Below are 90,150 nucleotides of genomic sequence, written 5' to 3'. Positions count from 1 at the left end.
CAGGCCTCACCCGACAGACAACATCGGGTGAGGCCGGAGTGCAGTGCAGGGTGAGGGCCGAGGAACGAGGCACTCGCCCGGAACGGAAAGCAGGCGTCGACCGACAGACAACATCGGATGAGGACGTGTCAGGCCCCAGGTCACTATCGTGACCCGTACGTCTGACAAGTGGCCAGAGAGGAATACCGTGCCGGAGAAGAAGCCCGAGCGGGACGCGGGGGTGCTCGTGATCGGACTAGGGCGGTTCGGGTCGTCGATCGGCGCGACCCTGGACCGGCTGGGCCAGGACGTGCTGGCCGTGGAACAGGACCCGACCCTGGTAGCGCAGTGGTCAGGTCGGCTGCCCCTGGTAGAGGCGGACGCGACCAACCCGGAGGCGCTGCTGCAGCTCGGCGCCAAGGACTTCGGCGTGGCCGTCGTCGGTGTCGGCTCGTCGCTCGAGGCATCGGTGCTCATCACCGGCAACCTGGTCGACATAGGCACGCCGCAGATCTGGGCCAAGGCGATCTCCGCTGAGCACGGCCGCATCCTGACGCGCATCGGCGCCCACCACGTCGTCTTCCCGGAGGCCGACGCCGGTTCGCGCGTGGCCCACCTCGTGAGCGGCAAGCTGCTCGACTACATCGAGGTCGAGGACGGGTTCACCATCGTGAAGATGCGCCCGCCCAAGGAGGCGCAGGGCTTCACGCTCGCGCAGTCCAACATCCGCAAGCGTTACGGCGTCACGGTGATCGGCGTGAAGTCACCCGGCGTGGACTTCGTCTACGCGACGCCGGAGACCCGCGTCTCCGCCAACGACCTGCTCGTCTGCTCGGGCCACGCGGAGCTGCTCGACCGGTTCGCCGCGCGGCCCTGACGGCCGCCAGACCCCGCTCGGCACAACTCACACCCCCGCCGATTACAGGGCGAGCGCTGGACCAGGTAGCCTAGGGAACGGACTCCCTTTCGTGTTGGTCGGCCATCGTCACTCTGGCGTCACTGTCCCGGACCAACCGTGGACCATTTCGCTGAGCGGCCCGTCGTCGGGCTGCCGCCGACCGATCGAACATTGCGAGGACCTATGGGCTCCGTCATCAAGAAGCGCCGCAAGCGTATGGCGAAGAAGAAGCACCGCAAGCTGCTTCGTAAGACGCGCCACCAGCGCCGCAACAAGAAGTGACGCTCGCGCCCTCTGGCGCGTGACGAGCAGGCCCGGCCCACTGTGGGCCGGGCCTTCTTCGTGCCTGCGTGCAGGTCTTCGTGCGCCCGGGCGGGCCCGGGCGGGCTAGCGGCCCTGCAGCCGGCGCCGCGCCGCGCGCAGCACCAGGCCGAGCACCCACGCGGCGCCAGCCCACGAGGCGGTCCGCACCCCGCGTCCCGCCCCGCGCTGCGACCGGCCCCTGAACTCCCGGATGGGCCAGCCCACCTCCTGCGCGTGCCTGCGCAGCCGCAGGTCGGGATTGATCGGGCAGGGGTGGCCCACCGCGCGCATCATCGGCAGGTCGTTCAGCGAGTCCCCGTAGGCGTAGCTCTCGTCGAGGTCGATGTCGTTGATGTTCGCCAGCTCGACGATGGCGGCCGCCTTGGCCTGGCCGTGCATCAGGTCACCGTTGAGCCGGCCCGTGTAGAACCCGTCCTTGTGCTCCGCGATGGTGCCGAGCGCCCCCGTGGCGCCCAGCCGGCGGGCGATGAGCTGTGCGATCTCCACCGGAGTGGCGGTGATGAGCCAGACCTGGTGGCCGGCCGCGATGTGCTCGTCGAGCAGGCGGCGCGTGCCGGGATAGATCCGCAGCGACAGGACGGCGTCCCACACCTCTTCGCCGAGGGTGGCGATCTCCGCGACGCTGCGGCCCGCGATGAGGGACAGTGCGCGGTTGCGCACCTCGTCGATCTGCTCCTTGTTCTCGCCCCACACCAGGTAGCGCGCCTGGATGAGGGCGAACCTGAGGATGTCCCGGGTGCCGAAGAACTTGCGCTGGTACGCGGACTTTGCCAGGTGAAAGGCGCTCGCACCGCGGATGATCGTGTTGTCGACGTCGAAGAACGCCGCGGTGGCGGACGATGGGTGCGTCGACGGCATGGAGGTCACTCTATCCGCGTGTCACGCCGTGCAGGTCCCCACCGGGCACGAGGTGCGAGGGCGACGAAACCGGGGAGCGACGACGCGAGCGACCAGGACGCCGGAGCGGGCTGTTCGTCGTCATCGTCCGGCTGTGCCGGACACCGACCGCTCGCTGTCGTCCACGTGACGTAACCTCGGGTCGTGACAAGTCCTGCCGGAGCCCGGGTAGTCCTGTACACACGTGAGGCGTGCCATCTGTGCGATGACGCACGCGCCGTCGTCGTGCAGGTGTGCGAGGGGGCCGGAGCCCGATGGCGCGAGGTCGACATCGACAGCGCGCCCGCACTGCGGGAGAAGTACGGGGAATATGTCCCCGTGGTCGAGGTGGACGGGGTCCAGCAAGGTTTCTGGCGCGTGGACGGTGCGCGCCTGGCCCGCCTCCTGGCATGATCATCCCGGCAGTGTGTGCGTACGCCCGCGACACAGTGGTCGCGGGGAGGGGAGCAGCACGTGGTCGAACTCAGTGACGGCACGGTTCCGGCAGCAACCGTAGGGAGGCTGCCGTACTACCTGCGCGCCCTGCGCGACCTCGCGGCCGAGGGGGTGGGCCTCACCTCGTCGACGGAGCTCGCCGAGCGTTCGGGCGTCAGCTCGGCACAGCTGCGCAAGGACCTGTCCTACCTGGGTTCGTTCGGCACGCGCGGCGTCGGGTACGACGTCGAGTCGCTCGCCTCGTACATCACCGTCGCCCTGGGCCTCGAGACCGAGCACCGGCTCGCGATCGTCGGTATCGGTAACCTCGGGCACGCGCTCGCGAACTACTCCGGGTACGCGACGCGTGGCTTCCAGGTGGTGGCTCTCCTCGACGCGTCGCCCGACGTCGTGGGCACCCGCGTGGCCGGCGTGACCGTTGAGCACGTGCGCGGCGTGGCCGACGTCATCCAGCGCGAACGGGTCAGCATGGTCGTGCTCGCGCTGCCGGGCCTCGGGGCCCAGGACGTGGCCGACGCCGTCGTCGGCTCGGGCGTCCGCGAGATCCTCAACTTCGCGCCGATAGCGCTCCAGGTGCCGGACGACGTGGTGGTGCGGTCCGTCGACGTCGGTGGCGAGCTGCAGATCCTGGCGTTCCACGCGGCGACCCGGGCCGCTGCGCTCTGAGGGTGACCTGACCGGAACGGTTCCTGACAGCGGTTCAGCAGGCTCCAGACGACCGTGACCACGAGGATCACGGTCGTCTGCAGCCTGCTGAACGCAAGTCAGTCGGCGCGTTCGGCGCGCCGGGGAAGGTCAGGCCTTGGCGATCGCGCTGACGTCCAGCGTGATCTTGACCTTCTCGCCCACCAGGAAGCCGCCGGTCTCCAGCGAGGCGTTCCAGGTCAGGCCGAACTCCTTGCGGCTGATCTCGAGGTTGGCCTCGAAGCCGGCGCGGTCGTTGCCGAACGGGTCCTTGGCGGTGCCGGCGAACTCGGTCTCCAGCTCGACGCCCTTGGTGACGCCGTTGATGGTCAGGTCGCCGGAGATGATGTACGCGTCGCCGTCGGGCCGGATGCCGGTGGACGTGAAGATCCAGGCGGGGTTCTCCTCCGCGTGCCAGAAGTCGGCGCTCTTCAGGTGGCCGTCGCGGCCGGCGTCGCCCGTGTTGACCGACTCCGCGTCGAGCTCGGCGGTGACGCTGGACGACTCCAGGTCCTCGCCGACCGTGATGGTGCCCGAGGCGACGCCGATGGTGCCGCGCACCTTCGCGATGCCCGCGTGGCGGACGGAGAACGCTGCGGTGGTGTGGGACGGGTCGAGGTCGTACGTGCCTGTGGTCAGACCGGCGGGAAGCGAGGTGGCCATGAGAGAGGACTCCTTGTTGGTGCGGCGTTGTGGGTGGATAGTTGAGAGATCAACTAGTCACGTTCACATCTAACATAGCCGGTCCCGTAACGTATTCCCAGGGGGTGTCCCGGCCGGCGCGGAGCGGCAGCGGGGCGGGCCCTGGGCCTCGCGCCCGGCCCCTCGGACAGCGAGCGACGGGCACCCTCTGGCGGCTCGGCAAGCACGAAAGCGGTGGGCTACATGGCAGCAGAGACGACCGAGCAGCGCGACAGCTGGCTGACCGAGGAGCAGCAGGGCTCCTGGCGGCGCTACCTCGAGGGCACCGCGCGCTTCGTCGAAGCGCTCGGCGCCGTCCATGACCGGACCCTCGACCTCTCCCTCGGGGAGTACAGCCTGCTGGTGCAGCTCTCGGAGGCGCCGGAGCGCACCATGCGGATGTCGGCGCTCGCCGACGGCCTGGTGCTGTCGCGCAGCCGGCTCACGCACACGGTCGCGCGCATGGAATCGCGTGGGCTGGTCGAGCGGCGTGCGGCGGAAGGCGACCGGCGAGGCGTGAACTGCACCATGACCGACGCCGGCTACGCGGCTCTCGAGACCGCCGCCCCCGGCCATGTGGCCGCGGTGCGCCGCATCATGGTGGACGCGCTGGAGCCGGAGGAGCTCGCCGTGCTGGGTCGCATCATGGCCAAGGTCGCCGAGTCCTCGAAGCTCTCGGGCGGGACCGAGGAGGGCCTGACGGCCCTCTGCGACTAACCGGTGCGGCCCACGACGCCTACCCAGCGATCCGGCCCGCATCTCCGAGGAGATACGGGCCGGATCGCTGGGCAGGCGTCGTGGCTAGGCCCCCGGCGTGCTGGTCCAGACGTCGGCTATCGACGGGTCGTAGTCACCTGGGACGTCCGCGAAACGGAGCCGCACCACGCCGTCCGACGTCGCTGCCGACGGCTCGACCTCCAGCCGGTACGTGACCGCGCCCGCGCCGCCGGACGTCTTGCGGTGGTCCCGGCTCAGCACCCGGGTGCCGTCGGCGAGGATGCCGTAGGTCTTGCGCTGCGGGCCGTCGTACGTCTCGACGACGGTCAGCACGAACGCCTCACCGGCGGGGACGTCGAGGTCGAGCTCGAAGTACCCGCTGCCCCCGGTGACGCCCGTGTACCGGCGGGTGAGGCCGGCCTCGACGTTGGTCCCCGAGCCGGGGGAAGCGGTCAGCCCGTGCTCGGCCTCCGACCCGGCGTCGCCGATGTCGGCATGGTCGACGACGCCCGCAGGCGGCGTCGGCACCCGCACGTCCAGCGTCGCCCGCGCCGACTCGTCGTCATGAGCGCCGACGGCGACCCCGATGGGTGTGGGGCCACCGGTGACCGACCCGGGCACCCGGACCTCCACCTCGTGGTCGACGGCGTCTCCCGGCGCCAGCGTCAGCTCCGCCGGCTCGGGTGCCGGCCAGCCCTCCGGGACCGTCACTGTCACCGTGCGCGACTGCTTCACGGCTGACCGGTTCTCGATCGCGGCAGTCAGGGTGAGCGTGTCTCCCGGTCCGGCCGCGTCGGGCGTCGTCGCGGCCGAGGCGACGACGACGGCCGGCACCACGTCGAGCTCACCGGTGACCCGGAGCTCGGCCGTCGAGTCGCCGTAGGTGTAGGCCACGGTGCCGGCGAGCTCTGCTCTGCCCGCCGCGAGCCCGGCAGGCAGCGACACGTCGAGGCGCTGCACCGCCGTCGCCCCCGGTTCCACCCGGTCGGGAAGCTGCCCCACCGGCGTCGCCGTCCAGCCGTCCGGCAGGGTGAGCCCGGCCTCGGGCCGCAGGAGCGCCTGCCGTCCGGTGTTCGCCAGGCTCAGCTCGACCGGCACGGTCGACCCGGGCAGTGCGGTCCCGTCGGGAACCACCAGCGCAGCGTGCGCCCCGAGGAGCACGCCCGCGGCGTCCGCGAGAGTCGTGGCCACAGCGTCGGTGGTGGCGAGCAGCGACTCGGCGACGTCCTCTGGCAGCCCGTCGCCGAGGGTGCCCTCGATCGCGGTCCGGAGCCTGCCGACGTCGGCCAGCGCGGCGTGGACGTGCGCGGGGGCGCCGTCGTCGTCGCGGAGGTAGGCCGACCAGGCCCTGGAGGTGTCCCGGGCGGCGCCGTCGGCCAGTCGGCCGAGGCGAGCGGCCTGCGGCCGGGTCAGGTGACCGGCGGCGCGTGCGTCGTCGACGGCGTCCCCGAGCTCGGCGAGGCCCTGGCGGGCGTCGCCGAGCCGGCCGAGGGCCTCGTCGACCACGAACCGGTACGTTCCGGAACCCACGCTGAAGGCGGCGGCGCCGTCGACCATGCGCTCGAACTCGATGCCCCGGACGCGGGCGACCGGCTTGCCGGACTCGAGCACGGCGTGCCGCGACGCGGCAGGTACCCGGATCTCGGCCGTGGTGTTGGCCGGGACCGTCACGGTCACCTCCAGGCGGTCGCCCTCGGTGTTCCACCCGCTCTCGACCGCGCCGTACGGCGTGTCCAGGCGGTAGTCGACGTGCCCGACGCGTTCGTCGATCCGGGGCGCGACGAGCGTCCTGCGGTAGCCAGGCTCCAGCGAGCGGACGCCGGCCATGGTCCCGTACATCCACCGGCCGACGGCCCCGTAGGCGTAGTGGTTGAACGAGTTCATCCCCGGGTCGTGGAACGAGCCATCCGGCAGGATGGAGTTCCACCGCTCCCACACGGTCGTCGCACCGTTTGCGATCTCGTAGCCCCACGAGGGGTAGTCCTCGTGCTGGAGCATCTCGAAGGCGACGTCGTCCCGCCCGATCTGGGACAGGGCGGGCAGCAGCCCCTCGACGCCGAGGAAGCCGACGGACAGGTGCAGGTCGCGCCGTTCGAGGCTCGCGAGGAACTTCGCCGCCACCTCCTCCTCGAGCTCGTCGGGGACCAGGCCGTGCGTGATCGTCAGGACGTACGACGTCTGGCTGTCGGACGTCACGGTGCCGTCGTCGGCGACGAACTCCCGCTGGTAGGCGGCCCGGATCTCCGCGAAGGCGGCGTCGTAGGTGTCGGCGTCCGCCGTCCGGCCGATGGCGCGGGCCATCTCGGCGAGCTCGCGGGTGCTCTTGGCCATGAAGGCGGTGGAGACGACGCCGGCCTCGGTCGGGTCGTCCAGGTTCACCCAGTCCAGGTACCCGCCCTCGTCGCGGATCCAGTCCTCGGAGTCCGCGTGCAGGTAGTCGACGTAGCGCCGCATCGCCTCGTAGTTCTCCTCGACGACGTCGGTGTCGCCGTAGGCGCGCCAGAGGGTCCACGGCACGTGGACGCCCGCGTCGCCCCAGCCGGCGGTGCCCATGCCGCCGTCGGAGTGGCCGGGGATGACCGGCGCGAAGCCGGGGAAGGCGCCGTCGGCGCGCTGGCTGTCCCGCAGGTCGCGCAGCCACTTGCGGAGGAACTCGCGTGAGTCGGCCGTGTAGGCGGCGGTCTCGCCGAACACGTTGATGTCACCGGTCCAGCCGAGCCGCTCGTCCCGGGCCGGGGTGTCGGTCGGGATGGACAGGAAGTTTCCGCGGCGGCCCCACCGGATGTTGCTGTCGAGCTGGTCGACCATGGCCGACCCTGTCGACAGCTCGCTGGACTCCTCGGTGTCGGTGCTGACCACCACACCGACGACGTCGGCGGGCGCCGGCGCCTCGGAGACCCCGGTGATCTCGACGAACCGGAACCCGTGGGACGTGAAGGTGGGCTCGAAGACGCCGGTCCCCGACTCGTCGAAGGTGTAGGTGTCGGTGACCTTGGCGGTGCGCAGGTTGTCCGTGTACAGGGTTCCGTCGGGGTTGAGGACCTCGCCGAACCGGAGGGTCGCCGTCGTGCCGGGGGCTCCGGTGAGCCGGGCACGGACGTGGCCCACCATGTTCTGCCCCAGGTCGTAGAGGTGGACGCCGTCGGAAGGGGACGGGAGCGCCGTGGCGCCGAGCTCCTCGAGCACCCGGACCGGCTGGTCCTGCTGCGGGACGAGCTCTGCTGCCGGCGCCTCGATGACGTCGGCAGGCTCCCAGCCCGTCGCGTCGAAGCCGGGGGACGACCACCCGTCGGTGTCGTGCGCGGCGCGTGCGTCGAAGCCCTCGCCGTCCAGGAGGTCGGACGTGCGGATGGGGCTGTCCCCGACCGACCAGTCCTCCCCTGTCGTGACGGTCCTGGTGGTCCCGTCGGCCAGCTCGACCCGGAGCTGGGCGAGCAGGCTCGGTGTGGTCCCGTACCGCTCCGACCCCGCCTGGGCGATGCGGCCGGCGAACCAGCCCTTCGCGAGCTGCGCCCCGAGCACGTTGGTGCCAGGGCGGAGCAGGTCGGTGACGTCGTAGGTCTGGTACTGGATCCGGTCCTCGTAGTCCGTCCACCCTGGTGCGAGCTGGTGGTCACCGACCGCGTTCCCGCCCAGCTCGAGCTCGTACAGCCCGCGCGCGGTCGCGTAGACGCGCGCGCTGGTCACCGGGACGTCCGGCAGGTCGAACTCGGTGCGCAGGAGCTGGACGTCGGTCGACTGCTCCACCCACGCCTCGTCGCCCTCGCTCACGGCCAGCCCGTCGGGGGTGGCCCGCCCGTCGGACAGCTCGTGCTCGTCGCCGGGGAACGTGGCGTCCAGCAGGCTGTCGCCGTCGGGCGTCGTGACGGTGACGCCGTGCACGAGCGCGGACTCGCCCCCGCTCGTGCGGAGGCCGACGAGGCCCGCCGCTGCGTGCGTCGTGTCGGTCCGGGTGTCCACGACCTCGCCGTCGACGCGCGTGGTCAGGGTGTCGCCGACCACCTCGAGCGTGTACTCGTGCCGGTCGGCGAGGTCGAGGTCCGCGGAGAAGGGCGCGGCGTCGAGCACCGCGTACCCGTCGTTCACCTTCACGTGCGGACGCAGCGCGTGCTGGGTCTCGCTGAGCTGCCACATGTACGCATTGGCTCGGTCCGAGCCACGGACGTAGATCCCCAGCGCGCCCTCGATGTTCGACGCCGTCACCGTGACGGTGTAGTCCGTCCACTCCGCGCCGACCTCGGACGTGTCCTTGCCGATCCACTGGCCGGTCCAGGCGTCGGCGTCGGCGAGCGCGGTCTCGAACTGGGCGGGGCTGCTCCAGCGGGAGGCGTTGCCGTCGTCGTCCCAGACCCGGACGGACCAGGTGTATTCGCGCTGGGCAGTGAGGTCCGGGCCGTCGTACGGCACGTCCACCGACTGGTCCGACGCGACCCGGCCCGAGTCCCACAGGGCGCTGCCCGAGGCGGTCCCGCCGGTCCAGACGCGCACCTGGTAGGCCCGCTGCACGACGCCGCGCCGGTCCCGGTCGGCATCGAGCTGCCACGAGAACTGGAGCGGATCGGTGGGCAGGATCCCGGTGGGGTCCGTGCGCCGGTCCACGGTCGGCGCGGTCACGGTGAGGGCGGGGCCGGCAGGCTGCTGTGCGGTGGAGGTGCCGGCGGCGGGCGGCGCCGCGGTGAGCGGGACGAGGAGGGCGAGGGCAACGAGCGGACTGAACAGCCGGACGCTCCGGGGTCGTGGAGCGCGAAGGGCGAGCGACATCGAGATCTCCCTTGAATCGTTTCAGCGGCAATGGTGAAACTGGCGGAGACGTTAAAGGACTTAAACGTTAAAGGTCAAGGAGTGTGAGATACGGCAAACCACACCTGCTCGAGGTCACAGGCACCCAGGGTCGGGTGCGAGACTGGGCGCCATGGTTTCCACGACGGTTCACCTGCTGCGTCACGGCGAGGTGTACAACCCCGACGGTGTCCTGTACGGACGGCTGCCCGGCTACCGCCTCTCCGACCGTGGCCAGGCGATGGCGAAGATCGTCGCCGACCACCTCACGAACACCGGCCGGGACGTGGTCCGAGTGGTCGCCTCCCCGCTGCAGCGCGCGCAGGAGACCGCAGCACCCCTGGTGCAGAGCTTCGGCCTGGAGCTCGCCACGGACGACCGCATCATCGAGGCGGGCAACCGGTTCGAGGGCCTCCCCGTCGGAGACGGCGGCGGTGCGCTCAGGAGCCCGCGGAACTGGCCGTACATGTGGAACCCGTTCCGCCCGTCCTGGGGCGAGCCGTACACGCGCCAGGTCGAGCGCATGCGCGACGCGATCGAGGACGCGCGCCGGGCCGTGGCGGGCCACGAGATCGTGCTCGTCAGCCACCAGCTCCCGGTGTGGCTCACCCGCAGGTCGCTCGAGGGCGGCCAGCTCTGGCACGACCCGCGCAGCCGCCAGTGCAACCTGGCCTCCCTGACGTCCCTGAGCTTCGAGGACGACAGGTTCGTGGGCCTCCACTACACGGAACCCGCCGCGGAGCTGTACCCCGGCGCGAGCAAGGTCGCCGGCGCGTGATGCGGGGCAAGACCTTCAAGGTCGTTCAGATAGTGGTAGCGGTCGGCATCGTCATCGGCCTGGTCGCGGCGCTCGCGGCGTGCACACCGGAGGAGTCCGGCGCGAGCGACGTCGTCGGGCAGGGGTACGTCTCAGGTGACGGGTCGGTGCAGACCTACGATCCGGGCGAGCGCAAGGGTCCCGTCGCCATCACGGGCACCGCCTTCGAGGGCGACGACGTCGACACCACCGAGTGGGCGGGCGACGTGGTGGTCGTGAACACCTGGTACGCCGCGTGCGCACCCTGCCGCGCAGAGGCTCCCGACCTCGTGGAGCTCGCGAACTCGAAGGACGACGTGCAGTTCCTCGGCATCAACACGGAGGACGACGCCGGTGCCGCCCTCGCGTTCCAGCGCACCTTCGAGGTGCCGTACCCGAGCATCGAGGACCGCACGGGCGTCGTGATCGCCGGCCTGAACGGCGTCGTGCCGCTGCAGGCCGTGCCCACCACCGTGGTGCTGGACCAGGAGGGCAACGTCGCCGCGCGCGTCATCGGGCAGGCGGAGCACTCCACGCTCGAGGCACTGATCGACGAGGTCCTGGCGGAGGCTGCCTGATGCTTCCCGGCAGCCCCCTCGGTGCCGTCGCGACCGCCGTCGGCGACGGGCTCGCGAGCACCGCGTTCAGCGGCTCCCTGCTCCTGGCGGTGCCGGTCGCCGTGCTCGCCGGCCTGGTCTCGTTCGCCTCGCCGTGCGTGCTGCCGCTGGTCCCCGGCTACCTCGGCTACGTGAGCGGCATGGCCGCCGCCTCGATGAACACGACCGCCGGAGCCGTGGGCACGCGCACCAAGCCCGCGCGCGCCCGCGTCGTCGGCGGCGTGGCCCTGTTCGTGCTCGGCTTCACCGTCGTGTTCGTGTCGTTCGGCGCCGCGTTCGGCAGCCTCGGCACGTACCTGGTGCGCTGGGAGGAGGTCATCACCCGCGTGCTCGGCGCGGTGGTGATCCTGCTCGGTCTCGGCTTCCTTGGCGCCGTCCCGTTCCTGCAGCGCGAGGCGCGGTTCCACGTGACCCCGCGCGCCGGCCTGTGGGGCGCTCCGCTCCTCGGCGTCGTGTTCGGCCTGGGCTGGACACCCTGCATCGGCCCGACGCTCGGCGCCGTGCAGGCGCTCGCGATCGACGAGGCGTCGGCGGGGCGCGGCGCGCTGCTGGGCGTCGCCTACTGCGTGGGTCTCGGCGTGCCGTTCCTGCTTGTCGCCCTCGGGCTGCAGAGCTCGGAGCGGATGCTGGACTTCCTGCGCCGGCACCGCCTCGCGGCGCTGCGGATCGGTGGCGGGCTGCTCGTGCTGGTCGGGCTGCTGCTGGTCACCGGGCTGTGGACGCGGCTGACCGGGACCATGCAGCTCTGGATCAGTGGATTCGAGCCGGTGATCTGATGGCCAGGGAAGGTAGGTACGTCCCTGAGGGGATAGCCGACGAGTTCACGCAGGGCGCTCCGTCGTCCGGCGAGGGACAGCCCACGCCGAACCGCCCCGCCATGCCCGCGCTGGGGCTGGTGGGGACCCTGCGCTGGATGTGGCGCCAGCTCACGTCGATGCGCGTGGCGCTCATGCTGCTGATGCTCCTCGCCGTCGCGTCGGTGCCCGGGTCGGTGCTGCCGCAGCGCAACCAGGACGCGGCGGGCGTGATCGAGTACCTCGCCGACCACCCGACGGCCGGCGAGTGGCTCGACAAGGCCGGGTTCTTCGACGTCTACACGTCGGTCTGGTTCTCCGCGATCTACATCCTGCTGTTCGTGTCGCTGGTGGGCTGCATCCTGCCGCGGTCGATGGCCCACTACCGAGCCCTGCGTGGCCGGCCGCCGCGCGTGCCGTTCCGCTTCGACCGGTTCCCGGCCAAGGCGTCCGCGACCACCGACGTCTCGCCCGAGGAGGCCGCCGACGCCGTCGCCGCGCGCCTGCGGGGCAAGATCTCCTGGCTGCCCATGTTCCGTGTGGACCGAGGTGAGGAACCCGGCCGGGGTGCGCGTGGAGCGTCGAGCCCGAGCGAGCTGGCGAGCGCAGGGCCGGAGCGACCATCGGGACGGCCGGCTTCGGCCACCGTGAGCGCCGAGCGGGGCTACCTGCGCGAGTCCGGGAACCTGGTGTTCCACCTGGCCCTGGTCGGCCTGCTCGTGTCGGTGGCGACCGGCCAGCTGCTGCACTACCGCGGCCAGGCGATCGTCACCGAGGGCCGCGGGTTCGCGAACGCTGTGGTGGACTACGACACCTTCGAGAAGGGTGCCTGGTTCCGGCCGGAGTCGCTGGTGCCGTTCTCCATGACGCTCGACCGGTTCGTGTCGGAGTTCGCGAGCGACACCGTCGCCTTCGCGCAGGCGCGCGACTTCACGGCGTACGTGACCGTCACCGAGCCTTCGGGCGAGCAGCGGCCGGAGACCGTGAAGGTGAACCATCCGCTCGTGGTGGACGGCGCCAAGATCTACCTGCAGGGCAACGGTTTCGCGCCCGACATCACGGTGCGTGACGCCGAGGGCGAGGTCGCCTTCTCCGGCCGCGTGACCTTCGTCCCGCAGGACACGATGTACACCTCCCGCGGCGTGGTGAAGGTGCCAGACGTGTCCCCGGGGCTCGATCAGATCGGGCTCGTCGGCTACTTCCTGCCGACGGCTGAGGTCGAGCCCGACGGGTCCGCCCGCTCGGTGTTCCCGCAGCCCGTCGACCCGCTGCTCGTGCTCGAGGTGTACACGGGAGACCTGGGGCTCGACGAGGGCACCCCGCAGAACGTGTACGAGCTCGACACGGCGTCGCTCGACCCCGCCGTCGAGGACTCCGGCGAGCGCGTCAAGGTGCTGGCCCGGCCCGGCGAGACCGTCGAGCTCCCGGACGGGCTCGGCACCCTGACCCTCGGCGAGGAGCTGCCGCGGTACGTGGCGCTCGACCTGCGGCACGACCCGTCGCTCGGGTTCGTGCTCGTGTTCTCGCTGCTCGCCCTCGGCGGGCTCACCGTCTCGCTGTTCACGCCCCGGCGTCGCGTCTGGGCTCGGGCGTACGTGGGGCAGGACGGGGCTACCGTGGTCGAGGTCGCGGGGCTCGCCCGCGGGGACGACGCCGGCCTGCAGGCCGAGGTCGACCGCGCGCTCGCGGCAGTGCCCGACCCTGAGGTAGAGCGTGACCCGGTGGTCGAGCCGGACCCGGTGATCGAGCCGGACCCGGTGGTCGAGCCCGTCGAGACCCGGACCAGATCGGAAAAGGACTGAACATGGACCTGGCAAACCTGAGTGTGCTGCTCGTCTGGGGCGCCGCGACTGCTCTCGCCGTCGCGCTCATCGCGTTCGCGGTGGACCTGTCGCGCCTGTCGGGGGCGAAAGTCGACGCACGGGACGCGGCCAGGGGCCGAGAGCAGGTGACGGTCGGTGCCGGCGGCGCCGAGCCGGGCTTGCCGTACGGCCCCGACGGCGGCACCGACACGGGGACGGCCGCTCCCGGAGCGGTGAACCGCAAGCTCGCCGGGATCGGGATGTCCGTGACCTGGCTGGCCGCCGCGCTGCTGCTCGTCGCCATCGTGCTGCGCGGCGTCGCGGCGGGGCGCGCGCCGTGGGCCAACATGTACGAGTTCGCGCTGGTCGGCACGTTCGTGGCGGTCGCGGTGTTCGTCGGCGTCAACACGCGCCGTGACGTGCGGTTCCTCGGCGCCTTCGTGACCGGGCTCGGCGTGCTGTTCCTCGTGCTGGCCCAGCAGCAGTTCTTCGTCGCGGCCATGGGCGTGCAGCCTGCGCTGCAGAAGTACTGGCTCGTGATCCACGTGGGCGTCGCCATCTGCGCGACCGGCATCTTCACCGTCGCGTTCGTGACGTCGGTGCTGCAGCTCCTGCGGGACGGGCGCGACAACGGCTCGCCCCTGCTCGGCAGCAGGCACTGGGGCTGGCTCGACCACACGCCGGCGCCGTCGGCCCTGGAGTCGCTCTCGTTCCGCCTGAACTCCGTGGCGTTCGTGCTGTGGACCTTCACGCTCATCGGCGGTGCCATCTGGGCCGAGGACGCCTGGGGCCGGTACTGGGGCTGGGACCCCAAGGAGGTCTGGAGCTTCATCGTGTGGGTGGTCTACGCGGCCTACCTGCATGCGCGCACCACGCGCGGCTGGTCAGGGACGCGTGCTGCGTGGTTCGTCGTGGCCGGTTACGCGTGCGTGCTGTTCAACTTCACCGGCGTCAACCTGATCTTCAACGGGAAGCACTCCTACTCGGGCCTGTGACAGATGACCATGCACCTGCTGCCAAGATGCTCAAGATCTTGGCAGCAGGTGCATGGTCATCAGTTGTTGTTCTCGGCGTCGTCGTCCTTGGCGTCCTGGTGGCCCCTGGCCTCGCGCTCGCGCTTGCGCTTCTCCTGCTCCAGCAGCCACAGGAACTCGGGGTCGTCATCGGGGGCGACAGGGCCGGCCGGGCGGCGTGGGCCGGGCCGAGGTGAGCGCGGGGACGGAGGCGTCGGGCGGCTGCTACCGCGGCCGGGACCCGAGGGGCCCGCGTTGTTGCGGCGGGCGGTGACACGCACCACGATCCACGAGATCGCGCCCAGCAGGGGCAGGAGCACGATCAGGAGCACCCAGAGCCAGCGGGGCAGCCCGCCGCGTTCGTCCTCGTCCGCGCTCCAGACATCGGCGAGGGCATACGCCATGAGTCCGACGACGACCAGGATCAGGAGGATGCGTGCCATACCCCCAGCCTACGGTGGGACGGTGGGGATACGGGAGTCGGTGCTGTGACCTTGCCCGCGTTGCGGTCCGTCGGTGCTCGACCCGGGCGCGGCATATCATCGGTAGGTGCCTCTCCTGCTCTACACCCTGCTCCGCCTCGCACTGTTCGGTGTGATTCTCGGCCTGCTCTACGTGGTGGGGATGCGGGGCGTGCTGCTCCCGATCGTGGCGCTGGTGCTCGCGTTCGCGCTGTCGTACCTGACGCTGCGCAAGCCGCGGGACGCCGCTATGCGGTGGATCGCCGGACGGGCCGACCGGCGTGCCGCCGAGCGCGTCGTCGCCCCGAAGATCGACGTCGACGCGGCCCACGAGGACGCGCGCCTGGACGACGAGCTCCGAGACCGGGGCTAATCCGCGGCCAGGCCGCGGCCAGCGACGCTGGGCCCGCTACAGCGACAGGCCGAACCAGAGCAGCAGGCCGTAGCCCAGCTCGTACAGGCCCGTGCCGGCCAGGACCGGGATCAGCAGCTTCCCGCGCGCCCCGGCGAGGACCGGGATGGTGAGCAGGCCCGCCGGCCCGAGCAGCAGCAGCACGACGAGCGACCACGGCGCCCAGAACGCGCACACCGCGGCGAGCAGCACCGGGATCCAAAGCATCGCGGCGTAGACGCGGCGGGCCCTGTGGTCGCCCAGGCGCACCGCCAGGGTGCGCTTGCCCGCCAGCACGTCGGTCGGGATGTCGCGCAGGTTGTTCACCATGAGCAGCGCGCACGCGATGAGGCCGACACCGACGGCGCCGAGCACCGCCGGCCAGGTGATGAGGTCGGCCTGCGTGTACGTGGTGCCGAGCACCGCGACCAGGCCGAAGAACACGAACACCGCTATCTCGCCGAGCCCCCGGTACCCGTACGGCGTCTTGCCGCCCGTGTAGTACCAGGCCGCCGCCATGCACACCGCACCGACCGCGATCAGCCACCAGTGGCCCGACACGGCGCTCAGGGCCAGGCCCAGCACCGCCGCGACACCGAACGCGGCGAACGCCGCACGCTTCACCGCGCCGGGGACGGCCGCGCCGGACGCGGTCAGCCGCATCGGGCCCACCCGGTCGAGGTCCGTACCGCGCACGCCGTCCGAGTAGTCGTTGGCGAAGTTGACCCCTACCTGCAACGCGAGGGCGACCCCCAGCGCGAGCAGCGCGGGCAGCCACGCGGCGGCGTCCACCTGGGCAGCCGCGCCGGTACCGACCATGACCGGTGCCGCCGCCGCCGGCAGCGTGCGGGGCCGTGCCCCGGAGATCCACTCGGCGGCAGTCGCCATCAGCGTGTCCTTCGTTCGTGGGGTGCTGTCTGGTTCTCCAGACACGGGCGCCGCGCCTGTGCGCGGCCCTGGCGGAGGAACGAAGTCATGGTCGCACGGGTTCCCGGCCTGCCATCCGCTCGGCCCGCACGACGGCGTCCCGCACGGCCCGGCGGTCCACCTTGCCCGGACCGCGGGTGGGCAGGGCTGCTGTGACATACACCCGCCGCGGTGCGGCCGGCGACCCGAGCCGCTGCCCGACGGCGGAGCGCAGCCCGGCGAGCAGCTCGCCGCCGCTGTCGGTCAGGCCCGGCCCGCCGGCGGGTACGCGACCGGACGGCGCCCGCCCCACGGCGACGACGGCGACGACGGCCTGGCCCCACTCAGGGTCGGGCACGCCGACGACGCACGCCTCGCCGGGGCTGCCGAGCCCTGCGAGGTGCTCTGCTATCGCGTCCTCGACGGCCGCCGGCGCGACGTTGACCCCGCCGGTGAGGATGACGTCGTCGGCGCGGCCGAGGATCGTGAGGCGGCCGTCGTCCAGGCGGCCGAGGTCGGAGGTGCGGAACCAGCGCACGCCGTCGGGGTCGGTGCGGAAGGCGGCTGCCGTGGCGGAGGGGGCGCCCACGTAGCCCTCGGCGAGCATCGGGCCGGACAGCTCGACGACGCCCCCGGAGCCGGGCGTCGGGCCGCGCCCGGCCTCGGGTTCGGCGCCGGCGGCCCGGACGCGCACCCCGGCGAGCGGGACGCCGTCGTACACGCAGCCGCCGCTCGTCTCGGACATGCCGTAGGTCGTGACGACGCGGACGCCGGCGGCCCGGGCGGCGGCCAGCAGGGGGGCGGGTGTCGCGGCGCCGCCGACGAGCACGGCGTCGAACCGGGTGAGGGCGTCGAGACCGGCGGCGTCACCGCCCTCGGCCGCGGTGACCAGGCGGTGCAGCTGGGTGGGGACCAGGGAGACGTACGCACGCGGTCCGTGCGCCAGGAGGTCGGCGAAGTCGGTGGCGACGGCGGCGAAGCCCGCCGGCGTGAAGCGGTCCAGCGTGTGCGGGTACACCCCTCTGCCCGTCACGAGGGACCGGGTGATGACCTGGACCCCCGCGACATGGGTCGGTGGCAGGACGAGCAGCCAGCTGCCGGAGCCGCCGAGCCGTTCGTGGGTGGCCCGGGCCGAGGCGCGCAGGGCGGCAGCGCTCAGCGCGACCTCGCGCGGGTCTCCCGTGGAACCGGACGTCCGCAGCACGAGCGCGGTGCCGGGCGGCGGGACGGCGTCGGACAGGCGGGGCTGCGGGGCATAGGCGGGACCGCCGTCGAGGGCGTCCCGGACGGCGCGGACGACGTCGGTCAAGGGGTCGGTCGAGGCCACCTCACGAGGGTAAGGCTGCCTCGGGGGCGCGGGGCTACTGTGTGGGTAGGGTGTGCGCCACGCGGAACGGCCTCCCGGGAGTGCCCGGGGGCGGGTGCCTGCGGAGGAGGTCGGATGACAGCACGCTGGACGACTGCCGTACGGACCACGGGTGCCGCGCTGGTGATCGCCCTGGGGCTGGCGGGCTGCGGTCTCGGTGAGCCGGACGAGCCCGCGCCCACGCCCACCACCACCGTCGACGCCCCCGTACGGGGCGACCGGGACGGGCCGCCGGAACCGGACGTGCCCCTGGTGTGGCCGCTGACCGGCGTGGGGACCGAGAGGGTCGCGCAGCGCCCGGCCGTGTCGGTGAAGATCGAGAACTCGGTGGCGGCCCGGCCCCAGCGTGGCCTCGTGGAGGCCGACATCGTGTGGGAAGAGGTGATCGAGGGCGGCATCACGCGGTTCGTGGCGACCTACCACTCGAAGATCCCGGACGCCGTGGAGCCGGTGCGCTCCGTGCGGCCGATGGATCCTGCGATCGTGGCGCCGCTCGACGGGATCCTGGCGTTCTCCGGCGGGCAGGGACCGTTCATCGCCGCGACGGAGCGCGAGGGCACGCAGACGGTCATCATGGACGACGGCGACGCCGGCTTCACGCGAGATCCCGGCCGGGTCGCGCCGCACAACGTGATCGGGAGCGTGCCGACGTTCCTTGAGCAGGCCGACCGTCGGCGGACGAGCCCGCCGCCTGCGCAGTTCGCGTACGCGCGCAAGGTGGGCGAGGGGTCGGCCCCCCAGGCAGGGAAGCCCGCGCGGGAGGTGGACGTGCGCCTGTCCCCCGCACAGCGCAGCGTCTGGACCTGGGACCCGGAGAGCAAGCGATACCTGCGCAGCGAGGGCTCCGCGGCGTCCGTCACCGCGGACGGTCGTCGGCACTCCGCCCGCAACGTTCTCGTGCTGTCCACCTACGTGTTCGACACCAAGTGGGTGGACCCGTCGGGCGCTCCGGTTCCCGAGCACCGGCTCGCCGGCAGCAGCGGTGACGGCACGCTGGCCTCCATGGGGCACAGCATCTCGGTGCGCTGGTCCAAGAAGAACCACCGGGCGCCCATCGTGCTCGAGCTGCCGGACGGCAAGGAAGCGCAGCTCGACCCGGGCAACACGTGGATCGAGCTGGTGCCGCAGCGGTCAGGGAGCTGGTCGCCGCGCTGAGCGCTTTATCACGCATGAGAGACCTTTCATCGGGGTCTCATGACGGGTTCATGGCAACCTAGTTGAGTGACGGGTGTTGCACCGTGCGTCCCTCGACCAGAAAGCGTGGCTGCCATGAGCATTCTCGACACGTCCCCGCACACCCGCGGCTACGCCCCGCGTCCCCTCGCCACCCCGCTTCGGGTCGGCGCCGTCGACGGCGCGGCGCGAACGCCCGACCCGCTCGTGCGCCGCCTGCTGCGGGCCAAGAAGGCCTACTCCACGCGGTTCGTCGCCGCGGCCGTCGAGGCGGACCCCGCGGCCTTCGACCTGATCACCGACCCGACGCAGGCACCACGCCCCGGGGACGTCGTCCTGGCGCGCGTCGTCACGATCGGCCAGCACCGGCGGCTGGAGTCCCCGGCCTCCCGCCGTCAGATCCTGTTCGAGGGTGACGAGATCGTCGTGTCCTACGGGTCCCGCTACGCCGCGGACCAGTTCCACGCGGTCATCCCGGAGGACCTCGGGCCGTGCCATCTCGCGGCCGCCGGCGGGCTCGCCTCGCGCGTCGTCGACCAGCACGCCGCGATCAAGGACGCCACGGTGATCGAGCCGGTCGGGCTGCTCTCGAACGCGAACGGGGTGGTGAACCTCTCGGCCTTCGCGCCATACCCGGTGCGCCCGGCGTCGTCGGCAAGCGGGGCGGCGTCGCGCGTGCCCGTCGTCGCCGTGGTCGGTACGTCGATGAACTCCGGCAAGTCGACCGCGCTGGCCTGCCTCGCCCGCGGGCTCGCCGCCGCTGGCCGCACCGTCCACGCAGGCAAGGCCACGGGGACGGGCGCAGGCAACGACGCCCACCACTACACCGACGCGGGTGCCGACCACGTGATCGACTTCACCGACTTCGGCCTCCCCAGCACGTTCGGCCTCGCCTTCGAGGACGTGCGCGACGTGTTCGCGACGATGGCCGACGTGCTGGCGTCCCCGGCGGGCCGCGGCGCTCCCGACGTCGTCCTGATCGAGATCGCCGACGGCCTCTACCAGGGCGACACGCGCAGGCTCCTCACGGACGAGGCGTTCCGCACGGTGGTCGACCGCGTGGTGTTCGCCGCCGGGGACGCGCTCGGTGCGAGCGGGGGAGTCGGGGCGCTCCGCGCGCTCGGCTGCGAGCCGTCGGTCGTGTCCGGCGTGCTCACGTCCTCGCCGCTCGCCATGGCCGAGGCCCGTGCGGAGCTCGACGTGCGTGTCGTGCCGACCTTCGACCTGTGCCTGCCGTCCGTCGCGCTGAGCGCCGCAGGCCTGGCCCCGGCTGCTGGCGTGGCTCCGGCCGGGGACCTGGTCCCGGTCGGAGAGGCTGGGGACAGCCATGCGATCGCCTGAGCCGGGCGAGCTGCCGAAGGTCTTCACCGGAACCCGCCGGACCTGGCTGCTCGGTCTGGTCGCGCTGGGGCTGGGCCAGGGTGCGCTCGGTGCGGTCAGCGCCTGGACGCTGACCCAGCTTCGGGCAGGCAGCCCCTGGCCGATGGCGGTCGCCGTCCTCAGCATCGTGGCGGCAGCCGTCGCGCTCGGCGGGCTGCGTGTCGAGGAGCGGATCGTCGCGGAGCGGCTCGGCCAGGACTATGTGCGGCGGGTACGCCGCGACCTGCTGGAGGCCGAGCTCACCCCGGGCAGCCGGACCCACCTCGGCATCACCGTCGCCCGGACCACCAACGACCTCTCCAGCGTCCGCAACTGGGTGTCGCAGGGCGTCGGCCCGCTCGCGGCGGGCATCCCGCTGATCGTCGGCTCCGCCGTGGGCCTCACGATCATCGACCCGTACCTCGGCATCGGGTTCCTGCTCCCGCTCGGCGTGCTCGCCGCGGTCATGGTGCCCTGGGCGCGAACCGCGTACCTGAAGTCGCGGCGCCTGCGGCGGGCCCGCGGACGCATGGCCACCCGGATCGCCGACACCGTCGGGGCCTCGCAGGAGATCATGGCGGCGCGGGGTGCCCGGCGCGAGCTCGGCCACATCGACTCCGCCTCGGACGTCGTCATCGACCGTGCGGTCGACCGCTCGGTGATCATCGGGACGATCCGGGCCGGCGGCACCGTGGCAGCTCTGCTGGCCACCCTCGCCGTCGCGGCGATCGGCGTCGTCCGGGGCCTCGATCCCGCGGTCACCATGGCCGCCATGGCCGTAGCGGGCATCGCGTCGACCCCGATCATCGACATCGGGCGGATCGTCGAGTACCGCCAGACCTACCTGGCCGCCCGCGCGGTCCTCGGCCCGGCGCTCGCGGACGCCGCCCGACGGCGTGCCGAGTACGAGCACGTGCGCAATACCGCGGCGTCGGCCCCCGCGCCCGACGGCGTGGACGGGCCGGGCCTTGTGCACCTGGGCGTCCCTGGGCTCACCCCGGACGGCTCGCCCCTGCGCGCGGCCGCCGGCGCCCGGATCCGGCTGACCAGCGACGACCCCGAGGCGCCGCTGCGCCTGATGCGCCGCGTCGTGGGGCTCTCCGCTGCCCCGCCGGGCGCCATCGACGAGGTATGGGTGGCCGGCGAGAACCTGCGGGGCGTCGCACCGGCGCTCGGCCGTTCCCTGGTGGGGCTCGCGACCAGGGGCACCGTGTTCGAGCGCGGGCCGCTGCGCCGAGCGCTGCGCTACCGGCGTCCCGACCTGGACGACGAGACGGCCACCGAGGTCTTCGAGGCCGTCGGCCTTTCCGCGGACCGGTGGCCGGGCGGGTTCCGTACCGAGCTGCGCGCCGGCGGGGAGCCGCTGACCACCGACGAGCGCGCGCGGCTCGCTCTCGCCCGCGCGATCTATGGTGAGCCGCCGCTGCTCCTGGTCGTCGACCTGGACCGGGACCTGAACCAGGAGGGGCGCGGCCGGTTGGAGCGGATCCTGGCCGGCTATCCGGGGGTAGTGGTGTTCACCGGGCCGGACGATCTGGCGGGAGCCCTGGGTGCCGAGGAGGTTCGGGTCGATGCGACGCCGGTTCCGGTCACCCCGGACGGTCGCACGCCGGACGACGACGACTGACGGCCGCTCGCGCTCTCCGCATCGGTTGGTGCGGCTTTGCGGCTGTGCAGCTGTGCGGCTGGTGCGCCGACTGCGCCCGCTGCGCCCGCTGCGTCGACTGCGTCGACTGCGCCGAACCGCAGGTTGCGCGTCGGCGGTGGCTCTCGGTCCCGCCGAACCGCAAGCTGTGCGTCCAACGGTGCTGCTCGATCCGCCGAACCGCAAGATAGGTGTCACCCCGGGCGCCGAGCCGAAAGGTACACGTCGATCCGGGGCCTGAGAGACGTGGACCTTGCGGTTCGGCGTCGCCGGTGACGTGGACCTTGCGGTTGGGCGCCGCCGGTGGCGTGCACCTTGCGGTTCGGCGCCGCCGCCTCTATCTGGCAACGCGTACGTTGCGGTTGGGCCGGCCGGTGCCGTCAGTCGTCGTGGCGGGCGCCGTCAGTAGTAGTAGGGGAACCCGGACCAGTCCGGTTCGCGGCGCTCCAGGAACGCCTCCTTGCCCTCGACCGCCTCGTCCGTCATGTACGCCAGCCGGGTCGCCTCGCCGGCGAACACCTGCTGGCCGGCGATGCCGTCGTCGGCGGCGTTGAACGCGAACTTCAGCATCCGGATGGCCTGCGGCGACTTGGTGGCGATGATCTTCGCGTACTCGAGCGCCAGCCCTTCCAGGTCCTCGTGGGCGGCCACCTCGTTGACGGAGCCCCAGCGTTCGGCGTCGTCGGCGGAGTACTCGCGGGCGAGGAAGAAGACCTCACGGGCACGCTTCTGCCCGATCTGGCGGGCGAAGTACGCGGAGCCGTACCCGGCGTCGAACGAGCCGACGTCGGCGTCGGTCTGCTTGAACTTGCCGTGCTCCCGGCACGCGACCGTGAGGTCGGCGACGACGTGCAGGGAGTGCCCGCCACCGGCGGCCCAGCCGTCCACCACCGCGACCACGACCTTGGGCATCGTCCGGATCAGGCGCTGCACCTCCAGGATGTGCAGGCGGCCGGCCTTGGCCGGGTCGATGTGATCAGCGGTCTCGCCCGCTGTGTCCGTCGTGTAGCGGTAGCCGTCACGCCCGCGGATGCGCTGGTCGCCGCCGCTGCAGAACGCCCAGCCGCCGTCCTTGGGGGAGGGGCCGTTGCCGGTCAGCAGCACCGTGCCGACGTCGGACGTCATGCGCGCGTGGTCCATGACCCGGTACAGCTCGTCCACGCTGTGCGGGCGGAACGCGTTGCGCACCTCCGGGCGGTCGAACGCGATGCGGACCACCGGGAGGTCGCGTGGCTCGGGGCCGCTGCGGTCGACGCCGCGGTGGTAGGTGAGGTCGGTCAGGTTCTCGAAGCCCGCTACCGCGCGCCAGCGCTGCGGGTCGAACGTCTCGGAGACCTGCGGGGGCAGTTCGGTGCTCGTGCTCACGCGGGCAAGCGTAGTTGGGGCGGTGAGCCTATGGGCGTGAGTTCGGTGTCCGCTGAGCAACCGACCGAACTCACGCCGTGCGGAGCCCGTGTGCTGCCACAGGTCGTTAGCCTGGCCCTGTGCTGCTGATCGGTGAACCCGTCGTCTGGTCCACGTCCCTCCGGACACGCTTTCGCGGCATCGACGTGCGCGACGGCGTCCTGCTGCACGGCCCCGCCGGCTGGGGCGAGCTCTCACCCTTCTGGGACTACGACGACGCGGAGTCCGCGACCTGGCTGCGCGCCGCGCTCGAAGCAGCGACGGTCGGCTGGCCCGAACCCGTCCGGCAGAGCGTCCCGGTGAACGTGACCGTCCCCGCCGTCGGGCCGGAACGGGCCCGGGAGATCGTCCTGGCGTCCGGCGGGTGCCGCACCGCCAAGGTCAAGGTGGCCCAGCGCGGCCCCGACGGGACGCTCGAACCCGTGTCCGCCGAGGTCGAACGGGTAGCGGCAGTCCGGGAGGCCCTCGGGCCCGACGGCGCCATCCGGGTCGACGCCAACGCCGCCTGGACCCCGGACGAAGCCCTGGCCCACCTGGTCCAGATCGACCGCGCCGCGGGCGGGCTGGAGTACGTGGAACAGCCCTGCGCAGAAGTCGAGGAGCTGGCCCTGGTGCGCCGCAAGCAGCACGTTCCTGTCGCGGCCGACGAGTCCATCCGCCGCGCCGCCGACCCCCTGAGCGTGGTGCGCCACGAGGCCGCCGACATCGTGGTGCTCAAGGTCCAGCCGCTCGGTGGCGTCCGTGCGTGCCTCGAGCTCGCCGAACAGGTCGGCCTGCCGGTCGTCGTCTCGTCCGCGCTGGAGAGCTCGGTCGGCCTCGCCGCAGGCGTGGCCCTCGCCGCGGCCCTCCCCGAGCTGCCCTACGCCTGCGGGCTCGCGACCTCGCAGCTCCTGGTGCACGACGTCGTCGCAGAGCCGCTGCTGCCCGTCGACGGCGCGCTCCCCGTCCGCCGGCCCGAACCCTCGCCGGAGGCGCTCGCGGCTGTCGCGGCCGACGGCCCGACGACCGAGCGCTGGCTCGCGCGGTATCACCGACTGACCCGGACCCTGGAGGACGCATGACGATCCCGCCCGCCGTCACCGCCGCCCGCGCGCTGATTGCCGACCTGGTCAGCAGGGGTGTGCAGGACGTGGTCCTCGCGCCCGGCTCGCGCAGCGCGCCCCTCGCCTACGCGGTCGCGGAGGCGGCCGACGCCGGCCGGATCACCCTGCACGTGCGTGTCGACGAGCGGGCGGCGGGGTTCCTGGCGATCGGCCTGTCGAAGGGGGCTGAGGGTGCGCCGGTCGCCGTCGTCACGACGTCGGGCACCGCCGTCGCGAACCTGCACCCCGCCGTGCTGGAGGCGAGCCACACCGGGTTGCCGCTGATCCTGCTCACCGCCGACCGACCGCACGAGCTGCGCGGAACCGGGGCATCACAGACCACCGACCAGGTGGGGATCTTCGGTGCGGCTGTGCGGTTCGCCGTGGACGTGCCGGCACCGTCAGGTACCCCGAGCCCCGGACCCGAGGCAGACGGGGAGCCGGGCACCGCGAGCGCGCAGGAGCTCCGGGACCTGCGGAGCGTCACCGGGCGCGCGGTCAGCGCGGCCCTCGGATTCCGGTCGGGCCACCCTGGCCCCGTGCACCTCAACCTGGCCTTCCGGGACCCGCTGGCGCCGTCCGCCCCGCTGCCCGGACCGGGAGCGGGCAGCGCGCCGGACGGCTCTCCGAAGCCGGACCCGCCGCTCGTCGTCCCGGCCGTCCTCCAGCACTTCGCCTCGCCGGCGCTGCCGGGCGACCCCGCACGCACCGTCGTCGTGGCCGGCGACGGTGCCGGACCCGAGGCCCGGCAGCTCGCCGAGGCGCAGGGCTGGCCGCTGTTCGCGGAGCCGTCGTCGGGTGCGACCGGCGGACCCAATGCGATTGCGGCGTACCGGCTGCTGCTCGGGTCACCGGAGCTTGCCGCGGGTATCGAGCAGGCGGTAGTCCTCGGCCGGCCGACGCTGTCCCGGCCCGTGCAGCGGCTCCTCGGTCGGCCCGACGTCGCGGTCACCGTCGTCGCACCAGGTGCGGGCCCGTGGCCCGACGCCGCCCGCAACGCCGCCGTCGTGGTGCCGGGGGTCGCGGCCATGTGGTTCGAGGCCGCCGCCCCGCAACCCTCCGAGTTCCTCGAACGCTGGCGGGCTTCCGGGGTGCGGGCCGCCCAGGTCCTCGATGAGGTCACCTGCGACGACGCGGTCATCGGTGGGCCGACGGCGCTCTCCGTGGCACGCGCCGTCGCAGGCGTGCTCGGGTCGGAGGACCTGCTGGTGGTCGGCTCGTCCAACCCGGTGCGGGACCTCGAGCTGGTGCTCGGCCTCGACGGGCCCGGCCCGGCGGTCCTCGCGAACCGCGGGCTCGCAGGCATCGACGGCACCGTCTCGACGGCGGTCGGCGTCGCGCTCGCCGCCGCACGGCGCGGTCTGCGCACCCGCGCCCTCCTGGGCGACCTGACGTTCCTGCACGACGTCGGAGGCCTGCTCCGAGGACCCGACGAACCCCCGGTGGACCTCGAGATCGTCGTGGTGAACGACGACGGCGGTTCCATCTTCGCGACGCTGGAGCACGGTGCCCTCGCCGCGACCGGCAGCGCGGCGAGCGCCACGTTCGAGCGGGTCTTCGGGACCCCGCACGGGTCCAACCTGGCGCAGCTGTGCGCCGGGTACGGCGTGGACCACCAGCTGGTGCAGGACGTGCCGACCCTGCGGCACGCGCTGCAGGCGCCGAGCCACGGTGTCCAGGTCATCGAGGTGCGGGTGCCGCGCGCCGACCGCCTGGCCGAGTCCCGGGACCTGGCCCGTCGTATCGTGGAGAGAGGCGCCCCCTCTCGTTGAGTGCTTGTTGAGTGCTCGTCGAGCACTTGGAGCCGTGAGGGCATGCAGCAAACTCACAGACTTGTCCAAGGCTGGGACAAGGAAGGGGGTGTCAACTGGTTCTGACTTCAAGGAGGGTCACGATGACCGACGAGAACAGCACCACTCCGCAGCCGGATCAGCAGCCGCCCGCAGCACAGCCCACCGAGCAGCTGCCGCCCGCGACGCAGCCCACCCAGCAGCTGCCGGTCTCTGGCCCGGCACCCACGCAGAGCCCGGCACCCACGCAGAGCCCGGCGCCCGCGCAGAACGCGGCACCGCCCCAGAGCCCGACACCGGCACCCACGCAGAGCCCGGCACCGGCCCAGAGCCCCGCGCCCGGGTACGTCAACCCGTACGCGGCGCCGGCCACCGCGTCGACGTCGGCCGAGCCGAAGGCGAAGAACCGTGCCTGGGTTCCCGTGGTCAGCGCGGCCGCGGCTGCCGCGCTGCTGGCCAGCCTGGGCACCGCAGGAGCCATCTCGCTCACGAACGACTCCGGCGGCGCCGCGTCCCTGGCCGAGGTCGGACAGTCGGCCGGCGAGAACGTGCCGGTGAAGAGCTCGACGGTCGAGAACCCGGACTGGACGTCGGTCACCTCGGCCGTGCAGGAGTCCGTGGTGGCGATCCAGGTGGCGAGCCAGGGCGGCGGCGCAGAGGGTTCCGGCGTCGTGCTGGACTCCGACGGTCGCATCCTGACCAACAACCACGTGGTCGCCGACGCGGAGACGGTCCAGGTCACCCTGAGCGACGGCCGGGTGTACGAGGCCGACATCGTCGGCACCGACCCGGCGACCGATCTCGCTGTCGTGCAGCTGACCGACCCGCCGTCGGACCTCAGGGCGGCGACGTTCGCGGACTCGGCCGAGGTCGTGGTGGGCGAGCCCGTGATGGCGCTCGGTAACCCGCTGGGCCTGGCCAACACCGCCACGACGGGCATCGTGTCCGCCCTGGACCGGCCGGTCACGGCCAGCGCAGAGGACGGGTCGGACCAGGTGGTCACCAACGCCATCCAGATCGACGCCGCGGTGAACCCTGGCAACTCCGGTGGGCCGCTGTTCAACGCGTCGGGCGAGGTCATCGGCATCACGTCCTCGATCGCCAGCTTGTCGGGCGGCATGTCGGGCGGCAGCTCCGGCTCGATCGGCCTGGGCTTCGCCATCCCGTCGAACCTGGCCACGCAGATCGGTGACCAGCTCAAGGAGGACGGCACGGCCGAGCACGCGTTCCTCGGCGTCTCGCTCCAGGACGCCACCGCGACGGCCGACGACGTCACCCGCCGCGGCGCGGGTGTCGTGGAGGTCGTGCCGGACTCGCCGGCCGGGGAGTCCGACATCCAGAAGGGCGACGTGGTCGTCGGCATCGACGGTGACCCGGTCAACGGCTCGGCCTCGCTCACGGCGTTCGTCCGCGAGAAGGAGGCCGGTGCCGAGTCGGTGCTGACCCTGGTCCGCGACGGCAGCACCCAGGAGGTCACCGTCACCCTCGCGGTCAAGGAGGAGTCGGCGACGCAGGAATCGGGCACGCCGGACCAGCAGCTGCCGGGCCAGGAGGAGGGCTCGGACTCAGGCTCCGGCTCGGACCAGAGCGCGCCGAACAACATCCCGGACTGGATGCAGGATCTCTTCGGCAACCAGGGCTGATCCCGTCGCCATGAGGTAGTCCTCCGGCGAGGTGGTCATCCGGCGCACGCTGGGTGACCACCTCGCCGGACGACTACCTCGGCGTATTCGCGTTCAGCGGGTGAACCTCGCCCCACAGGTCTAAGTTAGGCCGCGTGTCTGGGACGTTTACCGTGGTCAGGACCCTCGGCCGGTCGGATGCCGCACACGACATCCTCGAAGAGCTGCCCGAGTGGTTCGGTATCGACCGGTTCACCCACGAGTACGTCGAGGCGGCGGCCAAGTTCCCCAACTATGTCGCGGTCGCCGCGCCGGAGCCCACGCCGGCGTGGGCCGCACCCGGCGGCGCGGTGCCTGCCATCGGGGCCGACGGCGGCGAGATCCCCTTCGAGGACGTGCTCGGCGTGCTGCTCCTCGACCAGCGCTATCCGACGTCGGCGGAGGTGCACCTGCTCGCCGTCCGGCGCAAGCATCACCGCGTGGGGATCGGGCGGGCCCTCATGGAGCGCGTCGAGCAGGACCTCAGCGCCCAGGGGGTCCTGCTGCTCAGCGTCAAGACCCTCGGCCCGTCGGCCTCCGACCCAGGATTCGACCAGACCCGCGCCTTCTATGCGGCCTGCGGCTTCCACCCGGTGGAGGAGTTTCCGGACCTCTGGGCCGACGACCCCTGCATCTTGATGGTCAAGGCGCTCTGAGCCCGGAGCCAGCCCCGGCCGGCTTTGCCGGGTTCACAGACCGCACGTGCGGCAGCTGAGCCGGGTGGCCCGGAACCGCGCGACGGACGCGACCGTGAGGCCGACTCCCCACACCAGATATGCCAGCACGGACGTCCACAGGAACGCGGCGCTGCCGATCCCGTCGCCGTACTCGGCCGTGCCCGAGACCAGCTCACCGACCATCTGCGCCAGGCCGAACCCGAAGTACAGCGTCACCATGCCCCCGAAGACGAGGCCCGGGCCCAGTACCAGCCATCGCGGCACACGCCGACCGGCCAGCGGCAGCACCCAGCTGGGCCAGATGAGGCCGAAACGGTGCACCAGCGCCAACGGAAGCAGGGTGCCTGCCAGGATGAAGCCTGCTTCGAAGACGACCAGCGATGCCCCGGCCTCGTACATGATGTCGCCGAAGCCGACGGACAGCTGGGCCGCGATACGCACCAAGCACCCCGCGACGGCCAGGTAGGCCGCCCACCAGGCCCACACGGGGGTCCGCTCGTCCCGGTCGGCGGGCCGGGTCCGGCCGCACCGCTGGCATCCGCCACGCATCTCGCGCTGGTAGGACAGGCTCGCCGCTGCCAGCAGGAGGGCGCCGGACAGCATCCCGGCGCGGCTCGCGAAGGAGGCCAGATCGACCGGAATGCCCAGGCCGGCGAGCAGTCCACCCACGATGTCCAGAAGAACCAGCGGACAGGCGACCAGGATCGCGGCGGTGACCGCCCAGCCGGCCGCCAGCACCGCGCGACTGCCTGTGGTCAGCCGCAACGCGAGAGCTGTCAGGCCGGCGGCGGCACACAGCGCCGCCGCTCCCCAGTACGAGTAGAGCATCAGGTCCTGCGGCAGCGGTGAGAACGTCGGTGCGTTGCCCAGCGCGAAGTAGCTCCGTACCGATCCGTACAGGACCGCCCACCCGACAATCACCGGTGTCAGTCTGCGCAGCACGGCTGGACGGGATCGGGGAACTGACGTGACGTGTTCGGTGACCATGCCTGCAACTGTTGCGAACCCGGACCCCGAAAGCCTGGCACACCCGGGGGATACGGCTCCCCCAGTAGGGGGATCTTCGGGTCCGCCCGCCCGCCCGGCCGCCCGGCCGTGCCGGAGCCCGGCTCAGAGCGCGGACGGAACCCCGAACAGCGCCTCCGAGGCGCCCGGCACGACGGCGGCGACGACGCCACCGAGGCTGCGCTCGAGATAGCCGACCAGCTCGTCGTCGGTGAGGTCCGAGTTGATGCCGCCGTCGACCAGCGCCTGCTCGGCGAGCGCCACCCACGAGCGCACCGCGACCCGCAGCAGCTCGGTCTCGGGTACGCCCAGCTCCAGGAGCACGGCGAGGGCGCGCTCCGTCTGCTGGCGCCGCGCGTCCTCGATGACGGCGCGCACCTCCTCGTCACCGCTGGCCGCACCGCGCACGAGCGAGTAGAAGGTGGGGCCGTGCTCCTTGACGTACGCGACGAGCCTGGTCAGCGTCCCTGCCAGGCGCTCGGCCGGTGGGAGCTCCGGTTGGGGCTCGGAGGCGTGCAGCATCGAGTCGCGCGCGCGGCGCACGATCTCGTGGTGCAGGCCGTTCTTGGAGCCGAAGTAGTAGTAGACGAGACCCGTCGAGACACCGGCTTCTGCGGCGATCTCCTCGACGGTCACCTCGGCCAGCGGTCGGTCCGCAAGAGTGGCGACTCCCAGCGCCACGAGCTGGTTGCGGCGTTCCTCCGGGCGAAGTCGCGTGCGACGGGATGTTGCCATGGTTCGAGCATATCCGTCGGGCTTTGCGACGTTGTCAGGAACGCCAATTGACGGTGACTCAGTAATCGCGCTAACGTCGCGACGGGACGACGGCGTAGTCGTCCTGACATTGGCATCGAGGGGGACACCAATGAAGCTCAGCAAGCTCACGGGCTCACGCAAGGGTCGCGTGGCTCTCGCAGTCATTCCGGTCACGATCGCCGCCAGCGTTCTGCTTGGCGGGGTCGCGCAGGGCGCAGTGCCCGTCTCGTTCGCCATCTCCGGCAGCGAGTTCAAGATCGGCGCCGACAAGCTCGAGGGCGTCGGCTTCTCGCAGTACGCGGGCGTGGCCACCGCCTCCGACGGCACGGAGCACCCTGCCGCCATCGCGAACATCGAGGACGCGAAGCTCTACAACCTCTGCCAGTCGGTCGTCGAGGAGACTCCGCTCGGCAAGGTGGGCATCCTCATCTCCGCAGGCACCGGCAAGGAGCCCGCGAAGGCCACCGACCTGCAGATCGGCATGAGCGACCTCTCGGGTACCGCGATCTTCAAGAACATCCGCATCGGCGTCGACGCCTCCACCGTGAACACGGCCAAGCAGGGCGACTCGGGCGACTTCGCCATGGACTCCGACTCGATCGACATCGACGGTCTCCAGCAGGTGTCGTGGAGCACGCAGGCCGCCGTCTTCCAGCTGACGGACCTCAGCCTCAAGATCACGGACGGCACCGAGTGCTTCTAGGTCCGGGTGCCGGCCAGGCCTCCGCCGGCCGCCCCGGACTTCGCGCGAAGCTTGCTGACCGGCGCAGGGACTTCGGCCCCTGGCGCAAGCAGCGGCCGTTCGTCGGGGGTGTGCTGGTAGCGCTCGCTGGTCTGGAGATGCTCTTTCTGCGCGGCCCGATCGGGCTCGACCAGCTCGGCGTCAACGTGGTGCTCAAGTTCGGGGTCGAGGGTGCGCAGGCGACGATCCTGCCGACCATCCTGATCCTGCTCGGCATCCTGTCGATCGCCCAGCCCGTGCACCGTGTCTTCTACGGCGTGATTGCGCTCGCGATCTCCGTCTACTCCATCGCCGGGGTGAACCTCGGCGGCTGGGTCGCCGGGTTTCTGCTCGGCGTGATCGGCGGCGTCGTCGTCGTGTCCTGGGCGCCGCCGGCCGCGGTCGCGGAGAGCGAGGACGTGGGTCCGGCGGGCGAGGTAACGGACTCCGCCGACGTCGCGCAGCCGGCCGACGGCGCCGGAGCGCGTGCCGAGGACGTCGCCCCGGCGTCGGAGGACGATGACGTCGCTCCGGCGTCGGACGGCGCCGCGGCACCCCCGGAGGCGGACGGCGCCGCGCCGCGCGCAGGTCGCGGGCCGGCCGCGGACACCGAGGCGATCCCACAGGTGGAGACGCTCAGTACCGCGCTGCGCGCCCTGTCCCAGAAGTCCACGGCCGTGGTGGTCGCGAGCGCGATGGCGCTCGCCGGCATGAGCCTGCCCGCCTCCACGTCGGACGCGGGGGCCCAGCAGGACGACTCGTTCTGGTGCGTGGTCTTCGGCGCCTGCGACGACGACGGCGGCACGACGAACCCGTCCGCCTCACCGACGCCGAGCACGTCGGACCCGGGCGGCTCCGAGCCGGGTGCCGGCGCTGGCGAGGATCCGGTCGGGGGCGCGGTCGACGACATCACCGACGGCGTGACCGGCCCGGCCGGCGGTTCGGACGGCGATGCCGGGGACGGCAAGGCAGGCGACGCGGCCGACGGCGACGCGGGCGGGACCAAGGGCGACGACCGGTCCGAGTGCAAGGAGCCGACGCAGGATGGCGAGGTGCCGCCCGAGGCAGGGAGCAGCGCGCCGTCCGACCCCTGCGGCGAGATCGACCCGCAGGAGACGATCGAGGAGGCGCTGCACACGGAGCTCGGCACCTGCGTCAAGGTGAGCTTCGGCGGCAAGTACGACCTCAACATCGACCTGCCCGGCCAGTGCGGGGTCAGGGAGGACGGCTCGGTCTTCTCGGTCCCGGCCGACCTGGAGAGCCGGGACCTGACCATCCCGCTCACCGGGATCAACGGCATCGGCCTGGCGAACGTGCCGGTCAAGAACAACGGGGACCGCAGGGACGCCATCAAGATCTCGGCCGACAAGGTCGTCGTCGACGGCTTCTGGCTCAAGTCCTATGCCTACGACCACGACACGACGGCAGGCACGGACACCCGGGCGAACTTCGTGGCGCTCGAGGGCAACGCCCACATGTACGTGTCGTCGATCCACGCGAACCTGCCCGACGGGCAGGACCTCCTGGAGGTGGCCACGAAGGTCCTCGAGGGTGCCTCGCTCATCGAGCTCCTGCTGACCGCCACGGACGCCCGGATGGGCTTCATCGGCGCGACGTCCGACGTCCAGGTGTGGGACAGCTTCCGCGAGCAGGTCTGGGGCGACCCGACCAACCCGATCGGCAAGGGCCCGACAGCCGGCACCGCCTGACAGTCTTGTCGCCCACAACAAGCCGCTGGGCTACTTGGGCGGGGCGCCAAGGGCGTAGCGCATCGGTTCCAGCTTTGCCTCCGACTCCGCCAGCTCCGCCTGCGGGTCGGACGCCGCGACGATGCCGCAGCCCGCGAACAGGCGGATATGGCGGCTGTCCGTCGGCGAGATCTCGGCAGAGCGCAGGGCGATGCCCCACTCGCCGTCGCCGTCGGCGCCGACCCAGCCCACCGGCCCGGCGTACCGGGCGCGGTCCAGACCCTCGATCTCGCGGATGAGGCTACGGGCGGCCGTGGTCGGCGTACCGCAGACGGCGGCGCTCGGGTGCAGCGCCGCCGCCAGCGAGAGCGACGACGGCGGTCGCGGGCCCGACGCCGGGTTCTGGTCCGTCAGCACGCCCGTCACGTCGGTCGCCAGGTGCATCACGTTCGGCAGGTGCAGCACGAACGGTGCCTCGGGCACGTTCATCGACGAGCAGAACGGCTCCAGCGCGGCGGCGACGGAGCGCACCGCGAACTCGTGCTCCTCGAGGTCCTTCGAGGAGCGCGCGAGCTGGGCGGCGTGCAGCAGGTCGGCGTCGTCCCCGTCCCGCACCGCGCCCGCACTGCGCTGCGGCTCCATGGCGGTGGGCGGGGGAGCTGGGTCGGCCTCGACGCCCCGACCGTGCTCCCGGCGGATCGTGCCCGCCAGCACGCGCGAGGCGACCAGCCCCTTCTCGCTGCGGACCAGGAGCTCAGGCGTCGCGCCGACCATGCCGTCCACGCTGAACGCCCAGGTGGCGTCGTACGCCGACGCGAGGCGGCCGAGCAGGTGGCGGGTGTCGATCGGGTGCTCGGCGGTGGCGACGACATCGCGCGCGAGCACCACCTTCTCCAGCTCGCCGCTCTGGATCCGGGCTACCCCTTCCGCGACGACGGCCGGCCAGTCCGCCACGCCCACGGCGCCGTCGGCCAGCACCACCCTGCCCGGCTCGACGACGGGCTGGTGCGGGTAGGCGGACAGCAGGTCCTCGCCCACCGGGGCGGACCGGTCGCCCACCAGCGAGATCGTCGTCATCCAGGCGCGGTCGCCCCGCCGTCCGACGACGACGCGCGGCACGATCAGCGCGCCGCTCGCCCGCGCGGGATCCTCGGACTCGTCGCCCGGCGAGACGTCGTCGAAGGCGAAGCTGCCGAACGCGATCAGGCCGCTGCCCGGCAGCGTCACGTCGTCGTGCACGACGGCGCGGTCGAGCACCTGGCGCCACGCGTCGTCGGCGTCGGCGAAGCGGCCGGGGCCGAACGTCTCGAACCGCAGCGCCTCGCCCCAGCCGACGAGCCCGTCGCCGTGCCGTACCCAGGCGAGGGCCTGAGTGTCGGGGAGCCGGTCGACGAGCGCGGTCGGCGTGTCCGGCAGGTCGTCGATCGCGACGGTGCGGACGACGAGCTGCGGGCCCTCGGGCGCGCCCCGCGGCGTGTCGTCGGACGGAGGCGGGGCCTCGGCCACCCAGGTGTCGTACACGGTGGTACCGGAGGGCGTGCCGGGGACGCCGGGCGTGCCGGGCGTCCCGCCGGCAGGTGAAGCGATCATCATCCTCAGGATAAGCGCGGGGGCGGCCGTCGGATGCGACCCGTAGCGGAGGTCACAGTGGCGCGGCCGCCCCGGCTCGGCGCCTGGGCGCGCTGTGGTCGGCAATACGTCAGATGGTCGGTAGCTCGGGCTGCCGACTACCTGACGGATTGCCGACCACCTGGTCTCGTATGCCGCGGGGTGCGCGGCCGGGGCGTGAAACTATGGCCGTATGTCCCGCGCAAGCCTGGAAAAGAAGCCGGCCGAGGTCGCGTCGATGTTCGACGGGATCGCCGCCCGCTACGACCTGACGAACGACCTGATCTCCATGGGCCAGGACCGGCGCTGGCGCCGGCTCACGGTCGAGGCGGTCGCGGCGATGCCGGGCGAGCGCGTGCTCGACCTCGCCGCGGGCACCGGTACCAGCAGCGAGCCCTTCGCCGCCGACGGCGCGTTCGTGGTCCCGTCCGACTTCTCGATCGGCATGCTGCAGGTCGGCAAGGAGCGCCGGCCGGACCTGCCGTTCGTCGCCGGCGACGCCATGCGCCTGCCGTTCGCCGACGCGTCCTTCGACGCGGTGACCATCAGCTTCGGCCTGCGGAACGTCGCGGACACCAGCGTCGCGCTGCGCGAGATGCTGCGCGTCGTCCGGCCCGGCGGGCGTGTGGTGATCTGCGAGTTCTCCACACCCACGTGGGCGCCGTTCCGGAAGGTCTACCAGGAGTACCTGGTGCGCGCGCTGCCGCTGGTGGCGAACGCCGTGACCCGCGAGAAGGGCTCCTACGACTACCTGGCCGAGTCCATCCGTACCTGGCACACCCAGGTCGAGCTCGCCCATCTGCTGCTCGAGGCGGGCTGGGAGCACGCCGCCTACCGCAACGTGTCCGGGGGAATCGTGGCGCTGCACCGGGCGGTCCGGCCGGCCTGAGCCCGGCCGGGCCAAGTCCGGCCGGCCAAGTCCTACAAGTCCTACCGGGCCGAGCTCTTGGCGACCCGGTCCGCGCGCTCCTTCTGCTGTCGTGTCTTGGCCTCCTGCTCGCCCTTGAGCGTCGTCGACTCGAGCCAGTCGAGGGAGCCCTCGTACCGCTCACCGACCGTGAGCGGCAGGTCGCGGCCGCGGTGGCGAAAGGTCTTGGCAATGCGGAGATCGCTCGCAGCCTGTACCTGTCGCACGGTTCGGTCAAGGCGCACATCTCGAGTGCGCTCGCCAAGCTCGGCCTGGAGAACCGCACGCAGCTCGCCATCGCGGCGCACACGGCGGGAATCGCCGGTGCACGGCCCTCGGCACCGCCCCCAAAGTAAGGGGAACCTTCCTACACAATCCCCCCTAAGTGTGGCTAGGGTGTCGGTGTTGTGACAGGGTTCACAAGGGCTTGTCAGGAAGCCCGAACCAACCCCGCACGGCATGGTCAGCACCGACCAGCAGCGGGTTCCCAACGGGGGTGAACGTGCGTACAGCAAGACGCGACGACGCGGATGTCATCGTGGTGGGCGCCGGTCCGGCCGGATCGTCCACCGCGCACTGGTGCGCGGCCGCGGGTCTTGACGTGCTGCTCCTGGAGAAGGGCGAGTTCCCGCGGGACAAGATCTGCGGCGACGGCCTGACGCCGCGCGCCGTCGCCGAGCTGGTCCGCATGGGGGTCCCCACCCGCGAGGAGGACGGCTGGATCCGCAACCGCGGCCTGCGCGTCCACGGCGGTGGCCGCTCCTACGAGCTGGACTGGCCGAGCCTCACCACCTACCCGGGCTACGGCATGGCGCGTACCCGGATGACGCTGGACCACACCCTGGCCCAGCACGCGCAGGCGAGCGGCGCGAAGCTGCTGCAGCGCACGAAGGTCACCGGACCGGTTCGCGACGACGACGGCCGCGTGGTCGGCGTCACCGCCCAGTCGCTCGACGCCCGCGGCCGGGCCGAGGGCCCGGTGAAGGAGCTGCGCGCCCCGGTCGTGGTCGCGGCCGACGGTGTCAGCTCGCGCTTCGGTCTCGCCGTCGGGCGGGAGCGTCGCGACGACCGGCCCATGGGCACCGCCGTCCGGGCCTACTACCGCACCCCGCGCCACGAGGACCCGTTCATGGAGTCCCACCTCGAGCTGTGGGACGGCGAGCCGGGCAAGAGCGCCCTCCTGCCCGGCTACGGCTGGATCTTCCCGCTCGGCGACGGCACGGTGAACGTCGGCCTCGGCAGCGTGCACTCCACGCCCGCCCGCCAGTCCAAGGCGGGTATCGACTACCGGCGTCTCATGGAGACCTGGCTGGCCAAGAGCGCCCCCGAGGGCTGGGACCTGGTGCACGAGCCGGAGCGCGGCCCGATCCGCGGCGCGGCCCTGCCCATGGGCTACAACCGTGGCCCGCTGTACGCGGACGGAGTGCTCCTGGCCGGTGACTCCGCCGGCATGGTGAGCCCGTTCAACGGCGAGGGCATCGCCTACGGGCTGCAGGCCGGCCGCGTCGCCGCAGAGGCGATCAGCCAGGCCCGCCACAAGAGCACCGACGCGGCCCGCGAGGCCACGCTCGGTACCTACGCCGACCGCATGCGCGAGGACCTCGGCGGCTACTACACGCTGGGCCGCTGGTTCGTGCGGCTCATCGAGCACCCCGAGATCATGCGCCTGTGCGTCAGGTACGGGCTGCCGCGCAAGGTCGTCATGCAGTTCACGCTCAAGCTCCTGTCCGACTGCTACGAGCCACAGGGCGGCGACTGGGTCGACCGCGTCATCGCCGGCCTGACCAGGGTGGTCCCGAGCTCATGAGCAGTATCCCCACGAGCAGTATTCCCACGCTGCGCAGCACGTATCCGAAGGGCACGTCGTCCATGAAGGGCACAGCATGAACCCCTACGTACCCATCCTGATCCTCATGGCGATCGGGGCAGTCCTGGCGCTCGGTGGTGTCGCCGCGAGCGCCGTCATCGGTCCCAAGCGCTACAACCGGGCCAAGCTCGACTCGTACGAGTGCGGCATCGAGCCGACGCCGCACGCGGTGGGCGGTGGGCGGCTGCCGATCAAGTACTACCTGGTGGCGATGACATTCATCGTCTTCGACATCGAGGTCGTCTTTCTCTACCCGTGGGCCGTGGACTTCACGACGCTCGCGACGTTCGGCCTGGTGGCGATGCTGGCGTTCCTGGCGTTGATCACCGTGCCGTTCGTCTACGAGTGGCGCCGCGGCGGATTCGACTGGGTCTGACCAACAACTTCATGCGCGGCGCCGCCAGGTGCCGTGCAGCGACGCCGGGCTGGTCCCGGCAGCAAGGAGGGGACATGGGTGTCGAGGAAGCACCGTCAGGTTTCCTGCTGACGACGATCGAGGATCTCGCCGGGTACCTGCGCAAGGCTTCGGTGTGGCCGGTCACGTTCGGCCTGGCCTGCTGCGCCATCGAGATGATGGCGGCGGGTGCGTCGCGGTTCGACCTCTCGCGGTTCGGCATGGAGGTGTTCCGTGCGTCGCCGCGGCAGGCCGACCTGATGATCGTGGCGGGCCGGGTGAGCCAGAAGATGGCCCCGGTCGTGCGCCAGGTGTACGACCAGATGAGCGAGCCCAAGTGGGTGCTCTCGATGGGTGTGTGCGCGTCGTCGGGCGGGATGTTCAACAACTACGCGATCGTGCAGGGTGTCGACCACGTGATCCCGGTCGACATCTACCTGCCCGGTTGTCCGCCGCGTCCTGAGATGCTGATCAACGCGATCCTCGGGCTGCACGACCAGATCCAGAGCGCGCCGCTCGGCGTGAACCGGATCGAGGCGGCGCGCGCGGCCGAGGCCGCCGCGATGGAGGCAACGCCCACCTTCGAGATGAAGGGGCTGCTGCGATGAGCGACGTCACGCCGGGCGGTGACCAGGGTTCGGCCCTCCAGGCCCCCGCGGACGCCACCACGCTCGAGCTCGTCGAGGTGAAGCGCGGGATGTTCGGCGCTGACGGTTCTGGCGACACGTCCGGCTACGGCGGCCTGGTCACCCCGGTGGCGATGCCCGCTGCGTCGTCGCGGCCGTACGGGAGCTGGTTCGACCAGGTGATCGACGTCCTGACCGAGGTGCTGGACGAGGCGGGCGTGCCGCCTCAGGAGGCGATCGAGAAGGTGGTCGTGGACCTGCACGGCGCCGACAGCGCGGACGCGCAGCGCGCTGAGCTGACGATCGACGTCGCCCGCGAGCACGTCGTCGCCGTCTGCCGGGCGCTGCGTGACGACCAGGACCTGCGGTTCGAGCTGTCGCTCGGTGTCAGCGGCGTGCACTACCCGCACGACGCCGGACGTGAGCTGCACGCGGTCTACCACCTGGCCTCGATCACGCACTCGCGCCGGCTGCGGCTGGAGGTCACGGCGTCGGATGACGACCCGCACATCCCGTCGACCACGTCCGTGTACCCGTCCAACGACTGGCACGAGCGCGAGGCGTACGACTTCTTCGGGATCGTCTTCGACGGTCACCCCGCCCTGACCCGCATCGAGATGCCGGACGACTGGGTGGGTCACCCGCAGCGCAAGGACTACCCGCTCGGCGGCATCCCCGTCGAGTACAAGGGGGCCACGGTGCCCCCGCCGGACACGAGGAGGAGCTACTCATGAGCGCTCCCGCCGCTGCCCCGCACGCCACCAGGCCAGCGGGCAACGAGGACATGTCGTCGACGGTCCGTGCCTTCGAGGCCTACGGCGACGGCGACTGGGACGACATCGCGCGCGAGGCGATCGGCGAGGAGCGGATCGTCGTCAACATGGGGCCGCAGCATCCGTCCACGCACGGGGTGCTGCGCCTGATGCTGGAGATCGACGGCGAGACCGTCACCGAGGCCCGCGCGGGCATCGGCTACCTCCACACCGGCATCGAGAAGAACATGGAGTTCCGGACGTGGACGCAGGGCACCACGTTCTGTACCCGCATGGACTACGTGGCGCCCCTGTTCCAGGAGGCCGCGTACTGCCTGGCGGTCGAGAAGCTCCTCGGCATCACCGACGACGTGCCTGAGCGCGCCTCCGTGATCCGGGTCCTGATGATGGAGCTCAACCGGATCGCCTCCCACCTGGTCTGTCTCGGCACCGGCGGCAACGAGATGGGCGCCACCACCGTGATGACCGTCGGGTTCACCGCCCGCGAGGAGATCCTGCGCCTGTTCGAGGCCGTCACCGGCCTGCGCATGAACCACGCGTACATCCGCCCCGGCGGAGTCGCGGTGGACACGCCCGAAGGGTTCACCACCCAGGCGCGCGCGGCGTTGAAGAACGTGCGCGGCTACCTCAAGCAGCTGTCCGACCTCATGCTCGCCAACCCGATCTTCAAGGCGCGCCTCACCGACGTCGGCGTCCTGAACCTCTCCGGCTGCATGGCGCTCGCCATCACCGGACCTGTGCTGCGCTCCACCGGCCTGCCGTACGACGTCCGCAAGGACAACCCGTACTGCGGCTACGAGACGTACGACTTCGACGTCCCCACCGCGAAGGGCGCCGACTGCTACGACCGCGTGGTCCTCCGCATCGAGGAGTGCTACCAGTCCCTGAAGATCGTCGAGCAGGCCATGGAGCGGCTCGACCGCACAGAGGGCGAGCCGGTCATGGTGGCCGACAAGAAGATCGCCTGGCCCGCCCAGCTCGCCGTCGGCGGCGACGGCCAGGGCAACTCGCTGGAGCACATCAAGAAGATCATGGGCACCTCCATGGAGGCCCTGATCCACCACTTCAAGCTGGTCACCGAGGGCTTCCGCGTCCCCGTCGGCCAGGCATGGCAGACCGTGGAGCACCCGCGGGGCGAGCTGGGCGTGCACGTCGTGTCCGACGGCGGCACCCGCCCCTACCGCGCGCACTTCCGCGACCCCTCGTTCAACAACCTCCAGGGCGTGTCCGTGATGTGCGAGGGCGGCCAGGTGGCCGACGTCGTCGTCGCCGTCGCGTCGCTGGACCCCGTGCTGGGAGGTGTGGACCGATGACGGCAGAACCCGTGCAGACCAGGACCCGTTACGACGGCGAGACCCTGGCGACGCTCACCGCCGACGCCACGGCGATCATGGAGCGCTACCCGAACCCGCGCTCCGGCCTGCTGCCGATGCTGCACCTCGTGCAGTCGATCGACGGTTACGTGAGCAGGGACGGCATCCTCTTCTGCGCCGAGATGCTCGGCATCACCGCGGCGGAGGTCTCGGCGGTCGCCACCTTCTACACCCAGTACAAGCGGCACCCGAACGGCACCTACACCGTCGGCGTCTGCACCAACACGCTGTGCGCGGTGATGGGCGGCGACGCCATCTTCGACGAGCTGAGCGAGCACCTCGGCGTCGGGCACGACGAGACCACCGACGACGGGGCGATCACCCTCGAACGCGTCGAGTGCAACGCGGCCTGCGACTACGCGCCCGTCGTGATGGTCAACTGGGAGTTCTTCGACAACCAGACCCCTGGGACGGCGACGGCGCTCGCGGACAGGCTGCGCCTCGGCGAGGACGTCGCCCCGACCAGGGGCGCCGCGTCGGTGTGCTCGTTCAAGCAGATGAGCCGGGTCCTGGCCGGGTTCTCCGACGGACGCGCCGACGAGGACGCGGGCACGGGCGAGCCGACGCTCGCCGGCCTGCGGATCGCCCGCGAGCGCGGCTGGACGGCGCCCGAAGGCCCGTCGTCGTCGACGCCCGACAAGCCGGGCGAGACCATCACGGGCGAGCCCGGGTCGAGCGCCGCTCGCAAGCCGACGACGCCGGCCGACACCCAGGTCGGCAAGGACAAGAAGCCCGGAGAGGACGCGAAGTGACCCTCACACCGGTACTGACCGACACGTGGGACAAGGACCACTCGTGGCGCCTTGCCACCTACGAGCGCGCCGGCGGCTACGCGGGCCTCAAGAAGGCCCTGAAGGCGGAGCCTGCCGACCTGGTGCAGGCCGTCAAGGACTCCGGCCTGCGCGGCCGTGGCGGTGCGGGCTTCCCCACGGGGATGAAGTGGGGCTTCCTGCCTCCGCCCGACGGCGGCCCGCGCTACCTGGTCGTCAACGCCGACGAGTCCGAGCCGGGCACCTGCAAGGACATCCCGCTCATGCTCGCCAGCCCGCAGCACCTGATCGAGGGCGTCGCGATCACGAGCTACGCGATCGGCTGCGACCACGCGTTCATCTATGTGCGCGGCGAGGTGCTGCACGTCTACCGCCGGCTGCTGAACGCCGTCGAGGAGGCGTACAAGGCGGGCTACCTGGGCAAGAACATCCAGGGCTCGGGCTTCAACCTCGACGTCACGGTGCACGCGGGGGCCGGCGCCTACATCTGCGGCGAGGAGACGGCGCTGCTCGACTCGCTCGAGGGCCTGCGCGGTCAGCCGCGTCTCAAGCCGCCGTTCCCCGCCGTCGCTGGCCTGTACGCGCGACCCACCGTCGTGAACAACGTGGAGTCCATCGCGTCGGTCCCGGCGATCGTGGCGAAGGGCGCCGACTGGTTCTCCTCGATGGGCACGGAGAAGTCGCAGGGTCACGGCCTGTTCTCCCTGTCGGGGCACGTCACCAGGCCCGGCCAGTACGAGGCGCCGCTCGGCATCACGCTGCGCGAGCTGCTCGATCTGGCCGGTGGCGTCCGCGAGGGGCACGAGCTGAAGTTCTGGACCCCTGGCGGCTCCTCCACGCCGATCTTCACGGCCGAGCACCTCGACGTCCCGCTCGACTACGAGTCCGTTGGCGCCGCGGGGTCGATGCTCGGCACGCGGGCGCTGCAGATCTTCGACGAGACGGTGTGCGTGGTCCGGGCGACGAGCCGGTGGACCGACTTCTACGCGCACGAGTCGTGCGGCAAGTGCACCCCGTGCCGCGAGGGCACCTACTGGCTCAAGCAGGTGCTGCACCGCATCGAGGCCGGCGAGGGCCAGGACAGCGACCTCGACCTGCTGCTCGACCTGTGCGACAACATCCTGGGCCGCGCGTTCTGCGCGCTGGGCGACGGCGCCGTCTCGCCGATCACCTCCAGCATCAAGCTGTTCCGCGAGGAGTACCAGGCGCACATCGACGGCCACGGCTGCCCGTTCGACCCGAGCGCCTCGGCCCTCTTCCCGTACACCCCCAAGACACGGATAGCGGCTGCCCTCGCGGGCGCCGGCGCCGGAGGTCACCGATGACCGTCACCACGAACAACCCGAAGACCGAGGCCGTACCGGCCGATCTGGTCACCTTCACCATCGACGGCACGGAGGTCAGCGTCCCGAAGGGCACGCTGATCATCCGGGCCGCGGAGCAGGCAGGGATCCAGATCCCGCGGTTCTGCGACCACCCGCTCCTGGCGCCCGCTGGCGCCTGCCGGCAGTGCCTCGTCGAGGTCTCCATGCCGGACCGCGAGGGCAACGTCCGGCCCATGCCGAAGCCGCAGGCGTCCTGCACCATGACGGTCGCGCCCGGGATGATCGTCAAGACGCAGCACACGTCCGCCGTCGCGGACAAGGCCCAGCAGGGGGTCATGGAGCTGCTGCTCATGAACCACCCGCTGGACTGCCCGGTGTGCGACAAGGGCGGCGAGTGCCCCCTGCAGAACCAGGCGATGTCGAACGGCCGCACGGACACGCGGTTCGTCGACGTCAAGCGCACGTTCCCCAAGCCGATCGCCCTGTCCACGCAGATCCTGCTGGACCGTGAGCGCTGCGTGCTGTGCCAGCGCTGCACCCGGTTCAGCGAGGAGATCGCCGGCGACGCGTTCATCGCGCTCCAGGACCGCGGCGCGCACCAGCAGATCGGCCGGTTCGACGAGGACGTGCTCGGGTTCGCCGGGGCCGAGTCCAGCACCGGGCCCGTCGACCGCCCGGTCGGGGAGGCCACCACCGACACCTCCGGTCGGCCGTTCTCCTCCTACTACTCCGGCAACACCGTGCAGATCTGCCCGGTGGGCGCGCTCACGGGCGCGGGCTACCGGTTCCGCTCGCGGCCGTTCGACCTGGTCAGCACGGAGAGCATCGCCGAGCACGACTCCTGCGGCTCGGCGATCCGTATCGACCACCGCCGTGGCCAGGTGCTGCGCCGCCTGTCGGGCGAGGACCCGGTCGTCAACGAGGAGTGGATCACCGACAAGGACCGCTTCGCGTTCACCTGGCAGACCGCGACGGACCGCATTACGACGCCGCTGGTCCGGGAGGGCGGGACGCTACGCCCCGCTTCCTGGGTCGAGGCCCTCGAGATCGCTGCGGCCGGGCTGGCCAAGGCCAGGCAGGCCGGCGGCGTCGGCGTGCTGCCGGGTGGCCGGCTCACCGTCGAGGACGCCTTCGCCTGGTCACGCTTCGCGCGCACGGCGCTCGGGACCAACGACGTCGACCAGCGCGCTCGCGTGCACTCCGCCGAGGAGGCGGCGTTCCTGGCCCACGTCGTGGCGGGGTCGGGCGTCGGCGTGACGTTCGGCGACCTGGAGCAGGCGCCCGCGGTGCTCCTCGTCGGCCTGGAGGCCGAGGAGGAGGCAGGCATCACGTTCCTGCGGCTGCGCAAGGGGACGCAGGGGCCGGCGAAGACGAAGGTCTTCTCGATCGCCCCCTACGCCACGCGCGGCCTGACCCGCCTGGACGGCACGCTGCTGCCGGCCGCGCCCGGTACCGAGGCGGAGTGGCTGACCAGCCTGACCACGAGCCTCGCCCCCGAGGGCTCGGGCATCGACACCGGCGCCCTGGCCCAGCCGGGCGCCGTGATCCTCGTGGGCGAGCGCCTCGCGGGCTCGCCGGGCGCCTACGCGGCGGCCCTCGGCCTCGCCGAGGCGACCGGCGCACGGCTCGCGTGGATCCCGCGCCGTGCGGGTGAGCGTGGCGGCGTCGAGGCGGGCCTGCTGCCCGAGCTGCTGCCGGGCGGTCGCCCGGTCGCGGACGCCGCCGCACGCGCCCAGATCGCCGAGGCCTGGGGCGGTGAGGTCCCGGGCACCCCGGGTCGCGACACCACCGGCATCCTCGCGGCGCTGGTCGACGGTGCGCTGGGCGGGGCGATCATCGGCGGCGTCGAGCTCGCCGACCTGCCCGACCCGGCCGCCGCGCGCGCGGCGCTCGATGCCGCCGGGTTCGTGGTGAGCCTGGAGGTGCGGGCCTCGGAGGTGACCGAGCGGGCCGACGTCGTGCTGCCCGTCGCGCCGCCCGTCGAGCGTGCCGGCTCGTACTGGAACTGGGAGGGCCGCGTGCGGTCCTTCGGTGCGGCGCTCGAGTCGAGCGCCCTGCCCGACCACCGCGTGCTGCACGTGCTGGCCCAGCACCTCGGCGTGGACCTGCAGGCGGCGTCGCCGACCGAGGCCCACCTCTCCATCGCCATGACGCAGCGCGGCGCCTGGGACGGGGACCGGCTGCGGGTCCAGCGCGGCGTGCCGACAGGGCCGCCGTCGATCCGGCCCGGGCAGGCGGTGCTCGCCACCTGGCGTCTCCAGCTGGACGTGGGGCGCGGCCAGGACGGCGAGCAGTTCCTCGCCGGCACGGCCAAGCTGCCCGTCGCTCGCCTGTCCGCCGCCACGGCGGCCGCCTTCGGCGTGGCCGACGGCGACGAGGTCACCGTCAGCACGCAGCGCGGCGCCATCGGCGTGCCGGCGGTGGTGACCGACGGAATGGTCGACGGCGTCGTGTGGCTGCCGCTCAACAGCGCGGGCTGCCGCGTGCACGAGACGCTCGGTGCGGCGGCCGGCGACCTCGTCACCGTCGCCCCCCACGTGTCGGACACCCAGGTCACCCCGGTGACCCGCACGTCTGACAACTCGGAAGGGAAAGCCCTGTGAATCCCCTGACTCTGGCTGCCGCGGCGCCTGGGGTGACCGCCGACTTCTCGCAGGAGACCATCTGGGCCTCCATCGTGAAGGCTGTGCTGATCGTGGTGTTCCTGCTGACCAGCGTGCTCTTCGCCATCTGGTTCGAGCGCAAGGTGGTAGCGCGCATGCAGGTGCGCCCTGGGCCCAACTGGCACGGGCCGTTCGGCCTGCTGCAGTCGCTGGGCGACGCCATGAAGCTCCTGCTCAAGGAGGACCTCACGGTTACGCGCGCCGACCGGTTCGTGTACCTCCTGGCGCCGATGATCTCGGTGTTCTGCTCGCTGCTCGTGTTCGCAGTGATCCCGTTCGGGCCGAGCCTGTCGTTCTTCTGGACCGACTGGACCACGCCGGCGCAGCTCACCGACTTCCCGGTGGCGGTGCTGTACGTGCTGGCCGCCGCGTCGCTCGGTGTCTACGGCATCGTCCTGGGCGGCTGGGCCTCCGGCTCCACGTACCCGCTGCTCGGTGCCGTGCGTTCGACGGCGCAGGTCATCAGCTACGAGCTCGCGATGGGCCTGTCGCTGGTGAGCGTGTTCATCATGGCGGGGTCGATGTCGACGTCGCAGATCGTGGACAGCCAGACGCAGATCTGGTGGTTCATCCCGCTGGCTCCCGCGTTCGTGATCTACGTGATCTCGATGATCGGCGAGACGAACCGCCTGCCGTTCGACCTGCCCGAGGCCGAGGGCGAGCTCGTCTCCGGCTACATGACCGAGTACTCGTCGATGAAGTTCGCCTGGTTCTTCCTGGCGGAGTACATCAACATGCTCAACGTCTCCGCCGTCTGCGTGACGCTCTTCCTGGGCGGCTGGCGGGCACCGGTGCCCGACGCGTTCCTCGGCGGTGCCCTCAACGAGGGCTGGCTGCCCATCATCTGGTTCCTGGTGAAGCTCTGGGCAGTCATGTTCGTCTTCGTGTGGGTGCGCGGCACGCTGCTGCGCCTGCGCTACGACCAGTTCATGGTGTTCGGCTGGAAGGTCCTCATCCCGGTCGCGCTGGGCTGGGTCGTCGTGCTGGCCGTCGTGCAGTGGCTGCAGCGCGTGCAGGGCGTGACCTTCCTGGACTTCATCCCATGGATCGTCGGGGCCGCCGTCGTCTTCATCGCGATCATGTGGTTCTGGCCGGAGAAGAAGGAAGCGCCACCGGGCACGGACGTGTCCGCAGAGAAGGACAAGGAGCCCGTCGACGCCTTCGCCGGCGGGTTCCCGGTGCCGCCGCTGCCCGGCGAGAAGCTGCCCCCGTCCAAGCGGTTCGGAAAGGAGGTCCATGGTGAGTGAGCACCAGGAAGGCGAGTACCAGCCCCTGCGTCCCCAGCCCGGGGCCATCGGGGAGATGTTCGCCCCCGTCGCGGGCTTCGGCGTGACGCTGTCGTCGATGTTCAAGCCCACGGTCACGGAGCAGTACCCGCGCAAGAAGGTGCCGACCCAGCGTCGGTTCCACGGCCGTCACCAGCTCAACCGGTACGCCGACGGGCTGGAGAAGTGCATCGGTTGCGAGCTGTGCGCCTGGGCGTGCCCGGCGGACGCGATCTATGTGGAGGGCGCCTCCAACGCGGCACTGCCGCAGAACGCGGGCCTCCAGGTGAACGCGGACGACTCGAAGGGGGCGCACATGAGCCCCGGCGAGCGGTACGGCGCCGTCTACCAGATCAACTACCTGCGCTGCATCTTCTGCGGGCTGTGCATCGAGGCCTGCCCGACGCGCGCCCTGACGATGACGAACGACTTCGAGCTGGCCGGCAAGACGCGCGCCGGCATGATCTACGAGAAGCAGGACCTGCTGGCCCCGCTCTCCGAGGGCATGCTGGCGGCGCCCCACCCCATGGTGGAGGGCACCACGGACACCGACTACTACAGCGGTGACGTCCTCGGCCCGACGGCGGCGCAGGTCGACTGGGTCCGCGAACAGCGGCCGGACGACCCGACGCTGGACGCGGCCGAGGCGGTGTCGTCCGGCAAGGCGCCGGCGCCCACGCAGCGGCAGCACGAGCTGCGCCCGGAAGAGGGTCCCGGCGCGGCCGAGAAGTCGGCCGGCGCGGCAGCAGTCGGGTCGGTGCGGGTCCTGGCCGACGGTACTCAGGTGAACGCTGTCGAGACCGGCGCGCGTGCGACCAGCGAGCCCGGCTCGACGTCCGCGGCGGACCTCACCGCGGGGGCCTCGACCGGCCCGCGCACCGGCACGGGGGTGAGGGCATGACCCCCGCTGGGCTCGAGATCTCGGGCGGCGAGACCGTCCTGTTCTGGGTGATCGCGCCGCTCATGGTGCTCGCCGCGCTGGGCCTGCTGTTCGTGAAGCGGGCGGTGCACGCGGCGATGTGCCTGGTGTTCGTCATGGTCAGCATGGCGATCCTGTACATCGCGCAGGAGGCGCCGTTCCTCGGCGTCGTCCAGGTCGTCGTGTACACGGGTGCGGTGATGATGCTGTTCCTGTTCGTGCTGATGCTGGTCGGCGTCGACGCGTCCGACTCGCTCACCGAGACCATCCGGGGGCAGCGCTGGATCGGCGTGCTCATCGGCATCGGCCTCGCCGTGATCCTCGGCGGCGTGGTGGCGAACGCGACGTTCCCGCCCGCCGCTGGGCTGGGCGGGGGCGACCCAGGTGGTGTCGCGAACCCGCAGGCGCTGGCGCGCGTGCTGTTCGGCGACTACGTGCTGGCCATGGAGGCCGTCGGGGTGCTGCTCGTGACGGCGGCGGTCGGCGCGCTGGTGCTGACGCACCGGCGCCGGCTCACGCCGAAGCAGACGCAGGAGTCGGTGGCCGACAGGCGCATCAAGGCGCTGCCCGACGGCGTGGTGCTCACCCCGCTGCCGCCGCCCGGCGTCTACGCCCGGTCCAACGCGATGGACACCCCCGCGCTCGGCCCGGACGGCGAGCAGGTGCCGCAGTCGGTGTCGCGCGTGCTGCGCATCCGCGGGCAGGAGCGGCCCGCGCCGGAGGGGCCGGCGGTCGTGGTCTCGACGAGCTCGACCCGCGGGGCGACGAGCTCGACCCCTGAGTCGGAGAGGGACGCCTGATGGACATCACCAACTACGTGGTCCTGGCCGCCGTGCTCTTCGCCATCGGGGCGACGACCGTGCTGCTGCGCCGCAACGCGATAGTCGTGTTCATGGGTGTGGAACTCATGCTCAACGCGACGAACCTCGCCTTCGTCACCTTCGCCAGGATGCACGGCGACCTGACGGGCCAGGTGCTCGCCTTCTTCGTCATGGTCGTCGCCGCCGCCGAGGTCGTCGTCGGCCTGGCGATCATCGTGACGATCTTCCGTACCCGCCGCTCGGCCTCGGTCGACGACGTCAACCTGCTCCGTGGGTGAGGCGGAGGTGAAGCGGAGGGTGAGGGCCGAGGAACGAGGCACTCGCCCGCAGCGGAACCGCAGACTCACCCACCAACAAGACTTCTGAAGGGTAGAGACGTGAACGACGTGATCGGGCTCGCCCCCTGGCTGATCGGCATCCCGCTGATCGGCGCAGCGATCCTGCTGCTGGGTGGCAAGGCCACCGACCGCTGGGGCCACTGGCTCGGGGTGGCGGCCTCTGCCGCCTCCGGAGTCATCGGCTTCATCCTGATGTTCCGCATGATCGGCACGCCCGCCGAGGAGCGTTCCGTCGACCACCACCTGTGGACCTGGCTGTCCGCGGGCGGCCTGGACGTGGACCTCGGCCTCCGGCTGGACCCGCTGTCCCTGGTCTTCGTGATGCTCGTGACCTTCGTCGGCACGCTCATCCACGTGTACTCGGTCGCCTACATGGACCACGACCCGCACCGGCGCCGGTTCTTCGCGTACCTGAACCTGTTCGTCGCGGCCATGCTGACGCTGGTCCTCGCCGACTCCTACCTCCTGCTCTTCGTGGGCTGGGAGGGCGTGGGTCTCGCGTCCTACCTGCTCATCGGGTTCTGGGACACGGGGCGGCCCTCCGCCCGCGAGAACGCGGTGGCGGCGAAGAAGGCGTTCGTCATGAACCGCATCGGCGACATGGGCCTCATCGCGGCGATGGCGCTGCTGTTCGCGGGCACGGGCGCCCTCGACTTCGCGACCACCCTGTCCGACGACACCCTCGGCTCGCTGTCGGAGGGCACCGCCACCGCCATCGGCCTGTGTCTGCTGCTCGCCGCGTGCGGCAAGTCGGCGCAGTTCCCGCTGCAGGCCTGGCTGGGCGACGCGATGGCCGGCCCGACGCCGGTGTCCGCGCTCATCCACGCCGCCACGATGGTCACCGCCGGCGTCTACCTCATGGTGCGCTCCGGCCCGATCCTCGAGGCCGCCCCGACGGCGCAGCTGGTCGTGGTGATCGTGGGGGCCGTGACCCTGCTGTTCGGTGCCGTGGTAGGTACCGCGAAGGACGACATCAAGAAGGCGCTGGCCGCCTCCACGATGTCGCAGATCGGCTACATGATGCTCGCGGCGGGCCTCGGCCCGGCCGGGTACGCGTTCGCGATCTTCCACCTCCTCACGCACGGCTTCTTCAAGGCGGGACTGTTCCTCGGTGCCGGCTCGGTGATGCACGCGATGGGGGACCAGACCGACATGCGGCGCTTCGGCGGCCTGTCGCGGTTCCTGCCCATCACGTGGATCACCATGGGCCTGGGCTGGCTCGCGATCCTCGGGATCCCGCCGTTCTCCGGCTTCTGGTCGAAGGACGGGATCATCGAGGCGGCCTTCATACCCGTTGAGGGCCAGCCGTGGCGGGCCTGGGTGTTCGGCACCGTCGCGGTGCTCGGCGCCGGGATCACCGCGTTCTACATGACCCGCCTGTTCTTCATGACGTTCGGTGGACGCCGTCCGCGCTGGACGGAGAACCAGCACCCGCACGAGGGCTCGCCGCTGATGTGGTGGCCCCTGGTGTTCCTCGGTGTCGGCTCGGCCGCGCTGGGCCTGGTGCTCGGTGTCGGCGGCACGTTCGTCACCTGGCTGGAGCCGGTGGTCGGGCACGCCGAGCACCACGAGCCGGTGCTCCCGGTGCCCGTGATCATCACCAGCACGCTCGTGGTCGTGGTGCTCGGGGCGCTGCTGGCGTTCCGGATGTACGCGATGAGCCTCGTGCCGGAGGAGGCGCCGCGCGGCTCCTTCCTGACCCGGGCGGCCCGCAGGGACCTGTACCAGGACGCCGCCAACGAGACGCTGGTGCTGAAGCCGGCGCACGGGGTGGCCCGCCTGCTCCAGGTAGGTGACCGTGACGTCGTCGACCGTGGCTGGAGCCTGCTGCCCCAGGTGCTGTCGTGGTTCGGCGCGGTGTTCCGGAAGGCGCAGAGCGGTTACGTCCGCTCGTACGCGGCCGGCATGGCGGGTGGCGTCCTCGTGATCGCCGTCGTCGCCTGGCTCGTCGTCGGCCTCGGTGGTGCCCAGTGATCGGAGGAGAGATGTTTCCCTGGCTGACCGTGCTCATCGCATGGCCGCTGGTCGGCGCGGCCGTGGTGGGGCTGAGCGCGCTCGTCCGGTCCCGCACGGGCCCGGCGAGCGCGGGGACAGGCCTCGCCCGCCCGCTGGCGCTCCTGTTCTCGCTGGTGGAGGTGGCCCTGCTCGTCGGCGCGTTCGTCGCCTTCGACACGGGCGCCGCCGCCGAGCACCAGCTCGGAGCCGTCCACCCGTGGATCCCGCAGATCGGTGCCTCGTACGCGGTGGGGGTCGACGGCGTCGGCCTGCTGCTGGTGGCGCTCTCCGTGCTGCTGGTGCCGCTGGTGCTGCTGGCCGCGTGGAAGGAGCAGGGCAGGGACGAAGTCCGGCTGCGCAAGTTCGTCGGTCTGGTGCTCCTGCTCCAGGCGTTCATGGTGGCGGTGTTCGCCGCCCGCGACGTGTTCCTGTTCTACGTGCTGTTCGAGGCCATGCTGATCCCGGCCTACTTCCTCATCGGTGGGTTCGGGCAGGGTGCAGGTCGGCGCAAGGCCGCGGTGAAGTTCCTGATGTTCAGCCTGGGCGGCGGGCTGATCATGCTCGCGGCGGTGATCGCGCTGTACTTCCTCGGCATCGGTGCGGGCATCGACCCGAGCCGGGCGTTCCTCGTGGACGAGCTGGCCGCGATCGACCTGGGTACCACCGCCGAACGCCTGATGTTCGTCGGATTCTTCATCGCCTTCGCGATCAAGGCGCCCATGGTGCCCGTGCACAGCTGGTTGCCCGACGTCGCGGGGAATGCCACCCCTGGCACCTCCACCCTCCTGATCTGTGTGCTGGACAAGGTCGGCACGTTCGGCATGCTGACGCTGTGCCTGCCGCTGTTCCCGGAGGCCTCCCGCTGGGCCGCGCCGCTCGTGATCGTGCTCGCCGTGATCTCCGTGCTGTACGGCGCGATCATGGCGATCATGCAGACCGACCTGCTGCGGCTGGTCGGCTGGACGTCGGTGAGCCACTTCGGCTTCATCATCCTTGGCATCTTCACGTTCACGCCGCTGGGGACCGCCGGGTCGAGCTTCATGATGCTCAACCACGGGCTGGCGACCGGTGCGCTGTTCCTGGTGGCCGGGTTCCTGATCTCCCGGCACCCGGAGAAGTCGCAGAAGATCTCCGACTACAGCGGCCTGCGATCGGTCACGCCGGTGCTCGCCGGGACGTTCCTCGTCGCGGGCCTCGCGACGCTGTCGCTGCCCGGCCTGGCCACGTTCGTCAGCGAGATCATGGTGCTGATCGGCGCGTTCGGCGGCTCGCCCGCCGGATCGGCCGGGTGGGCGATCGCCGCGATACCCGGCGTGGTCCTTGCCGCGATCTACGTGCTGCTGACCTACCAGAAGATCTTCACCGGAGCACCGGCCGCAGGCCTCGAAGGCCTGCCCGACCTGCACGTCCGTGAGCGCGTCGTCGCGGCGCCGCTCGTGGCCGGACTCCTGGTGCTCGGCCTTGTGCCGGGCCTGGCCCTGACCTACGTGAACGCGCCGGCCGAGCAGTCGGTGGCCCTCACGACGGTCGACGAACCGGCGGACGCCGCCACGGAGATGGGGAGCGACAAGTGACCGAGTTCGTGGCACCCGAGATCGACTGGCTCGCCCTCGCACCGCTGATCGTGGTGCTGGGCGCGGGCGTGGTCGGTGTGCTCATCGAGGCCTTCGTACCGGAGAAGGTCCGCCGCACGACCCAGATCGTGCTGGCCCTGGCGGCCCTGGCCGGAGCGTTCGCGTTCATCGCGGTCCTGTGGCCGCAGATCGTGGTGCAGCCCGTGCAGGTGGTGGGCGGCAGCCTGACCCTCACGCCGTTCGCGCTCGGCGCGCAGGGCATCATCGCCGTGCTTGCCTTCCTCGGCGTGCTCGTCGTGGCCGACCGCACGACGACCGGGCAGGATGCGTTCGCGCCCGCTGCGTCGGCAGTGCCCGGCACCCCGTACGAGGACCTGGCCCGGCGCTCCGGCCTTGAGCAGACCGAGATCTACCCCCTCCTGCTCTTCGCGGTGGGCGGCATGATGCTGTTCGCCTCCACCGACGACCTCATCGTCATGTTCATCGCGCTGGAGGTGCTGTCGCTCCCGCTGTACGTGCTGTGCGCGACGGCGCGCCGGCGTCGGCTCCTGTCGCAGGAGGCGGCGGCCAAGTACTTCCTGCTGGGCGCGTTCGCCTCGGCGCTGTTCATCTTCGGTGTCGCGCTGATCTACGGGTTCGCCGGTACGGTCCGCCTGCTCGAGATCGCCCAGCGGGTGCAGCAGGGCCTGCCGCTGGAGGGCATGAGCGTGCTGCTCGTGTCCGGCGTCCTGCTGGTCGTCGTCGGCCTGCTGTTCAAGGTCGGCGCGGTGCCGTTCCACGCCTGGACGCCCGACGTCTACACGGGCGCACCTACGCCGATCACCGGGTTCATGGCGGCGTGCACCAAGGTCGCGGCCGTCGCGGCGCTCGTGGAGGTGCTGTACCGCATCTCGATCGGGGTGGGGGGCGTCAGCCCGGACATCATGCGCCAGCTGCAGATCGTCATCGTCGTGGTCGCGATCCTGACGATGGTGGTCGGCACCGTGGTGGGGATGGTCCAGACCGATGTGAAGCGCCTGCTGGCCTACTCGTCGATCGCGCACGCGGGCTTCCTGCTGGTCGGCATCGCGGGCTTCAACGCTCCGGTGCAGTCGTCGACGCTCTTCTACCTGCTCGCCTACGGCCTCGCGACGATCGGCGCGTTCGCCGTGGTCACGCTGGTGCGCGAGCGCCGGATCACCTCGGGCACCGGCGAGGACAACGGCCCAGTGGGTGAGGGCGAAGGGGTGGTGCTCGGCGAGGCGACGGAGATCGCGCAGTGGGCAGGGCTTGGCCGCAAGGCCCCGTGGCTCACCGCCGCGTTCGCGCTGTTCCTGCTGTCGATGGCCGGCATCCCGCTCACCGCCGGGTTCATCGCCAAGTTCGGCGCGTTCACCGGGGCGACGACGGGTGGTCTGTGGTGGCTCGCGGTCCTCGGCGTGCTCGCGTCGGTGGTCGCTGTCGCGTTCTACGTGCGGGTCCTGGTCGTCATGGTGTTCCAGAAGGCGCCGGACGAGCCGGAGTCGACGGGGACCGAGGCTGTCGAGGCCGGGCTCTCGACCGGCTCGACCAGCGAGGATGCGGTCCCGACGAGCGGTGGTGCGGTCTCGGCCGGCGCGGCCGCCACCCTGACCAAGGTGCGGGTCACGAGCGCGCAGCGGATCGTGGTGACCGTGGTGCGGTCCCGTGGGCCGGCGGCTGTGGCCATCGCAGTGTGTGCGATCGCGACAGTGATTCTCGGCGTGTTCCCGTCTCCGGTTCTCGGTCTGGTGGAACAGGCAAGTAAGTTCGTGCCGTGACCTCCGTACCGCTGCCGCATCAGACGACGACGGGTACGTCGGCGTCTGCCCCTCCGGCCGCTCCGACCGACCTGCCCGATCCCAACGCGCTCGGCCTGCCGATCACCGACCCGGAGCTGGCTTCGCGCCTCGCGGACCGGCTGACCGGGGTCGACGAGGTGCTCCTCGAGGCCGTCGCCAGCACCGACAAGCTGGCCGACGGTGCCTCCCGGCACCTCATCGACGCGGGCGGCAAGCGGTTCCGTCCCCTGCTCACCCTGCTGACGGGTGAGCTGGGGGACGGGTCGCTGCCCGGTGTCGTGGACGCAGCGGTGGTGGTGGAGCTGACACAGGTCGCGTCGCTGTACCACGACGACGTCATGGACTCCGCGCCGATGCGGCGCGGGGCGCCGGCGGCCCACATGGTGTGGGGCAACTCGGTGGCGATCCTCGTGGGCGACCTGCTGTTCGCCCGGGCGTCCGCGCTCGTGGCCGAGCTGGGGCCCGAGGCGGTGATCCTGCAGTCCAAGACGTTCGAGCGGATGTGCCTCGGGCAGCTGCACGAGACGATGGGCCCGGACGACGGCGAGGACCCGGTGGCGCACTACCTGCAGGTGCTGTCCGACAAGACGGCAGCCCTGCTGTCGGCGTCGGCCCGCCTGGGGGCGATGCTCGCCGGGGCGCCGGAGGCGCACATCGAGGCGGTGGGCGCGTACGGCGAGAAGGTGGGCGTCGCGTTCCAGCTCGCCGACGACGTGCTCGATATCGCCTCGTCCGGCGAGACGTCGGGCAAGACGCCGGGAACCGACCTGCGCGAGCACGTGCCGACGATGCCGGTGCTGCTGCTGCGGCAGCACGTCGCTACGGACGCCGCCACCTCCGACGACCGGGACCTGCTCGCGACGCTCGACGGCGACCTGACCTCCGACGAGGCCCTGAACGCCGCCGTGGGGCGGCTGCGCGCGCACGCGGTGCTGGCCGAGACGCGGGAGCTGGCCGTCCAGTGGGCACGCGCCGCCTCGGCGGAGCTGGCGCCTCTGCCGGAGGGCCCGGTCAAGGAGTCGCTGGAGCAGTTCGCCCAGGTCCTGGCGGACCGAGCGGTCTGAGGAGGCCCGGCCGCCGGTCCCCGCCGCCGGTCCCGCCGCCCGAGTGCAGACTTGGTCGCACCCGGATCCGCCGAGTGCAGAGTTGGTTGCGGATACAGGGTCGCTATCCGCATCTAGCTCTGCACTCGCCGATCGCGGGCGCGACGAAGTCTGCACTCGCCGACGGTCGTTCAGGCGGTGTCGAGGCCTGGCGGCAGCACTACCTGGTCGCCGGGCCGCGCCGGCAGGCTGAGGTCGCGTGCCAGCTGCGGGACAAAGACCGCGAGCACGTCCCAGACGACCTCGTCGTTCACCTCGTCGTATGCGTGGGCCGCTATGTTCCGCATCCCGGCGATCCTGCGCCAGGGCACCTCGGAGAAGTGGTCCCGCACGCGTCCGTGCAGCTTTTCGCAGACGGTCGCGACCTCGATGATCAAGTACGTCGCAGCCGCGCGCGTCATCCAGGCGCGCTCAGAGTGAAAGGCTGCGTGGCCGGCGGCCACGATCTCCGCCGACTGGGCGGCGAATCTCGCGAGGTCGCCGAGCCTGCGTCGGGTCTGCTCGGGGTCGTACGGGCGCCGGGTGTGGTCAGCTCCGCCCGCCTTGGACCCGGCCCCGGACGGTGGCCGCACCACCCGTTCGAACCGTGGCGGGCCGTCATCGCTCGTGCCGGTCACAGTGCGAGCGCCTCGCGCTGCGCCTGTTCCGACGCGCGCCCGGTCGACGCGTCGTCGACGACGTCGACCTCGACGGTCAGGAGATCTGCCAGGTCCTGGACGAGGTCGAAGTAGGCAAGTCGCGCCGCCGTATCGGGAAAGGTGACCAGCAGGTCGACGTCGGACCAGACTGTGTCGGTCCCGCGCGCGATCGACCCGAAGACCCGAGGGTTGCTGGCGCCGTGCCGTTCGACGAGAGCGATCACCTCGTCGCGGAGGCCGGCAAGAAGGTCACCCGGCCGCGCCTGGAGCGCAGCGGTGAGCTTGCGGCGGACCGGGTCGGTCGCACTGCGGTGACCCTTCTCGACGGCGGCGATGGTCGGCTGATGGACACCTGCGATGGCCGCGAGGCGCGCCTGGGAGAGTCCGAGCGCCGTCCGCCGGATGTGTACCCATGTGCCGAACTCGAGGCTCATGGGCCGACGATAACAGGCTTGTTATCGCCTAGCGAGAGGATGTCATCCGGCCTCGACGAGATCGGTCGGATGGGATGAGATCGGTCCGACGACTGACCGATCTCATCCCATCCGACCGAAGTCGATGAGTTCGGCCCGATGTCAGGGGCACCGGTACCGCAACCCCTGTGCATGGGTATTTCTCCCCACCTGCGCATCCGAACTTCTGGCTAGGATGCAGCCTGTTGAGGGGGCGGTTCGTGGCGGACGCGGTCGAGGGCAGGTTCAGGTTTACGACAGGGTTCGTCGTGTCCTGGGCTCTGGTGGCACTGTTCAGTGGTGCGCTGCTGGCTCTTGCCTTCCTGCAGGACGGCGAGGCCACGGCGGAGCTCGAGCTCAACGACTCCGGCGTCTGGGTCACGCAGACCGCCTCGGGCAAGCTGGGTCGTTTCAACGACGAGGCAGGAGCCCTGGACAGCACCCTCCTCGCCGGATCGTCGAACTTCGACGTCCAGCAGGACGAGGGCCGGGTGCTGCTGACGGACGAAGGTACATCGGCGGCGAGCCCCGTCGACCCCGCCCAGCTGGTGCTCGCGGGCCCGGTCCAGGCGCCGAGAGGCGCCCAGGTCGCGTCCGGCGGCCCGGCCACCGCGATCCTCGACCCCGAGAACGGCCGGCTGTGGGTGCTGCCCTTCGACGGCGTGACAGCTTTCGACGAGGAGGAGCTCGAGCCGACGGCGGAGCTCGGCGCGGGCGGGCGGCTCGCCGTCGCGACCGACGGGACGGTGTTCGTCGCGGTCCCGTCGGACGGGATGCTGTACCGGGTCGACACCGGTCAGCGTGGCGCACCGGGCGAGGTCATCGAGAGCGAGCTCCCCGTGGCGAAGGACGCCGAGGTGGAGCTCACCGCGGTCGGCGACGAGCCGGTGGTGCTGGACCGGACGGCGTCCGCGCTGGTCCTGCCCGGTGGCGAGGTCGTGGACCTGCCAGGCGGCGCAGAGGGGCGGCTGCAGCAGCCGTCGGACGAGAAGCGGTCGGTGGCGGTCGGCACACCGACCGGGCTGGTCGCGCAGCCGCTGGGCGGCGGCGAGTCGACGACGCGCGTGGCCGACGGCGTCCCGGCGGCTCCCGTCCAGGTGGGCGCCTGCACGTTCGGTGCCTGGTCGGGTACCGGTCAGGTGGTGCGGGACTGCCCGGGCACGGACCGTGACGTGGACCAGAGCCTCGAGGGGGCGGACGGCGAGCTCGCCTACCGGGTCAACCGCGACGTCGTCGTGCTGAACGACGTCGCAGAAGGCACCCTGTGGATGGCCGCCGACGACTTCGAGAAGGTCGACGACTGGGACCTCACGATGCCGGAGGAGGCCGAGGGGGAGAAGACCGAGACGGAGACGACGACGCCCGAGCTGGTGGACCAGCTCGTCGCCGAACGTGACAAGCCGAACCGGGCGCCAACGCCGGAGGACGACGATCTCGGTGTGCGCCCCGGGCGCACCACCGTGCTGAACGTGCTGGGCAACGACACCGACCCGGACGGGGACGTGATGACCGTGTCGGTGGCGCAGCCGCCAGAGGACGCCAAGGGCATCACCGTGCACCGGGTGCTGGACGGTCTGGCGCTCCAGGTGGACGTGCCGGCGGAAGCGTCGGGCTCGGCCACTCTCAGGTACACGGTCGACGACGGTCGTGGCGGTACGGCCGACGCGAAGGTCCGGGTCCGCGTGGTGCCGCCCGGCTCGAACGAGGCTCCCGCCGCCGACGGCGAACCGGTGCTCCGCGTGGCGCAGGGCGGCGAGGCGACGATCAAGGTGCTGCCCTTCTGGCGCGACCCGGACGGTGACGACCTCGTGCTGTCCAGCGCCGCAACCGGTGACGTCGCCGACGAGATCCGGTTCCGCCCGGACGGCGCCGTCGAGTTCCGCGACGGTGGTGGCGCGACGGGCCGCAAGATCGTCGACCTCACGGTCAGCGACAGCGGCGGCATGGTGGGCGAGGGCAGGCTCCTGGTCGACGTCGTCGCAGCGGAGGCGCCACCGGTCGCCGTCGGGGACCACGTGGCGGTTCCGGCCGGACAGCCGGTGACGGTGTACCCGCTGACGAACGACACCGATCCGAACGGCGACCGCCTCCGGCTGGTCGACGTGGGCGAGCAGGCTCCGGCCACGATCACGCCGAACTTCGCGGCGGGCTCGTTCCGGTTCCTGAGCCAGGAGCCGGGATCGTACGACCTGACCTATCAGGTGAGCGATGGCCCGGAAGCGACGCTGGGGCTGGTGCGCGTGGATGTGCTGCCGCCGCCGGAGCAGGACGGTGTCCCGGTGACGGTGACCGACACGGTGCTCCTGCCGGCCGGTGGTTCCGCCCTGGTGGACGTGCTGGCGAACGACACCGACCCGGCCGGCGGCGTGCTCGTCGTGCAGTCGGTGACCGTGCCCGACGGCGCCCCGGTGACCGCGGCGGTGCTGGACCACCACGTGCTGCGCCTCAGCGAGGTCAAACGGCCGGAGGGCCCGGTCACCATCGAGTACACGGCGGCGAACGGCACGGAGACCGCCGTCGGGCAGGTGCGGGTGGTGCCGGTGCCTGCCGCGACGAAGCTCCGCCCGCCGGAGGCCGACGCCGACGAGGCGACGGTGCACGCCGGCGACGTCGTGACGATCCCGGTGCTGACCAACGACGCCCACCCGGACGGGCTCGAGCTCACGCTCGCCGAGGACCTGGTGGAGCAGCCGGAGGCGGGCGAGGCGTTCGTGTCCGAGGACAGCGTCCGGTTCAAGGCGGGTCCGGACCGGTCCGGCACCGTCCACCTGGTCTACGAGGTCACCGACCCCAACGGCCAGAAGGACTCCGCCCAGGTGACCGTGACGGTGGTGGACGACGACGAGAACGTCGCACCGCAGCCGCCCGACGTCACGGCGCGGGTGCTGGCCGGAGCGAGCACCCGGGTAGCCCTCCCGCTGGAGGGCAGCGACCCGGACGGCGACCACGTGCAGCTCGAGGCGATCACGTCGGCGCCGGAGATGGGCACCGTCGACATCGTCGACGGGTACCTGGAGTACGCGGCCTCCGCGAACGCCGCAGGGGAGGACCAGCTCACCTACTCCGTCACGGACACGCGTGGCGCCACCGCCACCGGAACGGTCCGCGTCGGGGTGGCGACGCCGCCGCAGGTGAACCAGGCGCCGCTCGCCGTGGACGACGAGGTGTCGGTGCGGCCGGGCCGGACGATCGGCATCGACGCGCTGGCGAACGACTCGGACCCGAACGGCGACCAGGTGGGCCTGGTGCCGAAGTCGTTCGACGGTGCGGCCGAGCTGGAGCCGGAGGTCGCGGACGACCTCGTGGTCGTCACCGCGCCCGACGGCGAGGGCACGCACACGTTCTACTACGGGGTCGAGGACTCGTTCGCGGCGCGCGCCACCGGCGCGATCACCGTGGAGGTGGCCAGGGACGCGCCCCTGCTCCGTCCGGTCGCGCGGGACGACGCCGTCGCCCCGGAGGACGTCGCGTCACCCGCCGTGACCGTCGACGTCACGGGCAACGATCTCGACCCGGACGGGCTCGCCGCGGACCTGGAGGTCACTGTGCCGGGCCAGGGGCCGGACGGCGCCACCGTGACCGACGACGGGGAGATCGCCGTGCCGCTCACGGCTCACCCGCAGGTCATCACCTACGAGGTCACCGACATGGACGGGCTGACCGGCAAGGCGTTCCTGCGCGTGCCGCGGGACGGCACGCTGCCGCGGCTCCGCGAGGACCTGGCGGCGGTGGAGGTGGCCGCCGGTGAACCCACCCCGCTGGACCTCACCGAGTACGTGGTCGTTGCCGAGGGGCGTACGCCGAGGATCACCGACGAGTCGAAGGTCGCGGCCACGGAAGGCGACCACGAGGTCACGGGACCCGCAGCGGTCACCTACACCGCCTACAAGGACTACTCCGGCCCGGCCGCCCTGACGTTCGAGGTGACCGACGGCTCGGGCATCGACGACCCCGACGGTCGCACCGCCCTGCTCACGCTGCCGATCGACGTGCTGCCGGGCGAGAACGAGCCGCCCGAGATCACCGGCACGCCCGCGCTGGAGGCCGCGGCGGGCGAGGAGACCGCGCTCGACCTGTCCCGCTTCGTCGTGGACCCCGACGGCGACCCGCTCACCGTGACGGTCGCCGGCGACACAGGCGGGCTGAGCCTCGCGACCGAGGGCGCGACGGTGCTGGCCACAGCGGCGCCGGACGTGCCGAAGGGCAACACGGCCACCGTCGGCTTCACGGTGTCCGACGGCGGGCACCCGCCGGTCGCCGGCCAGCTCACCGTCACCGTCGTGGCCTCGACGCGCCCGCTCGTGCGGGCCAACACCGACGAGGTGCCGGACGCGCACCAGGGCGAGCCGGTCACCGTGGACGTGCTGGAGAACGACATCAACCCCTTCCCGGAGGACCCGCTGCGGCTCGTCTCGGCCCGGCTCGAGTCCGGCCGGGGCACCGTCGAGACCGCAGGGGACAGCGTGACGGTCACCCCACCCGCCGACTTCCACGGGGTGACGGTGGTGCGCTACCGGGTGGCTGACGTGACCGACGACCCCACTCGTGAGGTCGAGGGAACCGCTCGTGTGACGGTGCTCGGCGCCCCGGAGACGCCGCGCCCGCCGGTCGTCGAGGAGGTGCGGTCCGAGACGGTGGTGCTGAGCTGGGACCCGCCGTCCGACAACGGGGCGGAGATCACCGAGTACCGCGTACGGCCCAGCCGGGGCAGCGCCACCACCTGCCCCACCACCACCTGCACGATCACCGGCCTGACGAACAACCAGACGTACACGTTCACGGTGACGGCGGAGAACGAGGTGGGTACCTCTGGGGAGTCGGGGGCGTCCGAGGAGGCGCGGCCCGACGAGAAGCCGGACCCGCCGGCGGCGCCCGAGCTCGTGTTCGGTGATCAGCTCCTGACGGTGACCTGGCAGAACCGCTCGTACACGGACCGTTCGCCGATCGAGTGCGTCAACCTGGAGATCAGCCCGGCGCCGCCGTCGGGCCAGCTGCAGAAGACCTGCCTCGACGGCACGCGGACGGTGTGGGAGGGGCTGCGGAACGGCACCGCCTACACGGTGCGGGTGCAGGCGCGGAACGCGGCGCCCGACCCGTCGGAGTGGTCGGACCCGTCGGCGCCGGAGACGCCCGCTGCGCCGCCCGCCCGTCCCGCTGCTCCGACCGCGTCGCGCGCGCCTACCGCGGCGGGTGGGAAGATCACGGTGCAGTGGACGGCGCCGGCGACCAACGGTGCCACGATCAAGACGTATCACCTGAGCGTGTTCCGGGACGGGAACGAGGAGCGGACGATGCCGGTGACCGGCGCGTCGAAGACGCTGAACAACCTGGATCAGCGGTCCGCGTACCAGTTCACGGTCGTCGCGGAGAACAAGGCGGGCAGGTCACCGGAGAGCCCGAGATCCACGGCGTTGGAGCCGCACGGCACACCGTTGGTGCCCGGTAACCCGAGTGCGGCGCTGACCGAGGACACCAACGGCAAGGCCCGCGTGTCGTGGGGCGAGATCAGCGAGTTCCGCGGCAACGGCCCGTACTACGAGGTGCGGGCGGACGGTTCGAGGGAGGAGAGGGCCACGGGCTCCCCGTTCGACTTCACCGGCCTCTCCAACGGCCGGGACCACACGTTCGACGTCCGGGCCTGCAACAAGCACACCTGTTCCCAGTGGACGACGCGCTCGAACTCGGTGAAGCCGTACACGGTGCCGGGCCGGCCCGAGCTCGGGTGGACGCGGGACCGCAGCGACGACGGCTACTTCTCCGTCTTCGCGGCGACCAGCACCGGGGGCAGCGAGGTCACGGGGACGGAGTTCGTCATGAGCGGTGACCACGACGACTCCGGCAACAGGTCTCCCACTTCGCGTATCAACGTTCCGACCGGGCCGAACAAGAGCTACACGCTCAGGGCCCGGAGCTGCAACGCGGCGGGATGTGGCGCCTGGGCCGAGAAGACAGGGACGACCGGCAGCGACGCCTCGAACCGTACTGTGCGCGCGGCGAAGGGTGGTGGCGCCGGAGGCGGCGAGAACTACGTCGAAATCGTGGTGCGCGCAGGCACGCCCGGTGCGGGGTTCAGGGTGCGCTGCGTCGCCGACGGCGAGGAGTTCTACCCCACGACATTTACCGACGAGGTCAGGAACCGCGAGCGCAACGACCGCTTCGGCAACCCCCTCGTGCTGGACGCGAACGGAAATATCGACGCCGAGCTCGCCTGCTCCTGGGGTCGGTCCGGATCGCAGGTCTGGGTCAATACTGACGTCTGGGGCGACTCGACTCGCGCCGCCTGGTGAGTCGCCGTGCACCAGCTTCACCCTTGCCTGATGTCCCGTCGCCCGCCGACCCACATGCACCTACTCTAACAATGTTAGAGTAGGTGCATGCATGCGGCAGAGGTGGATCAGGCGTTGGCGCTCCCGCCGGACGAGGCCCTGGACGTGCTTGCCCGATTGCCAGAGGGGCAATGGTTCGAGCGCAAGTCGGGCCGGGTCGACCCGAAGGACCTGGCGATCCCACTTGTCGCGCTCGCGAATGCCGAAGGCGGCTGTGTCGTGGTCGGTCTCTACGACGGCACGGTCGATGGTGTGCCGCCAGCGCGCGTCAATGCCCTTCGCCAGGCCGCGCAGGACTTCACCCGACCTGTCGTCCGCGCTCGCGTCGAGGAGATCCGGCTGTCGGACGACAGGTGCGTTCTCCTGCTCCGGGTGGATCCGGGAGAGGCTGTCCATGAGACGGCCAAGGGTGACGTCTACCTGCGGATCGGTGACGAGTCGAGGCGGCTCGGCTTCGCGCAACGGCAGGAGCTCGAGTACGACCGGGGCTCCGCGCCGTTCGACGGCACGCGAGCCAGAGTCGGCGTCGACGAGCTCGATCCCATCGAGGTCGGGGCCTACCAGCAGGCCATCGGATCCTCGTCTCCCGACGCGATGTTGCGCGCTCGTGGCCTGCTGACCCGGGACAGGGAACCGACGGTTGCCGCCTATCTCCTGTTCGCCAGGTCACCCCAGATGCTCTTCCCGAACGCGCACGTGCGCGTGCTGCGATACACGGACGTGGATCGCGGTACCGGGGCGCGGCTCTCGCTCGACGACGACGCAGACATCCGCTGTGAAGGATCCATCCCGCAGCAGATCGACCGCGCGGCCCATGAGATCGAGAGACTGCTTTACCGTCGAAGGGCGCTCTCGGCCTCCGGACGCTTCGAGGCGTCGGGGATCGTGCCACGCGACGCCTGGCTCGAAGGCCTCGTCAACGCGGTGCTGCACCGCTCCTACAGCATGGTCGGTGACCATGTGCGGGTTGAGATCTTCCCCGACCGGGTCGAGATATCGAGTCCTGGCCGCTTTCCCGGGATCGTCAACCCGGACCGCCCGCTCGACATCAGCCGGTACGCCCGTAACCCCCGCATCGCACGTGTGTGCTCGGACCTCGGCATCGCGCAGGAGCTCGGCGAAGGTATTCGACGGATGTTCGACGAGATGCGGAGCAGAGGGCTGACCGACCCGGTGTACACCCAGACGCAGAGCGGCGTGCGCCTGGTCCTGTCGTCGCTCGACATGCTGCCAGAGGAGATCGCCGATCAGCTCTCACCCGGGGCGCGGCAGGTGCTCGACGTGTTGCGCTCCTCGGGCCGCCCGCTGGGCACGGGGCAGGTCGAGGAAGCCGCGCGGATAGCCCGTCCGACGGCGATCCGCCACCTGCAGAAGCTGCAGGAGCTGGGAGTCGTCGTCTGGGAGGGTCAGTCGCCGAAGGACCCCAGGGCCGTCTGGCGGATCTCCTGACGACCGGCCAAGGCGGCGGACAGACTCCTACAATCCGGTCGAGCACCATGGGTAGTCCTGCCCACAAAACTCCAGGACGATTCACCCTTCGTCCCGGTAAGGTGCTCCCGTTGCGCCTGTGTGTGCGGTCCGGGTGAACAGACTTCGGTGGAGTGATGAAGAGGAGGACGCATGAGCTTTGTCTCACGCGTGTACGAGAATCGCCGGTCAGCTGCATCGATCGGTGCGGTGACCCTCTTCGGTGCGGGGCTCCTCGGCTTCGCGCTCCTCTACGAAGGTGAGGCGACGGCGGACGTCGAGCTCAACGACTCCGGCGTCTGGGTGACCCAGACGGCGTCGGGCAAGCTCGGACGGTTCAACTACGAGGCGAAGGCCCTCGACGGCACGCTGCTCGCCAACTCGACAAGCTTTGACGTGGAGCAGGGCGCGCAGCGCGTGCTGCTGAAGAGCGGCGGCGACTCCTCCGCCAGCCCGGTCGACCCGGCGTTGCTGGCACTCGAGGGCACCATGAAGTTTCCCGCGGGCGCGAAGGTCGCGGCCGGCGGCGCCACGACCGCCGTGTACGACGACGAGACCGGCCGGACCTGGGTCATCCCGTTCGACGGCGCCGTGGCGTTCGACGAGAAGGAGATGAAGCCGGTCCTCAAGGCCGGCCTGGGCGGCGAGATCACGGTGAGCAACGAGGGCACCGTCTTCCTCGCCGTCCCGTCCGACGGCAAGCTCTACACGATCCCGACCGGCACCCAGGGGGTCGCCGAGGAGCCCGAGGAGTCGGAGCTCCCGGTCAAGCCCGATGCCGAGGTGCAGGCCTCCGCCGTGGGCGACGAGCCGGTGGTGCTGGACGAGTCGACCGGGACGCTGGTGCTTCCCGGCGGCGACACGGTGGAGATCGAGGACGGCGCGCAGGGCATGCTCCAGCAGCCCTCCGACGACGCGTCCAACGTGGCGCTCGCCACGACCAAGGGCCTGGTCACCCAGCCGCTGGACGGTGGTGAGGCGACCACGCGTACGTCGTCCGGCAACCCGTCAGCGCCCGTACAGCTCAGCGGGTGCACCTACGGGGCGTGGTCCGGCTCGGGCCAGGTGGTCCGTGACTGCCCCGGCCCGGACAACGACGTCGACCAGGTGCTCGAGGGCGTCGACGCCGCCGCGACCCTCGTCTACCGCGTGAACCGGAACGTCATCGTGCTGAACGACGTCGCGGACGGCTCCCTGTGGATGGCCGCCGACGAGTTCGAGAAGGTCGATGACTGGGACCTGAAGATGCCGGAGGACGAGGAGGGCGAGAAGACCGAGTCGGAGGACACCACGCCCGAGCACGTCGACCAGTTCGTGGCCGAGCGCGACCAGGCGAACCGCCCGCCCGAGCCCAAGCCCGACAGGTTCGGGGTGCGGCCCGGCCGCACCACCGTCCTCAACGTGCTGGGCAACGACTTCGACCGGGACGGCGACGTCATGACGGCGTCCGTCAAGGGCGAGGCGAAGGGCGACATCACCGTCGACCGGGTGCTCAACGGCGCGGCACTGCAGGCGAACGTGCCGCCGGACGCGACAGGTACCACCAGCTTCGACTACGAGGTCGACGACGGTCGCGAGAACGGCACGGCGACCTCCTCGGTGGACGTCAAGGTGGTGCCGCTCGAGGAGAACAACCCGCCCGCCCAGACGGGTAAGCCGGTGCTGCAGGTCGGTCAGGACGGGCTCGGTACCATCAAGGTGCTGCCGTACTTCAAGGACCCGGACGGCGACGACCTGTTCCTGTCGAACGCGAGCACCGCCGACAAGCGCGACGAGGTGCGCTTCCGTCCGGACGGCACCATCGAGTTCCGGGACGGCGGCGCCGCGACGGGCCACAAGATCGTGGACGTCACGGTGTCGGACGCGATGGACACGCTCGTCGAGGGCACGCTGATCGTCGACGTCGTGGCGACCAACGTGAAGCCCGTCCCTGTGCAGGACCACGTCACCGTGCTCGCCGGCGAGCCGGTCACCGTGAACCCGCTGCAGAACGACTTCGACCCGAACGGCGACAAGATCCGCATGACGAGCGTCGCCGAGGTGCCCTCCGCGACGGTCGAGCAGAACCAGACCGCCGGCTCGTTCAATTTCACGAGCGACAAGGTGGGCTCGCACGACGTCATCTACCAGATCACCGACGGGCCCAACGCCCCGGTGATGGGCCTGGTGCGGGTGGACGTCACCGACCCGGCCGACGAGGCGCGCTCCCCGGTGGCGGTGTCGGACCAGGTGCTGCTCCCGACCGGCGGCACCGCGCTGGTGGACGTCCTGGCGAACGACACCGACCCGACGGGCGGCGTGCTCGTGGTCAAGGGCATCGACGTGCCGTCGGACGCCCCGGTGAGCGTTTCCGTGCTGAACCACCAGATCCTGAAGGTCTCCGAGATCAAGCGCCTCGACGAGCCGGTCGTCCTGAGCTACAAGGTGGCCAACGGCTCGGGCACGGTCGCGGGGCAGCTGCGCGTGGTGCCCATCCCGGCGCCGGCTCAGCTGCGGCCCCCGGAGGCGGGGCCGGACGAGGCCACCGTCCACGCGGGTGACGTCGTGACCATCCCGGTGCTGAAGAACGACACGCACCCGGACGGCCTGGAGATGACGATCACCGACGAGCTGCAGGAGTCGCCTCCTGCGGAGGCGGGCGAGGCGTTCGTCTCCGAGGACAGCGTGCGATTCCGTGCCGCCAAGGAGGCCGGGACGTATCACGCGGTCTACGAGGTGGAGGACAGCAACGGGCAGAAGGACTCCGCGCAGATCACCGTCCACGTGGTGGACGCCCCGGAGAACGGCGCCCCGCAGCTGCCCGACGTCGAGGCGCGCGTGCTCAGCGGCGGCATCGTCCGCATCCCGCTGCCGCTGGACGGGACCGACCCGGACGGCGACTACGTGACGCTGAGCTCCGTCTCGGGTGCGCCGAGCCAGGGCAGGGCCACGATCGTGGACGGGTTCATCGACTACCAGGCGGCGGAGGACGCGAGCGGCCTCGACACGTTCACCTACCAGGTGATGGACACGCGCGGCGCCCCGGCGGAGGGCACGGTCCGGGTGGGTGTCGCCAGGCCGCCCGCAAGCAACCAGGAGCCGCAGGCGATCGACGACGAGACGACGGTCCGCCCAGGCCGGACGGTGGCCGTCGCCGCCCTCGACAACGACTCGGACCCCGACGGCGACCAGATCGGTCTGGTGGCCAAGGGCTTCGAGGGCAACGACTCCATCGACCCAAGGGCCGTCGACGACGACGTGGTCGTCGAGGCCCCGGGCGACGAGGGGGCCTACTCCTTCTACTACGGCGTCCAGGACACCTTCAAGGCACGCGCGAGCGGCGCCATCACCGTGAACGTCGACCAGGACGCGCCGCTGCTGCGCCCGGTCGCGCACGACGACGTGGTGACGGCCGACGACGTGGAGGGCGCCTCGAGCGTGACGGTCAAGGTGCTCGACAACGACGTGGACCCGGACGGCGTGGCGGCCGACCTCGGCGTCGCCGTCGACGAGTCGCTCGAGGGCGTGACGGTCACCGAGTCGGGCTCGGTCGAGGTGCAGCTCACCGAGCGCGCGCGGGTCATCACCTACACCGTGACCGACATGGACGGGCTGGAGGCCAAGGCGTTCGTGCGCGTGCCGGGCGACCAGTCCCGGCCGCACGTGAAGCCGGGCCAGGGCCCGCTCAAGGCGACGAGCGGCGAGCCGCTCACCATCGACCTCGCCAAGTACGTGGTGGTCCGGGAGGACCGCGAGCCGCGGATCACCGAGGAGAACACGGTCAAGGCGGTCGAGGGCACGGTCTCCGCCACCGACCACGACACCGTGGTGTACACGTCGGTCAAGGACTACGCGGGGGCGGCCTCCGTCAGCTTCGAGGTCACCGACGGTGACGGGCCGGACGACGCCGAGGGGCTCACCGCCGTGCTGACGCTGCCGATCGACGTGACCCCGGCGAAGAACCTGCCGCCGAAGGTCACCGGCACGCCCGTGCTGCAGGTCGCGGCCGGCGAGGAGGCGACCGTCGACCTCTCGCGGTACGTCACGGACCCGGACAAGGACCCGCTGGAATTCGACGTCACGGCCGGCGACGGTATCTCCACGTCGGTCTCGGGCGCGACGGTGACCGGCCAGGCCGAGAAGTCGGTCTCGAAGGGCACCTTCCGGGAGCTGCCCGTGACGGTGTCCGACGGGCTGAACCGGCCCGTCCGGACCAAGCTGACCGTCGAGGTCATGGCGTCCACCCGGCCGCTGGTGCAGACGACCGAGGACGTGGTGCGAGACGCGCACCAGGGCGAGGCGACGACCGTGCCGGTGCTCGCCAACGACACCAACCCGTTCCCCGAGGACGAGCTCACGCTGTCGGGCACCCCGACGGTCGACACCGGCGCCGGCACGGCGTCGTACAGCGGCAACCAGCTCGTGGTGACGCCCGCCGAGGACTTCACCGGTGCGATGCTCGTGCGCTACCGCGTGCAGGACGCCACGAAGGACCCGGACCGCGAGGTCGACGGCATCGCGAAGCTCACCGTGCTCGGCAAGCCAGAAGCGCCGCGCGCGCCGCGGGTCGAGGAGGTGCGGTCGGAGACCGTGGTCCTGACCTGGGACCAGCCGAACAACAACGGCTCGGACATCACGGCGTACACGCTCAAGACGAACACCGGCCAGGAGCACGAGTGCTCCACGACCACGTGCACGTTCGACGGGCTGCAGAACAACGTGAAGTACACCTTCACGGTGACTGCCACCAACGACGTGGGCGAGTCGGACCCGTCCCCGGCGTCCCGCGAGGCCCGGCCGGACGAGAAGCCCGACAAGCCCGCGCCGCCGTCGCTGGAGTTCGGCGACAGCGAGCTCACGGTCACGTGGAAGAACCGGGCCTACACCGACCGGTCGCCGATCGAGTGCGTCAACCTCGAGATCAGCCCGCCCCCGAATGATGGCCCGACCCAGAAGACCTGCCTCGAGGGTGGCCAGACGGTCTGGGACGGGCTCCAGAACGGCACCGCCTACACGGTCAGCGTGCAGGCGAAGAACGACGCTCCCGACCCGTCCGACTGGAGCGACCCGTCCGTACCGGAGACGCCGGCCGCGCCTCCCGCGGCGCCGGCAGCGCCGACCGCCAAGCGGGTGGAGACCGCCGCCGGCGGCCAGATCATCGTGAACTGGAACGCCCCGGCGAACAACGGCGACGCCATCGACGAGTACTGGCTGGGCGTCTACACGGGTGGCGAGCTCGTCAAGTCCATCAACACCGCCGAGACCACGCAGCCGGTCCAGGAGCTCTCGAACAAGTCGACGTACACGTTCCGGGTCCGGGCGACGAACAAGGCAGGCGACGGACCGGCGAGCCCCTTCTCGAACGCGGTGGAGCCGTACGGGGAGCCCGTCATCCCGGGGACGCCCGAGGCGTCTCTCGGTACCAACACCAGCGGGCAGGCCGACGTCGAGTGGAGTGGGACCTCGGACTACCGCGGTACCGGCGGCTACCACGAGGTTCAGGCCAGCGACGGGACGCTCAAGAACACCGGGAACGATACGTCGACCACCTTTAGCGGCCTGAACAACGGGACGTCCTACACGTTCCGGGTCCGTGCCTGCAACAGCGGCGAGTGCTCCCCCTGGACCGCTTCCTCCAACGCGGTGGTCCCGTACGGCCCGGTGCCGACGCCGACCATCTCGGCGGACGGTGGGAACCAGCAGGTCAGCTTCTCCTGGGACGGCACCGAGACCAACGGCCGTGCCATCCGATCGGTCCGGGTCACGGGCGCGATCACCAGCAGCGCCACGAGCGGCAGCGAGACTGCCTCGGCCGGCTACAGCGACACGAAAGAGGCGTGCGTCGAGGTCACGGACACCGAGGGGCAGAAGGCCTCCGACTGTGCGAGCGGGACCTCGGCCGCCAAGCCGAATCCGAGCGCTTATGTCTCCCACGGCTCGAGTGTGAACAACAATCAGTGCGAACACTCCTCGTGCGCCTTCTTCAGGGTCAACTGGTCGGACTTCGAGCCCGGCAACCACTCCGTCGAGTGCTGGTCGGGCACGAACCCCGACGAGTCGGGCTGGCACAACATCCTGACGCCCGACTCCAGCCAGAGCGTGAACTTCGGCGCCGTGGGTGACAGCGGCACCTTCCAGCTGAACTGCTTCTACGGCTACCCGAATACGGACGTCGCCGTGCGGATCGACGGCGTCCGGTACGAGGCGCGGAGATGGTAGGACGGCCCGCGTGCCCGGCCGCCGCGCCGCCGGCGGCCGGGCACGCCACCAGCGACACAACTTCATCCGACGGACGAGCAGCAACGAGCAGTAGGGAAACACGAGATGACCACGATGACCCCCGAGCAGGCGGCCTGGTTCGCCCAGACCTTCGACCGGCTCGTCGGTAACGTCGGCCAGGCGGTCCTTGGCAAGGCACCGGTGATCCGCCTGGCGCTCACCTGCATGCTCGCCGAGGGCCACCTGCTGCTGGAGGACGCTCCCGGCACGGGCAAGACCATGCTCGCCCGCTCCATCGCGGCGTCGGTCCAGGGGACGCACAACCGCATCCAGTTCACGCCGGACCTGCTGCCGTCCGATGTCACCGGTGTGACGATCTACGACCAGAACTCGGGCAAGTTCGACTTCCACCCCGGCCCGATCTTCAACTCCATCGTCCTGGCGGACGAGATCAACCGTGCCTCGCCGAAGACGCAGTCGGCGCTGCTGGAGGTCATGGAGGAGGGCCGCGTCACCGTCGACGGGATCGCGCACGAGACCGGCCGCCCGTTCATGGTGCTCGCCACCCAGAACCCGATCGAGCAGGCCGGTACCTACCGCCTGCCCGAGGCACAGCTCGACCGCTTCCTCATGAAGACGTCCGTCGGGTACCCGGACCACGCGTCGACGGTGGAGATCCTGTCGGGCGCCTCGGTGAAGGACCGCAGCCTGGCGCTGCAGCCGCTCATCACGACCAAGGCCGTCACGGAGATGGCCGACCTGGCCATGACCGTGCACACCGACACAGCGGTGCTCGAGTACGTCAGCCGGCTCAGCGAGGAGACGCGCAACGCGGCCGAGGTGCGGGTCGGCGTGTCGGTCCGTGGTGCGCTGGCCCTGGTGCGCTGCTCCAAGGTGTGGGCAGCCGCGCACGGCCGTAACTACGTGCTGCCCGACGACATCAAGGAGCTGGCCCAGCCCGTCTGGGGCCACCGCTTCGTGCTGGACCCGGAGGCCGAGTTCGCGGGCTCCCGCCCCGACGTCATCCTGGCCCGGATCATGAGCGACGTCGCGGCTCCGCAGGAGCGGGCTTCGGCATGACGGCCACGGGCATCTCGTCCGGCGGGGCGTCGGGCACCGCGTACGGGAAGCGGCAGGAGAAGCCGCGCGGCCTCGGCGGGGTAGTGGCCGGCGGCCGCGCGCAGGTGCTGCGTGGTCAGCGCGGCTGGGTGACCCTCACCGCCGCCGTCCGTTCGCGGGCGGCGGCGGTCGGGCGCGTGCTCACGCCTGTCCGCCGCACGTTCAGCACGTTCGGCATCGCGGTGACGCTCACGGCCGCCGGTGCGTGGGTGGCCGGGCTGATGCTCGGCTGGCTCGAGGTGCTCGTCGCGGCGATCGTGCTCACCGTGACGCTCGTCTGCGCCATCGTGTTCGTGCTGGGCCGGTTCAAGTACGACGTCGTGCTGGACCTGGCGCAGGCGCGCGTGACGGTCGGTGACCGCGCCGTCGGGCGGCTCGACGTGCGCAACGGGTCGAGCCGCGCGCTGCTTCCCTCGGTGATGGAGCTTCCCGTCGGTACCGGCACCGCAGCGTTCCCCGTGCCGCGCCTGCCCCGCGGTGGGTCGCACGAGGAGATCTTCACCATCCCGACCCGGCGCCGCAGCGTGATCACCGTCGGTCCGGTCAAGTCCGTTCGCGCTGACCCGCTCGGCCTGCTCCGCCGCGAGATGACCTGGACGAACGAGCAGGAGGTCTTCGTGCACCCGCGCGTCAAGAACCTCACGGGCTCGTCGACCGGCTTCCTGAAGGACCTCGAGGGGCGGGTCACCAACGACATCACGAACTCGGACGTGAACTTCCACGCCCTGCGTGACTACGTGCCCGGCGACGACCGGCGGCACATCCACTGGAAGACGACGGCGCGCACGGGCCAGCTCATGGTGCGCCAGTTCGAGGAGACCCGCCGCTCGCACCTCGCGGTGCTGCTGTCCACGCGCGCCGAGGACTACGCGAACGACGAGGAGTTCGAGCTCGCGGTGAGCGTGTGCGGCTCCCTGGGCCTGCAGGCCATCAAGGAGGACCGCGGCGTCACGGTGCTGGTCAACGAGGCCTCGCTGCGCGGTGACCACCGCACGCGCCTCATGGACGACCTGTCGCGGATCGAGCTCGAGTCCCGCAAGTCCAAGCTGGTCGACCTGGCCCGTTCGGCCGCCATGGCCGCGGCGGACTTCTCGGTGATCGCGTTCGTGATCGGCAGCAGGGTGACGCCCACCGAGCTCCGCTCGGCGTCGGCCCGTGTCCCCGCAGGGGTGCAGGTCATGGCGATCCAGTGCGTCCCGGGCGCGTCCCTCGGCCGGCACGCCATCGCCGAGCTCGGTGTGCTCACCCTGGGCCGGCTCGCAGACCTGCCCCTTGCCCTGAAGAAGATGAGCGACGGATGAGCGACGAGAACACCCGTGGGAACGTCCCGGTCGGGGCGGGTGGATCAGGCTCTGGCCGGCCGTCGTCCCGCACCAGGGGCACCCGGACCGGCTACGGCACGGGCACCGGCCGGGGCACCACGCGCCGCAAGGAGGCCGAACGTCCACGGGCGCTGACCTGGTTCGCCCTGGTCGACGTCGCGGCGCTGAGCGTGATGCTCGGCGCCGTCGCCGTCGGCTTCGGGCCCGTCTGGGGCTCGCTGGGCTACGTGCTGCCGACGGCCGGCGGTGCCGTCGTCGGCCTGCTGGTGGCCTGGGTGGGCGCCTGGCGCCGCTTCCCCGCCGTGATGGTGACCGCGCTCGCCGTCCTTGGGTACCTCCTGTTCGGTGGCGCGCTCGCGCTGCCGCACACGACGGTCGCAGGGGTGGTGCCGACCCTCGACACGCTGCGCGAGCTCCTGCTCGGCTCCGTCGAAGGCTGGAAGCAGTTCGTCACCACCGTGCCGCCCATGCGGTCCTTCCCCGACCTCGCGGTGGTCCCGTTCCTGCTCATGCTGCTCGTCGCGCTGACGGCCGGCACCATCTCCTGGCGTGCGAAGCACGCGGTGTGGGCAGTGGTGCCGGTCATCGCGGGCCTGGCCGGCGTGATCCTCCTCGGCACGCTCGACGCCGCGCTGCCGGTGGTGCAGGGCCTCGTGGTCGCCATCGCCGCCCTCCTCTGGGGCGCGGTGCGCGTCATGGAGGCGCGTGTCGGCACGCACTCGATCAGCACCGAGGCCAGCCGTGAGGCCACCCGCCGCCTCCGCTGGTACCGGGTCCGCAGCGGCGCCATGATCCTGGGCGTCGCGGCGCTGGCCGCCGGCTTCACCGCGCCGATCCTCATGCCGGACCAGCCCCGCACGGTCCTGCGCGAGACGATCGTGCCGCCGCTGAACGTCCACCAGTTCACCAGCCCGCTCGTGGCCTTCCGGCACTACGCGAAGGACGCCCGCGAGGACGAGCAGTTCACGGTCAGTGACCTGCCCGAGGACGGCCGCATCCGGCTCGCGACGCTCGACCGGTACGACGGCGTGGTGTTCGACGCGTCCGGCGAGGGCGGCGACACCGGCGTCTACACGCGCGTCGGCGAGCAGATCGCGACCTCGCAGGAGGGCACCCCGACGCCGATCGACGTCACCGTGACGGGTTACAGCGGTGTCTGGGTCCCGGAGATCGGGAGTCTCACCGGTGTGGAGTGGACCGGAGCGAACGCTGAGGCGCAGACGGACGGGACCTACTACAACTCGACGACCCGCACCGCCATCACCACGGCGGGTATCAAACGGGGCGACACGTACCGGCTGAGCACGCTGGTGACGGAGAACCCCGACGAGGAAACCCTCAAGAAGGGCACGATCCTCGGGGCCGACCTGCCGGAGACCGAGGCGAGCGCGATGCCGCCGGGCCTGCCCGCCAAGTCGACGCAGTTCACGGGCGAGCAGACCGACCCGGCCACCAAGCTGTTCCTGATCCGTGACGCCCTGCAGGCGTCAGGCGTGCTGTCCAGCGGCCTGGACGGAGAGGTGCCGTCCCGCCCTGGCCACTCGGCCGAGCGCATCGACACCCTCGTCGAGGAAGAGAAGATGGTCGGCGACGACGAGCAGTTCGCCGTCGCGCTCGCCCTCATGGCCCGCCAGTCGGGCATCCCGGCCCGCGTCGTCATGGGCTTCTACCCGGACAAGGACAGCGAGTACGAGGAGGGCGAGCCCTGGACGGTGCTCGGCAGCGACGTGCACGCCTGGATCGAGGTGCCCTTCGAGGGCTACGGCTGGGTGCCGGTCGACGCGGTTCCCGAGGAGAAGCCGCAGATCCAGCCCGAGCCGAAGAGCCAGGAGGTGCCGAAGCCGCCGGTGCTGCAGGACCCGGAGCCGCCGGAGGAGCCGGACAAGGCGAAGGCGGGCAGCGTCGAGGACGACGAGAAGGACGAGGCCGAGAACGACCTCTTCGACTGGGGTCTGCTCGGCGTGATCCTGCTCGCTGTCGGTATCCCGCTGCTGCTGATCGCCGGTCCGATCGTGGCGATCCTCGCCTACAAGGCGCGACGCCGGGCGCGGCGCCGGAGCGCGGAGCAGCTCGCAGACCGGGTAAGCGGCGGGTGGCACGAGGTGGTCGACGTCGTGACCGACCTCGGGACCAACGTTCCCCGCGGGGCGACCAGGCGCGAGAGCGCCGGTGTGATCGCCGGGGCGCACGAGGTCCCGTCGACGCTCATGCTCGCGCACCGCGCCGACGCGACGGTCTTCGGACGGGAGCAGCCGACGGCTGCCGACGTCGAGGCGTTCTGGAAAGAGGTGGACGAGCTGGTGGGCGGGCTACGCTCCACCGTGAGCACGCGACAGAGGGTGCGGGCAGCGTTGTCGCTCCGCTCCGTCTGGGCACGAATCGGTGGTCGCCGCGGGATCTTCGCGGCGCTCGGGGCGCTCGGGTCCCGTCGGACGAAGGAGAGTCGATGACGGACGTGGTCTGTGCTGGATGCGGGTCTGCACAGGACGGGGGCATCCCGTACTGCAGCGTGTGCGGGCGCCCGTTCCCGCGCGCCCAGACAAGTGATGTCGGGACCACGGTGCCGGAGTCGCTCTCGCACACGCGGATAGGCGTCTCCGCGGTGCAGCCGGAACCGGTCGCGTACGCGGGCACCGGCCGCCGGTTCCTCGCCGCGCTCCTGGACGCCGCGGTGATCGGGGTCGTGGCCTGGGTCATCCTCATGATCGGGCTCGCCAGCGCGGGCGGCACCGGTGCACTGCTCATGTCGCCAGAGGCCATCGCCTCGGCGATGACGGTGCCGCAGCTGATCAGCGGCCTGCTCGCGCTGGGCTACTGGCTCGGCGTCTCCGCATGGGAGGGCAAGACCGGCAAGACGATCGGCAACCTCGTCTGCAAGATCCGCACGGTCGACGCCGTCGCGCACGACCCGATCGGGTTCGGCCGGGCGTTCCTGCGCTGGCTCATCGTGGGGCTCGGCGCCCTGGCGTGCCTGGTCGGCCAGATCCTGGTGCTCGTGTCCCCGGCGTTCGACGGTCGGGGCAAGCGGCAGGGCTGGCACGACAAGCTCGGCCGCGCGGTAGTGCTCATGGCGTCCGACGTCGCCGGCGCCCCTGCCGGCGCTCCTGCGGGCGCCGCTGCGGCGACGGCCACCAGGTCGACGACGGGTAATGCCGCGAGGCCGGCCGCGGGGCCTGCCACGCAGGCACCAGCGGGCACCTCGCAGATGTGGACCGGCGCTGCCAACGGAGTCCCGGCCCAGCAGGCCCAGCAGGCCCAGCAGGCCCAGCAGGCCCAGCAGGCCCAGCCTGCCGCGCCGGCCCAGGACCCGTGGGCGTTCCCGAGCTCCTCGGCGAACCGCGGCGGCGCGGGTGTGATCACCGGGATCCCCGGCCAGGCGCCCGGTGCCCCGACGCAGGCACTGCCCCCGCAGGAGGAGCCCGCGACGGTCCGCCGACCGCACCCGGGCTCCGGCGGCACGCCGCATCCGGGCCAGCCGGCGCAGCCGCCCGTGCGGCAGCAGCCGGTCCAGCAGACGCCGCCCGTCGCACCTTCCGCGCAGGTGCGGCAGCCCGCGCAGCCGGACCTGACGCAGCGTGCTCCGATGCCGGCCCAGCCGGTGCAGCCGGTCCAGCACGTGCAGCCGGTCCAGCATGTGCAGCGGCCGGAGCCGGAGCAGCGTGACTCGGCGCCGGTCGACATGACGCGCACCCACATGAGCCGTCCGCTCACCCCCGCGCCCGTGACGACGGTGGTGCTGGAGGTGGAGAGCGGCGAGCGCTACGTCGTCGACACCAAGGCGCTCGTCGGCCGCAATCCGCAGGCCCCCGACCCGTCGGGCTGGATCCTGATCAAGGTGGAGGACCCGACCCGGTCGGTGTCCAAGACGCACGCCGAGCTGGGCGTGGACACCGCAGGCCTGTGGCTGACCGACCGCGGTTCCACGAACGGCACGGTGGTCTCGGCGCCCGGTCTGCCGCCGCGCGTGGCCGAGCCGGGCGCCCGGGTCCGGGTGCCGGTGGGGTCGACGATCCACGTGGGTGACCGGCGCGTCGTCGTGCACCCGCAGGCCTCCGCATGAACGAGGAGGCGCTGACGCTCGCCTGGGGCGCTGCCTCCGACCGGGGGCTGCGCCGGCAGCTCAACGAGGACGGCTACTTCGCCGGCGGCGGCGCCTTCTTCGTGGCCGACGGCATGGGCGGGCACGCGGCAGGCGAGGTCGCGAGCGCGACGGCGCTGGACGCGCTGCGCCCGCTGTCTGACATCGAGCGCGTGGAGCCGCACCACGTGGAGGCGCTGCTCGAGACGGCGCAGGAGCGGGTCCGGGCCATCGACACCTCCGGTCTGGGCCGCGGCGCCGGCACGACGCTCACCGGCGCCGTGGTCGCATACCTCGACGACGCGCCGTACTGGCTGTTCGTGAACGTGGGCGACTCCCGCACCTACCTGCTCTCCAGCGGTGTGCTGGACCAGGTGAGCGTCGACCACTCCGAGGTCCAGGAGATGGTCGACGCGGGTACGCTGACCGCCGAGGAGGCGCGGGACCATCCGCGCCGACACGTGATCACACGTGCGCTGGGCGGGCGGGACGAGGCGCGAGCCGACTTCCGGTACATCCCGATCGGCGCGCACGACCGGATCCTGGTCTGCTCGGACGGGCTGACGGGTGAGCTCGACGACGCGCGGATCACCGAGATCATGCTGGGCCACCCCGATCCGCAGGTGGCCGCTGGGCGGCTGGTCGAGGCAGCGATCACCGCGGGTGGCCGGGACAACATCACGGTCATCGTGGTGGACGCGACGGGCGTGGCGCACGAGACGGCGGGCACGAGCACCTCGCCGCGGGGTGGGTTCGCGGACGAGGACACCCTGCCGCGTGACTGAGCCGGGCAGGGTCGCGACGGGCGACAGAGGCTGACGCAGGGCTGTGGGCAGGGGCGGGACACGAGCAGAGCAACACACTTAGGAGGCGACCATGAGCACCTCGGACGCTGGACAGCGAACCGGGATCCGGTACACGACGGGGAAGGCGCGCGTCATCGTGCGCGGCGACGCCGTCGTCGTGCTGCCCGGCGAAGGGACCGGAGCGGACGAGGCGGACCCGGCCGCGGGCCTCTGGGCAGACCTCGCGACACCGGGCGCGGGGGTCGCGGAGGTCCTCGGCACGCTGACGACGTCCGCGGTGGGCGGGCTCAAGGGAGTTCCGCCGTTCGCGGTCGTGGTGCTCACGGGAGCCGGCACGGGTAAGCCCGCCAGTGCGCACGTGGTGGCCCGCGGCGACGGGCTGACCGTGACCATCGAGACCGGGGACGAGTCCCAGACCGTGTCGGGCGCAGGTGTGATCTCGTGGACCGAGCGCGTGGTCGACGGCGTCACCGCGGTCGAGGTGGCGACGGGAGTGTCGGGCTTCGGCAGCTTCGCGGAGGGCCTGCCCGTCGAGTCGGGCGTGGTCCTGGCGGGCGTGGTGCGCCACCAGGTGGTCGAGCCGGCCGGGCCGGTGGTCGAGTGGTCGGGCGAGCCTGCCTCGTCGCTGATCGAGTCGGCACCGCCGGCAGGACCCGTCTCGTCGCTGATCGAGTCCGCGCCGTCGGCAGGGTCCGTCTCGCCGCTGGTCGAGCCCCTGGTGCCGACAGGTTCAGCCTCCCGGACAGCTGTCGAGCCCCTGGTGTCGACAGGCTCGGCCTCCGGGACACCGGTCGAGACCGGAGGCTCAGCCGCCGAGGTGCCGGTCGAGCCCGGTTCCGCCACCGTCGCCGCGATGGGCACGGTCACCATGGTCCCGGCGTCCGAGGAGACCTTCGCGCCCGACGGGGAGATCGGCGGCGAGGCGCCGTCGCCCGCGCCCGAGGCGGAGGTCGCCCAGGAGGAGGCCCCGGACGAGGACGACTACATGCACCTGTGGGGTGCCACCGTCGCCCACGGTGTCGAGGCAGCCGCAGTGCGGCCGGAGAGCGAGGAGGAGGGGGAGGACGAGCCCGCCCCGGCGTCGGGCGCGGCACCCGCGGTACCGCCGCCCCCGCCGGCCCCGCCCGTCCCGGCTCCCGCGCTGCCGGACACCGCACTGCCGGACACCGCTGATCCCGGGCCGGACGGCATGATCTCCGGTGCCCCGATCTCCGGCGTGCCCGGCTGGCCCGGCGCCACGCCGGCCGCCGCGCACCGCGCGGCGGCCGTCGGCGGGGAGGCCGAAGCTGCCGACGACGACCACGACGGTCACACGGTGATGTCGTCCGCGATCGCGGACCTCAAGGCGGCCGCGTCCGCGCCGTCGGCGCCGAAGTTCTCCGCGCCCGCCAACCCGAACGCGCCCCGGATCCTTGCGGTGACGTGCGAGAACGGCCACGCCAACCCGACCGCCCGCGAGAACTGCCGGGAGTGCGGCAGCGCGCTGTCGGCGGAGGCCGAGCTGGCCGCGCGCCCCTCGCTGGGCCGCATGGTCGTGACGTCAGGGGCCGCGACGGCCGGCGCGGCGGGGGTGCGTGGCGGCCAGGTGGTCGAGCTGGACCGGGCGGTGATCGTGGGCCGGCGGCCCCGCACCAACAACACCTCGGCGGACCAGATGCCGCGCCTCGTCACGGTCTCCAGCCCCCAGCAGGACATCTCGCGGTCCCACACCGCGATCTCCCTCGAGGACTGGCACGTGCTCGTGACCGACCTGGCCACCACGAACGGGACGACGCTGCTGCGGCCGGGCCAGCCCGCGCGACGCCTGCACCCGAACGAGAAGGAGCACGTGTCCGACGGCGACGTCGTCGACCTGGGTGACGGCGTGACCCTCACGTTCGAGGGCATCTGGTGAGGGCCTCGACCGGCTCGATCACCGCAGGCTCGACCGCAGGCTGGACCACCGACGAAGGAGCAGTGTGAGCAGCAAGAGGAAGCCGTCCCCGCCACCCGAGATCGAGGGCTTCGAGTACCGCAAGCTCATCGGGTCGGGCGGTTTCTCGGACGTGTTCCTGTACGAGCAGCAGCGGCCGCGTCGGCAGATCGCGGTGAAGGTGCTGCTCAAGGAGTGGTCGAGCGCGACGCAGCGCGCGGCGTTCGACGCCGAGGCGGACCTGATGGCGACGCTGGGCAACCACCCGTCGATCGTCACGATGTACGAGGCGGGCGTCGCGAACGACGGTCGTCCGTACCTGGCCATGGAGTACTGCTCGCGCCCGAACCTGGGTGCGCGCTACCGGTCGGAGCGGTTCTCGGTGGCCGAGGCTCTGCGCATCACCATCCAGATCGCGGGCGCCGTCGAGACGGCCCACCGGCTGGGCATCCTGCACCGTGACCTGAAGCCCTCGAACATCCTGGTGACGCAGTTCGGGCACCCGGCGCTGACCGACTTCGGCATCTCGTCGACGGTCGACGAGGCGGCGGCGGCCGAAGGCATGTCGATCCCGTGGTCCCCGCCGGAGTCGTTCGGCGACCCGCCGATGTCCGGCATCGCGACCGACGTGTGGGCCCTGGCCGCGACCTGCTACACGCTGCTGGCCGGACGCACCCCGTTCGAGACGCCGGGCGGCTCGAACACGTCCGCCGACCTCGTGCGCCGCATCGAGCAGGACGAGCTGCCGCCGGTGAGCCGTAGCGACGTCACGCCGTCGCTGGAGCGCGTGCTGCGCATCGCGATGTCGAAGCTGTCCTCCTCGCGGTACCCGACCGTGCTGGCCTTCGCGCGCGAGCTGCAGAAGGTCCAGGTCGAGCTGTCCCGCGACGTCACCCCCATCGACCTGCTGGACGAGTCCGGCGCCATGCAGGAGGACGAGGCAGAGGCCGACGGCACCCGGCTGCGCCAGGTCGTCACCATCGACCCGGCCGGCGCGAGCGGTGCCGCCGGCCCGAGCGCGTTCGGGCCGGGCGGGAGCAGGGCAGGGGCCGGCGGCTCGGGCGGCGCCCTGCAGGCCGCGGCGACCGGCGCCTTTGCGCCCGCTGCGCCGACGCAGGCGCCGGCCCTGAGGCCAGCGCCCTCTGACGACACCGTGTACCGCGGCTCGGCGGACCAGGCGACGCAGGGCACCCAGGCGACCCCGGGCGCCGTCGGGCAGCTCGCACCGGAGACAGCCACGCCGGCCCCGGCCGCAGAGGCCGAGGAGGAGCCGCGCCGCGGTATCTGGGCGCTGGTCGTCGGCGTGGTGGTCGTGGCGGTGGTCGGAGTGTCCGCCTGGGCGCTCGCGCAGGGCGGCGGCGACGACCCGGAGGGCGAGCAGACCGCCTCGACCTCCGCCGTCGTGCCCCCCGCGCCGGCCGGCGGCTACGTACCGCCCGTGAGCGAGGTCAAGGGCAAGGCGCAGGGTGAGGAAGCGGTGTTTACATGGACGCCACCCAAGTCCCTGGAGGAGGGTGACACCTATGCCTACCGGGTGCTGGAGCTGACGGGCGAGCCCGTGTTCCAGCCGGTGCCGAACGGTACGACCGTTGCGGTTCCGCTCAAGGGCGAGACCTGCGTGGAGATCGTGGTGGTGCGCTCCAGCAAGGCGTCGAGCGCGCAGGCCGGCTGCGTCACCGCGAAGGGCTGAGCAGACAACGGTAGCTCCGAGCGCATCCGCTCGGACCTGGCACGGGGAGGTGAGTGGATGAACGGCCTTGCGATCGAGTTCGCCGGCGAGTGGTTTCGGCCGTCCGAGGAGGACGCGACCTTCGACATCGGCCGCGAGGGCGACCTCGCGATCGACGACAACCCCTACCTGCACCGCCGCTTCCTGCGCATCGTGCACGAGGACGGCATCTGGTGGCTGTGCAACGTCGGGTCGCTCATCTCCGCGACCGTGTGCGACGCCGGAGGCGGCGTGCAGTCCTGGCTCCCGCCGGGAAACCGCCTGCCCATGGTGTTCCCCACGACGTCGATAGTGTTCACGGCCGGACCCACGACGTACGAGATCACCGCCCAGCTCGACAACGCGCCGTACCACGAGATCCGGTCCGAGGACGATGACGGCTCCGGCGCCACGACGATCGGGGCGATCAGCTTCACGAAGAGCCAGAAGCAGCTCATCGTGGCGCTCGCCGAGCCCATGCTGCGCCGCGAGGGCACGGGGCTGAGCGAGATCCCCTCGTCGGCGTCGGCCGCGCGCCGGCTCGGCTGGGCGGGCACGCGGTTCAACCGCAAGCTCGACAACGTGTGCGAGAAGCTCGACCGGATCGGCGTGAAGGGACTGCGTGGCGGTCCCGGCGCGCTGGCGACCAACCGGCGCGCGCGGCTCGTCGAGTACGCGGTGGCTTCGCGCCTGGTGACCCAGTCGGACCTGCCGCTCCTTGACGAGACAGAGACCGGCAAAGTGGCGACGGCATGAGCAGACCCGCGCGCAGCCGGCCCGAGCTCGTGGTGGCGGGAGCCATCGGCGGCGGGCTGATCGTCTGGGTGCTCGTAGTTTTTGGCACGGTGCTGTTCACCGGCACCGGTACAGGTGACTTCCTGGACCCCTGGCGCGCTCTCTGGCGCGTCCTCATGACGGGGTCCACGTGGCTGATCGCGGCCGGTGGTGCCGTGGTCGGTGGGATGGTGGGCGCCGTCGTCGGCGGCCCCCAGAACAAGAAGAAGTGATGGGGAGGATTCATGCGCGTCAAGGTGACGCTCGTACGTTCGGACGGTAGCCACGACGATGTAGTGGTCACTGCGGACGCTGGTGCTCGGATCGGCGAGATCGCCGACACGATCGCCAGGGTGGACCCGACGGCGCCCGGCGCCCAGGGGCGGTCCCGCACGCTGGAGGCGCAGCTCCCGGGCCAGGACCGGCCGGTCCGGCTGCCCGCGGACGCGGCGCTCGGTGAGGCGTGGATCGGGTCAGGGGCCTTCGTGGCCTCGGTGGAGCAGGCCATGCCGGGCTTCGACTACCCGGGGTCGGACGCCGTCCGCGCGGCCGTCCGCATCGAGGGCGGCGGTACCGTCGAGCTCACGGAGGGTTCGTGGGTGCTGGGCCGCTCGCAGGAGTGCGACGTCGTGGTCGACGACTCGATGGTGTCGAAGCAGCACCTCCGGCTCGACGTGTCGGACGACGTCGAGGTCGTCGACCTGGGTTCCGCGAACGGCATCCTGGTGGACGGCGCGCACGTGCAGCGCCTGCGCATCGAGGGCTCGCAGCGCGTGGTGCTCGGCGACACCACCGTCACGATCGAGAGCCGTCGGCCGAGCACCATCACGGGTGTCACGCCAAAGGCCGGCCCGGTCGCGTTCACGCGGTCGCCGCGGGTCGAGGCGCGCTACAAGGGCGAGGAGTTCGAGTCCCCGGAGGCGCCGAAGGAGACCGAGCCGTCGGAGTTCCCGTTCCTCGCGCTGCTGGCCCCGGTCCTCATGGGTGGCGCCATGTTCGTCGCGACGCAGCGGCCCATGTCGCTCCTGTTCGTGCTGATGGCGCCGCTGATGATGATCGGCAACCACGTCACGCAGAAGCGGCAGAAGCGCAAGCGCCTGGAGCGGGACGTCGCGCGGTTCGAGGAGCGGCTGTCCTCGCTGCGGGAGGTCCTCAAGGAGGAGAAGGAGACCGAGCGCTCGGTCCGCCTCCGGGAGGCGCCGGCCACCCAGCACGTCTACGTCGAGGCGATGCGGCACGGCCCCCTGCTGTGGACCCGCCGTCCGGAGCACTGGGGCTTCCTCAACGTCCGCTTCGGTCTCGGCACCATGCCGTCGCGCAACAGCGTGAAGTCCGGCGGCAAGGGCCAGCTGATGAAGGAGTACCAGGACGTACTCGACAAGCTGGTGGACCAGTACAAGGACGTCGACGGCGTTCCCGTCGTCGAGAACCTGTACGACGCCGGTGCGCTCGGCTTCGCCGGCCCGCCGGCCCGCGTCGTCGGCTCGCTCAACGCCGTGCTCCTGCAGCTCACCGGCCTGCACTCGCCCGCAGAGCTGGTCGTGACGAGCATCGTCAGCCCCGTGTGGACCCAGCACCTGCAGTGGCTCACCTGGATCCCGCACACGTCGTCGGCCCACAGCCCGGTCGAGGGCCACCACCTGGCGGACTCCGCCTCGGGTGCGCAGCGACTGCTGGCGCAGCTCGAGGAGCTCATCTCCACGCGCCTGAAGGCGGCCCGCGGGGGGCAGCGCCGTGGCGCCATCGCCGAGGACGCCGCCGCCCTGGAGCGCGGCGGCGAGATCGGTGACAAGAGCAAGGCCGACACCGGCACCAAGTCCCCTGTTCCCGCGGTGATCGTGGTCATCTCGGACGACATCGACGTGGATCGCGCACGCCTCATCCAGCTCGCCGAGATGGGCGCCGACGCGGGCGTCTACCCGCTGTGGATCTCCGCGGACACGTCGGGCCTGCCCGCCGCGTGCCGCACGTTCGTGGAGGTGGGCCAGGAGGGCCCGCGCGTCGGCATGGTGCGTCTGGGCCGCTGGGTCGACGACATCGTGCTGGAGGAGGTGGAGGGCAAGACGGCGCTGGAGTACGGCCGCCGCCTGGCCCCCGTGTTCGACGCCGGCGCGATCGTCGAGGACGCCTCCGACCTGCCGCGCTCGATCACGATGCCTGCGCTGTTGGGCCACGACCTGTTCGAGAACCCTGACGCCGTGATGGAGCGCTGGCGCCAGAACCTGTCGGTCTACGACCGCACGGGCCACGGTGTGCAGCGCAAGCGTCCCGGTTCCCTGCGGGCGATCGTCGGCTCGGCCGGTGTGGACGCCCAGCACCTCGACCTGCGCAGCCAGGGACCGCACGCCCTGGTCGGTGGTACCACCGGTGCCGGCAAGTCGGAGTTCCTCCAGGCCTGGGTGCTCGCGATGGCCGCTGAGTACAGCCCCGACCGCGTGACGTTCCTGTTCGTGGACTACAAGGGCGGTTCGGCCTTCGCCGACTGCGTCCAGCTGCCGCACTGCGTGGGCCTCGTGACCGACCTGTCGCCGCACCTCGTGCTGCGCGCCATCACGAGCCTGCGGGCCGAGCTGCACTACCGGGAGCACCTCTTCAACCGCAAGAAGGCGAAGGACCTCCTCGAGCTCGAGAAGCGCGGCGACCCGGAGACCCCGCCCGCGCTGGTCATCGTGATCGACGAGTTCGCGGCCCTCGTTGGCGACGTCCCCGAGTTCGTGGACGGCGTCGTCGACGTCGCCCAGCGTGGCCGTTCGCTCGGTATCCACCTGATCATGGCCACCCAGCGCCCGGCCGGCGTCATCAAGGACAACCTGCGCGCCAACACGAACATGCGCGTGGCGCTCCGCATGGCCGACGAGTCGGACTCCTCCGACGTCGTCGACGTGAAGGACGCCGCGTTCGTCGACCCGTCGATCCCTGGCCGCGGGCTCGTCAAGACCGGACCGGGTCGCGTGCAGGCCTTCCAGTCCGGCTACGCCGGTGCGTGGAGCACGCGGGCGCCCGAGCACGCCAAGGTGGAGGTCGCGCGCCTGCACTTCGGTCGCGAGGAGAAGTGGGAGGAGCCGGTCGTCGAGTCCGACGCCTCGGTCGAGGAGAAGGACCTCGGACCCAACGACCAGCAGCGTCTGGTCGCTCGGGTCCAGGAGGCGTTCGAGCGCGGCCGCCTCCCGATCCCGCGCCGCCCGTGGCTGGACTCGCTCGCCGACGTCTACGACCTCACCCGTCTGTACCAGCGCACGGACACGGAGCTCCTCATCGGCGTGGCCGACATCCCGGAGCGTCAGGCGCAGGCACCGCAGTACTTCCACCCGGACCAGGACGGCCACCTCGGCGTCTACGGCACCGGTGGTTCCGGCAAGTCGACCACGCTGCGCACGCTCGCCGCGGTCGCGGGCATCACGCCGCGTGGCGGCCCCGTGCACGTGTACGGCCTGGACTTCGCCGCCGGCGCGCTGCGCATGCTGGAGTCCCTGCCGCACGTCGGCACCATCGCGAAGGGTGACGACACCGAGCGGGTGGTGGGCCTGATGCGGATGCTGCGCGACGAGCTGCTGCGCCGTGGCGAGGCGTTCGCAGCGGTGAACGCGGCGAGCGTCACGGAGTACCGCCAGGCGACCGGCCGTCAGGACGTGCCGCGCATCCTGCTGCTCGTGGACGGGTTCGCCAACTTCCGCGACGACTACGAGGTGGGCGCTGGACGTTCCGAGTGGTTCGAGGCGTTCCGCGACATCCTGAACGACGGGCGCGGGCTGGGCATCCACGTCATCTTCACGGCCGACCGGTCGGGTGCCGTGCCCACGTACGTGCGGTCCCTTGTGCAGCGCAACATCCTGCTGCGCATGACCGACGACGGGTATCTAGCCTTCAACGCACCGCGGGACATCGTCACGCCGACGTCGCCCAGCGGGCGCGCCGTCGTCGACTCCCTCGAGGTCCAGGTGGCCGTGGTCGGTGGCACCAAGTCGGTGCAGGAGCAGGCGCTCGCCACCGACCGGCTCGCCGAGTCGATGCGACGGGCGGGCGTCCGCCCGGCACCGGCGGTCAAGGTGCTGCCTGCCGAGTACTCGGCACGGGAGCTGCCGCCGTCGGTGAACGGTCAGCCGGTGATCGGCCTCGACAACATCGCGCTGGAGCCGCTGCCCTTCGACCCGACGGGCACCCTCGTCGTGGCGGGTCCCCCGGGGGCCGGCCGCTCGAACGCGCTGGTGCACATCGCACGGGCGGTCCAGCGGGCCAACCCGGGCGCGCGGCTCTACCTGTTCGGGCAGTCGCGGTCGGCGATCGCGGGCGAGATCGCCTGGGCCGACGTCGCGACCGGCGTGGACAAGGTCGCCGAGATGGCGAAGGACCTGCTCGCCGCCGTGCAGGACGAGGACACCGCACCCGGCGTCGTCGTCATGATCGAGGGCATCAACGAGTACCTGCAGACCCCGGCCGACAAGCCGATCCAGGACCTCACCAAGGCCATCAAGAAGTCGGACCACCTGCTGGTGGCCGAGGCCGAGACGGGGTCGTGGGGCGCTACCTGGCCGCTGCTCTCGGAGGTCAAGAGCGGGCGCCGCGGTCTGCTGCTGCAGCCGGAGAACATGGACGGCGACACGATCCTCAAGACCACGCTCCCGCGTGCCGCGAAGGGCGAGTTCCCGCCCGGGCGCGGTGCCTGGATCGCGCGGGGGAAGAGCCTGCGGGTGCAGGTGCCGCTCGTGCTCGGGACGGACGGCTGACCGGCGACCTCTGACGGCTGACCGGCGCGCGGTCGGCGGAGCGGCCATGGGGAGTGCTACCCATGGCCGCTTCGTCGGCCGCGCGGGTACGGTTCTGCCAGACGTGAGACCTGACGCGAGAAAGCAGGATGAACGATGGCTGGCTACGATCTCTCGATCGACATGGATCAGCTCACCACGCTCAAGGAAGATCTCAAGACCATCACCAGCGAGCTGGAGAACGCCGACGGCAACGCGCAGGCGGCTGCCGACGCGACCGGCCATGACGAGCTGCGTGACCGCGTGAACGAGTTCGCGGACAAGTGGGAGATCAAGCGCGGCGAGATGCTCGAGAACGTCAAGAAGCTGTCCGACATCATCGGTCAGATCGCGGACACGTTCAAACAGATCGACAACGAGCTCGGCAAGGCGCTCGAAGACGCGGCAGCGAAGTAGGGGAGAGCAACAACGATGAGCGACACGCAGTGGGAGGAGCTCGACGGTGAGCCCGGCACCGTCCAGGCGAAGGGGCGGTCGTACACCGAGCTCGCGGAGGCCATCACCCGGTCGGTGACGACGCTCCAGCAGATCGTCGACGACACCAACACGACGGCCAAGTCGATGGAGAAGACTCGTAAGCTCGCCGGCGAGGTCCGCGAGGACATCGAGAAGGCGAAGGACCGCTACTCCTACACCGGCGAGGCGCTGACGACGTACGGTGCCGCGCTGCGGTCCGCGAAGGACGAGGCAGACCCCGCCGCCGCACGGCTCAAGACCCTCCGGGCAGACCTCGAGACGGCGCAGGCCACCGCGCAGAGCGCGGAGAACGGCGTCGACGACCTGCCGAAGGACGCGAGCGACGACGACAAGACCGATGCGAACCGGGCGCAGACCAACGCGAACAACGCGGTGAGCACCCTGCAGGGCCAGATCACCCAGGCCGAGACGGAGTGGAACGGCGGCCACGGCGACAAGGACACCGCCGCTCGCAGCGCCGTCTCGAAGATCGAGGAGGTCGTGACGGGAGACAAGGTCAACGGCCTCAAGGACAGCGGCTGGGACAAGTTCAAGAACGTCGTCAAGGGCATCTACAAGGTCTTCAAGATCGTCTGCGACATCGCGGGCATCCTGGCGATCTTCCTGTCCTGGGTGCCGATCCTCGGCCAGGTCCTGCTGGTGCTCGCCGCCATCGGCTCGATCATCGCGATCGTCGAGAACATCGTGAAGTTCTCGCGGGGCGAGATCGGCTTCGGTGCGATGCTGGCCGGCGTGGGGCTCGGCGTCCTCGGCCTCTTCGGTGGCAAGGCGATCGGCTCGTTCGCGAAGTACGCCAAGGCGCGCTCGGTCGTGTCGACCGCCGGCCGGATGAGCAACACCGCTGCCAAGGCCCGGTTCGGCAAGGCACTGCTCAAGACCTCGCGCAAGACGATGGCCATGACCAAGGGACAGCGGGTCACCGAGGTGCTCAAGTCCCCGTTCGTCCGGGGCGCCGGCGACAAGGCCGTGGCCGGAATGGTCAAGAACGGCCTGTACAAGAACGCGTTCAAGTCCTGGCAGGGTGCCAAGTTCCCCATGCCGTACAAGGACGGCGCCGCGCGGTTCGCCGTGGGCAACGACGACGTCGTGGACATGATGACGCACTTCAGCCAGACCGGGCTCCGGATCGACCGGGCCACGAGCAACGCTCAGAGCATCGCGACGGTCGGCGCCGTCTTCGTCCAGGGCGCCAACCTGACCAACGGTGCGGTCAAGCTCGGCAACAGCATCTCCGGCGGTGACGGCTGGGGCATCTACGGCGACGGCGCCTCCATGGCCACAGGTCCGGCGGGCGGCGAGTGGGGCAAGATCATCGGCCTGCCCGGCAACATCAACAACGCGGTCACCGGCGTCAGCGATGTCACGGGCAACAACGGTTACGTGGCGGGCAAGTGGTGAGCCACCGGATCGCGGGCTTCGAGCTGCGCCTGCCCGAGTCCTGGCACGTCGTGCCGACGGAGGTGCCCGGCGAGATCGACGGCTGGGCGCGCGCGACGGCCGAGTCCTTGGTCGCGGAAGCGGCGACGCCAGAGCGTTCGGACGTGATGACGGCCGACGCGACGGGCGTCCTGGCCGAACAGCTCGCCGACGTCGGCAAGGCGGTCGTCGACACGCGGATCGGTGGCCTGCAGACCGCCGTCCTCGTGCGCCACCCCGAGCTCGGCACCGTCGACGCCATGGTCACGGTGGCGGCCCAGCAGGACCTCGCTCACGACGCCTTCGCTGCGCAGCTGGCGTCGATCGTCGAGAACTCCGAGGAGCACGACTTCGCGTTCGCCGGCCGGGTCGACGGCACGTCCGATGCGGGTGAGGTGACCGGGATGCACTCGATGATCAGCCACTTCGGTGATCTGGGCATCGAGGGCACCGCGGTCCTGGAAGAGCGCGTGGTGCTCGGCGTCTTCCCCGCCGGATGTGCGGACATGGTCGAGCTGACCGCGATCGCCCGCAGTGTCGGCACGTTCGATGACATGCCGCAGGAGATGCTGGGCCTGCTCGCGGGACTGGCCGTGGAGCTGGAGGCAGCATGACGCAGGACGTGAAGGTGCTGGGTGGCGTGGTGCGTGTGATCGTGCCCGGGACGTGGGTCAGCATCCCCCTGGACGATCCGGAGCGGGCTGCGGCCTTCATCAAGCGCATGGTCCGGGACCAGGTGGGTCCGGCGGACCGGCTCGCCCGCATGCGGCGGCAGGCCGTGGAGGAGGTGTTCGGCACCGCGCGGGACGCCGCGTCGATCGGTGTGCACACCTATCTCATGTCGCTCGAGATCGCGCCGGGAGTTCCGTTCCCCGCAGCGCTGCTGATGGTCGACGAGGACTGGCCGGAGGCGACCCTCCCGCTGGTGGCCGACGGCGACCACGCCGGGGCGCTGCGGCTGGCCTTCCCGGAGGCCGAGGTCGCGGTGCAGCGCAACGGCCGGCCGGCGGCTCGCGCCGTCGAGATGACACAGGGGCAGGCCGGCGAGGGCGAGGAAGCGGTCGAGGTGCTCACGATGCGCCTCGAGTACCACATGCCGCATCCGCTCGATCCCGCGAAGATGCTCTTCGTCCGCGTGAACGTCTCGGACATCCCGTCGGCCGAACCGTTCGCCGTGCTCTTCGACGAGATCGTCGACTCGATCCAGTACCTGGACGACGACGAGGCGTCGGGCGACGTACCGAGCCTTCCGGTGGAGGCGACCAGCTCCGTCTGAGGCCTGTGCGGCTACCGGTCAGGCGTCGGGCCCGTCGCCCGTGCGGTCGGCGTTCCGGTTCGTGCTCCGCACGATGGCGAGGCCGGCCAGGACGGCGATGAGGAACAGGATCACGATGACGGTGACCCAGCCTCCGAGCGCGGCGAAGAGGTCAGGTGCCGTACCGACCAGTACCACCCCGACCACGCAGAGCACTATGGCGGCGACAAAGGCGTACATCGCCGGTCGTGCGGAACGGTTGACTGCGGCGTTCGCTGCGTCCTGCTTCTTGTTCATGTCGTCTGCTCCTGTCGTGCGGCTCGCGTGCTCCGGCTGGTGCCCCGCGCCCGACGAACCTAGCGGTCGGCGGGGCCTCGTGCAGCCGCCTCGACGGTGTTTCCGTTCGCGAAGGTCGATGGGTAGCTGTACCCATCGACCGGTGGGTCGGTGGCCGTTAGGGTCTGGGTAGTCGGATCGGCCGTGGGGGCCGGCCGGGATCTGAGAAGGGGAAACTTCATGGCAAACATGAACGTGACGTACGAGGAGCTCCGGGGTACTGCCGGTCAGCTGCGTAACGGTCAGTCGCAGGTCATGGACACGCTGACGAACCTGTCGTCTCAGGTGAACAACCTGGTGGCGTCTGGTTTCCAGACGGACCAGGCGTCGGGCAAGTTCCAGCAGTCGTACGAGGAGTTCACGACGGGCGCGAAGCAGGCCATCGAGGGTATCGAGGGTATGGCCTCGTTCCTGGAGCAGGCCGCTACGACGCTGCAGGACGCCGACTCGCAGCTCGCTGCCGGCATCTGAGAACCAGCGCG

At 71.4% G+C, this 90,150-nt stretch carries 69 protein-coding genes and 1 pseudogene; 56 read left to right on the top strand and 14 right to left on the bottom strand.

Features of this window, described 5'->3' with window-relative positions:
• The first annotated feature begins 187 nt into the window (after window positions 1–187).
• Together APR04_RS25515 and APR04_RS25510 are read left to right on the top strand one after the other, a co-directional pair.
• Window positions 188–856 carry a potassium channel family protein gene (locus APR04_RS25515; RefSeq protein WP_253876144.1) on the top strand — a complete coding sequence of 223 codons (669 nt, stop codon included), beginning with the start codon at window positions 188–190 and terminating at the stop codon, window positions 854–856.
• A 204-nt stretch (window positions 857–1,060) separates the two neighbouring features.
• A complete protein-coding gene (locus APR04_RS25510) occupies window positions 1,061–1,159 on the top strand; it encodes a 30S ribosomal protein bS22 (protein ID WP_003792170.1) in 99 nt (32 codons plus the stop codon).
• 105 nt (window positions 1,160–1,264) lie between these two features.
• Here APR04_RS25510 and APR04_RS25505 read toward each other — a convergent pair whose 3' ends face one another.
• The gene (locus APR04_RS25505) at window positions 1,265–2,059 is read right to left on the bottom strand and encodes an HAD family hydrolase (protein WP_253876132.1); all 795 of its coding nucleotides are present in this window, start codon (window positions 2,057–2,059) and stop codon (window positions 1,265–1,267) included.
• A 183-nt stretch (window positions 2,060–2,242) separates the two neighbouring features.
• On the opposite strand from APR04_RS25505, the gene APR04_RS25500 reads away from it, so the two are divergent.
• Entirely contained in the window at window positions 2,243–2,491 is a 249-nt protein-coding gene (locus APR04_RS25500; RefSeq protein ID WP_253876129.1) for a glutaredoxin family protein, read from the top strand.
• 60 nt (window positions 2,492–2,551) lie between these two features.
• Window positions 2,552–3,199: a redox-sensing transcriptional repressor Rex gene (locus APR04_RS25495; RefSeq protein ID WP_253876127.1), complete on the top strand. Its 648-nt coding sequence runs from the start codon at window positions 2,552–2,554 to the stop codon at window positions 3,197–3,199.
• Between the two features lie 129 nt (window positions 3,200–3,328).
• Here APR04_RS25495 and APR04_RS25490 read toward each other — a convergent pair whose 3' ends face one another.
• The gene (locus tag APR04_RS25490; protein ID WP_253876124.1) at window positions 3,329–3,880 is read right to left on the bottom strand and encodes a YceI family protein; all 552 of its coding nucleotides are present in this window, start codon (window positions 3,878–3,880) and stop codon (window positions 3,329–3,331) included.
• A 222-nt stretch (window positions 3,881–4,102) separates the two neighbouring features.
• Here APR04_RS25490 and APR04_RS25485 point away from each other — a divergent pair, with 222 nt between their 5' ends.
• A complete protein-coding gene (locus APR04_RS25485) occupies window positions 4,103–4,615 on the top strand; it encodes a MarR family winged helix-turn-helix transcriptional regulator (protein ID WP_253876122.1) in 513 nt (170 codons plus the stop codon).
• Between the two features lie 84 nt (window positions 4,616–4,699).
• On the opposite strand, the gene APR04_RS25480 is transcribed toward APR04_RS25485, so the two are convergent.
• Window positions 4,700–9,376 (bottom strand): family 78 glycoside hydrolase catalytic domain, encoded by a 4,677-nt coding sequence (locus APR04_RS25480; RefSeq protein WP_253876120.1) that lies wholly within the window; start codon window positions 9,374–9,376, stop codon window positions 4,700–4,702.
• A gap of 151 nt (window positions 9,377–9,527) precedes the next feature.
• Between APR04_RS25480 and APR04_RS25475 the strand changes: the two genes are divergently transcribed.
• From APR04_RS25475 to ccsB, 5 genes are read left to right on the top strand one after another with little or no spacing between them, the layout of a single operon-like run.
• Window positions 9,528–10,172, top strand: coding sequence for a histidine phosphatase family protein (locus APR04_RS25475; RefSeq protein WP_253876117.1), 645 nt, complete (start codon window positions 9,528–9,530; stop codon window positions 10,170–10,172).
• The gene (locus APR04_RS25470; RefSeq protein ID WP_253876114.1) at window positions 10,172–10,768 is read left to right on the top strand and encodes a TlpA family protein disulfide reductase; all 597 of its coding nucleotides are present in this window, start codon (window positions 10,172–10,174) and stop codon (window positions 10,766–10,768) included. Before APR04_RS25475 ends, APR04_RS25470 begins: the two co-directional genes overlap by 1 nt.
• The gene (locus APR04_RS25465; protein ID WP_253876111.1) at window positions 10,768–11,583 is read left to right on the top strand and encodes a cytochrome c biogenesis CcdA family protein; all 816 of its coding nucleotides are present in this window, start codon (window positions 10,768–10,770) and stop codon (window positions 11,581–11,583) included. The genes APR04_RS25470 and APR04_RS25465 overlap by 1 nt, the downstream gene beginning before the upstream one ends.
• The gene (resB, locus tag APR04_RS25460) at window positions 11,583–13,403 is read left to right on the top strand and encodes a cytochrome c biogenesis protein ResB (RefSeq protein WP_253876109.1); all 1,821 of its coding nucleotides are present in this window, start codon (window positions 11,583–11,585) and stop codon (window positions 13,401–13,403) included. Before APR04_RS25465 ends, resB begins: the two co-directional genes overlap by 1 nt.
• A 2-nt stretch (window positions 13,404–13,405) precedes the next feature.
• Window positions 13,406–14,398, top strand: coding sequence for a c-type cytochrome biogenesis protein CcsB (gene ccsB, locus APR04_RS25455; protein ID WP_253876106.1), 993 nt, complete (start codon window positions 13,406–13,408; stop codon window positions 14,396–14,398).
• Window positions 14,399–14,457: 59 nt separating this feature from the next.
• Here ccsB and APR04_RS25450 read toward each other — a convergent pair whose 3' ends face one another.
• Window positions 14,458–14,859: a PLDc N-terminal domain-containing protein gene (locus APR04_RS25450; RefSeq protein ID WP_253876104.1), complete on the bottom strand. Its 402-nt coding sequence runs from the start codon at window positions 14,857–14,859 to the stop codon at window positions 14,458–14,460.
• Window positions 14,860–14,965: 106 nt separating this feature from the next.
• Between APR04_RS25450 and APR04_RS25445 the strand changes: the two genes are divergently transcribed.
• Complete coding sequence (locus tag APR04_RS25445; RefSeq protein ID WP_253876101.1) at window positions 14,966–15,250, top strand: DUF4229 domain-containing protein; 285 nt, start codon at window positions 14,966–14,968, stop codon at window positions 15,248–15,250.
• A gap of 36 nt (window positions 15,251–15,286) precedes the next feature.
• Here the strand turns inward: APR04_RS25445 and APR04_RS25440 are convergent, their stop codons facing one another.
• On the bottom strand, window positions 15,287–16,156 hold the full coding sequence (locus APR04_RS25440; protein ID WP_253876099.1) for a 1,4-dihydroxy-2-naphthoate polyprenyltransferase: 870 nt from the start codon (window positions 16,154–16,156) through the stop codon (window positions 15,287–15,289).
• A gap of 85 nt (window positions 16,157–16,241) precedes the next feature.
• A complete protein-coding gene (locus tag APR04_RS25435) occupies window positions 16,242–17,501 on the bottom strand; it encodes an AMP-binding protein (RefSeq protein ID WP_253876082.1) in 1,260 nt (419 codons plus the stop codon).
• A gap of 114 nt (window positions 17,502–17,615) precedes the next feature.
• Here APR04_RS25435 and APR04_RS25430 point away from each other — a divergent pair, with 114 nt between their 5' ends.
• The 3 genes from APR04_RS25430 (at window position 17,616) to APR04_RS25420 (ending at window position 21,699) form a co-directional block, all read left to right on the top strand.
• Window positions 17,616–18,695 carry a DUF3048 domain-containing protein gene (locus tag APR04_RS25430; protein WP_253876079.1) on the top strand — a complete coding sequence of 360 codons (1,080 nt, stop codon included), beginning with the start codon at window positions 17,616–17,618 and terminating at the stop codon, window positions 18,693–18,695.
• A gap of 114 nt (window positions 18,696–18,809) precedes the next feature.
• Complete coding sequence (locus tag APR04_RS25425) at window positions 18,810–20,054, top strand: DUF1611 domain-containing protein (protein WP_253876076.1); 1,245 nt, start codon at window positions 18,810–18,812, stop codon at window positions 20,052–20,054.
• Window positions 20,041–21,699, top strand: coding sequence for an ABC transporter transmembrane domain-containing protein (locus APR04_RS25420; protein WP_253876074.1), 1,659 nt, complete (start codon window positions 20,041–20,043; stop codon window positions 21,697–21,699). Before APR04_RS25425 ends, APR04_RS25420 begins: the two co-directional genes overlap by 14 nt.
• Before the next feature lie 420 nt (window positions 21,700–22,119).
• Here the strand turns inward: APR04_RS25420 and APR04_RS25415 are convergent, their stop codons facing one another.
• On the bottom strand, window positions 22,120–23,082 hold the full coding sequence (locus APR04_RS25415; protein ID WP_253876071.1) for a 1,4-dihydroxy-2-naphthoyl-CoA synthase: 963 nt from the start codon (window positions 23,080–23,082) through the stop codon (window positions 22,120–22,122).
• A gap of 119 nt (window positions 23,083–23,201) precedes the next feature.
• On the opposite strand from APR04_RS25415, the gene APR04_RS25410 reads away from it, so the two are divergent.
• The 4 genes from APR04_RS25410 to APR04_RS25395 all read left to right on the top strand — a co-directional run bounded on the left by APR04_RS25410 (window position 23,202) and on the right by APR04_RS25395 (window position 28,310).
• Window positions 23,202–24,182, top strand: coding sequence for an o-succinylbenzoate synthase (locus APR04_RS25410; protein WP_253876068.1), 981 nt, complete (start codon window positions 23,202–23,204; stop codon window positions 24,180–24,182).
• On the top strand, window positions 24,179–25,975 hold the full coding sequence (gene menD, locus APR04_RS25405) for a 2-succinyl-5-enolpyruvyl-6-hydroxy-3-cyclohexene-1-carboxylic-acid synthase (RefSeq protein WP_253876065.1): 1,797 nt from the start codon (window positions 24,179–24,181) through the stop codon (window positions 25,973–25,975). Before APR04_RS25410 ends, menD begins: the two co-directional genes overlap by 4 nt.
• A gap of 122 nt (window positions 25,976–26,097) precedes the next feature.
• A complete protein-coding gene (locus APR04_RS25400; protein WP_301312975.1) occupies window positions 26,098–27,636 on the top strand; it encodes a trypsin-like peptidase domain-containing protein in 1,539 nt (512 codons plus the stop codon).
• 134 nt (window positions 27,637–27,770) lie between these two features.
• Window positions 27,771–28,310, top strand: a complete 540-nt coding sequence (locus APR04_RS25395) for a GNAT family N-acetyltransferase (RefSeq protein WP_253876062.1) — start codon at window positions 27,771–27,773, stop codon at window positions 28,308–28,310.
• A 33-nt stretch (window positions 28,311–28,343) separates the two neighbouring features.
• On the opposite strand, the gene APR04_RS25390 is transcribed toward APR04_RS25395, so the two are convergent.
• Window positions 28,344–29,252, bottom strand: coding sequence for a hypothetical protein (locus APR04_RS25390; RefSeq protein ID WP_253876060.1), 909 nt, complete (start codon window positions 29,250–29,252; stop codon window positions 28,344–28,346).
• A 189-nt stretch (window positions 29,253–29,441) separates the two neighbouring features.
• On the bottom strand, window positions 29,442–30,071 hold the full coding sequence (locus tag APR04_RS25385) for a TetR/AcrR family transcriptional regulator (protein ID WP_253876057.1): 630 nt from the start codon (window positions 30,069–30,071) through the stop codon (window positions 29,442–29,444).
• A gap of 130 nt (window positions 30,072–30,201) precedes the next feature.
• Between APR04_RS25385 and APR04_RS25380 the strand changes: the two genes are divergently transcribed.
• On the top strand, window positions 30,202–30,795 hold the full coding sequence (locus APR04_RS25380; RefSeq protein ID WP_253876054.1) for a DUF6230 family protein: 594 nt from the start codon (window positions 30,202–30,204) through the stop codon (window positions 30,793–30,795).
• Entirely contained in the window at window positions 30,786–32,522 is a 1,737-nt protein-coding gene (locus tag APR04_RS25375) for a DUF6114 domain-containing protein (protein WP_253876051.1), read from the top strand. The genes APR04_RS25380 and APR04_RS25375 overlap by 10 nt, the downstream gene beginning before the upstream one ends.
• A gap of 30 nt (window positions 32,523–32,552) precedes the next feature.
• Here APR04_RS25375 and APR04_RS25370 read toward each other — a convergent pair whose 3' ends face one another.
• Entirely contained in the window at window positions 32,553–34,091 is a 1,539-nt protein-coding gene (locus tag APR04_RS25370; protein WP_253876048.1) for an isochorismate synthase, read from the bottom strand.
• 211 nt (window positions 34,092–34,302) lie between these two features.
• On the opposite strand from APR04_RS25370, the gene APR04_RS25365 reads away from it, so the two are divergent.
• The gene (locus APR04_RS25365) at window positions 34,303–34,998 is read left to right on the top strand and encodes a demethylmenaquinone methyltransferase (RefSeq protein WP_253876045.1); all 696 of its coding nucleotides are present in this window, start codon (window positions 34,303–34,305) and stop codon (window positions 34,996–34,998) included.
• A gap of 41 nt (window positions 34,999–35,039) precedes the next feature.
• On the opposite strand, the gene APR04_RS31155 is transcribed toward APR04_RS25365, so the two are convergent.
• On the bottom strand, window positions 35,040–35,243 hold the full coding sequence (locus tag APR04_RS31155; RefSeq protein WP_253876147.1) for a hypothetical protein: 204 nt from the start codon (window positions 35,241–35,243) through the stop codon (window positions 35,040–35,042).
• On the opposite strand from APR04_RS31155, the gene APR04_RS31150 reads away from it, so the two are divergent.
• The 17 genes and pseudogenes from APR04_RS31150 to APR04_RS25275 all read left to right on the top strand — a co-directional run bounded on the left by APR04_RS31150 (window position 35,190) and on the right by APR04_RS25275 (window position 54,582).
• A complete protein-coding gene (locus APR04_RS31150; RefSeq protein WP_253876043.1) occupies window positions 35,190–35,372 on the top strand; it encodes a response regulator transcription factor in 183 nt (60 codons plus the stop codon). The two genes, APR04_RS31155 and APR04_RS31150, sit on opposite strands and share 54 nt — an antisense overlap.
• 146 nt (window positions 35,373–35,518) lie before the next feature.
• The gene (locus APR04_RS25350) at window positions 35,519–36,823 is read left to right on the top strand and encodes a geranylgeranyl reductase family protein (protein WP_253876041.1); all 1,305 of its coding nucleotides are present in this window, start codon (window positions 35,519–35,521) and stop codon (window positions 36,821–36,823) included.
• A 76-nt stretch (window positions 36,824–36,899) separates the two neighbouring features.
• Window positions 36,900–37,259, top strand: coding sequence for an NADH-quinone oxidoreductase subunit A (locus tag APR04_RS25345; protein WP_253876038.1), 360 nt, complete (start codon window positions 36,900–36,902; stop codon window positions 37,257–37,259).
• 74 nt (window positions 37,260–37,333) lie between these two features.
• Window positions 37,334–37,885 carry a NuoB/complex I 20 kDa subunit family protein gene (locus APR04_RS25340; protein ID WP_253876035.1) on the top strand — a complete coding sequence of 184 codons (552 nt, stop codon included), beginning with the start codon at window positions 37,334–37,336 and terminating at the stop codon, window positions 37,883–37,885.
• Window positions 37,882–38,637: an NADH-quinone oxidoreductase subunit C gene (locus tag APR04_RS25335; protein ID WP_253876033.1), complete on the top strand. Its 756-nt coding sequence runs from the start codon at window positions 37,882–37,884 to the stop codon at window positions 38,635–38,637. Before APR04_RS25340 ends, APR04_RS25335 begins: the two co-directional genes overlap by 4 nt.
• On the top strand, window positions 38,634–39,989 hold the full coding sequence (locus APR04_RS25330; protein WP_372496171.1) for an NADH-quinone oxidoreductase subunit D: 1,356 nt from the start codon (window positions 38,634–38,636) through the stop codon (window positions 39,987–39,989). Before APR04_RS25335 ends, APR04_RS25330 begins: the two co-directional genes overlap by 4 nt.
• Entirely contained in the window at window positions 39,986–40,801 is an 816-nt protein-coding gene (nuoE, locus tag APR04_RS25325; RefSeq protein WP_253876031.1) for an NADH-quinone oxidoreductase subunit NuoE, read from the top strand. The genes APR04_RS25330 and nuoE overlap by 4 nt, the downstream gene beginning before the upstream one ends.
• Window positions 40,798–42,144 (top strand): NADH-quinone oxidoreductase subunit NuoF, encoded by a 1,347-nt coding sequence (gene nuoF, locus APR04_RS25320; protein WP_253876028.1) that lies wholly within the window; start codon window positions 40,798–40,800, stop codon window positions 42,142–42,144. Before nuoE ends, nuoF begins: the two co-directional genes overlap by 4 nt.
• A complete protein-coding gene (locus tag APR04_RS25315; RefSeq protein WP_253876025.1) occupies window positions 42,141–44,747 on the top strand; it encodes an NADH-quinone oxidoreductase subunit G in 2,607 nt (868 codons plus the stop codon). The genes nuoF and APR04_RS25315 overlap by 4 nt, the downstream gene beginning before the upstream one ends.
• Window positions 44,744–46,054 carry an NADH-quinone oxidoreductase subunit NuoH gene (gene nuoH / locus APR04_RS25310; protein WP_253876023.1) on the top strand — a complete coding sequence of 437 codons (1,311 nt, stop codon included), beginning with the start codon at window positions 44,744–44,746 and terminating at the stop codon, window positions 46,052–46,054. Before APR04_RS25315 ends, nuoH begins: the two co-directional genes overlap by 4 nt.
• Window positions 46,044–46,721 (top strand): annotated as a pseudogene (gene nuoI, locus APR04_RS25305) (NADH-quinone oxidoreductase subunit NuoI); the annotation flags it as partial. The gene nuoH and the pseudogene nuoI, both read left to right, overlap by 11 nt.
• A 248-nt stretch (window positions 46,722–46,969) precedes the next feature.
• Window positions 46,970–47,791: an NADH-quinone oxidoreductase subunit J gene (locus tag APR04_RS25300; protein WP_253876020.1), complete on the top strand. Its 822-nt coding sequence runs from the start codon at window positions 46,970–46,972 to the stop codon at window positions 47,789–47,791.
• Window positions 47,791–48,090 (top strand): NADH-quinone oxidoreductase subunit NuoK, encoded by a 300-nt coding sequence (gene nuoK, locus APR04_RS25295; RefSeq protein WP_253876018.1) that lies wholly within the window; start codon window positions 47,791–47,793, stop codon window positions 48,088–48,090. Before APR04_RS25300 ends, nuoK begins: the two co-directional genes overlap by 1 nt.
• A 108-nt stretch (window positions 48,091–48,198) precedes the next feature.
• Window positions 48,199–50,124: an NADH-quinone oxidoreductase subunit L gene (gene nuoL / locus APR04_RS25290; RefSeq protein WP_253876134.1), complete on the top strand. Its 1,926-nt coding sequence runs from the start codon at window positions 48,199–48,201 to the stop codon at window positions 50,122–50,124.
• Between the two features lie 11 nt (window positions 50,125–50,135).
• Window positions 50,136–51,719: an NADH-quinone oxidoreductase subunit M gene (locus APR04_RS25285; protein ID WP_253876015.1), complete on the top strand. Its 1,584-nt coding sequence runs from the start codon at window positions 50,136–50,138 to the stop codon at window positions 51,717–51,719.
• Window positions 51,716–53,497 carry an NADH-quinone oxidoreductase subunit NuoN gene (gene nuoN / locus APR04_RS25280; protein WP_253876004.1) on the top strand — a complete coding sequence of 594 codons (1,782 nt, stop codon included), beginning with the start codon at window positions 51,716–51,718 and terminating at the stop codon, window positions 53,495–53,497. The genes APR04_RS25285 and nuoN overlap by 4 nt, the downstream gene beginning before the upstream one ends.
• The gene (locus APR04_RS25275; protein ID WP_253876002.1) at window positions 53,494–54,582 is read left to right on the top strand and encodes a polyprenyl synthetase family protein; all 1,089 of its coding nucleotides are present in this window, start codon (window positions 53,494–53,496) and stop codon (window positions 54,580–54,582) included. The genes nuoN and APR04_RS25275 overlap by 4 nt, the downstream gene beginning before the upstream one ends.
• A gap of 170 nt (window positions 54,583–54,752) precedes the next feature.
• Here the strand turns inward: APR04_RS25275 and APR04_RS31145 are convergent, their stop codons facing one another.
• Both APR04_RS31145 and APR04_RS25265 read right to left on the bottom strand, forming a co-directional pair.
• Window positions 54,753–55,238, bottom strand: coding sequence for a HepT-like ribonuclease domain-containing protein (locus tag APR04_RS31145; RefSeq protein ID WP_253876000.1), 486 nt, complete (start codon window positions 55,236–55,238; stop codon window positions 54,753–54,755).
• The gene (locus APR04_RS25265; RefSeq protein WP_253875997.1) at window positions 55,235–55,693 is read right to left on the bottom strand and encodes an XRE family transcriptional regulator; all 459 of its coding nucleotides are present in this window, start codon (window positions 55,691–55,693) and stop codon (window positions 55,235–55,237) included. The genes APR04_RS31145 and APR04_RS25265 overlap by 4 nt, the downstream gene beginning before the upstream one ends.
• A 224-nt stretch (window positions 55,694–55,917) precedes the next feature.
• On the opposite strand from APR04_RS25265, the gene APR04_RS25260 reads away from it, so the two are divergent.
• The 17 genes from APR04_RS25260 (at window position 55,918) to APR04_RS25180 (ending at window position 89,353) form a co-directional block, all read left to right on the top strand.
• On the top strand, window positions 55,918–61,998 hold the full coding sequence (locus tag APR04_RS25260) for an Ig-like domain-containing protein (RefSeq protein WP_253875994.1): 6,081 nt from the start codon (window positions 55,918–55,920) through the stop codon (window positions 61,996–61,998).
• Window positions 61,999–62,085: 87 nt separating this feature from the next.
• Window positions 62,086–63,486: an ATP-binding protein gene (locus APR04_RS25255; protein WP_253875992.1), complete on the top strand. Its 1,401-nt coding sequence runs from the start codon at window positions 62,086–62,088 to the stop codon at window positions 63,484–63,486.
• A gap of 171 nt (window positions 63,487–63,657) precedes the next feature.
• A complete protein-coding gene (locus tag APR04_RS25250; protein ID WP_253875989.1) occupies window positions 63,658–69,702 on the top strand; it encodes an Ig-like domain-containing protein in 6,045 nt (2,014 codons plus the stop codon).
• 105 nt (window positions 69,703–69,807) lie between these two features.
• Window positions 69,808–70,782, top strand: a complete 975-nt coding sequence (locus APR04_RS25245; RefSeq protein ID WP_253875987.1) for an AAA family ATPase — start codon at window positions 69,808–69,810, stop codon at window positions 70,780–70,782.
• Window positions 70,779–72,122: a DUF58 domain-containing protein gene (locus APR04_RS25240; RefSeq protein WP_253875986.1), complete on the top strand. Its 1,344-nt coding sequence runs from the start codon at window positions 70,779–70,781 to the stop codon at window positions 72,120–72,122. The genes APR04_RS25245 and APR04_RS25240 overlap by 4 nt, the downstream gene beginning before the upstream one ends.
• Window positions 72,119–74,593 carry a transglutaminase TgpA family protein gene (locus APR04_RS25235; protein ID WP_253875983.1) on the top strand — a complete coding sequence of 825 codons (2,475 nt, stop codon included), beginning with the start codon at window positions 72,119–72,121 and terminating at the stop codon, window positions 74,591–74,593. The genes APR04_RS25240 and APR04_RS25235 overlap by 4 nt, the downstream gene beginning before the upstream one ends.
• Window positions 74,590–76,203, top strand: a complete 1,614-nt coding sequence (locus APR04_RS25230; protein ID WP_253875980.1) for an RDD family protein — start codon at window positions 74,590–74,592, stop codon at window positions 76,201–76,203. The genes APR04_RS25235 and APR04_RS25230 overlap by 4 nt, the downstream gene beginning before the upstream one ends.
• Window positions 76,200–77,006 carry a PP2C family protein-serine/threonine phosphatase gene (locus APR04_RS25225; protein ID WP_253875978.1) on the top strand — a complete coding sequence of 269 codons (807 nt, stop codon included), beginning with the start codon at window positions 76,200–76,202 and terminating at the stop codon, window positions 77,004–77,006. Before APR04_RS25230 ends, APR04_RS25225 begins: the two co-directional genes overlap by 4 nt.
• A gap of 91 nt (window positions 77,007–77,097) precedes the next feature.
• Complete coding sequence (locus APR04_RS25220; protein ID WP_253875975.1) at window positions 77,098–78,921, top strand: FHA domain-containing protein; 1,824 nt, start codon at window positions 77,098–77,100, stop codon at window positions 78,919–78,921.
• 64 nt (window positions 78,922–78,985) lie between these two features.
• The gene (locus APR04_RS25215) at window positions 78,986–80,629 is read left to right on the top strand and encodes a serine/threonine protein kinase (protein ID WP_253875972.1); all 1,644 of its coding nucleotides are present in this window, start codon (window positions 78,986–78,988) and stop codon (window positions 80,627–80,629) included.
• A 57-nt stretch (window positions 80,630–80,686) separates the two neighbouring features.
• On the top strand, window positions 80,687–81,403 hold the full coding sequence (locus APR04_RS25210; RefSeq protein ID WP_253875970.1) for a hypothetical protein: 717 nt from the start codon (window positions 80,687–80,689) through the stop codon (window positions 81,401–81,403).
• Window positions 81,400–81,654, top strand: coding sequence for a hypothetical protein (locus tag APR04_RS25205; protein WP_253875967.1), 255 nt, complete (start codon window positions 81,400–81,402; stop codon window positions 81,652–81,654). Before APR04_RS25210 ends, APR04_RS25205 begins: the two co-directional genes overlap by 4 nt.
• Before the next feature lie 12 nt (window positions 81,655–81,666).
• Window positions 81,667–86,145 carry a type VII secretion EssC family protein gene (locus tag APR04_RS25200; protein WP_253875964.1) on the top strand — a complete coding sequence of 1,493 codons (4,479 nt, stop codon included), beginning with the start codon at window positions 81,667–81,669 and terminating at the stop codon, window positions 86,143–86,145.
• Between the two features lie 135 nt (window positions 86,146–86,280).
• Window positions 86,281–86,580: a hypothetical protein gene (locus tag APR04_RS25195; protein ID WP_253875961.1), complete on the top strand. Its 300-nt coding sequence runs from the start codon at window positions 86,281–86,283 to the stop codon at window positions 86,578–86,580.
• Between the two features lie 15 nt (window positions 86,581–86,595).
• The gene (locus APR04_RS25190; RefSeq protein WP_253875958.1) at window positions 86,596–88,059 is read left to right on the top strand and encodes a hypothetical protein; all 1,464 of its coding nucleotides are present in this window, start codon (window positions 86,596–86,598) and stop codon (window positions 88,057–88,059) included.
• Entirely contained in the window at window positions 88,056–88,691 is a 636-nt protein-coding gene (locus APR04_RS25185; protein ID WP_253875956.1) for a hypothetical protein, read from the top strand. The genes APR04_RS25190 and APR04_RS25185 overlap by 4 nt, the downstream gene beginning before the upstream one ends.
• The gene (locus APR04_RS25180) at window positions 88,688–89,353 is read left to right on the top strand and encodes a hypothetical protein (RefSeq protein ID WP_253875953.1); all 666 of its coding nucleotides are present in this window, start codon (window positions 88,688–88,690) and stop codon (window positions 89,351–89,353) included. The genes APR04_RS25185 and APR04_RS25180 overlap by 4 nt, the downstream gene beginning before the upstream one ends.
• Before the next feature lie 18 nt (window positions 89,354–89,371).
• On the opposite strand, the gene APR04_RS25175 is transcribed toward APR04_RS25180, so the two are convergent.
• On the bottom strand, window positions 89,372–89,629 hold the full coding sequence (locus APR04_RS25175; RefSeq protein WP_253875950.1) for a hypothetical protein: 258 nt from the start codon (window positions 89,627–89,629) through the stop codon (window positions 89,372–89,374).
• Window positions 89,630–89,848: 219 nt separating this feature from the next.
• Here APR04_RS25175 and APR04_RS25170 point away from each other — a divergent pair, with 219 nt between their 5' ends.
• The gene (locus APR04_RS25170) at window positions 89,849–90,139 is read left to right on the top strand and encodes a WXG100 family type VII secretion target (RefSeq protein WP_253869256.1); all 291 of its coding nucleotides are present in this window, start codon (window positions 89,849–89,851) and stop codon (window positions 90,137–90,139) included.
• Window positions 90,140–90,150: the final 11 nt, after the last annotated feature.

The organism is Promicromonospora umidemergens, from assembly GCF_024171995.1.
Taxonomy (GTDB): domain Bacteria; phylum Actinomycetota; class Actinomycetes; order Actinomycetales; family Cellulomonadaceae; genus Promicromonospora; species Promicromonospora umidemergens.
Note: the sequence above shows the minus strand (reverse complement) of the source record. Positions and strands in the feature narration are given on the sequence as shown.

Excerpts from the sequence above, each read along its gene's own strand:
- APR04_RS25510 (WP_003792170.1), top strand. The coding sequence starts at position 1,061 with ATGGGCTCCGTCATCAAGAAGCGCCGCAAGCGTATGGCGAAGAAGAAG.
- APR04_RS25505 (WP_253876132.1), bottom strand. The coding sequence starts at position 2,059 with ATGCCGTCGACGCACCCATCGTCCGCCACCGCGGCGTTCTTCGACGTC.
- APR04_RS25490 (WP_253876124.1), bottom strand. The coding sequence starts at position 3,880 with ATGGCCACCTCGCTTCCCGCCGGTCTGACCACAGGCACGTACGACCTC.
- APR04_RS25485 (WP_253876122.1), top strand. The coding sequence starts at position 4,103 with ATGGCAGCAGAGACGACCGAGCAGCGCGACAGCTGGCTGACCGAGGAG.
- APR04_RS25480 (WP_253876120.1), bottom strand. The coding sequence starts at position 9,376 with ATGTCGCTCGCCCTTCGCGCTCCACGACCCCGGAGCGTCCGGCTGTTC.
- APR04_RS25475 (WP_253876117.1), top strand. The coding sequence starts at position 9,528 with ATGGTTTCCACGACGGTTCACCTGCTGCGTCACGGCGAGGTGTACAAC.
- APR04_RS25470 (WP_253876114.1), top strand. The coding sequence starts at position 10,172 with ATGCGGGGCAAGACCTTCAAGGTCGTTCAGATAGTGGTAGCGGTCGGC.
- APR04_RS25465 (WP_253876111.1), top strand. The coding sequence starts at position 10,768 with ATGCTTCCCGGCAGCCCCCTCGGTGCCGTCGCGACCGCCGTCGGCGAC.
- resB (WP_253876109.1), top strand. The coding sequence starts at position 11,583 with ATGGCCAGGGAAGGTAGGTACGTCCCTGAGGGGATAGCCGACGAGTTC.
- ccsB (WP_253876106.1), top strand. The coding sequence starts at position 13,406 with ATGGACCTGGCAAACCTGAGTGTGCTGCTCGTCTGGGGCGCCGCGACT.
- APR04_RS25450 (WP_253876104.1), bottom strand. The coding sequence starts at position 14,859 with ATGGCACGCATCCTCCTGATCCTGGTCGTCGTCGGACTCATGGCGTAT.
- APR04_RS25440 (WP_253876099.1), bottom strand. The coding sequence starts at position 16,156 with ATGGCGACTGCCGCCGAGTGGATCTCCGGGGCACGGCCCCGCACGCTG.
- APR04_RS25430 (WP_253876079.1), top strand. The coding sequence starts at position 17,616 with ATGACAGCACGCTGGACGACTGCCGTACGGACCACGGGTGCCGCGCTG.
- APR04_RS25425 (WP_253876076.1), top strand. The coding sequence starts at position 18,810 with ATGAGCATTCTCGACACGTCCCCGCACACCCGCGGCTACGCCCCGCGT.
- APR04_RS25420 (WP_253876074.1), top strand. The coding sequence starts at position 20,041 with ATGCGATCGCCTGAGCCGGGCGAGCTGCCGAAGGTCTTCACCGGAACC.
- menD (WP_253876065.1), top strand. The coding sequence starts at position 24,179 with ATGACGATCCCGCCCGCCGTCACCGCCGCCCGCGCGCTGATTGCCGAC.
- APR04_RS25400 (WP_301312975.1), top strand. The coding sequence starts at position 26,098 with ATGACCGACGAGAACAGCACCACTCCGCAGCCGGATCAGCAGCCGCCC.
- APR04_RS25385 (WP_253876057.1), bottom strand. The coding sequence starts at position 30,071 with ATGGCAACATCCCGTCGCACGCGACTTCGCCCGGAGGAACGCCGCAAC.
- APR04_RS25380 (WP_253876054.1), top strand. The coding sequence starts at position 30,202 with ATGAAGCTCAGCAAGCTCACGGGCTCACGCAAGGGTCGCGTGGCTCTC.
- APR04_RS25370 (WP_253876048.1), bottom strand. The coding sequence starts at position 34,091 with ATGATCGCTTCACCTGCCGGCGGGACGCCCGGCACGCCCGGCGTCCCC.
- APR04_RS25365 (WP_253876045.1), top strand. The coding sequence starts at position 34,303 with ATGTCCCGCGCAAGCCTGGAAAAGAAGCCGGCCGAGGTCGCGTCGATG.
- APR04_RS25345 (WP_253876038.1), top strand. The coding sequence starts at position 36,900 with ATGAACCCCTACGTACCCATCCTGATCCTCATGGCGATCGGGGCAGTC.
- APR04_RS25340 (WP_253876035.1), top strand. The coding sequence starts at position 37,334 with ATGGGTGTCGAGGAAGCACCGTCAGGTTTCCTGCTGACGACGATCGAG.
- APR04_RS25335 (WP_253876033.1), top strand. The coding sequence starts at position 37,882 with ATGAGCGACGTCACGCCGGGCGGTGACCAGGGTTCGGCCCTCCAGGCC.
- APR04_RS25330 (WP_372496171.1), top strand. The coding sequence starts at position 38,634 with ATGAGCGCTCCCGCCGCTGCCCCGCACGCCACCAGGCCAGCGGGCAAC.
- nuoE (WP_253876031.1), top strand. The coding sequence starts at position 39,986 with ATGACGGCAGAACCCGTGCAGACCAGGACCCGTTACGACGGCGAGACC.
- APR04_RS25315 (WP_253876025.1), top strand. The coding sequence starts at position 42,141 with ATGACCGTCACCACGAACAACCCGAAGACCGAGGCCGTACCGGCCGAT.
- APR04_RS25300 (WP_253876020.1), top strand. The coding sequence starts at position 46,970 with ATGACCCCCGCTGGGCTCGAGATCTCGGGCGGCGAGACCGTCCTGTTC.
- nuoK (WP_253876018.1), top strand. The coding sequence starts at position 47,791 with ATGGACATCACCAACTACGTGGTCCTGGCCGCCGTGCTCTTCGCCATC.
- APR04_RS25285 (WP_253876015.1), top strand. The coding sequence starts at position 50,136 with ATGTTTCCCTGGCTGACCGTGCTCATCGCATGGCCGCTGGTCGGCGCG.
- APR04_RS25265 (WP_253875997.1), bottom strand. The coding sequence starts at position 55,693 with ATGAGCCTCGAGTTCGGCACATGGGTACACATCCGGCGGACGGCGCTC.
- APR04_RS25255 (WP_253875992.1), top strand. The coding sequence starts at position 62,086 with ATGCATGCGGCAGAGGTGGATCAGGCGTTGGCGCTCCCGCCGGACGAG.
- APR04_RS25250 (WP_253875989.1), top strand. The coding sequence starts at position 63,658 with ATGAGCTTTGTCTCACGCGTGTACGAGAATCGCCGGTCAGCTGCATCG.
- APR04_RS25245 (WP_253875987.1), top strand. The coding sequence starts at position 69,808 with ATGACCACGATGACCCCCGAGCAGGCGGCCTGGTTCGCCCAGACCTTC.
- APR04_RS25240 (WP_253875986.1), top strand. The coding sequence starts at position 70,779 with ATGACGGCCACGGGCATCTCGTCCGGCGGGGCGTCGGGCACCGCGTAC.
- APR04_RS25235 (WP_253875983.1), top strand. The coding sequence starts at position 72,119 with ATGAGCGACGAGAACACCCGTGGGAACGTCCCGGTCGGGGCGGGTGGA.
- APR04_RS25230 (WP_253875980.1), top strand. The coding sequence starts at position 74,590 with ATGACGGACGTGGTCTGTGCTGGATGCGGGTCTGCACAGGACGGGGGC.
- APR04_RS25225 (WP_253875978.1), top strand. The coding sequence starts at position 76,200 with ATGAACGAGGAGGCGCTGACGCTCGCCTGGGGCGCTGCCTCCGACCGG.
- APR04_RS25220 (WP_253875975.1), top strand. The coding sequence starts at position 77,098 with ATGAGCACCTCGGACGCTGGACAGCGAACCGGGATCCGGTACACGACG.
- APR04_RS25210 (WP_253875970.1), top strand. The coding sequence starts at position 80,687 with ATGAACGGCCTTGCGATCGAGTTCGCCGGCGAGTGGTTTCGGCCGTCC.
- APR04_RS25205 (WP_253875967.1), top strand. The coding sequence starts at position 81,400 with ATGAGCAGACCCGCGCGCAGCCGGCCCGAGCTCGTGGTGGCGGGAGCC.
- APR04_RS25200 (WP_253875964.1), top strand. The coding sequence starts at position 81,667 with ATGCGCGTCAAGGTGACGCTCGTACGTTCGGACGGTAGCCACGACGAT.
- APR04_RS25195 (WP_253875961.1), top strand. The coding sequence starts at position 86,281 with ATGGCTGGCTACGATCTCTCGATCGACATGGATCAGCTCACCACGCTC.
- APR04_RS25190 (WP_253875958.1), top strand. The coding sequence starts at position 86,596 with ATGAGCGACACGCAGTGGGAGGAGCTCGACGGTGAGCCCGGCACCGTC.
- APR04_RS25180 (WP_253875953.1), top strand. The coding sequence starts at position 88,688 with ATGACGCAGGACGTGAAGGTGCTGGGTGGCGTGGTGCGTGTGATCGTG.
- APR04_RS25175 (WP_253875950.1), bottom strand. The coding sequence starts at position 89,629 with ATGAACAAGAAGCAGGACGCAGCGAACGCCGCAGTCAACCGTTCCGCA.
- APR04_RS25170 (WP_253869256.1), top strand. The coding sequence starts at position 89,849 with ATGGCAAACATGAACGTGACGTACGAGGAGCTCCGGGGTACTGCCGGT.